Origin of the sequence: Enterococcus sp. 4E1_DIV0656, from assembly GCF_002140695.1 — a bacterium.
GTDB classification, from domain to species: domain Bacteria; phylum Bacillota; class Bacilli; order Lactobacillales; family Enterococcaceae; genus Enterococcus_D; species Enterococcus_D entomosocium.
Map to the genome: position 1 here is coordinate 2,389,844 of NZ_NGLF01000001.1, position 115,343 is coordinate 2,505,186.

Below are 115,343 nucleotides of genomic sequence, written 5' to 3' on the forward strand. Positions count from 1 at the left end.
CAAGCCGCACAAGCTTTGAAAGAAGTTAGCGAAAAGATACCAGATGACTTAGGATCCTTGGCAGGCAAACTGGGCGTTATGGCGCTTGCGCTTGCTGGTATGGGTGCTTTTGTCGCTGTCGCGAGCAAACTTGGCGGTAAAAATTTAGGTCAAGCAATTGCTGGGTTAGGTATAGTTGCAGGATTGTCAGTTAATCTGATGATCGCAGCAGAAGCAATGAAGCAAATTGATCAAAAGGTTCCCGATAGCTTTGGTGACTTTACTACTAAATTAGGCAACATGGCGATTGCGCTACTCGGTATGGGAGTAATTGTGACTGTCGCCGGTATCTTAGCAAATCTAAATCCTATTGCGGCTATTGCAGGATTGATCGCTGTTGGAACATTCAGTTTAGAATTAATGTTGGCAGCAGAGGCAATGAAACAGATCGACGAAAAAGTGCCGGATGATTTTGGGAATTTTGCTGCTAAGCTCGGCGGAATGGCTCTTGCGTTAGTTGGTATGGGTGTCATTGTTGGAGTTGCTGGTGTATTGGCAAGTTTAAATCCAGCTGCGGCCATTGCGGGATTAGTTGCAATTGCAGCAATCAGTTTAGAACTGATGTTGGCGGCTGAAGCAATGAAGCAGGTGGATGAGAAAGTACCAAACGATATCGCTGATTTTAGTAAGAAAATTGCTAACATGGCGATTGCGATCGGAGCCTTTACAGGATTGACGATTGCTATTGGCGCTATAATGGCCACTGGATTCGGTGGTGCTGCAATGATTGCTGGGTTAATAGCAGTTGTGGCGGTAGCTGCAGAATTGATAATTATGGCAGAAGCAATCCAACAAGTTGATGCAAAAGTTCCGTCCGATTTTGGATCTGTTAAATCTAAAATTAACAATCTAGTCGGTGTGATTCAATTCTTTACTAAATCAGATTTAGGAACACTCGGAGATGCACTTAAGAATTTCATCAGTGGTATCAATACAGCAATCGTTGCTGATACAGTGAACACGCTAGTGTCAGTCGCTGAAAACCTAGCCAAAATCGAACAGATTGAAGTATCTGAAAATATCGCAGAAAAAATTCAAGATCTCTTAGATGTTGTCAGCATATTGGAGGGCCGGAAGACTTTTTGGCAATCGGTAGGCGATAGCTTTAAGAGTGGTTTTGATAGCTCGACGGTCTCGAATGTTAGTAAAATGGTCGACACAATGATCATGTTAGGAGAACAATTCCAACGAATGTCACTAATCATGTTTACCAAAACTGCAGTCGAAAGAGCGATAGAAGATATACAAGACTGTATCAACTTGCTAACTGGTGGAAATATATTTGTTAAAATCAATGAGCTTTGGGGAAGCGGCTTAGATAAAGGTACTGTCCGAAATGTCAGTGAGATTGTGGACACGCTCATAGAATTAGGTGAGCAATTTAAACGCTTATCATTAGTGATGTTTGCTCAGAGCGCAGTGGAAAAAGCAATCAAAGAACTACAAAAATGTATTGATTTATTAACTGGCGGAGATTTCCTGGCAAAGTTGAACAAACTGTGGGGAAGTGGCTTAGATAAAGGTACTGTCCGAAATGTCAGTGAAATTGTGGACACACTGATTGAGTTGGGTCATAAATTTCAATCTCTTCAAAACGTTCATTTTTCTTCATGGGCGGTACAACGGGCAGTTGAAGAACTTGAAAAGTGCATGAACCTTTTGACCGAGGGTGACCTTTTAAAGAAAAGGAAAGTTCACAACAAGTCATTAGATAACGTTAATCAGGCGATAGATACGTTGATTGAGATCGGCGAGGCTTTCAAGAAGTTAGAACTAGTCATCTTTTCTTCGAAAGCAGTCAAACTATCTATCGATGCATTAAAAGAAATGATTGAGCATCTTGGAGAAGCGGAGTTGGGGCAACTTGCCAAATCAGTGATCAAGAGTTCCGAGGTTGCTAAACTTCAAGAGTCTATCGATAGTTTAGTTCAAGTTGCGGAAGCTATCAGAGATTTTCCTGAGATCGATATTGCAGCAGTAGATGCAGCTATTGAAAGTATTGCCGATGTGATCACGAAGATGAATGAATTTCCGGAAGTAACTGGAGTAGATGGGTTATCTGAGATGGTTACTACTTTCCAAACATTAGCTGAGGAATTGCAGAGCTTTATTGATATCACCGAGGTAAGCATTTCCGGCCTAGAAAGCGCAGCGTCTTCTTTTGAGTCAAGTATGCAGACGATGCAGTCAACCACAGAAGAGGCGATGTCGGCAATTCAAGACGCTGCCAAAAGCGGCATGGATGAATTAGTAGCGTCCGTTGAAACAGGGATGGCGCAAGCTGCAACGGCAGCCCAAAATAGCAAAGGGAAAATCGTACAAGCCTTCAGTGGATTGCACGGTGAATTGCGAGCGGCTGGACAACACGCTATGTCAGGACTAACTGCTGGAATCCAAGCAGGAGCTGGATCGGCGATTGCTGCAGCTCAGTCAGTTGCTAGCAAGGTTGCTTCGACTGTTCGTAAGGCACTTGATATCAATTCGCCGTCACGTGTCATGATGGCCATTGGTGGTTTTGTTTCCGAAGGTTTGGCAAACGGAATATTAGCAGCGCAAAATATGGTACAAAAAGCAAGTGATGCTTTAGCTATGGCAACGATCCCTAATAATTTAGCAACAGTTTCTGCTAGTGGAGTCATCACAAGCAATGTCCATGTTGACGACGAAGATATTTCTAGAATCAAAGCATCAGCCAGCCAAACAATCGTTGTTCAGCATAAACAAGTCGTGCCGCAAGTAACAGTCAACGTCGAAAACAACGGAGGAGATCCGCCTGACATTGATGAAATCGTCGAACGAGTAGAAGAAGTAATCATAGATGCATTAGATGCAGATTTGAGTTAGGAGGCATGTATGGCAATCAAATTTTATTTAGAAATAAATGGAAGGCGGTATATGCTTCCAATCAACCCAGGATCTATATCGGTAGATGTTCCTGGTCGCAACAAATCAAGTGAGGTAGTTAAGTTAGGTGAAATAAACCAGCTCGCATCAAAAGGATTGAGAGCAGTCGGATTCGGCTGCTTTTTTCCTGCCACTGCGAAGCATTCGATGATCTTAAATGGTAGTACATTTTTACCTCCTCAAGATTATGCTGCCTTAATTGAAAAAGCAATGGATGATCAAAAGCCAGTTCGCTTGATTGTAACGGATACGAAAATAAATATGTTGGCATCAATCGAATCATTTAACTGGTCGATTGTTGATTCGACGGGAGATGTGGAGTATTCGATCACCTTAAAAGAGTATCGAGAATATGCTGCGAAGTTTGTCAAAACAGTTGCCAAGCAAGTTAGCCAACAACCGGCACGTCCGGTAGTTAGTCAAGAAATCACGATTGGTTGCACGGTTATCGCTAATGGTCGGTTACACCGCGATAGTTATGGATCCGGTCCTGGACAGACTGAAGTAAATGCTACTCGTAAAGTAAACTTTATTCAAAGGGGGCGAAGCCATCCATACCACTTAACTACAACAGGTGGTGGTTGGCGCGGTTGGGTTACTGCAGGAAGTGTGAGGCGAATCAAATGAAACTGCAGATTTTAGAAACTAGTATAAATAATCGTCAAATGTACGATATTTCTGAGATCGTCAGCAATCCTCGGTGGACGACTGGTATTTATTCCCAGCCAGGAAAATTTGAGTTTTCGATGATTGAAGATCGCACGGTTTTTCTCCGGAGTGGAGATATCATCGAAGCAAAAGCCGACGGAAAAACTTTTTTTAAGGGCAAGGTGTTTATACGACGAAAAAGAAAAACGAATTTGTGGCATATTGTTGCTTATGACAATCTGCGTTATCTAAAAAATGAAGATACGATCGTGTTTGGGGCATCAAGTGCATCGTCTCGATTTAAGACGATCTGTGAAACGCAGGGGTTATCCTATCGAATTCTCGATAATGTCGCATATAACTGTCCTGCAGTCGTCATGGACAATCGAACCTATTTTTCAATGTTAGAAGAATCGCTCGAAGATACTCGAGTAAATTTTGGCGGTATGCGTTATGGAATTAGAGACAATGCTGGTCGTTTGGAATTTTCTACTTACAATCGTTTAATCACTAAGCTTGTTATAGGAGATGAGTCACTTCTTTCCGATTATGATTACGAGGCATCGATTGATGAATCGGCCAATGCGGTAAAAGTTATCCGTGAAGATTCTGAAAAAAATACTCGCGAAGTCTTTACAGCTACTCATGCTGGTAATATCGAAAAGTGGGGTCGTCTGCAAATCGTTGAAACGGTCAGTGATGCAGAATTAAACGCTTCTCAGTTGCAGCAACAGGCTAATGCATTGCTGCGAGAAAATAATAAAGAATTTCGAACACTGACATTAGAGGCAGTAGGATCAATGGAAATCAGCGCTGGCAATAGCTTTACATTACGCTTAGCTGATCTGCAACGTGACAGCGTGGGAAATGACAGTTTAGCATTAGTTACAAGGTGTACACACTATCTTGGGAAAATCCACACGATGGATCTAGAAGTGGAGGTGGTGGCATAATGGCCGGTGAACACTTAGCACGAATTATCAAAGATAGTAAGCCAAAAGAAAATCATTTATCGGATATGGTTTACGGTGTCGTCACTAGTACAAGTCCTTTAACGATTAGGGTCGACAATCGTTTCAGTATCACTAGACGACATTTAATTTTGTCGCAGATGGTACGTCCGCTTTCAGTGACGATATCAGTCACGATCGATGGCAAGACAGGGACTGGATCAGCTCCGGTATTCCGCTCGTTACAAAGTGGTGACCGTGTGCGAATGTTGCGAATAAGCAAGGGCCAAAAGTATTACGTTTTGGATAGGAGCTGATCAGATGGATGAGGGAATTTTAGAACAAATACCATCGCGAACATATCGGTTGGTGAATGGTCGTATAGCAGGATGGATTGATGATCTTGAAGCAATGCGGCAAGCAGTCGAAAAAGTATTGCAGACAGAACGTTTTACTTGGCCTATATACACAGATAACTATGGCATTGAACTGCGGACATTGATTGGTGAGGATATGGATTTAGTAATGGCTGAGATCGAGCGGCTGGTTACTGAAGCGTTGTCTGTCGATGAACGAATTATAGAAGTATCTGATTTAAATGTAATCAAAGAGAGTAGGAATAGTATCCTAGTCTCTTTTTTTGTTGCTACGATTTTTGGCCAGATTAGGATTGAGCAGGAGGTGACAGTTTGAATCCAGAAGAAATCGGAAGATACCTAGAAGAATATGATTATGAGTATTTTATAAATAAAGCTTTGTCCAAGGTGCCTGAAGGGATCGATACACGAGAAGGATCAATTATTTATGACGCTCTGGCTCCAACGTGCTATCAACTTGCTGATTTTATTATGCAACTGAAAAATGTGTTGCTTGAGACCTTTGTAGCGACAGCAAACGGAGAATATCTTGATTATCGAGCTGAAGAAACTGGGTTACATCGGATTCAAGCGACTAGGGCGATCGTTCGTGCTCGCTTGTCAAGAGAAGATGGCAGCCCCTTTTCAGTAGCAGTAGGAAGTCGTTTTTCATCAACTGGTGATGATCCGGTTTATTATTCGGTCATTGCAGCTGAGGCTGAAGAGGGTGTTTTTCGCCTGCAGGCAGAAATTGCAGGTGATGCAGGCAATAAGTATATCGGTTTGTTATTGCCACTCGATAATTTCAACGGGTTAGCAGAAGCAACCTTGACAGAAATCTTGATTCCAGCACGAGATACTGAAACGGATGAAGAGCTGCGAAAACGAATCATTGATTCAAAAGAGATCGTAACATTTGGCGGAAATATCGCTGATTACTATTATCTTACATCGGCGATCGATGGTGTAGGGGCTGTACAGGTTTATCCAGTTTGGAATGGTGGAGGTACAGTACGGCTGGTTATTTTAGACGATACTTACAAAGCAGCGAGCGATGTTTTAGTTGAAACCGTCCAACAGGTTATTGATCCGACTTTGGATGGCCAAGGAATTGGTTATGCGCCTATTGGACACAAAGTGACAGTTGTTGCTCCTAGTATAAAAACTATTGATGTAGAATTTGAGATCACCTTGAATATTGGTGTTTCCTATGCTCAGCTGGCTGATGTTATTGATCAAGTGATTGAAGACTACTTTGACAAAGTTCGTCGCTCGTGGGACGAACGCGGAGATACCGGCTATGAGTGTTGGGTGTTTCGATCTCAAATTACTGCTGCGATTCTCTCTGTTCCAGGAGTAGCGAATGTGCAGACATTAAAACTTAATGGTGTTGAAGCTGACGTCCGGCTTGAGCTGAGCAATATGCATCAGGAATTACCTCTGCTTGGTGAGGTGAATGTGCTTTGAGCTTAAAAGACTTAGTACCTGATTTATACGATGGTGTCCGTGAATTCGAAGTGCTTTTTGATGTTGAAGACAACTTAATTGAGCATCTTGATCAACAAATGCATCAAGTTAAAGCGAATCAGTGGATACAGACTGCAGATGCACAAACAATTGGCTTCCATGAGCAACTCTTTGGAATTTTGGCTAACCCGGAACTTGAAGACCTAACTTTTCGCCGACAGAGGATCATGAATCGTTTGCAGTCAATGCCGCCATTTACGGTGCCCTATTTACGTGATCATTTAGATAGGATCTTTGGATCCGATAATTACGCTTTAATCGTGAACTATGAAGATTATCAAATCGTACTAGAATCAAGTTCAGATAATGCCAATTGGTTTCAGGAAGCTAATATAATTATCAACAAAATCAAACCGGCGAATATTGTCTATATTCAGAGCCCCACATTTTTTCAAAGAATTAAAATCCAAGAATCAGCTACAATCGCACCATTGTCTTATTTTCGAATCGGCAGAAGTCGTGTCGGTAGAGATCAACTGTTGAAGCGTGCAGAAGAAATTGAGGTGAGTATCACTTGATCACATCGGATTTAAAAACAAACTTGAATAATAGTTTCAAGGAAATGATCAGTCACATTATTTTAAATAGTTCCGTTCGATTGGATGAGTTTCATGCGAGTGTCGAAGATGAAATTCTTTCAATCGAATTTGATATACCACTAAGCATTGATACTCTTAGAAAAATCGAATTTTTTGAAGGTGACAAATTGCTTTCTGAATGCAGTGTTTTTGTACCAGTCAATGGCGATACCCTTTTTAAGTATAGAGTTGAGGTGAAATAATTGGTAAAACAATGGAGAAATGAAGATATTATAGCACCTACAGATGCACAGCGATGGGAGGATGGTGTTGACAAATCATTAAAAGAAAACGTGCAAAATGCAGGTGATTTGAAAAAGCATGCGGAGGATAAAAGTAATCCTCACAACGTGACTGCAGCTCAAACTGGGGCATATAGTAAGTCTGAAGCAGATGATAAATTAACAACCGGTCTTGCAAGAAAAACAAATGTGCGAGGTTATAGCAACGGGACTGTCACTGCTGCAAATGGAATGGACTTAAATGATATGACCGAATCCGGGACATTCATGGGTTCGAATATGTTAAATACTCCTGATGGTACAGGAGCTACGAGTAATTGGTGGTTTGTAACTTGCATGGTACACAACAATCTTTATCAGACGCAAATTGCTTATTTTTTCACCGGTACCATTACTCAACAATGGCAAAGGAACAACAGAAATGGGGTTTGGCAGTCATGGAAGAGAGTAGCAAACATAGATGATAATGTAGCATCAGCTACTAAGTTGCAGACGGCTCGTACAATAAATGGCGTGACGTTCGATGGTACTAAAAATATCGAAATTAAATCAGAACCTCAAGTTGATGAAATACCAGCTAATTCTAATTTGAATAACTTTAAGAGTGCAGGATTCTATGGTTGTCGCTTATCAGCAACTGCAGGGACTATCTCGAATACTCCTAGTAATGTTGCTTTTAGTATGGTTGTTATAAATGCTGGGAATGATTCTATTGTCACACAAATATTATCAGAATTTAATATACCAGCAGGTAGTAAGATTTATATTCGACGCTGTTACAATAACTCGTGGGGAAATTGGTTTCCAATTGCGACAGCTGACGGAACTTTACAATCAGGATTATTTTCACAATCTGCTAGCCGTCTCGCTACAGCGCGTACGATTTCTTTGTCGGGAGGTGTCACTGGATCGACCACGTTTGATGGATCTGGAAATGCTACGATTGCTGCTACGCTTGTAGGAAATGCACCATCAGCTACTCGGCTGGCGACAGCGCGTAAAATTGCCGGTGTTGATTTTGATGGTACAAGAGATATTGCGATACCTGCAGCAAATGTAGGAGCTTATACGAAAGTTGAAATAGATGAAAAGTTTGACGATATCTCAGTTGCAACTCGTAACTATTTTATTGATTCTCACATCGAGAGAACAGCCTCACGTGAGTTTTTGAATCATCCTTCTTGGGATTTAGCGCCGTTGATTGATGAGTACGGCATAGATAGAGAGTACACAGTATCATTCGATTTGAAATCGGCTATTGCAGGAACAATAAGAGTATATTGTCAAAACGGATCAGGAGCTAAATATGATATTGGACAGCTTCCTTTAAATGCGACGACTGAATATCAAAGATTTAGCGTTACTTTTAAACCTAAAAAGTCCGGGAGTTTCGAAACCGAAACACGATCATTATTAGCATTTTTCGGAGTATATGACTCCGGACGAATACCGTCAGTAAGGAATGTCACTTTTGGTTTAGGTAATATCGCTGGTGATTGGCAGCCAGCACTGCAAGAGTACACGTTAAAGAGCGATAGAAACCTGTTGCAAAATTCGGACTTTACTAAACAGGGCGAACTTAATGGCTGGGTTGGTTTATACGGAACACTAGTACAATCCAATAATAAACTGATTTATACGGTTACTACATTAGACAATGCTGCTAGAATCGAAAAAAGATTTGACTGGAGACAGCAGGGTGAATTTGTTTTATCTGTTAGGTGTAAAAGTGACATAGCGGCAGAGTGGACAGGTATCTTAGGATTCGGCTTCACTCGCAAAGTAGAAACAGTGACCGGAGAGTTTACAACGTACTTTATACATCTAAGGAATGTCGAAGGTAGCCATACGTCGCAAGTCGAAAAGACAGTCCGCCTATATTTTAGGAACGCACCAGTAGGAACAGTAATTGAGATTGAGTGGGAAAAATTACAGACTGGGAGATACCCATCAGATTGGAGTTTAGCTCCTGAGGATCTGGCAAATAGGATTGCTTTGGAAGAAACTCAACAAAAAGTCCAAATGCTAGAACAAAATACAATCCGACTCACTAATCAATTCCCTGATCCAGATTTCCAAAAACGAGAACCACGTCCGTTTAACGAAGGAAACTTTGCAATGACTTATGATTCAAATGGTGTCGTTTTGAACAATACAACCGCATCAAAAGGGAGAGTTTATTGGGCAACTCCTCCATTGAGCCTAGCGATAGGAAGAACTTACAATGTAGCGATGTTCGTTAATACAGATGCGGCATCTTGGGGAAAAGAGATTGAGGTCGGGACTGGTTCAGGAGAAAATTTGAAGTTTACATTAACTAACAATTCTCCGGTATGGATCCAGGGAACAATCAAACTAACCACTTTTGCCGCATTCTCAATTTGGCTTGAGCCGGCAACTGTTCTAAGAATCAGAGAGCTGCATATCTACGAAGCCAACACAGATATCACAACAGCCCGAATTGAGCAACTAGAGAAAGAGATTGAAAGACTAAGCAAAGACAACTCATTACCGCCTGTCGTACCAACCTTTGCTTCCGGATTCTCAAATTATAATCCGAATCCTGGAGCATCAAATTACTGCTGTGTGGAACGAAGGGGAGACTGGGTGGAGTTAGGGGGCGCAATAGTTAATGCCAATGCGTTTACTATAAACCACGATGAACAAGTGATGGCGACCATCCCAGTAGGTTACCGACCGAAAAGAAGGATTACTAGAACTATGCCAGGAAGTGGTGTCACAATTTTCAACTTACACATTGATCCTGATGGACGTGTAATGATTAGCCGTTACCGAGGTTCCAATTCAGGGATGGCCACCACCGAAACCCCAGTTGGGGCATGGTTAAATACTAGAGCAACATGGATTGGGGAGGATAGGTATGGATATTGAAAAGTTTTTAGTTGAGCTGAGAATGTCTCATCAATTAGGGTCTTTTACCAGTTATGTAGAACAGCACTGGGGTGAAGCTGTAAATGAACTAGAGATGCATGATGTGCAAATGGATGATATTAATGCTCTTGTTTTAGCAGCTAAAGATGATGACGGAGACTTTTCATACGTCAAAGATAGTGTTATCGAAGAAATAGATGAGTAAACGAAAAAAGGTAGGTGACAGGATGGATTTTAGTACGTTAACAATTACTGAGTTGATCGCTGTAATTTCATTTTTGGGTGGGATTTTATTCGGGGTTTCGAGGTTTTACGCGGTGTTCACACGACTGGACAACACTTTGGCGAAACTAGAAAAAGCAATCGCTAATCTAGAAAAAACTCAGATCGACTATGGAAAAGAACTAGCGACAATCAAAGCGGAAATCAAGCATATTTTTAAGCAGATCGGAGGAAAGAGATGAAAGGAATATTAATCGCAGCATCGGTCATAGCGCCTCTTGTCGTAGGTGCAACGGGATTGATCAAAACACAACTTGATAACTATCGAATCTTGCCAGTGATTAATGTGATCACTGGTATTTTGTTAGGCATTTTGTTCGCGATGTCTTTTACACCGGAGGAGATTATCTTGTATGCATGGGCCGGTTTTGTAGCTGGATTAGCTGCAGGTGGCTTGTTTGATCTTGGTTCCAGTGTGTTTGATCAGGACGATGATCACATCGATTACGGAGACGGACAAAGCGAAACAGAGCGGACGCATTATCATATGGATTTAAAAGATGAGGAGTAGCCGATTGGCTGCTCTTTTTTACTGAAAGGTTGATGTGTATGTGGCTACTTATTTTATTTATGCCGGTTATTATACCAATCCAAATCTTTAATTTTATCAGATGGTTTTTGACAGAAGACCTATCAGACGATGAACTTAAATACTTAACACGGAAAGCAGCAGAAAATAGAGAGAATAATTGGAGGAAAACATTATGACAAAAATTGTAGATTTACGAGGAGATTCAAGAATCTTAGGGCCAACAAACCCGAATAGATCAGTCGCAGGAATTACCAAGATTGCTCGGCATCATTCTGCTACAGCAACAGGCGATGTATGGGCTTTTCAAAATCATTGGCGTGGGTCATTAGGATGGGGGACAGGCGGCTATCATGAGATTATTTTGCGAGACAGTACAGTACAACGGATTTATAACGACAATGTAACCACGAATGGCGTCGGTAACCACAACAGTTACACATATCATATCTGCCTAGTAGGCAGTGGCTCGTTTACAGCAGAGCAAGAAGCGGCATTTGATGCAAGAGCCAAAGATGCTATGAAACGTTTTGGACTAAAGGCGGATGATGTGTTAGGACATAATGAATTTAGCGGTCATGGATCAAATAGCTGTCCAGGGATTAATATGAGTACTGTTCGTAGTCGTTTAAAAGGCAACACTTCTGGCGGAGGATCTACTGCAGCACCTACACCAGTGCCAACTGCTCCTCAGTACAAAGTCGAGGCATGGAATGTCCAACAAGTCGTAAGTACCGACGTATTAAATGTACGTGCAGCACAAAATACAAGCTCGAAAGTTTTGCGTCAGCTAAAACGTGGTGATCGTTTTAACGCTACTAGAATCACTCGTAATGGGGAAAACGTGAACGGCTACACGACTTGGTTTGAGGTAGGAGGCAACGGTTGGGTATCAGGAGCTTTGGTTACTCCGGTGACAACTAACACTACTACAGCAGCACCACCAGCGAACGTTTGGCACAGTCGTTCAGGAACCGTAACGATTACTGAGCCTAAAGGTGTCAACTTGAGAGGAACGTCTAAAGGAGATATAACTAACCCGGGAAGCTTAGGAGTTCTTGCATTACTCAAGCGTGGTCAACAAGTTAAGTATGATCGTGTGTTAGTCCAACGCAACGGTCATGCCTTCGTACGTCAATCTCGCTCAGGCGGATATGGTTGGTTAGCAATCGGCCCGACTAAAGACGGTAAAGTGACCTCTTATTGGGTAAGTGGACTTACAATTTAAACAAAAAAACCGCTCAAAAAACATGGGCGGGGATACATAATTATTAAGGGGAAAAACCTATGTTTTGAATTTAAAGTTATATAAATTGACGAAAAACGCTTGTAAACGTTTTGTTTTTAAAGTAGGATTATTGTGCAACATGCATTAATAATAGAAGAGTACTTCAGCAGAAAAGCTTGGGGAAGTTTCATGGGGGAAGCCTTTTGATTATGCTTTTAGTACTCTTCACCTATTATTTTAACATTAATCAAGAGCATTGAGTATAATTGTTCAGAATGTCGTCCATGTTATTTTTTTGTTAACTTATTTTACATGGAAATATAAATTGAAAAGCTCTCTTACTCAGATTTGAGTAGGAGAGCTTATTTTATTCATCTTTTTTTTCGAAATACCCAACATTTATAGTTGCGCCTTCATCAGCATAAAAACCAGATCTGTCTTTCGAGTCGCTATATGAAATATAAGTAAGAGCAGGCTGCTCGTTTAATCTTGAACAAAATCCAGCGTACTGGTCGTTGCCACCATCAAATGCAACTACAAAATTCGGAGTAAAACCTGCTGCTTTGAATTCAGATTCAACTTGTTCTTTTGATTTTAGTGTTGGATCAGGAACTAGTATTTTATCCCCAATAATTTCATCAAGTTCAGCATCGGTCAAGGTTTTGCTATCTTCCTTTGATGACTCATTCGTTGCGCTCTCTAAAGTAGCAACTTCTGTTTCGAGTGATTCGATGGTTCTAGCTTGCGATTCAATCGTTTTTGATTGCTCAGTGATCGTGTTTTCTTGCTCTCCATTCGAGCAAGCTGCTAAGAACAAAGATGCTGCAATTAAGGTTGTAAGTGTAATATTTTTCATTTTTCCACCTTTTCTGTATTTTATTTACTTATATTTTAACAGAAAAGGGCTTTCGATTGGAACTGATAACCTGAAAAATCAAGAATTATATTTTGATATAAAGAAGAGATTATTGTCTTTACCCAAAACAAGATCGACATAGAACTTGATGCATGCAGTGCCGAAGATACATTCCTGTGATTCCGATATTGAATCAGGAAACTCGTTGATAAACGTTTCAAGGTCGATATATTTTTGTTCGTACATAGTAATGATGTTCATACCTCAAACCACTTCTGTTCAACGTAAAATTCTACGTTCCGAATTTCGTCGTAATGAACGAGGGTGTCGTCCAAGTAAATACCAATATCGTCATAGCCTTTCAAAAAGCCTACGATATCCGGCATGTATTTATCATCTACTACATGATTAAGTTGAATTGCCAGCTTTCTATTTTTTGTGACTGCAGTTTGTAAAAAAGCACTGATTTCTTTTTCATCCATTTCAGATTTAGCAGGGCAAGTATATTTTAATTCTTTTTCTATTCTTGCGATGTCAGCTGTATGTTCTGACAAGAAAAATCCTACCCATTTGAGCTTTTTCCGATCTTCATATGGCTTAATCATTCCCATAAAATTTCCCCCCTCTTAGCGAAAATTATACGAACGAATGTTCGGTTTGTAAAGAGAACAGATTGTTAAATTGAGTAGTGTTTGTTATTTTCCTTCTATTATATAGAGTGATATTTGACCATACATTGACCTAAAAAATGAGTGCTAGTCAAAGATTGTCGAAAGATAGTTTTCTGCACATTTATTATTATATCAGGCAATAGGGTCAGTGGAGGATAGCAAGAGAATTAGAATATAGATACAGTTAAATAATTTTTCTTAGTGTCAAATCCTTTTGTATGAAGGGATTTGGCGCTTTTTTTGTTAGAGGCTGAGATTCCTAAAAAGTAATAAGCAGCGATCCTCGTTTTTTTATGAGCGAGGATCGCTGCTTATTTTTTTCGAAATTGTTGGAATAAGAACACGAAAATAAAAAAGAAAAATGCTTCCCACAACGTTGTGGTCCAACTAAAGCTGCGGTTAATACCAAAAACGAGATTACCAATATTGGAAACCACCAAATACAAGGCTGTTGCTAGCAAAGAATAGCCGAATCGTTTGCCCATCATTACGCCTCCCTTTGCTATGATTGTAACAAGTCAAAAGAGTTGTGGCAATCAATTCTGATGCAGTGATGATAAATTGATCGATAGTAAGAGAAAAACCGAACGGTCCGTAGTGATCGTTCGGTTGAAGAGGATGTAGCCCGGTTCGCTTAATCCAATGGAACATCAAAGATCCAACCGGTTGGTGCCGAAATATCGCCGAATTGAATGCCGGTCAATTGGTCATACAATGCTTTTGTTTGTGGACCAACTTCCGTTTCGCTATAGAACACATGGAAATCCTCGCCGTTTTGGATCCCGCCGATCGGGGAAATAACAGCAGCTGTTCCGCAGGCACCCGCTTCGACAAAACGATCCAGCTCATTGAGATAAACATCACCTTCCACAGGGGTCAATCCTAATGAATGTTGCGCTAGATGCAGCAATGAATATTTTGTGATACTTGGTAAAATAGAAGGAGATTTTGGTGTCACAAATTCATTAGCAGCCGTGATCCCGAAAAAGTTGGCAGAACCGACTTCTTCGATTTTGGTATGCGTTTCTGGATCAAGGTAGATGCAATCGGAAAATTTCCGTTGATGGGCTTCGTATCCAGGTAACAAACTCGCCGCATAATTTCCACCAACTTTGGCTGCGCCAGTACCATTTGGTGCCGCGCGATCATAATCAGAAACAATGAAATTGGTTGGTGTCAATCCGCCCTTAAAGTAAGGTCCGACCGGCATACAAAAAACCGTAAAAATATACTCTGGTGCTGGGCTTACACCGATATTTTCTCCGACGCCAATCAATAGAGGACGAATATACAAGGTGGCGCCGCTGCCATAAGGCGGAACATATTCCTGATTTGCTTTTACTACTTGTTTTACCGCATCTAAGAAAAAGGCCTCAGGAACCTCTGGCATACGCAGGCGATAGGCACTGCGGTTCATCCGTTTGCTATTTTCGTCTGGACGGAACAAATTGATGCCGCCATCTTTTCTTCGGTAGGCTTTTAGTCCTTCAAAACATTGCTGTCCATAATGAAGAGCGGTTGATCCCTCGTGGATATACAGATAATTATCCTCGGTAAGTTCGCCTTCATTCCAAGAACCGTCTTTCCATGTTGCCAAAAAACGCCATGGCGTTTTGATATAAGAAAACCCTAAATTTGACCAATCGATTGTCATTCGTTCACACCCTTTTTTAATTTTTCTAAGTATAGCACTTCAGAAAAGAAATGTCATTATTTTCTGAAAATTCTTCTGTAAGAATATTTGGTGACAGTGACGTGTAAAGAAAGGGGAACCGATCTTTGCTTGTACGAGTTCCCCAGATTGTTTTTCTACAAGTTCTGTGCTTCAATGAGAGTATAAAAAAACAAAAAAGGGGGAACGTTTGTGATTGAGGAAGTGTTGACGGACAGTCTGGGGATCGCTGCTGCGTATCGACGATTGAAACCAATCATGATCCATACACCACTTGCACCAAGTAATATTTTAGGCAAAGAAAAAGAGGGCACGATATTTTTGAAATTAGAAAATCTACAGCGTACCGGCTCCTTTAAAGCGCGGGGGGCGTATAACAAACTCGCGTCATTGACTGATGTAGAAAAACTTCGCGGTGTCATTGCCTGTTCTGCAGGAAATCATGCGCAAGGTGTTGCTCTCGCCGGATCGTTACTGGGGATCAATGTCCGAATCTTTATGCCATTAACGGCTGCCAAAACAAAAATAGAGGCGACAAGAAGTTATGGCGCACAAGTCGTTTTAGCAGGAGAGACGTTTGATGAAACCAAACAACTGACACTAGACGCCATGAAAGATAGTGGCGAAGTATTTGTCTCTCCCTTTGATGATCGTGCAGTAATGGAGGGACAAGGAACGATTGCGATCGAACTGTTGGAGGATCTTCCAGATGTTGATAATGTCATTATTCCCATCGGCGGTGGTGGGTTGATTGCTGGGATTGCTTTAGCCTTAAAAGAACTTCGTCCAGAAGTCAAAATCATCGGCGTTCAATCCTATGGCGTTTATGGCATGATCGCCTCACTTTGGCAGCAAAAGCTAGTAGCCAATCGCCGCAGTAGAACGATCGCCGATGGCTGTGATGTTGCATTGGCAGGGGAACTGACCTATGATGTTTTAAAGACCCGTATCGATGAAACGGTCTTAGTTGAAGAATCCGATATCGAACAAGCGATCCATTACTTAGCATTGAGGGAAAAAGTTATCGCAGAAGGGGCTGGTGCATTAAGTACGGCGGCGATTTTAAGCGGACAGATCGATCATTTGCTTCGAGGAAAGAAAACTGTGGCATTGGTCTCCGGCGGCAATATTGATTTCTCTGTGTTTAAGGAAATCATCTGAGTGCAACAAGCCTTCCAAAAAAGAAAGAAGAGACCTGATTAGACATTCTCCTAATTGGGTCTCTTCTTTTAAATTCAAAGCAGGCGCTCAGATGATTACTTTGGGAGAGAAAGTATTGTTTCGATCCACTGTCCAAAGGTTGTTACATATTTCAACGGTCCGATCAATGTAAATCGTGCCATCGTTGGGTTGATTTTTTCAAAGTAAAAACGCCGACTTTCCCCTGAGTAAAGTGCATTGAACTCATCAATAACGATTTTTTTTTGCTGTTGTAGCAATTCCTCTGATTCAATAAAGAAATCAATGGCAAGTAAGCTTTCGGGTATCTGTTTTTCTGAACGTATTGAAGCAAAAGAAAGCAGGGGATCTTCAAATGGTTCGCCCATCAACGAAGCCACATCTTTGTAAGAAAAGCGCCACTGCCCGCCAATTTTTGTCCCTTTAAGTTGGTTGGTCTTTTGATAATTTCGGATGGTTCGAGTCGTTACGCCCAGTTTTTCAGCGACTTCTTCAACGGTATAATAATCTTTCATCGGTTCCTCCTACAAAGCGATTGTACGATCACAAAAGCGTTGCTCCTCTTTCTTATGACTAGTATAGATGATAATGCGTTTTTCTGCATGTTTTTTTAAATACTTCATAATCTTTTCGGCAGCTTCATCATCAAGGCTGCTGGTAGCTTCGTCTAAAAGAATGATTTCGGCATCACTTAATAATATGCGAGCTAGAGCGATTCTTTGCTTTTCTCCTCCAGACAAGTCGGCACCATTTTCCGTAAGCCTGCTAGTCCATGAGCGCTGTTGAAAAATGGGCGCTAAAATACCAGAGGTTTCGATAATTATTTTTTCTTCTCTCGTCATTTTTCTTCCCCATACAAGATTTTCTTCAATTGTCCGAGAGAGAATCGTAGGGTCTTGAGCAAGGTAGAGGGTTTTATCTGTTTCAGGGTTTCTTGGCTTGATGCGTTTACTCTTCGTTGAAAGCGAAATTCCTTCTGATGGATAAAGGCCAGCAATTGCCTTTAAAAACGTTGATTTTCCTTTTCCTGAAGCGCCAGCCAAGTAAATATGTTCACCAGGTTTCAAGGTTTCTTCAATGGGAAAGGAAAAGCTGTGGTTGCCAATGGATACGACAGGGTGGTCGAAAGTAAGACTCAGAGTAGCTTCACACGTTTGGTTCCAGCGGTCATCGGGAGCAGCCAATTCTTCGTTAACAAAACGTTGATTGGTCCTCAGAGTAGCTGTATCAAGATTGATTTTCGTTAAACCACTTAATGCAGAAAAGTAAATGGGTAATAGCACGCCAATCAAAATCAACGCAGAGGTTGGCAGTTCATCTTGTAATATTCCTTGAATCATAAACAAATAGACGCCGATCTGGGCGATCTGATTGATCGCATTAAGGACTAAACTAGTCGTTTGGGCAAAAGTATTGGTGTTTGCTAATGTTTGATACATCGATGTCAATTGAGAGGAAAACAGCTGCTCAAGAACAGCGTCACTCCATTGCTTCATTGTATCAATATGGGACAATGTTGTTAACATTTCCTTATTGCTAAGAGCAAATGCTTCTTGCATATTTTTCATCTTAATACTCAACTGTTGATTGATCCATCGAAACCCAAAAACATTGATGGGAAATAGCGATAGTAAAATGAAACCCAGTAAATAATGCAATTGGAAACACAAAAAAAGTGGGATCAGCAATAAGAAAAAGCAGCGAATGGATTCGCTAAAACTACCGCAAATAAACAAGTATAAGGAATCAACAACGCCAAAGATGCGGTTTAATAGATAAGTGGGCTCCTTTTCAGAGAGTTCTACATAACTCTTCCTTTTCATTTTTTTTAACAATTCTAAGAGATGGCGAACATTCATCGAAGCTGCATAGCGCTCTTTCATCACAATCAATAAGAATTGCGCGCAATAAGTGATACTTAATATGAACGCTAATAAGCCGACGAGATGATCAAAGCGCAGTGCGTGATCTTCTTGTAGAAGCAAAGGGAAAGCGAGGTTTGTCAGGACAGTCAAAAAAACTAGCAAACTACTCAAACTGATAAAAAGTTTATTGTTTCTAATAATTTCAAACATAAAATCAACTCATTTCCTATATTTTCCTAAATAGTAGATGTTTTTATGAAAAATGTCAACAAAAAAAGAGTTCCTGATTAAAGGAACTCTTGAAAAATTAAAAGCTGCGTCCGCCGCCGCCGAATGTTCCGCCACCAGAAGAGTGGGTCGTACTGCCACCGCCGCCGCCAGAAAAACCGCCACCACCGCCTCCACCATTATTCGAAGGACGGGGGATGCGTCTGGTTGTGACAAAGGAATTGACTAAGCGATCTTCTTTTTGGGTCAGATCAATACTTGATTTTTCTAGATAGTTAAATTTGTAGCCGCCCATTTTTAATTGGTAACGGGATTTAACAATGATGAAAAAAGCGATACTGATCACTGCCGCGATCGCTAAGCAAATAGCAATTTCTAGTGGCGTTATCACTTTGTAATAAGTAATTTTTCCGGTATCACGATCGATACGATAATGATCGGCAGGAACACCTGCTTCCACAAAACCCTCTGCTTTTTGCAGATAGACCAATGCAGCTTGATAATAATTTCCCTCTGCCATCTGGTCAAATACCGCATCAAGTAGCTTATCTAGACGTGAATCGGTAAGATAATCGATCATATTTCCGGAAGTCGAAACGTGAAATTTCCGTTGCGCCATATCGATCACCAATGCCGAACCGTTGTTGTCGTTGCCGATCCGTCTTGAAAGATATCGATCAGTGTACAACTCGATATCTCCCGTATTGCTGTTTGTTGTTTGAATAAAAACTTCGCCTTTGATCTTTGCATTCAGCGCTTCTGCTTCTTCGTTCAACTTCTGGATCTCTTGTTCGGTAAAGAGTCCAGCGTGGTCTGCGACTGTCTCTTCGGCTGCGAAGGCGGGCAGGGCGGTTAAGAAAAAGCCAACCAGCAGTAACAACAAATAAGATAGTTTTTTCATAAGAAATACGCTCCAATCAATGCGAGGATGGTCGTTGCCGCGAAAATTGCGCCACTGACGATTCCCAAGCGCTTGTAACTAATCGGTAAAACACCGCTGACTTTTCCGGTTTGCCCATTCATCGCATAATAAAAGGCACTCTTGTTTTCATCATCGGCTCGATAGGTCACTAGCCATACAGGAAGCAAAACGTAGTTGTTTTCTTCTTTTGTTAGATTGATGGAACGATTGTTGCGTTTAAAACTAGTATAGCCATTGACGGTACCTGCTAGCAGATTTTCAGCATAACCCGATAATTCGTTTTTGACTTCGTCAGAAAGATCAATGTATTCAATGTCTCTTTTTTCTGCTTGGAAGCCGGCTAAATACTGACTGCGAAAATTAACAGCTTTTTCAAGGGGAAACGGCTGAACGCCAGTCACCATTTTTTGCTGAACGTTTTTTGACAGCGCATGCTTGAGCAATTCATTCACCTTGATTTTTCCTCGTCGCAAGACATCGTATTGTTTGTGCTCAGTATATTCAATATCACCAACGCGCCAAATACGCAAAGAGGTACCCATACCTGAAAGCAAGCCATTCATCTCAGCATCGACGACCCAATAAGGGAAGTACACACCAGTCAATTTCTCTACTTGTGCTTGATCGAAGAAATCCCGTGGCACAAATTTTTTCTTTTGCGCCCATTCTAAGAATTTCGCAGTTGCTTCTTCCTTTTCGATGGCAAAAGGGAGGACTTTGTTAGGTAAAAATTCTCCTGAAAGCCGTCCCGACAAAACGACCGGATTATGGCAAAAGTAGCAATAGGTTGCGGCTGTAGTCGCATCCGTCACGATTTCAGCACCGCAGCTGGGGCAGGTGAAAAGGTCCATCTGCCCCGCTTGTGCATCGGCTTGCTCTCTAACTTCTTCTTGAAGGGACGGTTCGGTCTCGGTCGCTGCAGAAGGATCTGAGACAGGAGTATCGGCCATCTGCGCTTCTTTTTGCTTTTCTTCAAAGGCAGTGACTTCGTCTTCAGTAAAAATACTCAGACAAAATGGACAATGAAATTTTTGATCGCCAGGATCAAAGGTTAAAGCGCCACCACAATTGGGGCACTTATGTGTGATAACATCCATCAGCAATCCTCCTCAATTAGTCTACTGGGACACCTTTGAAAGGTTTGCCGCAATTCGGACAGAATTTTGGAATGCCGTTGGCTAAATCGATCACTTCACCACAATCGCTGCATTTCATTTTCAGGCTTGGTCCATCGCTCGTTGGTTTTGGCGTCCCGCAATTGCTGCAGAATTTACCAGTATTAGAGGTGCCGCATTGTGGACAGTCCCAATGATCTGCGCTGTTTTGTGCGGAAGCCTGTTGCTGCTGCATCTGCTGCTGGTTGTTTTGAGACGCTTGGTTCAAATAACCGCCGCCAGCGTTCATCCCCATGCCCATGCCAACAAACCCAGTCGTAGCCCCAGCGGCATTGCTACCGGCAGATTCCATACCACGAGCAACCGAACCTTGAACATAGCCTTCACGAATCGAAGGGTCGCCTAACATTGCCCCTTGGTTCCGCATGTTGATCAGTTTTACGGAATCATCCGTATAAGAGATGCTCGCTACGGCAACAGAAACGATTTCCATGCCGCGGAGTTCTCGCCAGCTGTCATCAAGAACTGTTCCCATATATTTGCTTAATTCCATGCTCTTAGATGGAACGTAAGAAATTCGTTCGCCATCAGCGGACATTTTGTTGATCGCTGTTTGTAGGGCGGTCAAAAATTCAGCTAAGTACTGCTCATTGATGTCGTTGATATCGACTTGACTTTTGTTTTTTGGGATCGCATTCGTATAGAATAAAATTGGATCGGTAATTCGTAAGGAATAGTTTCCGTGCGCCCGTAAGAATAGTTCTGCGTTATAAAAGTTGTCAAAATAGTTCAAAGGCGATGAAGTACCGAAGCGAATTCCTTTGATTTCTTGAAGATTGATATAAAAAACTTGTTGTTTTTGTGGTGTAACGCCGCCAAACTTAAAGCGGTCGAAGGTTTCAGAAATCGCATCTTTCAATGAACCATTCAACATCGAAGGCGCTAATTCATTTTTGACGGTATAGTAGCCTTCTTCAGCGGTATAATCGATGATTCGCCCGCCATCAACCAATAACATCATCATATTCGGATAGACATGGATCACTGACCCATCAGTGATGACATCTTCCGTGCCTTTTCTGTTAGAACCGCGTTTGTCATTACGCCGCACTTTGACACCTTTTGTCATTACTGTCGAATCGCTCATATTGTCAGGCTCGATCACCTCTAGCCATTGATCTGCTAATCCGCCGCCAATTGCGCTTGTTGCCGCTTTGATAATACCCATTTTCAGTCCTCCTTTAAATTGTTTTCATCACAATAGATGAACGTAGATTCATTATACCATAGGAGGTGAGATTTACGTTATCAGTCTAAAGTTGGAGAAGAGGAATGGTCTTTTTTCTTGAAAATAGGGAGGAATAAAAGGATATAGTGAGTGAAAGCGCGCGGAATGGCTCTTCGAATTAAATTTCCATTTCTTTTGAGATTCCACCACGCAAACGGTGGTTTTTTTAGCTGATATTACGTATAATAGAAGGTAGCGAATTTTGAAATGAGTGTGGAAAACTATGGCCTATCAAGCATTATATCGTGTTTGGCGTTCTCAGCGTTTTGATGATGTTGTCGGACAAAAAGCAATTACCCAAACCTTAAAAAATGCAATCGATCAAAATCAAATCTCGCATGCTTACTTGTTTACGGGCCCTCGAGGAACCGGGAAAACAAGTGCAGCGAAAATTTTTGCCAAAGCCATCAATTGTCCGAACCAAGTCAATGGCGAGCCTTGCAATGAGTGTGACATGTGTCGCTCAATCACAGCAGGAACGCAAGAAGACGTGATCGAAATCGATGCGGCAAGTAACAACGGTGTAGAAGAAATTCGCTTTATTCGTGATCGTGCGAACTATGCACCGACCCAAGCAGAATACAAAGTTTATATCATTGATGAAGTGCACATGCTGTCAACAGGCGCATTTAATGCATTACTAAAAACATTGGAAGAACCACGGAAAAATGTTGTCTTTATTTTGGCAACAACAGAGCCCCATAAGATTCCAGCAACGATTATTTCCCGAACCCAACGATTTGATTTCAAACGGATCAATACGCAAGACATCGTGGGTCATTTGGAAACGGTCCTTACTACTAGCGAGATCAATTACGAAGCAGAAGCTTTACAGATCATTGCGCGAGCCGCAGAAGGCGGTATGCGGGATGCCTTGAGTATCACCGACCAGGCGATCGCTTTTAGTGATGGAACCGTAACGACCCAAGATGCTTTAGAAGTGACGGGCAGCTTGTCCTATGAAATGATGGACCGTCTGATGCAGGCTTGTGGGGAAAAAGAAGTTGCCGATGCGTTAGCGACCTTGCGGGAGTTATTAGCCTCTGGTAAAGAAGCCCGCCGTTTATTGGAAAACTTGTTGGTTTATTGTCGAGACTTGCTGATGTATCAACAAGCGCCGCAGCTGCTATCTGAAAAGTCTCTGCAGTTGACTGAAGCGTTTCAAACACTGGCAAAGATTACCCCGCCAGCAAAAATCTATCACTGGATCACGGTCTTAAACGATACGCAAAATGAAGTACGATTTACGAACAATCCTACGATCTATTTGGAAGTGGCTGTGGTCAAATTAGCCAATGATCCAGAAAGTGCTGCTGTTGCCAGCAATTCAGCTGACAATAGTCAAGAAGTGGCGCAGTTACGTCAAGCACTGCAAAAACTTCAGGCAGAGGTGCAACGACTGCAAGAGAATCGACCGACGGGTGCCGTTGCTGAAACCACCGCGCCAGTGAAGAAAACCAAGGCGACCACTACGTTCCGTTTACCAAAGGAACGCGTGTTCCAAGTGCTGAAAAGTGCAACGAAGAAAGACTTGGCAAATGTTCGTAATGTTTGGGACGATCTTTTGATGTCTCTTTCCGTGACGCAAAGAGCTATGCTGCACTCCAGTGAAGCAAAAGCTGCCAGCGAATCGGGCGTCGTGATCGCTTTTGACTATGAGATCTTATGTCAGCGAGCAAGTAACGACCAAGAGTTTCAATTGATGATCCATAATCAATTGTCCCGTATGATCAAAGACTACGCCCCACAGGCTGTCTTTATTACAAAAGAAAGTTGGCCGACGCTACGACAAGAGTTTTTGGCTGGCGGTCAAGCAACGGAAGAGTCAGAAATTGAAGTAGAGCAAGAAGAGACCGAAGCCGCTCCTGTCGAACCAGAAAATGACGACTTAGTAACAAAAGCGCAAGAGTTATTTGGTGAATTAACCAGCATTGAAGAAAATTAATGAACATGGAGTGATGAATAATGATGCGAGGCATGGGAAATATGCAAGGCATGATGAAACAAATGCAAAAAATGCAAAAAGAAATGATGAAAGAACAAGAAGCACTAAACAGCAAAGAATTTATCGGCGAATCGACAAATGGCTATGTCAAAGCGACCTTTACTGGCGATAAGACGTTACAAGACATTGCTATCAATGAAGCAATCGTTGATGCTGACGATGTGGAAATGCTGCAAGATATGATCATTTTAGCCATCAATGACGGATTAAAGAAAATTGAAAAAGAATCGGAACAAACAATGGGCAAATATACAAGAAACATTCCGGGTCTATAAAAGGAGAAATGACGGTGCAATATCCTGAACCGATCGCCCGATTGATCGACAGTTACATGAAACTGCCGGGAATTGGACAAAAAACCGCAACACGTTTGGCATTTTATACGATTGATATGAAAGAAGAAGTCGTCAATGAGTTTGCTAAATCGTTGCTTAGTGTTAAACGAGATTTGCACTTTTGCAGTATTTGCGGAAATATAACGGAAGAAGATCCTTGTGAAATCTGCAGTGATCCCACAAGAGACAAAGAAACGATTTTAGTAGTTGAAGAGCCTAAAGATGTCATGGCATTAGAAAAAGTCCGCGAGTATCATGGACTTTATCATGTGCTGCATGGCGTGTTATCCCCGATGGAAGGGACAGGTCCAGAAGATATCAACATTGCATCCCTGATACAGCGGCTGCATGATGATCAGGTCAAAGAAGTGATCATTGCGACCAATGCGACCACGGAAGGCGAAGCGACGGCGATGTATATGTCGCGTTTGATCAAGCCTGCCGGTATTAAAGTCACGCGTTTGGCTCATGGCTTATCTGTGGGCAGTGATATTGAATACGCGGATGAAGTGACCTTGCTAAAAGCAGTAGAAGGTCGCCGAGAATTATAAAGATATTGGAGGCAATTAGGGTGAATGGATTGTTTATAACCATCGAAGGACCGGATGGTGCTGGAAAAACCAGTGTGATCGAAGAATTGTATCCTCGGTTACAGCTTGAAGCAACAAGAAAAATCGTTAAAACAAGAGAACCTGGCGGAGTTAAAATCGCTGAAAAAATTCGTAAAATTATTTTAGATCCGCGAAATGAAGAAATGGATGAGCGGACCGAAGCCTTACTTTATGCAGCGGCACGCCGCCAACACTTGATTGAGGTTGTCCTGCCGGCATTGAACGCCGGACACATCGTGATCTGTGACCGCTTTGTTGACAGTTCGCTTGCCTATCAAGGAGCTGGACGTCGCATCGGGATTCCTGAGATCGCACGGATCAACGAGTTTGCGACGGAAGGAACGACCCCTGATTTTACCTTGTATCTAGATGTTGACTCTGATACTGGCTTGCGTCGCATCCAAGAAAATCGTGCACATCAATATGACCGACTAGATTCGGAAGGATTGGAGTTTCATCAACGGGTTCGTCATGCGTATCTAAAGCTAGCGGAAGAAAATCCTGTACGCATTCATAAGATTGATGCTAGAATGGGGTTACAAGAAGTTGTTGAATCCAGCTATTCAGCAATCGTTGAATCGTATCCTGCTTACTTCAAATCAATCTAGGGTAGGTTGGATAACACAAAGGAGATGGTCCCATGAAATTAATTATGGCAATCGTACAAGACAAAGACAGTAATCGTTTGGCAAATGAGTTTATTGATGCCAATATCCGTGCTACAAAATTGTCATCAACGGGTGGTTTTTTAAAGGCTGGTAATAGTACGTTTATCATTGGTATTGAAGATGACCGTGTGCAAGATGCGTTAGAATTGATTAAAAAAACCTGTCAATCAAGAAAGCAATATGTCTCGACACCGATGTCACTAGATATATCCTTAGATGGTCAAGTTCCTTATCCAGTCGAAGTCGAAGTCGGTGGCGCCACCGTATTCGTGCTGCCAGTTGACGGATTCCATCAATATTAAAAAAGGAGCATTTCATGGAGGAGTTATTTCTACAAGAATACCAGCCTCTTGTTTTTGCCCAACTAAAAAAAAGTATCAAGCATGGGCGCATTGCTCATGCTTATCTTTTTGAAGGGGACAAGGGGACTGGCAAGCATGAACTAAGTCTATGGCTCGCAAAACGCCTTTTTTGTGCCAATGTACAAGAAGAAGCGCCATGTGGTGCATGCAGCAATTGTCTACGGATCGCCCAAGGAGAGCATCCTGACGTTATCCAAATTGAACCTGATGGGCAGATGATCAAAGTCGACCAGATTCGACAGCTGCAAGAGGAGTTCTCAAAAAGCGGCTTTGAAAGCCGTTTGAAAATCTTTATTTTGTCTCAAGCTGACAAAATGAACAACAGCGCTGCCAACAGTTTACTAAAGTTTTTAGAAGAACCAGTGGGAAACTTTCTGGCGATCTTAGAAACGGAGAGCCTTGGTCGTATTTTGCCAACCATCCAGTCTCGCTGTCAGATCATTCATTTCTCTCCTTTGTCAAAAGAAAAACTGCAAGAAAAGTTACAAGAAGAGGGACTTTCTAAAGAGACAAGCCGACTTCTAAGCCACTTGACCAATAGTTATCATAAAGCAGTTGAAATCTCGCAAGATGAATGGTTTAATGAAACTAAGGATGCTGTTAAGCGTTGGGTGAATTACCTTTTGAAGAAAGACCCGCAAGCATTTATTTTTGTTCAGAAAAAATTATTGGGTCTAGCAAAAGAAAAAAATCAGCAATCAGAAATCTTTTTGCTCTTGTTATTTTACTTTCAAGAGGAGCGGGATCGATTGTTGGGGCAAGGTTTATGGGGAAAAGAGATCAATCGTGCCATTGAAGCCGCATTGCAAGCACAAAAAAAGTTGCAAGCCAATGTGTCTTTCCAAGGTGTGGCAGAACAATTTTCCGTGAAAATCATCTATGGATAAAACGCAGCAGCCGGAAAAGGAGACCAGAGATGATCGAAGTTGTCGGAGTGCGTTATCATGACGTAGGCCAGATTTATTTTTACACACCGAAAAAACAGACCTATACTATAAATGACCAAGTCATCGTGGAATCACAAGATGCTAAATGTCTTGCCACAGTCGTCACCAAAAGCAGAGAAATGAATGAGAGCGATTTGCCTCAGGTAGTCAAACCTATCTTACGTCGGGCGACGAAGAAAGATTTGGAACAGGCAGCAGCCAATCAAAAGGCGGCAGATGAAGCGTTAAAAATTGGAAAAGAAAAAATCCGCGCACATCAGTTGCCAATGAAACTGATTCGAGTAGCCTATACCTTTGAGCGGACAAAACTGATTTTTTCGTTTACTGCAGAAAGCCGTGTTGACTTTCGCGAATTAGTCAAAGACTTGGCAAGTGAATTTCATACCCGGATTGAACTGCGCCAAATCGGTGTCAGGGATGAAGCGAAGGCACTAGGCGGAGTTGGGCCCTGTGGTCGCAAACTATGCTGTGCGACGTTTTTAGGGGATTTTATCCCTGTATCCATCAAGATGGCTAAAGATCAAGGACTTTCCTTGAATCCTGCGAAAATCTCAGGATTATGCGGTCGTTTGATGTGCTGTCTTAAGTATGAAAGTGAAGAATATGAGCGGGCGAAAAAAGAATTGCCGGATCGCGGCAAGGAAGTTGAAACGCCAGATGGCAAAGGACGTGTGGTTGGGCTGGACCTGTTGAGCCGAGTGATCAAAGTCCGTTTGCATGATCGGCAAACACCAATCGAATATGATTATGAAGAACTAGTGACAAAATAAGTAGGTGACCATAATGAGCATGGACAAACGATCAATATATGACGGATTGAATCAGTTAGAATCGGAGTTGCAAAATTCCTTAAATAATCTAGCGGAAATGAAGCAGTCTTTGCAAGAAATCGTCGAAAAAAATACGACATTAGAATTGGAAAATCAACGCTTACGTGAACACATTCGTGAGTTGAACCAAGTGGCAGATGCACCCGCTGAATCGGTCAAACAAGAACTTTCTAAATCACGAATGAATTTAGAAAAGATTTACGAAGAAGGATTTCATGTTTGTTATGACTTATACGGTTCTCGCAGAGAACATGATGAACCTTGTGCATTTTGTCTAGAAGTGATCTATCGTGAAAGCGGCAAATAACTGACTGACAGTCTAATAGGTTCGTTAGAAAAAAGATCAGTTTCCACTGGTCTTTTTTTCGAAAGGAGCAGTACATGCAAAAGCAACAAAGTTATAAACAAGACACTGGAAAACTGTATCTTGTTCCGACACCGATCGGGAACTTGGAAGATATGACGGTCCGTTGTGTCAAAATTTTAAAAGAAGCGGACCTGATCGCAAGTGAAGATACTCGCAATACCCAGAAATTGTTGAATCATTTTGAGATCTCGACACCGCAAAAAAGCTTACATGAACACAATTATAAAGAGCGAGTTCCGCATTTGGTAGAACAGCTGCAGATGGGCAAGACCATTGCCCAATGCAGCGATGCTGGTATGCCCTCCATCAGTGATCCGGGGCATGAATTAGTCAAGGCCTGTCTAGCTGAAGGAATCGCGGTGATTGCGCTTCCGGGACCTACGGCAGGTTTGACAGCGTTGATTGCTTCAGGCTTATCGCCGCAACCAAATCTTTTTTATGGCTTTTTACCTCGTAAGAAAAAAGAACAAAAACAAGCCTTGAGTGAATTAGCGACCCAGAAAGCAACGATGATTTTTTATGAGTCACCCTATCGAATCGCAGCGACGATTGAAACAATGCTAGAGGTATTTGGTGAACGTCAGGCAGTCATTTGCCGAGAATTGACAAAAATCCATGAAGAATACTTGCGAGGGACCTTTTCTGAATTGATCGACTATTTAGAGCAGCAGCCAATCAAAGGAGAATGCTGTCTGTTGGTGGAAGGCTCTTCTGAAATACATGAAATTGTTTATGAAGGAAGTTACGCAGAACAAGTAGCTGCCTTGATGGAAGAGGCCGAAATGTCCTCAAAAGAAGCAATCAAAGAAGTGGCTAAACGTAATCAAGTAAAGAAACAGCTTGTCTATCAAGCGTATCACCAAATAGAAGAGTAATCATACCGAGACTTCTCTCGGTATTTTTTTGTACCACACGCTCACTTATGTGATATTACCTAACATATAAAGTCAGCTATTTTCAGAAAATTCATGTTTTTCTCAGAAAAATCTAGCTTATTCGAAAATATGGTGTTAGGATAGCTAACATATAGAAAGGGAGGCGTGTAAAATGGATACAGGGAATATTGCATTTATTTTAATTTGTAGCGGTATGGTTTTTCTAATGACTCCAGCATTGGCATTTTTTTATGGAGGATTGGAACGACGCAAAAACATCCTCAATACCATGATGATGGTGATTTGTACGATGGGCTTGGCGTCCGTCCTCTGGGTCGCTCTAGGGTATACATTATCCTTTAGCGGGACAGGATCATTTATTGGCAATTTAGACAAAGTCTTTTTCAATCATGTTTCGATGTCAGAAGGAGAGGGAATTCCAGAAGGGTTGTTTGCTGCCTTTCAAATGATGTTTGCTTTGATCACAACGGCGATTATCACTGGATCAGTCGTTGGAAGAATGCGGTTCTCTGCTATTTTTCTATTTATTGGCTTCTGGCTGGTTTTCGTGTATTTTCCAATGGCGCATATGGTGTGGGGCGGTGGCTTCTTAGATGCGATCGGCTCGATCGACTTTGCAGGAGGCAATGTCGTTCACATCAGTTCGGGAATCAGTGGGCTAGTCTTAGCGATCGTTGTCGGTAAGCGACGAGAATTTCATCAAACCGAATATCGTCCTCATAATATTCCCTTTGTTGTACTAGGTGCCGGTCTTTTATGGTTTGGCTGGTTTGGCTTTAATGCTGGCTCTGCGTTAGCAGCTGATGGTCTAGCGATCCACGCCCTAATGACCACGAATACAGCAGCAGCCAGTGCGATGCTTTCTTGGATGCTGATCGAAAAAATCGTCGTGGGAAAACCGACAATCGTCGGTGCTTGTACAGGTGCAGTGGTGGGCTTAGTTGCCATCACACCAGGGGCGGGGTTTGTCTCCCTTTGGTCTTCCTTTATCATTGGCGCTTTAGTCAGTCCGTTTTGTTACTTCTTTATTTCCGTCATCAAACATCGATTAGGGTTAGATGATGCATTGGATGCCTTTGGTTGTCACGGGGTAGGCGGAATCTTCGGTGGTTTGATGACCGGGATCTTTGCCGATCCCGCTGTTGGTGGACATTCAGGATTGCTTTATGGCGGTGTTGATCTTTTTATCGCACAAGCCGAAAGTATCGTATTTACGATTTTGTTCGCTGGTATCCTATCCTTTGTCATAATTACCTTGATCAAATGGGTGATGCCGATTCGCGTATCTCAGCAAGAAGAAGCGGTGGGGATGGATCGGATCGAACATGATGAAACGGCCTATCCTACCTTTATGGGGTTAGATTCTTAAGAGTGGAGGAGCAGTCATGAAAAAAGTTGAAGCGATTATTCGCCAAGAAAAATTAGAGGAGCTAAAAGCCGCTTTGGATCAATCGGATCTGATCAGTGGGATGACGGTCAGTCAAGTTCTCGGGTGTGGCAATCAAAAAGGGTTAAAAGAGTTTATTCGTGGCCAAGAAGTGATCACGACTCTCTTACCGAAAGTAAATGTCCGCTTTGTTTTGGCAGATGAAAAAGTCGATGCCGTGATTGAGCTGATTGTATCGATCTGTCGGACAGATGAAGTCGGTGATGGCAAAATATTCGTCTACCCTTTGGAAGAAGCGATTCGGATTCGCACCAATGAACGAGGAGAAGCTGCCTTATAGCAGAACTTCTTGGGTCATGAACCGTGCAGCAAAAGTAGCGAACGTATAGGGAAGGGCCAATGAAAATTGGTCCTTTTTGCGTCTTTGTCTTGATTCCTTGCTTGATAGGGAACTTCTGTTCGTTTATAATAAGAAGCGAGGTGAGCAACGATGTCGGAACTGCAATTTCCCTTAAAAAATGATACGAGCCGCAAAATTATTCATATTGATATGGATGCTTTTTTTGCTTCGGTGGAAGAACGGGATGATCCTGAGCTGGCCAAGCATCCCCTTGTCATTGCCCGTCACCCAAGTGATACCGGCGGCCGAGGAGTGGTCACGACAGCGAATTATCTGGCGCGACAATATGGCATCCATTCGGCAATGAGCGCACAAAAAGCCTACGAGCTTTGTCCGCAAGCGATTTTTAAACCGGGGAATCATCAAAAGTATCGTGAAGTGTCCAAGCAAGTCAGAGAAATTTTTCACCGATACACCGACATCATCGAACCAGTTTCAATTGATGAAGCGTATCTGGACGTCACAGTGAACAAAATCAACTGTCCTTCAGCAATTAAGATCGCTCGTCTGATTCAGCGAGACATCTGGCATGAGACCCATTTGACTTGTTCGTCAGGCGTCAGTTACAACAAGTTTTTGGCAAAATTGTCCTCGGATTATCATAAACCACGAGGGTTAACAGTGGTGATGCCGGATGAGGCAGTGGCCTTTTTGCAACAACTACCCATCGATAAATTTCATGGGATCGGGAAGAAAACTGTCCCCAGGATGCATGAGTTAGGCATTTTTACAGGAGCAGATCTATACGCTTGGAGTGAGATGGCGTTGATCCGCGAATTTGGCAAAATGGGGTATTCTTTGTATCGTAAAGTTAGAGGAATCCATGATTCACCAGTCAGTGTGACCAGAGAACGAAAATCAGTCGGTAAGGAGCATACATACGGCAATCCATTAACGAGTGAAGAACAAGTCTTAAGTCAATTACGCGCCATCGCAGAAGAAGTTGAGAGATCACTAAAGCGCACACAGAAACATGGCAAAACAGTCGTGTTGAAAGTCCGTTACAGTGATTACTCTACGATCACTAAACGAGTGACTTTGCCGATTTACGTTCATAAAAAAGAACAGTTATTTTCGGAAGCCAGTCTCATTTGGGAAGAGATTTTAGGTCTTGAAAAAGGCATTCGTCTTTTGGGAATCACCGTCACAAATCTCGATCCTCTGACCTATGAAAATATCGTACTGCCTTTATGGCAAATATCTGACGATCAGTAGACCTAAAAAGGAGGACCAATATGACGATCTATCAAGTATATGAAACGATGATTGCTTTGGCTGATGAAGAACGAAGGGGAAAAATGGCCGCTTATATGCGGCATCAGTTTGAGTTTTTAGGCATCCCTACACCGTTGCGCCGTCAGCAGGAAAAAGCAGCCTTTAAAGTAGCAAAACAAATGAAACGAATCGATTGGGAATTTATCGATCAATGTTGGCAAAGCAGCTATCGGGAACACCAGTACCTTGCGATTGATTATTTAGTGGCGCTGGAGCCCTTTTTATCAGCCGTTGATCTAGCAAAAATTGAACAGTTAGTCATAACGAAATCTTGGTGGGATAGCGTGGACGCACTAAGTGAGGTCGTCAGAAAGCTTGTTCGCCGACTGCCAGCGTTAAAGGCTGAGATGCTTCGTTGGAGTCTTGAGGATAATATTTGGCTACGGCGAGTGGCGATTCTTCACCAATTGTTGCAAAAAGAACAGATGGATCGACCATTACTTGAAGAGATCCTTGTCAACAATTTGGGGAGTTCTGAATTCTTTATCAACAAAGCCATTGGCTGGAGCTTGCGAGACTATGCCAAGACGAATCCTCTGTGGGTTCAAGATTTTCTTCTACGCCATCAAAAAAGTCTGGCGCCTTTGACGGTTCGTGAAGCAAGTAAGTACCTTTAAAAAGCTTGGTCACTGATTTTTATATAACAAAAAAAACACCGTGCATCATCTTTGAAGGAAGATGTGGTGACCCCAAAAGTTCGATTTTTTGGTCTAACTTTTGGGGTCATCTCAAGATGCACGGTGTTTTGAGTCGTTAAATTTGTTTTTTGATTTGTTCGTAACTTGCTTCAGCATCTTTGCACTTTGCCCAGATAACCGCTTTTCCTTGTTCTCGAGATGCAGCAAGATCAATGATTCGTTGATTGCTGCTACCACGAAACTGCAAGTTTAGGTTTCGCTTGCTGAGTTCAAAACGGCCGTCCACCAAAATATCAATTTTGGATAAAAGTTCTAGTTTGTCAGGGGTTTCCAAGAGCAGTTCTTCGTAAGTGTAGCCTGACCAGCTCCAAATGTCCTTGCTATGACCAAATTCGGCGCGAACGCGATCAACAACTTTCAGACAGACCGTCGTGTTCAAGAAAGGTTCGCCGCCTAGGAGGGTCAGTCCTTGAACATAGTCATGTCGCAGATCCTCAATGATTCGATCCTCTAGCTCTTGGGTAAAAGGTGTGCCGTAGCGAAAGTTTTGGACGGCTTTGTTGAAACAGCCTTCACAAGCAAACAGGCAGCCGCTCACATATAAACTATTTCGGATGCCTTCACCGTCCACAAAGTTGAAGGCTTTGTAATCAGCAATATAATTTTGACTGTACTCGTTTGCTTTCCATTCTTGGGGCTTAGGATTTCTCATACGAAAACTTCTTTCTATTGTGAATTACAGGGGTTGTTCGATAAAAGGAGTGTAGAAGAAATCTAACACTCCTTTTATGATTATTCTTGCAAATGTTTGACCCGAGCAGAGATTTCTTTGTGACGACCGTTGACCATCGGGCGAGCTTGAGGATTTCCAAGATACCCGCAGGTTCTTTTGACAACATCACAACTTTTTGGATCGTGATTGCCACATTGTGGACATTCAAAGCCTCGTTCGGTTGGATTAAAGTCTCCTTCATATCCGCACTCGTAACAGTGATCGATAGGGGTATTTGTTCCAAGATAAGCGACCCGATCATATGCGTAATCCCAAACTGCTTCTAACGCTTTTGGATTTTGCTGCAAGACTGGATATTCACAGTAATGAATAAAGCCACCAGAACAGTATTTTGGATAGTCCTTTTCAAAATCAAGTTTCTCAAATGGTGTCGGATTTTTCCGCACATCATAGTGGAAGCTATTGGTATAATATTCTTTGTCGGTAATATTTTCAACTTCACCGAATTTTTCGGTATCTAAGCGACAGAAACGATCGGTCAAGCTTTCACTAGGGGTCGAGTACACACTGAAATGATAGCCGTATTCATCGCCCCAGGCATCGGCATGAGCTTTCAATTCTTTCACGATCGCCATCGTAAAGGCCTTTGCTTCTGGGTCTTGTTCCCAAGTTCCACCGTAAAAAGCCGAAGCAGCTTCGTATAAACCAATGTAACCAAGCGAAACAGTGGCACGTTTGTTTTTGAATAATTCGTTGACATTGTCTTTGCGATCCAAACGTTCACCGAAAGCCCCATACATATAAAGGATCGGCGCATTGGCGGGACTCGCTTCTTTACAGCGTTCCACTCGATAGACAAGGGCATCTTTAACGATTTGCAGACGGTCCTCCAGCAGTGACCAGAATTTTTCTTGATCGCCATTTGCTTCTAAGGCGATCCGTGGAATATTCAATGTCACGACACCTAGATTCATCCGACCGACATTGATTTCTTCACCACGTTCGTTTTTCCAGCCTTGCAAGAAAGAACGACAGCCCATCGGCACTTTAAAGCTGCCAGTCAATTCAACCAATTTATCATAATTCAAAATATCCGGATACATCCGTTTAGTGGCACATTCTAAAGCCAGTTCTTTAATATCATAGTTCGGATCGGTAGGTGCCAAGTTGACCCCACGGCGAATACTAAAAATCAATTTCGGGAAAATAGCAGTACGCTTTTCACTGCCTAACCCGTTGATGCGAATTTGGAGAATCGCTCGTTGAATTTCCCGTTCGAACCAGTTGGTTCCTAAACCAAAGCCAAGGGAAGTAAACGGCGTTTGTCCGTTAGAGGTGAATAACGTATTGATTTCGTATTCTAGACTTTGCATTGCATCGTAGATATCTTTGCGGGTTTTGCTCTTCGCGTAAGCTTCCCGACGTTCGGGTGTCTCAATCCATTCTTCGGCATCTTTTAAATGTTTTTGGTAATTCAACTCAGCAAAAGGAGCCAATAATTCATCTGTTCGATCAGCAGAACAGCCACCATATTGACTCGATGCTACATTTGCAATGATTTGTGAGATTTGAGCGGTGGCCGTTTGGATCGATTTTGGCGATTCCACTTCGGCGTTCCCAATTTTAAATCCATTATTTAGCATGCCTTTAAAATCGATTAGGCAGCAGTTAGTCATTGGGGTATATGGATGATAATCCAAGTCATGGTAATGAATGTCGCCTTTTTGGTGGGCATTTGCCACGTGAGGAGGCAGCATTTTCAAACCAATCGATTTTCCTACGATCCCAGCGGTCAAATCACGTTGTGTGTTGAACACGTTACTATCCTTATTGGCATTTTCATTGACGACCGATTGATCTTTATTCATCAATTTATTGATCGTAAAGTTGATGTCTGTTGCTTTGCTGCGTTCGAAATCACGATGGGTCCGGTAGTTGATATATTCTTCAGCCAAGGCATACTCGTTCTTTGCTAACAAGATATGCTCGACGATATTTTGGATCTCATAGATTTTTACATTTGTACGAAAACGTTCCGCGATCTCGTGATCGACACTGTCAACGATCTCGGTGATTTTTTCGTGGTCGATGGGAGAAAGCTCACCGTTGATTTTTCTCAGGGCTTTCACTAACGCATCATAAATTTTTTGATCATCAAAATCGACAAGCCGTCCATCACGTTTTACGATTTTTAACTGACGCAAAGCGGACTGTCTTTCCAACCCTTGCTCAGGATTTCTCTTAATGTTCATCATTTCTACCACTCCTTATCTTCCACAATATAATAAAACAAATTGTAGAAATGAGCAACTATATATAGTAGTCGAAAAGGGTTTGTGTTTTGGATATACACAATATATGGTGTATATTCATTGAGGTGTTTTCGAGAAAACTTGATAAGATTAAGGATTTGGTTGTTCCATGTTTCACATAATGAATAAAAACTTTTTTAAATTTATTTTTTCTCTGTTTTGAAGCAGAAGTATTCAATGATAAAGTATGCTACCATAAGGAGAGAATTTTTTTAAAGGAGGGTTCTGTGTGAAAAATATGATCGATGTGAAGCATCTGACAAAAAGTTACGGCACCCGTTTCAATCAAACCAAAGTATTAGATAACCTTTCTTTTGCAGTGGATCAAGGAGAATTTGTTGGGGTCATGGGGCCAAGCGGTGCTGGGAAAACGACCTTGATGAATCTTTTGTCTTCAATCATGCGACCTAGCTTAGGCTCGATCTATATCGATGGCAAAGACATTACCCGAATGTCGGAAAAAGCCCTCAGCGATTTTCGCCGTCAGCAGATTGGCTTCATCTTTCAAGATTTTAATCTTTTAGAGACATTGACAGCCAGAGACAATATTTTGCTGCCTTTAGCGATTGATCGCTTGCCCGTGAAGGAAACCCAAGTACGTATCGAGGAGACGGCCAATTTGTTAGGGATCGAACACTTATTGGATCGCTACCCAGAAGAATTGTCTGTAGGGCAAAAACAAAGGGTCGCTGCTGCTCGGGCGATCATCAGTCGTCCGGCGGTCCTTTTTGCTGATGAACCCACGGGAGCCCTTGATTCAAAAGCGGCAACAGAATTGTTACGGTATTTAGCGCAAATCAATCAACAAGAAAAAACGACGATCTTGATGGTCACCCACGATCCTTTTACCGCCAGCTACTGCAATCGGATTCTGTTCATTCGCGATGGTGTCTTCTTTGCGGAAGTTGTCAAAAAAGGCAGCCGTCAGGAATTTTTCGAAAAAATCATCGATATGCAGGCTACGATTGGAGGCGGTCCGCGCCATGTTGTTTAAAATCGGCTGGCGGAGTTTTTTGCGGCAGTTTCGCAATTATATGGTGTATTTTATTTGTATGATGACCGCCGTGATGATTTTTTATTCCTTTAACGCCTTGATGAATGATCGTCTACTGAATCAACGGGTCCAGCAAGACATCCGCATTGAAGGGGTTTTAGGATTCGGCAGCAGTGTGGTTGCCTTTGTCGTCTTGTTTTTTATGCTGAGTGCCAATCATTTTTTTCTTAGTCAGCGACAAAAAGAAATCAGTGTTTACCAGCTTTTGGGGTTGCGGCAAGGTCGTCTTGCTTGGCTGTTGCTACGGGAAACGTTTTTACTAAATTTTTTCTCTCTAGTGACCGGTATCTTTATGGGAATTATTTTTTCAAAATTCTTCTCAATGATTTTGATTCGGGCGATGGGCCTAAATTTGACCAGTCATTTCTTTAATTCACCGCAATCGATTTTTTCGACGGTCTTTGTCTTTATCGCCGCAATGATTATATTGAGTATTCAAGTGATCCTTTTTGTTTGGCGTACCCCAATGAGTGAATTGATCAAGACCGAATACCGCTTACCGATCAAAAAAATGAAAATGACTCCGTTTCGTACATTGATGGGGGTCCTAGGTCTGATTTTACTTGGGGTAGGGTATTATCTGTCATTGACCCTAAGGGAAACATGGACCAACTATATCACGTATACGCAAGATTTTTCAGCGATTCTATGGATCCCTTTACTGATTCTATTTTGCTGTATAACGGCAACCTATCTCTTTTTTGATTGTTCCTTGCCAGCACTGTTGTATTTTTTGAGTAAACCAAAAAAACGCCTTATCAAAGGGGCGAAGTTGATTGCTTACAATAACGTGCGTGCTTACTTGCAAAGGACGTGGAAAAGCTACGCCCTTTTGACGATTATCACTGCAATCGCGATTTCATTGATAGGGGGAACAATGGGGGTCATCTCTTTGAATTACCAAGCAACGAACCGTATCTATCCAACTTCCTTTCAGGTGTCAGGAGAGCAGGCAGGGGCCTTGCGTACCCTTTTAGAAAAGTCGGATGTGCCAATTACAGCGGAACAAGCAATTCCCTACAAAATGACCAATATGACGGTGCAGACACGCTACCTAGGAGAGTTGCAAGATGAAAGTGTCGAAAATATGATGGTGAATCTGGTGGCACTTTCGGATTATCAGCGTCTGCGAAAACTGGTTCCGGGTGCTCCTGAGATTCGACTGAGTACTGATAAGCAAGCTGTACTTTTTGACAGTCAATACGACGTAACTCGCTCATTTATCACATATCGCGATGAAGTCAAAGTCGGCAGTCAGCATAATTTTAAACTCATTCAAGCCGAACAAGATTATTTTGGTGATAGTGCTTTACGCTATTCTTTACCCAATGTCCTTGTCATTCAAGATGAGGCGTACCAACAAATCAAAGGATTCACCTATACCATTGCTTATTTACAGACCGAAAAGGTGCAAACAGACGCGCTGACACAGTTGTTGGATGAAGAGCTGCCAATCGAGTGGGCGCATCCATTGACCTATGAATTTAGCGACGACCAAAAAAACGTACGCTTTTATCCAGAGACCGCTCGGGATTCAAGTAGTGATAGTGGTCAGACGACCGCATATCGGCTAACGTTAGCCAATCGCTTTACAACAATGCGCGGGGTGCGACGACAAGCAGGAATCATTTTGTTCGTATCGCTATTTGTTGGGGTGATCGTTTTGATCACCACGTCTAGTAGTTTGATCGTTCGGCAATTTTCTAACACGGAGCGGGAAAAGTACAATTACCGACTATTGACAAAATTAGGCTACACCCGTAATGAAGTGCGCAAGTTGGTGTACTGGCAAAACATTTGGATTTTTATGCCTGGCACCTTATTGGCGATTTTGCATGCGGTATTTGCCATCAATACTTTCACACAGATCATCGATAGTCCCGGGTATTGGGTTGCTCATTTGTTTGCAGCAGTGGCAGCAGTCGTCTATCTGTTTGCCTATTTGATTACCGTCAAGCTGTGTCTGCGGATTATTGAAACTTGATCTATTTATACGATAAAACGATTCTAGGAAACTAGGATCGTTTTTTTTCGTTTAACCAATCTTTTTGTATTTCCCTCTGGCACCAGATTAAGAGAATGGTATAATCATAATCAATGAGACAAAGGAGGAAGCAAGATGGAGAAAAAAGAAGAACAGCTTTTAATAGACCTAACGACTGCACGTGGGGTTCCTGGGAATGAGGAGGAAGTGCGTGAAGTCTTTAAAGAATATGCCAAAGACTTTGCTGAAGATATCTTTTTTGATGGTTTAGGAAGTGTCATTGCCAAACATGTTGGTGATGGCGGCGGTCCGAAAATTTTTATTTCGGGACATATGGATGAAGTCGGCTTTATGGTAACAAAAATCACAGAAAAAGGCTTTATTGAATTTCAAACCCTTGGGGGCTGGTGGGGGCAAGTGATGCTGGCACAGCAAGTGGAGATCAAAACCAATGAAGGCAAAGTGATCCACGGTGTCGTCGGCTCAAAACCACCCCATGTGTTGAGTCCAGAGACTCGAAACAAACCTTACGATATCAAAGATATGTTCATCGATATTGGCGCGTCAAGCGAAGAGGAAGCCAAAGGCTGGGGCATCCGTCCTGGAGACATGATCACCCCTTATATCCAATACAAACGGATGAACGACAGCAAATTTTTGCTAGCAAAAGCTTGGGACAATCGAATCGGTACGGCGGTATCACTGCGGGTATTAGAAACCTTGGCAGCAGAAGGACATCCAAACTGCTTGTTTGCCGGCAGTGACGTGATGGAAGAAGTTGGCCTAAGAGGTGCGCGAACAAGCACTCATTTAGTGAATCCTGATATCGCTATCGCCCTAGATACTGGTACTGCTGGGGACACACCTGGAATGACGCCAAAAGAAGCGGATTCTGTGTTAGGGAAAGGCCCACAAGTCTTGATTTTCGATGCTTCCATGATTCCTCACAAGAAATTATTGAATTTTGTGATCGATGTCGCCGAAGAGATGGAAATTCCTTTCCAATATACCGTGATCACTGGTGGAGGAACCGATGCTGGTCAAATGCATTTGACTCGTGATGGGGTCCCTTCGATCGCTATTACCGTGCCCGTTCGTTACCTGCATTCTCATACTTCTGTCATTCATGAGGATGACTACTTCAATACAGTCAAGCTTGTAACGGAAGTGGTTCGCCGCTTAGACGATAAAACCGTTAAAGCATTGCGCAGTTATTAAGGTGAGATTATGAGATCAAACACAATGATTCGTGAGACGGCTAAAAACTCCTTGCGCGGATTCTGGGGAACGTTCGTCTTAAGTATTTTAGCGACGGTTGCCGTACAAGCGGTGGTCAGCTCGCTTTTTAGTAGTATTGGGACTTCTTTTGGTGCAAACAATGCAGAGAGCTGGATCGATCTGATCTTGGACAATTTTGTCTTCTTTGCGTTTTCGGTAGCATTGAGTATTATGGCACTCTATCTGGTTCGTGGCAGAGGAATCCAGGTGGCGGATATTTTTCTCGTCTTTGATAAGCGTCTGTATGTACCGTTTTTGTTATTAAACTTAGTGAGCGCGCTTTTAAATTATCTTTTGAGTTTTGCGATTTTCTTACCGCAATTTGTCTTATCAGGCCTTAATCAATATTTGGGCTTGGTATTCAATTTTAATCGGGGAATTTCTATTGATGTATCGATGTTTAACGGTTCGATCGCTTTTGTGGTTGGGACGATTCTCTCCATCATCTTGTTCTTCTTTTTGTCGCAAGTTGTTACCGGTGTGATCCAATTAGCAATCTATCTGCGCTATGATCAGCCTGAATTAGGAGTCCTTCAATCAATTAAAGCAGCTTTCGCTCTCTTGCGACCGCATCTGGGCCAATACATTTGGCTGCAATTATCATTGATTGGCTGGTTTATTCTGGGTTTCTTGGCGCTTATGATTGGGATGTTGTGGGCAAACGCCTATGCGTATGCGGTCAACGCAGCATTCTATGAAGAATTGATCAATGAACAACGAGCGCTGATCAGATAAGTAAAAAAAGACGACGTACCATTGGAATGGTTCCTTAAGGATAGAGTAGAACACTCATTCAAGGGATTCATCAATAGACGTCGTTTTTTTCTCATTTTCTTGATCCTTTTTCGCAAAAAAAAATGGTCAGATTTTAGTCAAATCAGCTGAGATGTGATAGCATAAAAGAAGTAGAAAATCAGCTGGAGCCAAAGAGGAGGAAACACATGTGAAAATAACTGTCTTAGGTTGTTTAGGTGCCTATCCGTATAATGGTGAAGGGACTACTGGCTATTTAGTAGAGTCAGATGGCTTTCATTTGCTGCTTGATGCGGGAAGTACCACCTTGGTCCAATTAGAAAAGATCCTTGATCCCTTAGACTTAGATGCAGTGATTTTGACACATTACCATCACGATCATATTGCGGATCTGGGGGTATTACAATACTATTGGCAATTATATCCCGAAAACGAAGAACGGCAGGTTTTGCCGATCTACGGTCATGGGGAGGACAGGGTTCATTTTGAAAGTCTGACGATGCCGGGAGTGACCCAAGGATTTGATTACCTTCAGTCTGAGTCGTTGGAATTGGGCCCGTTCACCATTACCTTTATGAAAACGATTCATCCAGTCACTTGCTATGCCATGCGATTTGTTGAGAAAAGTACGGGCAAGGTCTTTGTTTTTACTGGAGACTCTGGCTATTTAGAATCTTTCGTTCCGTTTGCTGAAGGGGCTGACTTATTCTTGGCAGATACTTATCTTTTTGCAGGAAATGAGCGGCACAAGGCTCATTTTACTTCAAAAGAAGCAGGGGAGATCGCCCATGCAGCGCAGGTGAAAAAATTAATGTTGACGCATTTGCCGCAACACGGTGACTTAGAACAGTTACGAGAAGAGGCTGCGCTAGCTGCCAATGGAATCCCTGTTGAGTTGGCGGCTGTTCAAAAAATAGTAGAAATCATCTAATTAGGAGGAACGAATAGTATGCTTTTTGTACCGAATGAACTGAACGACCCACGCATCAATTTAGCCATCGAGATTTTTCTTCTTCAAGAAATGAAAGTGGATGAACCAATCTTACTTTTTTACATTAATGAACCATCGATTATCATTGGACGCAATCAAAATACGATCGAAGAGATCAATAAGGAATATGTGGATGAACATGGGATTCATGTCGTTCGTCGTTTCAGCGGCGGCGGTGCAGTCTATCATGATTTCGGAAACTTGAATTTCAGCTTTATTATGCCTGACGATGGCAATTCTTTCAGAGATTTTGAAAAACTGACCAAACCAATCGTCCAAGCCTTGCATGAGATGGGTGTTGAAGGGGCGCAACTAAAAGGGCGCAACGACCTTGTGATCAATGACATGAAGTTTTCTGGGAATGCGATGTACGCAACGAATGGCCGGATGTTTGCTCATGGGACGATCATGTTTGACAGTGACATCAATGAAGTGGTCAACGCCTTGAAAGTCCGCAAAGACAAAATCGAATCAAAAGGCATCAAATCGATCCGCTCAAGAGTGACCAACATCAAACCATTCTTGCCAAAAGAGAAGCAAGACATGACGACTGAAGAGTTCCGTCAAGAAATCTTATTGAAGATTTTTGGTGTCGATTCCGTGGAAGAAGTCAAAACCTATGAACTGACTGAAGAGGATTGGGTCAAGATCAATGAGATTTCCGATAAGTATTATCGCAACTGGGATTGGAATTACGGTAAATCTCCAGCTTTTGATATTGAACGCCGTCATCGCTTCCCAATCGGCTCCATCGAAGTTCGTTTGAATGTGGCAGAAGGAAAAATCACGGATGCCAAAATCTTTGGCGACTTTTTCGGACTAGGGGACATTGCAGATGTCGAACAAGCCCTGATCGGTACTCGTTATGCCAAGGAAGATTTGGCACAAGTCATCGCCAACATTGATGTCAAAAAATATTTTGGCAACATCACGCCTGAAGATTTTCTTTCATTGATTTATTAATCAAAAAACGAAGCAGCCTTTTCAATCTGGCTGCTTCGTTTTTTCTATTAGTATGCGCGGGCGATCCAAACGGTATGCTTGGCAGGTTTGCCACTGACGATATCGACTGTTTTTTCCATTGGTGCTTCAAACGGAATGTTTCGGGTAGTAAAGCCGGTTTCTTCTTTGATTTTCGCTTCCGTTTCTTCCGAGCCGTCCCAACCGATCAAAACAAAGCCAGTCACTTTGTCTTCTTGTTTGCACGTTTCGATATGGGCTTTTAGTTCATCCAATGTATCGATGTTGGTGTACTCATTATCTTTGTTACGTTCCTTCGCAGCTGCCAATAAGCGTGGGGTCATTGCTTGCAGTTCTTGATCAACGAAGGCTTCCAAGTCCTCAAGAGCGACTGTTTGCTTGTCAGTCAAGTCGCGGACTTTGACCATCACTTTGCCAGCTTCTAAATCTCTTGGGCCACATTCGATTCGCAAGCAAGCGCCTTTTAGTTCCCATTCATTGAACTTATAGCCAGGTGAGTTATCAGAATCATCCAATCGAACACGAATGCCCTTGGCTTTAAAGTTGGCATACAGTTCTTCTAATTTTTCTAAGATGGCTGGATTCTTTTTCCATGGACCGACTGGTAACAACACAACTTGGGTTGGTGCAATGGTTGGTGGGAAAACTAACCCATTTTCATCGCCATGGGTCATGATCAAGGCCCCCAACAAGCGGGTAGAGACACCCCAAGAGGTTGTGTGGGCATGGACATGCTTGTTTTCTTTCGTTAAATACGTAATATCAAATGCTTCAGCAAATTTTGTCCCCATGTAGTGGCTGGTTCCTGCTTGGACTGCTTTGCCGTCTTTCATCATCGCTTCGATCGAATAAGTATCAACTGCTCCAGCAAAACGCTCAGAAGGGGTTTTTTGTCCGCGATAAACAGGGATCGCTAGGAATTCTTCGCAAAGGCGGGCATATTCATCCAAGATTTTCATGGTGCGTTGACGTGCATCTTCTTCGTTTTCATGAGCGGTATGACCTTCTTGCCATAAAAACTCTGAGGTACGCAAGAAAGGCAATGTTTTCTTTTCCCAACGAAAGACGTTTGCCCATTGATTGATTTCGTAAGGTAGGTCACGATAGGAGTTGATCCAATCAGAAAAGGCAGAGCCAATCATGGTTTCTGAGGTTGGACGCAAGGCCAAAGGTTCTTCCAATTTTTCATTGCCGACTTCTGTGACCCATGGCAATTCAGGCGCAAAACCTTCAATATGATCGGCTTCTTTCATAAAGAAATTTTGCGGAATCAGCATTGGGAAGTACGCATTGCGAATGCCCTCTTTTTTCAAGAATCGATTGAACTCTTCTTGGATATGCTCCCAAAGTTCGAAGCCGTCAGGACGGAAAATAATGGAGCCTTTCACTGGGGAGTAAGCCATCAATTCGGCTTTTTGGATCGTTTGGATATACCATTCTGTAAAATCATTTTTTTGTGTCATTCTTTTTCCTCCTTAAAAAAATAAAAAAGCATCTCGTCCTAAAAAAGGACGAAATGCTTGGATTTCGCGGTACCACCTTTGTTGATTATCTATCGGGATAATCCAACTCGTAAAGGATAAGGCCTTTCCACCGACCGTTTTGCGGTCATTGCCATTGGGTAGGTTCATTTTATCAGTGGGTGTCGATTTTTCAGCTGCCATCGACTCTCTAAGACCATCATAAAACTACTATTCCAATGCTTGTTGCTGTTCTTTATCATGCTAAAGCGAAAAAGCGAAAAAAGCAAGAGTTTTTTCGCTTTTTCTTAAAATCGCTCCTTTAAAACTAATGTAGCAAGACGGTCAGTCGAAAGACAGCGGATCTATTTTCGCCCTAAGTGTCAAATGCAAGAGGTGAAGCCCGTCAGTTTCTTCAATCCGGATACTTCCTTGGTAGGCTAAACAAAGTTGTTCTAGCATTTGCATGTCAGCCTGCATCGCCTGTCGTTTGGTTTCATTGTTCTGTAGTTTTTCTGCTTCTTCATTTGAGAGAAGCGGCATTTGGCAGTCGATATGCAACTGGCCGTTCGTGTCATTCACCCTCAACGCGAGTCTTCGCTTTTGAGGATCAGTGACCGCACAAGTGTATCGGATGGCGTACTCTAGGCAATGAGCGATCAAGGATAGACGATCATTTTCCGCCAATTGTTCCAGTGGTTCTATGATGCCATCACAGGCAAAGGTGATCCTTTTTTGAGCAGCTGTGTGTTTATAATTAGCAAGCAGCATCGTCGTGAGTGATTCTTTTTCAACGGAAGGACTCGTTAACTGCTGCTTGATCTGTTCTTCAATCTCACTAAGGCCTTCATAGGCCGCTGCCAACTGCTGATCTTCTAACATATCCTTGACCGTATGGGTTCTTTGTTTGATGGTCCGTAAAACTTGCTGCCATTTTAACGTTTGTTCAGGGCTGATCGCTTGTTGGTTCTCATATAAACGCACTTTGATGTCTGCTGTATCGATCTGCTTATTTTTACCCTCGCTGGCAAAAAAGAGTTCAAGGAAGCCGTAGCAAGTAAAAATGATAATTAATAAGAAAAAGATGATCGAACGCCAATTGATATCAGATTGTGGCAAAACTAAAATATCCTGAATATACAAGAAACAATGACCAATAGCCGCAATCACGATCCAAGGCGCACAAATGACATAAAAAGGATTTTTTTTCAATGCTTCATAGATTGCTGCAAAAGAAGTAACGAAGGTACTGGTAATATTCAACAAGAACATATAATTCATGATGACGGGCAAACTTTGTGCTTGGAAAAGTGCGAAAAGTATCGCTAACAGACCGAATGAATAGTGGAAGTATAACCATTTCTGGTAGTACTTGCGAATAAAATGCATATTCGTGCAGTAAAAGCCGATCAAAAACATTGGTGTAATAATAGAAAGAATATTTAACATTACAGAGTTGACGATTGGGGGAAACAGTAGTCCACCAAGCATATCGCTGAAGCCCGCTTCCAAGCCTGCTGTTAAGGCAAAGCCGCTGAATAAGAGAGAAGATGTTTTCAGCCTTCGTTGATTGATAAAAGAAACTAAGACATAAAATAAATTGATGATACAAATAAAACCAGTAAATAAAAGAATGTAAATATTTAAAATTGACAGACTGAAGACATAGCCGATCAGTGCATTTGCAGGGCCAAAAAAGACTTCTGCTGGGAAGCCAGAATAGGTGTCAAAAGGACTAGTCACGTATATTTTCAAGGTTTTACCAACATAATCCTCAGGCAAGGTGATAAAAGACAATGTTTTGCCTGGATGATTGAGAGTCAGTGGATCATTGGGCTCATCGTTGGTGTAAATTTCTTGGTCATCGAGATAGACAGTCATGTGTTGATGATCGCCAATTAGTAACATTGTAGGGTATTTATAATCGTTGGTCATTTTTCGCTTCATCACAAAACGATCATTCGCTTTTACACTAGGTAAATGTTTCACATAACGACTAATAAAAGTAGATTCGGGATTGTCCTCAGCATAGAAAATCCAGTCTTCCTTTTTCTCCACTGCATGGATATCAGAAGTTGGGAATAAAAAAAGAACGAGAAAAAAGACAATACTTCCCAGTAAAAATAGGACCAGAAGGATGAAGGGAATCCAACGCTTTAAAAAAAACTTGTTATTTAAAAAAGGCATACTTTTTCTCCTCTGTTTTTTAATCGCCTTTAGCATAATATAAAGAAAAAAATAGAGTTATGTTATAGAATCATAAAAGAAACTGAGGTTTAGAAGGAGAATAGAAAATGAAGCTTTTTCCAAAACAAAGTATCATGCTCTCACTTTTTGTACTGATGTTCATGCTGCTGTCTGTACTAATTGTGGTGATCCCACATGCGTTTGGTTTCACAATGGCTATTGTTGCTAGTGATGCAATGGAACCGACATATTCTGAAGGGACACTCCTTTTTGTAAAAAAAGCTTCTGAAGATAATTTAGTGGTTGGCAACGAAGTAACGTATTATGTTGATCAAGGTAGACAGATGCGGACGCGGCGAATCGTTGCGGTTGGGGAAAATCAATCGGTGCTCTATACCATTGGCGACAATCAAAATCAGATGGAACCAAACGAAATTCAAAAAAGTCAATTGATTGGCCAGCCGATATTTTATATTCCCAAAGTAGGGGCCTGGTTGAACCAAACGACGATCCAGCTGTTTAAAAACATGTATCTTCTTTTCGCCTTGTATATATTAGCAACGACGATGTTTGTTACGTTTTACCAAATCAAATCTGGCTCAGTAAAAAAGACGATCACTTCTTAATAAATCAATGAAAAAAGACAAAGAAACCCTTACGTTTCTTTGTCTTTTTGTCTCTTTCCCCTTTATAGGATGAGTGTTCCGCCAAGTCCCACCATCAAACATAAGGATAAAAACAGCGTATCCATAAAAGTGATTCGAAATGTCTTGGCATAAGTTCGCTTTCCTTCACCGTCGAAACCTCTTGAAAGCATTGCCGTCGCCAAAAGTTCGGACCAGCGAATGGATTTGACGAGTAAAGGAATCAACATTTTGAAAGAAAACGAATTGACTGAGATTCCTCTGGAACGCATGCTATTGCGGATGTTTTGATACTCTGCTGGAATGATCGGAGCAATTTGAAACGCAGCGAGCAGACCGTACGCAAAAACGGCAGGTAGATGCAGCTGTTGCTGCAGCGAATAAATCAATTCATTGATCGTGGTCGTCACACTGAAGGAACTGCCCAGAATACCGAAGCAGTAGATACGGCTCGCCATGTCAAGCCCATAGTGAATAGCTGTCGTTGAGGAGGGATCGCCTTGATGGTCTTGATAGTAAAGGAGACCAGTGAAAAAGACCCCTACAGCTGCCAATGTCAATGCAGAAAAGAGCAAAAGACTTTTTTTCAAGGAGCGCTCTTTTACAGTAATAACGAAGAATAGGACAGAGAGCAATAAATTCAATCTGAAATTATTTTGAAAAGAAACCACTAAGGCGAGTCCTAAAATGGCGAATAACTTGACTGTGGGATTGAGTGTACGCATCTGCGACCTCCTTTTGATAGCAATTGAAATCAATGATTTGCGAGCAAAACTGTTGCAACAATAAAACATCGTGACTAACGATCAAAACTAACGTGCCAGTGGTTGCTTTAGCAGCTAATAGCTCCATGATCTGCCAAGCTTGTGTGACATCTTGACCATATGTCGGCTCGTCTACTAGCAGTAGGTCGACCGGGCGCTGCAGTAAGGAGGCAACAGCCAAGCGTCGTTGCTGTCCTTGACTCAGTAGAAAAGGCGACTGGGCACTCTTGTTTTGCAGACGCAATTTTTCGAGTAGTTTTTCGCTCTCGGTCGGGGCGCTTCCTTGGCTAAGCTCTTGCGCAACGGTAGCTGCCAAAAATTGGTCTTGCGGATTTTGCATGATCCAACTGATGGAGCGAAAAGGTGACGGATACTTCTTGATTGGTTTACCTGCCAAAAGAATATCCCCCTTATAGGCCTGCTGCTGTAAAATAGCTTTTAAAAACGAAGACTTGCCGCTGCCGCTACGTCCAGTGATTCCAATCAGTGAGCCCTTATCAAAGGCAAGATCTGGGAAAACAATTTCATGGTTTCGGATGGGTAATCGGAAATTTTGAAATGAAAGCCGTTTTTCGTTAGAAGTCGATTTAATGTTCACAAGCGGCAGCGACTTGCGTAGGTGCTGATCAAGTTGGCGGAGCGCTGCTTGATTGATCGTTCTGAATTCCTCTTCAATCAGCAGCCACTCATCGACCCAGTTAGCGGTCTCTTTGATTTGATGATCGATCAATAAAATACCAAGAGCATTTTTGTGTTGGATTTGCTGCAGCTTTCGTATGACTTTTTGACTTGTGTCCGAATCCAAATTGGCAAAGGGTTCGTCCAAAAGCAAGTAACGACTTTTTAATATCAGACAACAAGCCAATGCGGCTAGCTGTTTTTCACCACCAGACAAGGTCGTGAAAGGTTGATCAGCAAGGTGGGTAATCTCGCAAAATGCCAAAGCTTCAGCCACTTTGTTTGGCATGTCTTTTTGGGGAATACATTGATTCTCTAAACAGAAAAGCAACTCTTCGCGAGGTGTTGCCATGCAAAATTGCATATCAGGATTTTGAAACAATAAGCTGACGGACGTGCTTCTTTCCCGGATGGAAAGCTGGTTCATCGTTTGGCCGTCAATCGTATACGTCCCTCCATCAAACCCCTTCTCATTTAGTCCCGCTAAGAGATGGAAAAGGGTGCTTTTTCCTGTTCCTGAAGCACCATAAATCCCTTTTGTTTCACCAGGGGCCAAAGACAGAGTCAATTTAAGTCGCTTTTGATCCACCAAAAAACTGCCGTTTTTTACCGACAGGCTCATGCGGTTTTCCGTTTGACGATGACCGTTTGATCTTCAGCAATGGGGTAACTGTTGAGAACCCCCATCCGTGTCAGGTGGTCACAGACGATCTTCACTAAAAAGGCTGAAAAGAATAACGAAGAAAGCAAGCGAATAAGAAAGATCGCCAACAGCAACTGCCATTGTAGGTTAATGAAATTTGACCGAATGATTCCCCAAAGAAAACTCGTGATCGTGGCGCCCACGGCTCCAGTAACTAAAGGGAACCACCCGTATCGTCGGTAGCGGCCTAATGCAAAGCCGGCTTCTGTTCCGATCCCCTGTACAAAACCGCTAATAAAAATGATAGGTCCATAAAAATTTCCCATAAACACTTCTAAAAGAGCCGCAATCATTTCAGTGATCGTAGCTGCTCCCGGCTTACGTAGCACATATCCGGCAAAAGCTGCCGCCATGAACCAAACACCAAAGATAAACTCATTGGCTAAGACAGATAAACCAAAGGGCGTTAGAAGCGTACCTAACAACAATCCGAAATGGACAGCCCCAAGATAGATCACGCCAAAAATCAACGAAGCAATTCCTACCATGATGACATCTTTCAAAGCCCACTTAGTCATGTGGCATCGCCTCCTTTTTTGAAGGGCTATTGACCGAAACAGTCGCTTCCAGAACATAGTGGGGGAGATGGTCATGGGCATAAGCTAATGCGGCTTCAAAATACGCAAAGAGTTGGCTTGCTGATCCGGTCAGCATCGTCACATAGTGAGCGGAACGAGGGCTCAAGCCATGAGTCTCTGCCAGTTGGACGATCGTGGCGATTTCTTCCATATAATGATTTTCGCCAAATACGTAAAACGAATATTTGCAATCAACCAAAAAGTCACCATTCGCAAGGTTCTTTCCTTTATTGGGTTGCGCCTGTTCGCCATTCAAGAATGTGTCACCCGCAGTGTCTCCGGGACAGCCTTTGGAAAAAGTAAACTCACCCACGAGGTGTGTCTTTGATTCGTAGGCGTTGATAAATAGCGCCTCTGCTGCGTCTATGACACTAGGCGCTTCCCCTCGAAAAAGGGTACTGAACAGATCGGTCTGCTGCCAAACAGCGCTCGTATTCGTTTTTTCGATACTTGTTAAAATTTGTTGCGCGAAATGGTCTTTCATTGGGTACAAGCTAACTCGGCACCCCGTGATATCGATCCCATCTGCCGCACAGGCGATTGGTTCATTTGTCATTTTTCTCTTCTCCTCTCGATGGTTTTTCTGTCTACAAAAAAAGCGTTCCTCCTTTTTCTATCCACACGTAGACAGAAAAAATGGGAACGCGAAAAATCATGCGCTGCCACTTCCCTACGTTGGTACTAACCAAATCAGGTTCTAAGGGACCAGACATACGTCTATCTCAGCATAAAGCGCCCCTAGTGGATAATCTTCTATTCAATTACCCCCCGAGTGTAGCACAGGAGGCGACAAAGGACAATAGATAGCGATTTTCGTCATTTGCCAATTGTTGCCGAATCAACCGATCCATTCAGTAAGTTAATAATGATATCAGCAGTGGTACATATGAAAGTTTTTACATATAAAAAAACATCTTGAAAAGCTATTGACAAGGAGTAAATAGTTGTGTAAAGTAGAAAACCGATGGTAAAACGTAAACGTTACGTTTTGTTTTTGTAAATCGTAATTGATTTATCAGTGTTTTGCCGAGGAAAAGGAAATATGGAAAAATAAAAAGGAGTGTATTTTGAAAATGAAGAAGTTTTTTAAAATAACGATGTTATCAACAGTAGCCCTAGCTTTGGCGGCCTGTGGACAAGGAGGCTCTGATGCAACTGAACAATCAGGCAACGCTGCTTCTGATAATGAACAAATCCAGGTCATGGCTACGTTTTATCCGATATATGATTTTACTCGTCAAGTTGTAGGGGATGAAGGGGAGGTTGAATTATTGATGCCCGCGGGCACTGATTCCCACGATTATGAACCTTCTGCAAAAGATATGGCAAAGATCCAAGATGCGGATGTTTTCGTCTACAACAATGAGAACATGGAAATGTGGGTTCCTTCGATTGAAGCCACGTTAAATGACGGGGATGTGACAGTGGTTAAAGCCACAGAAGGAATGGTCCTGTTACCCGGTGACGATGACCACGACCACGATCACGATCATGACCACGGCGATGATGGTCATTCTCATGAATTAGATCCCCATGTCTGGTTAGCCCCAAGCTTAGCCATGAAACAAGTAGAGGCTATCCGTGACCAGCTGAGTGAGGCTTATCCAGCGAAAGCGACAGCCTTTGCTGAAAATGCTGCAAATTATTTAGCACAGTTACAAGATCTTCATGAATCGTATGAAGAAGCATTTAGCAATCCGGCGCAAAATCATTTTGTAACGCAGCACGCCGCTTTTGGTTATTTAGCTTTAGAATACGGATTGACCCAAGTTCCGATCTCCGGTCTTTCACCAAGTGAAGAGCCTTCCGCTTCACGGATCGCAGAACTAAAAGAGTTCGTTCAAGAAACAGGCATTCAGACGATCTATTTTGAAGAAAATGCCAAAGACAGCATTGCCCGGACGTTAGCGTCAGAAGCAGGAGTCGAACTGGCTGTTTTGAATCCATTAGAAGGCTTGACCCAAGAGCAGATGGATAACGGGGAAGACTACATTTCAATTATGGAGCAAAACCGCGATGCCTTGAGAAAAACCACCGATGTAGCAAATGACAAAGAAATGGCTGAAGCCGAAAAAGAAAAAACAGTTTATAACGGCTACTTTGAGGATGCCGATGTACAAGACCGTCCTTTATCTGACTGGGCAGGAGACTGGCAATCCGTTTACCCATTTTTACAAGACGGAACATTGGATCAAGTGTTTGATTATAAAGCAAAAATGGACAAGAAAATGACAGCTGACGAATACAAAGAGTATTATACGACAGGGTATCAAACGGATGTTGCTCAGATCAAGATCACAGACAATACAATGACATTTATTTTTGATGATGGTACAGAGAAAGAAGCTAAGTATGTGTATACTGGCAAAGAGGTTTTGAACTACTCAGCTGGTAATCGTGGCGTACGCTTCTTATTTGAAAGCACCGATGAAGATGCGGCGTTCAAATATATCCAATTTAGCGACCATATGATCGCACCAGGTGCTTCACATCATTTCCATATCTACTTTGGCAACGAGAGTCATGAAGCGTTACTAGAGGAAATGGAGCATTGGCCGACCTATTACCCAACGGGGATGAGCGGATTAGAAATTGCACAGGAAATGCTCTCCCATTAAAAAAAAGATTGACAATCTTCGCTCTTTTCGTCAAAGTAAACTTGATAGGAAGGAGCGAGATTTTTTTGGAAAAAACATTGAAGAAATTAGCGAAAGTGATTGACCGGATGATGGATCACGTTGATTTGTATGGCGGACCCAGTGTGGTTAGTGACGACGATCTTGAGCATTACTTAGATCCTGTTTTTTACTTGATCTTTTGCGCGGAAACAGATGGCGGCATGACCAAACTAAAAGACAAAGTCTTTGTTGAATGGGTATATACTGAAATGCTGCCTCAAGAAGTACCGTACAGTCTAAATTTTCTTCCGTTTGCCAAAACAGCCATTGAAGACTTTTATTACTGCATGTATAAAGAAAAGCATATTACCAAATCGCAATACCTAGAAATTGCCTTTGTATTGGCTGAAAAACAACCTATCTTTTTCGCTCGGATGTCCAAACCACAGTTTTGGTCAGCTGAAAAGAAAGAAGCGATGTTAGCAATGATTAAAGACACCGATCCCGAAGAACATGATCTATTGCCCGTTGATGACCCACGGATTGCTGCAATCTCGCCAAAAATCGTCCCATTTCCAACAAAACATACGGCCTTTGATGACGCAGCAGATACGCCGGTCGCCTATCAGGTCCGTATTGATTTAGAAGGATACCGTCCGCCAATTTGGCGTCGTTTGATTATTCCTGCAGGGCTGACCTATGAACAGCTACATATTTTGATCCAGATTGCCTTTGAGTGGATGAATCAACATTTGTATTTGTTTATTGCCGGCTCGAAATCGATCGGCTTAGGCAATTCCGTTCCAACGGATGCGTCCGCTATTGACCAAGATTTTCAGTATTGTAAGTCCATGACCTATATTTATGATATGGGGGCAGATTGGACACATAAGATCAAGATTGAAAAAGTGTTGACAGCAGAGGATCATCCGAATCCGGTCGTCCCGGTTTGTATCAAAGCTGTGGGCGATGTCCCGATCGAAGATGCCTTTGATGATGATATCCGTGAACCACTGGATCGTGAGATCATCAATGAAGTTTTACTCGATTATTGGGAAACAGGAGAATATGTTTAACTAGTAGTTAGGAAATTGTCCGTAATTTTACAAGAATCAAACAGCACAACCACCAGACCGTAACGGTTCTGGTGGTTTTTTAGTGGTTTCCTATCAAAGGCGCTTCTTGATATACTCTGTCATCGGTTTGGTGTAGCACGAGAAGTCTGTTGGTTGCGCATGTACCTCATTGATCCGATTTGCTAGAAGATAACCGATGTAAGGTCCCGTCGTTAAACCGGAAGAACCTAGCCCGCTGGCGGCGAACAAATTCGTTTCATCAGGCACTTCCCCAAAGAAAGGCGCAAAATCAGAGGTGTAAGCGCGTGTGCCGACTCGCATAGTCATTGGGGCAGCAAAGAGTGCTTCGGGGTCTTCAAGAAAAGCACCGATTCCTGTCATCAATTGCTGTTGGGCTGCTTCAGTAGGTGTCAAATCCCAACCAGCATCATTTTCATGAGTAGCGCCTAATAAAATTTGACCATTAGAGAAGGGAATCAAGTCGCCTTCGCCTTCTAGCATGGCGACCGGCCAACTGTTTGTCGGCAGGTTGGTGGCAAAAGAGAGCAACTGGCCTTTTTGCGGACGGATATCAACCTGATACCCTAAAGGTGATAACAAGTCTAGTAATCCCGGTCCAGCTGTCAGGCAAAGAATCTCGGTTTCAAGAAAGTGATCCTTGGTTTTGATTTGCCAATGGTTGTCGGTTCTGACGATCTCAGCTTTTTCTTCAATAAAAGTCACTTGCTGCTGCTGAGCGTTTGCTTTTAAGTGGGCAAGATAAGCCTGACCATCTAAGCGGCCACCGCCTGTGATTCGTAAAGAGGGCATTTCTTTTAGTAATGGCAATACCTCTTTGGTTTGTGAGCCCGTCAGTAAGTCGATTTCGCCGATTCCTGGTGCCGCCTTACGTCGATTTTCAGCTAATTCTGCCAGTTCTTGAAGCGCCTTTTCTGGTCGCACTACCAAAGTGCCACATGGGGCATAGATGGATTCATCTAAAGCAAAATCCCGTACCAATTTCGGGAAGAAAGCGGCTCCGTCTTGTGCTAACTGGTACCATTTTTTATTGCGGCGTTTGGATAACCAAGGGGAAATGATGCCAGCGCTGGCAGATGTTGCTTGACCGATGAGGGAATCAATGACAGTCACGTCAAATTTGGTTTTATCAAGATAATTGGCGAGGGTCAAACCGATGATCCCACTGCCGATAATCATAACTTTTTTCATAGTAGAAGACTCCTTTGTTTGATTTCATTGAAAAGCGAATAAAAAGCGAAAGTTCTCTTAATGCCGTTTTCTTTGCGTACTTAATTGCGTATAATAAGGAAATGGAAAAGAGGGTATTATGCAAACTATTCAAACAGTCTTAAAAGAACATTTTGGCTATTCACAGTTTCGTGAAGGTCAAGAGACGATTATTCAATCTATTTTAACACAACAAAATGTTTTGGGAATCATGCCCACAGGTGGAGGGAAATCCATTTGTTATCAATTGCCAGCGCTCTTGCTGGATGGAGTGACCTTGGTCATCTCCCCTTTGATTTCATTAATGAAAGACCAAGTAGATAGCCTCGTTGATATGGGGATCCCAGCAGCGTATATCAATTCTTCCTTGACAGGAGCACAGATCAATCAACGCTTGCAAGAAGCACGCCAAGGGCGAATCAAACTGCTTTATGTTTCGCCAGAACGCTTAGACTCAGAATCTTTCCGCTACTCATTGCGGCAGATGCCGATCGCTTTATTGGCCGTTGATGAAGCCCACTGTATTTCCCAATGGGGACATGATTTTCGCCCGAGCTATCTGCGACTCGCCGAAACGATCGAAAACTGGGAGCAGAAGCCAACGATCGTTGCCCTTACCGCGACAGCTACACCCAAAGTTGCCGAAGACATCGAAAACTTACTTTCAATTCCGGCAGAAAATCAAGTCAAAACCGGGTTTGCTCGGGAAAATTTGGCTTTTCAAGTCGTCAAGGATCAAAAAGATACCTACATCACAACGTATTTGAAAATGAACCAAGGACAATCAGGTATCATTTACGCCAGTACCCGCAAGGAAGTGGAACGGATCTATCACCTGTTGAAACATGAACGCGTGTCCGTCGGGTATTACCATGGCGGACTTTCAGAAGAAGAGCGCTCATTTTTCCAAGAAGAATTTCTTTATGACCGCCTGCAAGTGATGGTAGCGACCAATGCATTCGGGATGGGAATCAACAAAAGCAATGTCCGTTTCGTGATCCATGCCCAGATACCTGGAAATTTGGAGTCTTATTATCAGGAAGCCGGGCGTGCCGGACGAGACGGCGAACCCAGTGATGCGATCTTACTTTATGCTCCACAAGACATGCAGATTCAGCAATTCTTTATCGATCAATCCGAATCAGATATTCTTTATCGCCAAAACGAATACTTGAAATTGCGGGAGATGAGCCAATACGGACATACCCAACTGTGCTTACAGCGCTATATTTTGCGTTATTTTGGAGAAGATGGTTCCGATTGCGGTCGTTGCAGCAATTGCCTTGATGAAAGAGAACAAGTGGATATCACAGTGGATACACAAAAAGTGTTGTCATGTGTGAAACGAATGGGCGAACGCTTCGGGAAAGCCTTGGTGGGGAAAGTGCTAACGGGCTCTGGCGACCAAAAAGTCAAACAGTGGGGCTTTGAAAAGTTACCAACTTATGGATTAATGAAAGATTGGTCTCAAAAGGAAGTCAATCAGCTGATCGATTATTTAACAGCATCAGGGTATCTTTTGCCGTCAGAAGGGCAATACCCTTTGTTAAGTGTGACCAATGCGGGGATTGATGTGTTGCTTGGAAAAGCAAAAGTTTATAGAAAACAAACCAAAGTCAAACAGTTAGTGGTTGATGATGAACTGTTCGATCAACTGCGCACCTTACGATTGAATCTCGCACAAGAACAAAATTTGCCGCCGTATGTCGTTTTTTCTGATAAAACACTGCGAGAATTGGCGGAAGTTCAGCCAAAAACGCCGATCGATTTTTTACAGATCAAAGGGGTTGGCCAAAACAAATTGGATAAGTATGGCGATGCCTTTTTAGCATTGCTTTCTGAATACGAAAAGACGGAAAGTGACTAAAATAGACCATTTTCTCTACGATAAGACAAAAAAACAGCAGGAAGGGACGAAAAATCAGTGATTACGATTCGACCGGCAATAGCTGCAGATCAAGCGTTTTGGTTTTCTTTGGATACTCACTTACCAAAGGAAGTCTTCGCCAAAAAGATAATGGAAAAAACTGCTTATGTGATAGTTGCAGACGAACAGCCAGTAGGGTTACTGCGCTACAATTTTTTCTGGGACACGATTCCTTTTTGTACCATGTTAGTGATCGCAGAAGCGCATCAAGGCAAGGGACTTGGGAAACGGTTGGTTACTTATTGGGAACAACAGCAAAAAGCAGCCGGCCATGCTCTTTGTTTGACTTCCACGCAAGTCGACGAGCAAGCACAGCATTTCTATCGCAACCTTGGTTACCAAGATGCCGGTGGGTTACTTTTGACAAGTCCTGGATTTGAACAGCCGATGGAATTATTTCTTATCAAACAGTTGTGATGTTTTTGCTAGCTTGTGGTACATTGATAGGAGAATGAGAAAATAGGAGCGTTTACTATGTCTTTTTTTGGAAAAATCGATTTCAATGAGTTATCAGAGACCGATCGTGCGATTTATCATTATATGTCGAGCCAAAGTGATAAGATTCCCTATATGCGGGTTCGTGAGATCGCGCTTGAATCCCACACCTCAGCTTCTTCTGTTATGCGCTTTATCCGTAAATTAGGGTATGAGAGCTTTACAGAATTTCGTACCCAGTTCAAAGCACCTGAGTTAGATGCTGTCAGTTTTTTTAGCAGTATGACCGTTTTGGATCCGGAACGCTTCCCGCGAGACATCGAAGGAAAAATCCGGCGAATCGCTGAACGAATGCTGGAATGTGAGAATATTATTTTTTATGGCATCGGTGCGTCAGGTTCAATGTGTGAATATGCTGCCCGCCGTTTTGCCACAATCGGATTTAACAGTTATGCTTTGGTGGATAATACCTATCCAATCTTTGCGAAGCTGAAACATACGTCAGACAATATGATCGTGGTCCTTTCAATCACCGGAACGACCACCGAGATCATTGAAGTGGTCAATGGCTTTCGTAATAATCCTGACTTCACCACTGTAGCAATCACCAGTGACGCCAACAGCACACTGGGGCGAATGTCCGATTATGTCTTAGACTATTCAGTTGATGTGAAACGCATCAACAAGTATGAAGATTTGACGACGCAAATTCCTTGCCTTTTCTTAGTCGAAGCGTTGTCGGAGACGGTTCGTCAGTTTTCTTTATCCTCAGGGGAATAAGCTACATTTTTCCTTTAATAAATGAAAAAAACAAACAGGTTTAATGGATCAAGAGACTTTTCTTTTGATGACTTTTGGACCTGTTTGTTTTTTTGCATTTTAGCAAGCTAATTACGGTTCAGTCTTGTTGATAGAAAATGAGAGGGACGCCTGACATGAAGCGTCGATTCAAGGTGTCGAGGATTAAAGGAATAACGTAATCTAAGATCATTGAGCTTTTTGTTGTATAAAAGGGAGATGGCAAGTTTCTAAAATAGTTGCAACAATAACATATGAATGAAACGTATGTTTTTTTTAACTTCATGCAGGATATTCATCGATCGAGGAATATCGTGAATTTTATTCTAAGTAGAACATCGATATAATTAGTATGACATGTTTGAAAACCATGGTTTTTGAGATATCAAGTACGACTACGATCAAGATAGAATGAATTCCATATAAACAGTACTATTTAGGCTTTTGTAAAGAGATTGGCTTTAATAAAATAACACATCTCAAAAACGATCGTTTTCGAAATGAACAACTCACAAGGAGGAGGGAGAATGGATATCAACGGTGCATCTATTAGAGGAAGGGCTTTGAAAGTATGTTTGGTCTTATTGTTCGCTTTCGGGTTTACAAGAACGAGTTTTGGCGAGGAGAGACGTTCAACGGAAACGGAGGGGACAGTGGGGTTTACCGGGATTTATGAGCCTTTGGATCAACCAGAACCATCTCCACCAACCGGTCCTGTTCCGCGTCCACCGCAAGACACGGGTAAACCCGGCGGGCAGCTGCCCCAGACAAACTTCATTCAACGGTTGGATTGGGTGATTCTTGGAAGTCTCTTGCTGATCACCGCACTTAACATATACGTAGTAAAACAACTTATCAAAAAAGGGAAATCAACATTCCCTAAGTGGGGCTAGATCCCATGGGGAAAATAAGAGAAATGACATTTAGGAGTGAATGCGATGAACTCATTTTTTCGCAAAAAAAATAAGTGGTTGCTGGTTCTACTTGCCTTACTCCCACTGATTACAACATTAACAATCATGAATGCCGAGACGATTTTTTCGTGGACACCAGAGGAAGAACACGAGGAGAAGGCCGACGATGAAGTGAGTGGAGAAATCTCCTTTGAGGAGGAACTGATCCAAGGAGAGGTCGAGCACGTAATAGATTTTATTTTCTACTCAGAAGTTGCCCTCGAAACGGTGGACATCGCGTTGCCTCAGGAAATAATCATTGATCAGGAAGCTTTGAACGATGAACTAACGGTGGTAGCAACAGACCACGAAGGTGTGTGGCAGCTGAACAGCGAGACCCCACAAACGACTTTTGTCTTACCGATTCTTGTGGATACGATCGGAGAATATGAGATCATCGTTGCCGAGACTGCTACGCAGCGCCTGCTGATCTTAGATCATACGGATGCCGAAGACACTGATTCGACGGAAGAAGAGAATGACTCTGCGGAAGTAGATCAAGCAGATGAGGCTGCGGATGAAGTAGGAAGAGAGGCAGAAGTAGATGATAGAAGTGATACTACAGCTAAAATTCGAATTGAGCGAGCAGATTTCTTAGATCATTTTGATTTGCAAGGACACCCTATCGATGCTACTTATAACGAGCAAACAGGAGAAGTGCTGTTAACGCCCAATCTATCAGATCACGTTGGTAATGTTACTTTAAAAGAAAGGCTCAGTTTGGATCGTCCATTTACGCTAAAAGGCAAAGCAAATATCGGAACGAGATTAGACGGAGCCGATGGCATTGCTTTTGGCTTTCACAATTCGGCTACAGATGAAGTCGGGTATCCAGGAAATGCGTTTGGTATTGGCGGTTTGATCGATGGCTTTGGGTTTAAATTGGACAATAATTATAACACTACACCTAGTGTTTTTGAAGAATTCACGAATCGATTTGAGGTGATTAGAGATCCAATGTCTGTTGGCGGTGCGCCATTCGCTGGATTCATCTATCATACAGGTCCGCGAACGATGGCGACCTATACCGGCAATGATGCATTACCGCAAAGAGCTGGAAATCGCTTGGGACATGATTTGGATGTACTTATTCAATATCAGCCGGATGAAAATGGGAGATGGTTTCAAGTCGATTATGACAATCGGACATGGCGTAGAGATATTAGTGATTGGCAACCTGAGGATGTTTCTGCGATGGCTTTTCTTATTACTGGAAGTACAGGTGCAAGGAGTGATCGCCATACCTTTACTTTTGATTGGATGGAATATCACATTGGTACTGGAACCGTCCATGTAAACTATCTGGATCGAGAGACAGGGGAGGATATTCTACCAACTGAAACATTAGAACTACCATTACGTTTCCTTCATACCCTTGACCCCAAGAACCGAGAGAGCGATGAACCCTATCAGTTAGGGTATGACTATTACGGGGTTGAGTATGTCACAGAACACTTTGACCCAGGTACATTTGCTATTATGCCGCAGCCTTTCCATCAGAATGTTACTTTTTTATTTGATCGCGTGCCATCGAACATCAAGATCAATCACATAGATGAAGAAGGGGTAGCATTGAGGGAACCAACCTATCAAGGAGAATTCGTAAATGAATCGGTCGATATCCTTCCTGAGGAGATTCCTTATTACCATTATCTTTACGAGCGGGACGGTCAGCCGCTGGAAACAAGAGTCACCCGAGATGAACAAGAATACTGGCTGGTTTATGGTTTGGAAAGTACTCCGCAACCAGTAGACCCTCTTGATCCGGATACGCAAGTAAATCCTGAGAATCCGCCTGAGATTGATGCAGAACAAGGGTTTGTCAGCTTGGATTTTGTTTCCCAATTCCAGTTTGGGACAGTTGGCATTCGGTCAGAAACGACGACCTACGATGCCCTGCCGCAGAAACTGCTTCAGCCGGCTGATCCAAATGATAATCTACGCCCTAATTATGTGCAGGTTTCAGATCGGAGGCGGGAAAATTCCGGTTGGACCCTCCGTGCAACCTTACGAGAGCCTTTTGAAAGTGATGAAGGGCATCAACTGACTGGTGCTAGAATTTTATTAGACAATATCGATGTAGTAACGACTCGAGAAAACGTGTCTGAGCCACCTACTCACAAACAGCAAGCAGCACTGACTGTTGGAAATGCGGAGATAATCGCACAAGCAGGTGCCAACCAAGGCAGAGGCACTTGGGTCCAGCGCTTTGGCGATCGAGAAACAATGGATCAAAGTGTCAAACTTGAGGTGCCAATTAGTGCGACTCCTCAAGCCACGAGATATTCAGCAACCATTCTTTGGGAACTTTCATTTGTTCCTTAACAATAAACAAAAAGAAGCTGCAGCGATTTGCAGCTTCTTTTTGTTAGCATCGGAGAAGACACAATGTCGGATGTATCAGGGGATTTGGTGTTATCCATTATTTATGGTACACCTTGTACCATGATGAAGATTTTTCCTTTTTGCCATGAGTTGCACCAAAGTATGAAGATCGTCTTTTTTTGAAAACGTTTTTAATTATACTGAATGAAAGGAATCGGCAACATGTTGCTTCTGCTAAGAAGGAGCAAATGCCGCAAGTTCGATAAGCAAAAGAAGAGAGCCTAATGATTGGAGAGAATAATAGTGGAAACCGTAAAACTAAAAGAACTGATTGACCAAATGACTGTAGCTGAAAAAGTGGGCCAGTTGGTCCAATTGACGCCAGATTTTTTTGCGCAAGGAGGAGAAATCACCGGTCCGATGCAACAATGGCACATGAGTGAAGACCAATTATTTTCGATTGGTTCTGTGTTGGGCACTCATACTGCGGAACAAGTGTATGCCATCCAAACGTCTTATCTTGAGAAAAGTCGCTTAAAGATTCCTCTTGTTTTTATGGCAGATGTTATCCATGGGTATGAAACGATTTTCCCAATTCCACTGGCCTTAGCATCTTCCTTTGATGCGCAGTTAGTGGAAGAGGTTGCTAAAGCTTCAGCAAAAGAAGCGGCAGAAGCTGGTGTCCATGTCACGTTTTCACCGATGGCGGATCATGTTAAAGACGCGCGCTGGGGAAGGGTCTTGGAAAGTAATGGGGAAGATCCGACCTTATCTGCGGTGTTGACGGCTGCTTATGTACGAGGGTATCAAGGAACTGCTTCCCTTGCAGAAAATAAACAGCGAATTGCTGCTTGTGTCAAACACTTTATCGGCTATGGCGCTGCAGAAGGCGGCCGGGATTACCATACTGTCGATTTGTCTGATCTGGAGCTCTACCAAAATTATCTGCCCGCGTTTCAGGCGGCGATTGAAGCTGGTGCAGAATTGGTCATGACTTCTTTTAATACGATCCATGGTGTGCCGGCCACAGCCAATCAACCATTGTTGCAGGAAGTATTGCGAGAAAAGCTTGGGTTTGATGGCTTGATCATCTCAGATTGGGCAGCGGTGGCGGAATTGATGGCGCATCGTGTAGCTGCTGATCGAAAGGAAGCCGCACAGAAAGCTTTTACTGCAGGTGTCGAAATGGATATGATGAGTGATTGCTATTTGAACGCACTAGAGCAAATCATTCAGGCAGATCCTGCTATGAAAGAGCAGTTGAATAAGGCGGTTTTTCATGTGCTACATTTAAAGAACAAGCTAGGCCTTTTTGAAGACCCTTATAGAGGGTTAGCACCGGAAAACTTAACGCCTAGACTCCTAAAGGAAACCCGTCTTCTTTCACGAGAAGCAGCAAAGCAAACAACGGTTCTTCTGAAAAACCAGGCACTGTTGCCTTTGCAGAAAAAACAAAAGGTCGCGCTGATCGGTCCCAAAGCAGATTCAAAGGATCTTTTGGGGGCTTGGTCGTGGATCGGCAAACCAGAGGCTGCGGTCTCCTTAGCGGAAGGTCTTTCTCAAAAAGAAATTGACTTAACTGTCTTACCGTACCCTGATGGGGAAATGTTGACGAGCGCCTTTCTTGATGAGGCGTGTAAAGTCGCTAAAGGAGCTGAGGTCGTTTTATTGGCTCTGGGGGAAACCAGCGAGGAAGCGGGAGAAGCGGCAAGTCTGACCAAACTTTCTTTATCAAGAAAGCAAGAAACATTGATTGAAGCAGTAAGTCAGGTCAATCCTAGGATCGCAACGATTCTTTTCTGTGGCAGACCACTGGTTTTGACCGCCATCGAGCCTCTTTGTCAAGCAATCATGATTGCCTGGTTCCCTGGATCAGAAGGCGGTAATGCATTGGCAGATTTGTTGATGGGCGAATCTGAACCGCAAGGACGTTTAGCTATGAGTTTTCCAAGGGCAGAAGGACAGTTGCCGTTGACTTATGCTCAACTCTCTACAGGTCGGCCACTGACAGAAGAGAATAGTGATCAAAAATATATTTCGCGCTATATGGATGAAAAAAATGAGCCGTTGTTTTCTTTTGGCTCGGGGATAGGCTATAGTAAATGCACGATTACCCACACCCAAATCATTATTCCTCAGGAAAAGGGTGCGCCATTTGAGATCAGTTGCACACTGAAAAATGAGGGCGATGTGCCGCATACAACGACATTGCAACTCTATAGCAGAGACGATGTTACGGAAGTAGCACGACCGATGAGGGAATTGAAACAATGGCAAAAAATCCATCTTGCTGCAGCCGAAGAAAGGCAGCATTCATTCTATGTTACACCAGAGGATTTTGCTTATGTTCATTCCGATTTCTCGACAGAAAGTGATCCTGGTACGATTTCCTTATACCTTGGCTTTGCTGCTGCCTCAGCGAAGTTGATTGGTACGCTCACGATTTAAAAGCCTTTCGAGGCTTTTTTTTTCGGGTACAACTTGTACCAAAGTGGCACAGGTTTCAAGGTGCTGGTACATGCGCCAACTAGTCCTAGAACCATTGTGGGTGAAAACGTTTTTATATATAGTTGGTTTATCGGATGGCCAACCTTAGAGTGGTCGTTGATTTTTTCAGAAAAATAAAAACGTTTTTATTTTTGGGAAGAATCCTTCAGGAGGGGAGAATCATTTGACAAATCGAATCACGATTCGGGAAGTGGCAAAGGAGGCAAACGTGTCGATTGCGACCGTGTCTAAAGCATTAAACGGTGTCGATGTTGTTCGGCCCGCAACGAAAGAACGTGTGATGGCTGCCGCGCAGCGGTTGCATTATGTCCCAAATTTGATGGGCAAACAATTAAAAAACACGAAAACCAAGATGCTTGGTTTTTACACCACCAGCATTAAGGGCCCCTACTTTAGCGTACTAGTTGAAGCCATTGCCAGAGAGGCAGAAAAACATGGGTATGCAGTCAACGTGTTTTTATCTGCAGATAAGCGCGTTGTCCTCAATAGTATTTTAGGTGGTGTTGTTGATGGCATTATTGGATTTGAAGATTTTTTAACGAAGCAGGATTTGGCTGCGATGGAACGAGAACAAATCAAAGCCGTCTTTATCGATCGAAACATTCAAGAGAAGAACTTCGGCAGTGTAGTCTTTGATTCTTTCGAAAAAGGGAAAGCAGCCACCGAGTATCTTTTGTCACTTGGCCACAAAAAAATTGCCTTTATCAGTGGTATTACTGGTGTTTATGATAGTGATGAGCGTTTAAGAGGGTATTTAGAAGCATTAAACGAGGCAGGGGTTTCTAAACGGTCGGACTATCAATTGCAGGGGTTCTTTGAAGAAGAACGAACGAGAGTCCGCGTGCAACAGTTTTTGCTAGAGCAGAAAGATTTACCCACAGCGTTTCTGGCGGGAAATGATCTTAGTGCGATAGGAACGGTCAAGGCGATCCATGAGACCAAGTGGCGGGTGCCGGATGATTTCAGCGTAATTGGCTTTGATGGCATCGATCTCTTGGACTATTTCATGCCTCGGTTGACGACTGTGAAAAATCCAATCCAATTGCAAGGGGTCACGGCAGTAAACCACTTGATCGAAATGATTGAGGAAAATGCATGTGGTGTCTCCTACGTTTTACCAGGAGAATTGAGTATTAAGCAATCGACAAAACAAGTAAATGAATAATGAGGGTGAAGCAATGTTTATTGGAATTGATGTTGGAGGAACGGCTATCAAATATGGTGTGATTTTGAGAACGGGTGAAATTGTGAAGAAAGGACAGATGCCAACCATTCATGAAAAAGAAAAATTTTTGCAATCCATCACAGCATTGATCGAATCGCTGCAGCAAGATGCAGTGATCGAAGGTGTCGGTATTAGCGCACCGGGCATCATCCAAAAAGATGGCACGATGATCACGGCAGGATCAATCAAACCGCTTTATGGAATCAACCTAAAGTTGGAATTAGAGAAACGTGTCAAGCTGCCAGTCCTTGTTGAAAATGATGCCAATGCTGCAGCGATTGCTGAAAAATGGCTTGGGCATGCACAGGCTTGTGAGAACTATCTTTGTCTTGTTGTGGGAACTGGTATTGGTGGCGGGATCATCGTCAACAATCAGCTCTATCGAGGCAGTCATGGCATGGCAGGTGAATTTGGGTGGATGCTGATCGACACATTGCCTGAACAGGGAAATCTAGAGTCAGTTTCCTTGAATCAACGAGCAGCCATCGTGGGTGGTCTTTGCCATCAGTATCAACTGGCACTTCAGCAACAAGGGCGAAGTGATCTGCCTCAAGATGCAGTCGAGATCTTCCAGAGAGGAGAACAAGGAGAAGTAGTAGCGAACCAAGTGATTGCTCAATTTTTCCAAGATTTATCAGTGGGCTTACTGAATTTGATCAGTACATTTGATCCCGAGCTGATTTTGGTTGGTGGTGGGGTCAGTGAAAATGATGGTTTCATGACAAGGCTTGAAGAGACCATGAGCCAGCTAAAAGCTCGCCATGAAAGTATTGGTTATTTAGAAGGTCGCACGATTGCACCGATTCAACGAGCAAAATTAAAAAATGATGCTGGTATGATTGGTGCGGTCTATCAATTGATGAACTAATAAAGGAAAGCATGTATTTCCTTTGGGTGAAAAAGTAAGCGTTTTAGAAAGGGTGGAAAAATGGAATCAAAAGGTGTCATGCTAAAAGCAACCCCACAGAAAAGGTCATTTTTGCAAAAACTAAAAAGCCAAAGCTTTTATCAAGCGATGGTTTGGCCAGGTATTATCTTGATGATTATTTTTAATTTTATCCCATTGTATGGGATCGTTATCGCGTTTAAAGATTACTCAGTTCTTGATTCGATCGCAAATGCGGAGTGGGTCGGTACTCAATATTTTCAAGAATTTTTTAGTGATTCAATGTTTTGGACGGTGATGAGTAATACATTGGGCATCAGCTTTTTTAAACTACTGATTGGCTTTCCAGCGGCGATTGGTTTAGCGGTATTGATCAATGAAATCGTTCATGTGCGCTTGAAGAAGGTCGTTCAAACGGTGTCTTATTTGCCGCACTTTCTTTCTTGGGTCATCTTAGGTGGCATGTTTATTACGTGGTTGTCTGATACCGGTCTGGTCAATAATTTACTGTTAGGTTTTGGGTTGATCGATGAACCGATCCGCTTCTTGACCGATCCCGAAAAATATTGGGCGATTGCAGTCATTTCCGATATTTGGAAAGAAGTTGGCTGGAATACGATTTTATACATCGCTGCTATGACGGGGATCAATCCAGCTCTTTATGAAGCAGCTAGAATGGATGGCGCCACGAAGTTCCAGCAGATCACGCGGATCACGATTCCTTCGATCCGTCATATTATCGCCTTGACATTTGTTTTGTCAGTGGGTGGGTTATTGGGTTCAAACCTCGATCAGACACTCGTCTTACAAAACCCTGTCAATTATCAGTCCAGTGAAGTCATTAATTCATTTGTCTATAAAATGGGGATCCAACAAGGAGACTTCTCCTATGCGACCGCCGTTGGCCTGTTTGTGTCGGTTGTTTCTTTGATCCTCGTAGTAGGAAGTCATCTTTTGACCAAAAAAATCAGTGATGAATCAGTCTTTTAGAGGAGGAAAAGTATGAAACAAACATTTTCAAAAGATGAGAAGATCTTCAATACCGCCAATGTGATTTTCATGGTATTCTTTTTAGCCATCATTGCGTTGCCATTATGGAATATCGTCGCTTTGTCGTTCAATGATGCAACCGATGCCGCAAGAGGGGGGATCTATTTCTGGCCACGGGAATTTTCACTAGAAAGTTACTACACCGTTTTTGAAGATTCTGCGATCTATAAAGCTTTTGTTATCTCAGTTGCAAAAACAGTGATTGGCGTTGTTTTGCATACGGCATTAACGGCGATGGTCGCCTATGGGATGAGTCGCAGAAACTTAATGGGACGGAAAATCTACATGAACATGGGGATTTTAACGATGTTCGTTTCCGGAGGAATGATCCCAACCTTTCTCTTATTCAAAGAATTAGGATTGTTAAATAATTTTTGGGTTTACATCATTCCTGTCTTATTTTCTTTTTACGATATGGTGATTTTGATGAATTTTTTCCGGAGCATTCCATTTTCGCTGGAAGAATCTGCCATGATGGATGGCGCCAATCCTTTTATTATTTTCGTGAAAATCATTTTGCCATTGTCCCTTCCAGTTTTGGCAACCATTGCATTATTCCACGGCGTCTTTCAGTGGAACGACTACATGACCGCCAATATCTATGTGGATGATCGTAGTTTATATCCTTTACAAATGCTACTATTTCGGATCGTTTCGGAAAATCTATCGCCCGCAGTGGCGACCGGAACCAATGTTGTCAGAAATACAACTTCACAGTCATTGCAATTAGCAACCATGGTGGTAACGACGGTTCCTGTCGTCGTGATCTACCCATTTTTACAAAAGTACTTTATTCAAGGGATGACTCTTGGATCAGTAAAAGAATAGACAAAAGGAGAGAAAAAAATGAAAGCAAGCAAATTATTTTTAGGGATCGGTCTCGTATGTACATCAGTCATGGTATTAGGTGCCTGTGGTAATTCCAGCAGCGAGTCAAAAGGAGCTGCTGAGGTAGAAGATCTGCCAGAAGCTCGCTTTGAAGCAGACAAAGATATACCAAGCTGGCAAAAAGACACCGACCATGAAGCTACCTTAAAATGGTATGTCAATTTTGATTGGTATGCTCAGCCGGGGTGGGGCAAAGACACTGTGACGCGAAAAATCAAAGAAGACATGAATATCAATGTCGAATTTATTTCAGGAAATGACGAGAACCTTAATACGATGCTAGCTGGTGGCGATCTTCCAGATATCATGACCTTCGATAAAAACCTGTCTGCTGCAAATGAAGCGACAAAATTTGCCTTGCCATTGAATCTTTTGGCAGAAAAATATGACCCTTACTTCTTAGAACATGCAGCGAAACCGGAATCTGTTCAATGGTTTACTTTAGAAGATGGCAACATTTATGGATACCCGAGCTTTTCCACGACTGCACAAGATTATGAGGACGGCAATGTAGTGGGAGACCAAGTTTTCATTGTCCGCAAAGATATTTACGAAGCGTTAGGTGAACCCGATATGTCGACGCCAGAAGGATTTTTAGATGCGTTAAAACGGGCAAAAGAAGCATTTCCGACAGCAGATGATGGTGCAGCTCTAGTCCCATTTGCTTCGACTGCACTAGATATTTCCAATGGTGGGGATGGCGCCTATGGTGGTACTTTGCAAGACTTTCTCAGTATCGCACCAAGTGTAGACGGTCAATTCAATGATCGTGACGCTGATGAGGAATACATCACTTGGATCGAGACATTTAGAAAAGCGTACAATGAGGGATACATCAACAATGACCAGTTTTCAGACAATGACAACACGATGAAGGAAAAACTAGGACAAGGGCGTTATTTTGCTTACCTGCATACGAATACGAAGGGACTCAATGAGTTTATGTCCGATAATAATGCCCGTAATCCTGAGCAAACCTATATTGCCGTCGATGGTCCGAAAAATTCGAATGGCGATGATTCCACTTTTACTGGCGGAAATATTGGTGGATGGACACAAACCTTCATCACGACGTCGACAAAAGAACCCCAAAAAGCCATGGAACTTTTGACCTATTTAGCAAGTGAGTATGGCACGATGGTCACTACCTTTGGTATCGAAGGGGAAACATACAATCTTGTGGATGGCGTGGTTGAGTACTCAGAAGAAACAGAAGCGTTACGAAATTCTGATATTGCTCGCTTTGATAAGGAAATTGGTTTAGGTTCTTATTGGTTTGTTGGCAATGACAATTACGCCATTCAAATGGGACAAAAACCAGCAACATCGATTCGGCAGATGGTGGAATGGTCGCAAGACAAATTGGCGCCGCGTTTTGAGATCGAAGACATTGATCCTCGCACCGGTTCTGAAGCAAGAAACCTCACTTCCATCAACACAGCAAGAGTGCAAGCGTTGGTCAACTTTATTCAGGCAGACTCGGAAGAAACGGGACGTCAGATTTGGGAAGATTACTTACAAGAACGAGAAAATAATGGTTGGTCAGCAATCGTTGATTATCGAAATGAGAAAATCGCTGAAAATATTGAAAAATTAAACTAAAGGTGTGTGAGTGTGATGTTTGCTTTAGAGAGTCGTTTTTATCGTCTTTGCGAAATCGTTTTTCGTATGCTGGTATTGAATCTCTTGTTTTTAGTGGTATCGTTTCCGATCATCACGTTTCCAGCCGCTTTGCGAGCAGTGGTCGATGCTTACGAACATCCTGAAGCAAAACTGCTAAAACCCTTTTTGAAAAATAGCAAAAGCGCGTTATTGAAGACTCTGCCACTAGGGGTCTTCAATCTCTTCTCATTTTTATGCGGACTCAGCTTGTGGCGTTCTGCTACTTTGACGAATTCATTGTTTTTCTCTTTTTTGACCATCATTTTTCTTACTTTTTTGTTGTCCTACAACATTAACCTGTATGTGATGCAATCAAAAATGCAAGATCGGCAAAACCTGTTTGACCTTTTTCGTAGTAGTTTTTTCTTTACGATGATGCACTACCATAAAGGGATCGGAATCTTAGTCCTAGCAGCGATCGGCTATTTCTTCACATGGCAATCAGCACCAGGTATCTTCTATCTGTTTTGTCTGTCTGGGCCCTTGTATTTCTATCAAAAAGTGTTGCATCTAAACAGAGTGGATCAATCTTGATTCACTCTTTTTTTGTTGCTTGTAATCGCCACTAGCAAGGAAGTAAACAGGATGAAACACATTCCAATCTTTGAAACGCATTGAATTGAAAACGTTTGCTATTCTATTAGTAACAAATGTTTCCTATAATGAACCTACAAATCAATTACAAAGGAGTTTCCTCAATGAAAGAAAAAGTGATGGATGCGATGCAGAAATTCTCCAAGGCAATGTTTGTGCCCGTCTTGATTTTGCCGATCGCAGGGATATTGATTGCCGTTGGGAATGTGTTTACAAATGTCCGCTTGCTTGAGCAGTTTCCCTTTTTGGATAATCCGATAACCACCGGTTTTGGTAGTATCTTGTCCGCTTCCTTATTACCGATTTTAACCAATTTGGGCATTATTTTTTGTGTCGGGATTGCTCTAGGGTTAGCTAATAAGAAAAAAGCTGAAGCGGGATTTACCGCGTTGTTAGGTTATTTCGTCTTCTTGAATGCCATGAATAAATTCATGGAACTTCGGGGGATGTTGGTTCCAGCCGATGCCCTTCAAGGTTCAGGACAAGCGATCGTTTTAGGAATCCAAGTGTTGGATATGGGGGTCTTTCTGGGTATCATTTTAGGGATCGTCGTAGCATTGATCCATAATCGTTTTATCGATACGACCTTTAACAACGCCTTTCAAGTTTATGGCGGCGCGCGCTTCGTCTTTATTGTCTTGATTCCGGTCGTCGTGTTATTAGCCATCGTTTTCACGTTTATATGGCCAGTAATACAAACTGGCATCGACGGTTTAGGCGGCATCATTCAACAAACGGGCAACTTTGGCATCTTCTTGTACGGTATGTTGGAACGCTTATTGATTCCAACTGGCTTGCATCACTTGATCTACACGCCGTTTTTGTATACCTCATTAGGCGGTGTCGCAGAAGTTGGCGGTCAAGTCTTTGAAGGGGCACGAAACATTTATTTTGCGGAAATTGCTGACCCAGCAGTCCGCGTATTATCGCAAAGTGTCATTTGGGACGCTCGTGGGATCTCAAAAATGTTTGGACTGATCGGTGCCTGTTTGGCGATGTATCAAACGGCAAAACCAGAAAATAAAGTCAAAGTCAAAGCCATTTTGATTCCAGCTGTCGTCACTTCCTTTATTGCAGGTGTGACTGAACCAATCGAATTTTCTTTTATGTTCGTGGCACCTGTTTTGTTCGTCATTCATTCTGCACTTAGCGGCTTGAGCATGGTGGCGTTAAATCTCTTTGGTTCTCGCGCCATCGGACCGAATGGCTTCATCGACTTTCTTTTGTACAACTTGCCCTTAGGGATCGAGAAAACTCGCTGGCCAGTGTACTTGATCGTCGGAGTCGTCTTCTTCTTTCTTTATTACTTCTTGTTCCGCTTTTTGATCACGAAACTGAATTTGAAAACGGTCGGGCGTGAAGAAGATGGGACAGAGACCAAACTGTATTCGAAGAAAGAGTACAAAGAAAAACAACTTGCTGGAGCAGGTGTCGGGGTCATGGCGAGTGACCAAGCCGCCACTAGTCCGACTGGTGAAACAAGTATCTCAGCAATCATCACTAAAGCGCTAGGTGGCGATGACAATATCAAAACCATCGACAACTGCTATACCCGCTTACGTTTAAAACTAAAGGATCCTGAACTCGTGGATGAAGCGCTACTAAAAGACGAAACACAAGCCAAAGGCGTGATCAAAAATGGTGAAAATGTCCATGTCGTTTACGGGTTGACTGTGCCGAAAGTGCGGGAAGAATTAGAAAATTATCTTGGAAGAGAAGGAGAGATTGAATGATGAAAAATTTTTCAGTAGTGATCGCAGGGGGCGGCAGTACCTTTACCCCGGGAATCGTTATGATGCTGCTTGATAATCAAGAACGCTTTCCTTTAAGAAAGCTGAAACTATACGACAATGATGAAGCACGCCAAGCGATCCTCGGTGAAGCCCTAGCGATCTTATTAAAAGAACAAGCACCGCAAATCGAATTTTCATTTACGACGGATCCTGAGGAAGCCTTCAGCGATGTCGATTTCTGTATGGCGCATATCCGAGTAGGAAAGTATGATATGCGGGAAAAAGATGAAAAAGTTCCCTTGCGTCATGGCGTCTTTGGTCAAGAAACCTGTGGTCCAGGAGGGATCGCTTATGGGATGCGCAGCATCACTGGTATGCTGGAGATCATTGATTACATGGAAAAGTATTCCCCCGATTGTTGGATGCTGAATTATTCCAATCCGGCTGCAATCGTAGCTGAAGCATGTCGAGTCTTGCGTCCTAAATCAAAAGTTCTGAATATCTGTGACATGCCCGTGGGCACGTTGCGTCGCATGTCGCAAATCATTGGCAAACAGCCAGAGGAGTTAGAAGTTCGCTACTTTGGCTTGAATCATTTTGGCTGGTGGACTAGTGTCAAAGACAAAGAAGGCACGGAGTACATTCAAACCATACGTGACTATGTTGCAGAACATGGCTATTTGACGCAGATCGAAGTGGATACCCAACATACAGACCCAAGTTGGCAAGACACCCACAAAAAAGCCAAAGACCTCTTGGCTCTCACACCAGAATATCTGCCAAATACGTACTTGAAGTATTATTTATACCCAGATTACGTCTACGAACACATGAAAGAACACCCAGAGTATACACGTTCCAATGAAGTGATGGAAGGACGGGAAAGACGAGTGTTCGATCATGCTAAAAAGATCACTGCACAAGGATCTGCTGAAGGGATCGCTTTTGAGATTGATGCCCATGCAACCTTTATCGTTGATTTGGCACGCGCCATCGCTTTTAATACTCATGAGCGAATGGTCATGATTGTGGAAAACAACGGCGCGATTGCGAACTTCCCGGATGATGCCATGGTGGAAGTGCCATGTATCGTCGGTTCTGATGGACCAGAAGCCCTCGCTCAAGGAAAAATTCCTGCCTTCCAACAAGCGCTCATGTTCCAACAGGTGACTGTGGAAAAATTAGTGGTCGAAGCATATGTGGAAAAGAGCTATCAAAAAATGTGGCAAGCGTTAAGCCTTTCCAAAACGATTCCTAGCGCAAAAGTAGCCAAAGAGTTACTCGATGATTTGGTCTCGGAAAATGGTGATTACTGGCCAGGATTGTCTTGATTTGTTTCACATTTGCGAAACATTCGCTAGTTGGATAACGAAAGAGGAAGATTCTCCAAGAATCTTTCTTTTTTTTGATTTTTGCTGTGGAAGAATACTTCTCTGAAGAAAATCATCACTAAACGTCTTCTCAACAAAACGATCAGACAGGTATGCTAGAATATGCCACTAACTATGGTAGAATAAAGCTAATTGAATCAGATGAGAGGGAGCAATGCGATGTTTTTAGGGATTGATATCGGCACAACAGCCATAAAATTTGGGGTCATTGAAGATCGGAAAATCATTTACTCACAGTCATTACCAATCAAAACCCATAGCCACGGGTTAAAACAGACCCAATCAGCGACCCAGATCAGTAGCCAATTAATCAGTGGTGTCACAACGATTCCCGCTCAATTAAAAGCGGCAATCACAGTGATCGGGTTCAGTACCGCCATGCACAGTTTGATGCCAGTGGCTGGTGAGACAGCAGAAGAGATTTACATTTGGTCAGACAATCAAGCGAATCAAACGATGACGGCCTTTCGTCAAACGGATCTGGCAGCAACGTTTTATGAAGAGACAGGGACACCGATCCATGCGATGTCTCCCTTTGCGAAACTGGCTTATTTTCAAACAAGTGGTTCATATTCCAAAGAGACGAAATGGTTAGGCTTAAAAGAACTAGCAATGGCGTTGTTTACTGGACAAGCACGGATCGATTATAGTACCGCATCAGCGACCGGTCTTTTTTCTTTGAAAGAAAAGCAATGGAGTCAAAAGATTCTCAACTATTTATCCCTTTCAAAAGCCCAATTAGCGCCTTTATGTGCACCGACTGATCGTTTTTTGATTACCAAGGAGATGGCGCAGCGGTGTGGCTTGAAGCCTGAGGTAGAAGTGATGTGTGGGGCTAGCGATGGGTGTTTGGCAGCATATGCTGGCTATATTTCTACAGGGATCCGCAACAGCTTGACGATCGGAACCAGTGCGGCGGTTCGTAAAGTAAGTGAGACCACGGTCTTTGATCGCCAAAAACAAAATTTTTGCTACTATCTGCAAGAAGACCTCTATGTCGTAGGGGCACCTTCGAATAATGGCGGTTGTGTGCTTGCTTGGGCAAAAGAGACCTTATCAGAAGATCCTGATGGGTTTTATCATTATCTGCCGCAAGTCATGGAGGAATCACCGATCGGCAGCAACGGTTTACGTTTTTTCCCCTATTTAAATGGCGAGCGGGCACCCTTTTGGACGAATGAAATCACAGGTGGCTTTTCTGGCTTGACCCTGAAACACAATCGCTCAGATATGTTACGGGCAGTCCTCGAAGGCATGCTGATGAACATCGATTTATTAAAGCAAATGGCGCAGTTGGAAGGGGCAGTCACTGTAAGTGGTGGTTTCTTTCAAACAAAACTATTAGGTCAAATGACCGCGGATGTGTTGGGGCTAACCTGTTATCTTTCCGATGAAAATGAACCGATATTCGGCTTGTATGATTTGTACAAAAGCTCTGTTGTGCGGCAAGATCAGCCAGATGAAAAATTTGTTCCTGATCTGCAGAACCACGCGCTTTATCAAGAACTGGCAAAAACGTATTTTCATGCATAAGCAAAAACCAGCAATCCACTAGGCTTGCTGGTTTTCTTTTTCAACACACGTGAAAGCGTCAACGATATATTCCATCAATAAGAGCAGTTTGCCAAAGAAACTGGTGTACTGGATGTTTTGGGTGTCGTAGGGACGTTCATCTGTCACTTCAAAGGAAAAGGTCGCTAGTTGATTGGCGCGATGCTCACCGTTACCACAAAACAAAACAGTTGGTATGTGATGTTCATTGGCTAATGCCATCTTTTCCAGCACTTTTTGTGTTTCGCCAGATTTAGAAATGGTGATCAACATACTGATGTTCTCAATGTTGTTACTAATGATCCCACCTGAGTCAGAAGCACTGACTAATAAGGTTTTGATGCCGTTGACAAGCATTTTTTTGTGGAGGTATTCTGCCACGATCCCCGAAAAACCTGTGGCATAAATCGTAATAAACTTGTTCTTGTTTTGTCCATAGATTTCTTTGATCGCTTCGATCGTATCTGCAATACTGGCAGCGTCAATTTGGTAATCGATGGCGGCTTCAGTGATCGTCTGATTTTTCAAGCGATTCTTTAAGAAGTAAAGCAGCTCTAGATAGCCAGAAAAACCTAGTTTTTGCGCAAGCCGCACGATGGTTGCTGGGGAAGTGTAGATCGTTTTAGCGATTTCTCTTAAGGGCAGTCCATCGATCGCAGCGGTATTTGCAAGCAAATAATCAAGAATTTGCAGCTCATTGTCAGTCAATTTTTTTCCTTTGATCAATACATTTAAGTCCATTGTTCGGCACTCCTTTGTCTTGCCTTCATCATACAATGAATAACGACAGAAAGTAAAATAGGAATCGCGTCATGCTTTTATAGAGGAAAAAGATTGTGCATTTCCTAAAAAGATATTATAATTTCTTATATAGAAAATAAAGGTGGAGAAATGATGACACAAAAACCATATGGAACCGTACTACTAAAAGCAGCAACCATTTTAGATTACCTCGCAGAAGCGCCAAGTAAACCATTGCAAGAAATTTCAGAAGCAACGAAACTGACCCCATCCACAGCTTTGAAAATATTGGAAACGCTACAAATGATCGGCTATGTCAAACGCGACAAAGAGAAGAATTATCGCTTAGGGTCTAAGCTGATCAAGTATGCGAATCAAAACATTCAAGAGCTTGATTTAGTGGAAATCAGCTTGCCATACTTGGAAGCATTGCAGAAAACGGCGGATGAAACGATCCACTTAGGGGTCTTGACCGCCAATGAGATTCTTTATGTCAATAAATTGGAGCCTCAGAATCAAACGATCCGCATGTCTTCAAAAGTAGGAATCACAAGACCGTTGTATAGCTCTGCCATGGGGAAAGCCGTTTTAGCGGAGTTTGATGCCCCTCAAGTAGAGGAGTACTTGGCAGCAACGCCTTTAACCGCTTATACCGAAAATACCATTACAAATCAGTTGAAGTTGAAGAAAGAATTGGAACAGGCAAAAGCGAACCAAGTAGCCTTTGATGATGAAGAAATGGAACAAGAAATCTATTGCATCGGCGCCTCACTGACAAAAGATCAGGAGATCGTTGGGGCGTTTTCTATCAGCCTACCGAAATACCGCTTGACCCCAAAATACAAAACGACATTGATCGATGCGATTATTGCGACAAAACAACAAATTGAGCAAGCGTTGTAAACTTTTTAATGGAAAGCCCTTGCAAATAAAAACGAGAACGGTATAATGAACGTGTAAGTTTCTTTATAATAAATGCCATTTTCCAAATAGGAAATAAGTGGAGGGTCTTAATGAAAAAAGTAGCGAATTTAATGAAACTAAAGGAAAGCGGTGTGATCGCTGTTGTACGTGGCGCTTCAAAAGAAGAAGCACTACAAGCAAGTAAAGCGATCGTTGCAGGGGGGATCACCGGCATTGAGTTGACTTTTACAGTGCCTCAAGCGGCGGATGTAATCGCTGAATTAGTAGCAATCTTCAAAGAGAATCCAGAGGTAGTTGTTGGTGCGGGGACCGTTCTTGATGCAGTGACCGCCCGCTTAGCGATCATGGCAGGAGCAGAATATGTCGTCAGCCCAACCTTTGATCAAGAAACGGCTGAATTATGTAATTTATATCAAATCCCGTATCTGCCTGGTTGCATGACCATTTCAGAAATGAAGGACGCCTTAAAAGCAGGCGCAGATATCATTAAACTATTCCCGGGTAGTGCGTATGGACCAAGTATCATCTCGGCCTTCAAAGCGCCATTGCCACAATTAAACATTATGCCGACCGGTGGTGTCAGCTTAGACAACATGCAAGAATGGTTTGCAGCGGGTGTTGTAGCCGTTGGTGTAGGGGGGAATTTGTTAGCGCCAGCAGCAAGTGGGGATTTTGACAAAGTAACAGAAGTAGCGAAACAATATGCGGCAAAATTAAAAGAGATTCGAGGAAAGTAAGATGGCAAACATTCTGACACTAGGAGAAATCATGTTGCGTCTATCGACAACGTTAGGCGAACGAATCGCCCATAGTTCGATGTTTGCTGCCCATTATGGCGGTGGAGAAGCCAATGTTGCGATCTCCTTAGCGAATTTTGGTCATCGCGTTTCTTTTGCTAGTAAAGTGCCTGAGAATGCTTTAGGAGATGCCGTTTTTCATCATTTACGAAGCTATGGCGTCGATTGTCGCCACGTGCTTCGTGGCGGTTCCCGACTAGGTACTTACTATATTGAAACCGGTATCGGGGAACGAGCAGCGCGAGTGGTTTATGATCGCGCAGGCTCTAGCTTTGCTCAAATGAAAGAAAATGAGTGGCAATCTGACCTTTTTGATGGGGTTGATATTGTTCACCTTTCAGGGATCACGCCCGCTCTTTCAACGACTTGGAAGACACTTTTGCTGACGTTGATCAAAGAAGCGAAAGCAGCTGGTTGTAAAATCAGTTTCGATATCAATTATCGTGGAAAGCTGTGGACGACCGCTGAAGCACGCGTCTTTTTGCAAGAAGTGCTCCCCTATGTCGATTATTGCTCGGCAGGACAGTTAGATGCCCAAGTCTTTATGGATGTATCAGCTCCAACAGAGGAAGTCGAAGATGACTACTATTATCAAGAAATGCATCGGAAATACCCAAATATCCAGCTCTTTTATTCAACTAGTCGTCAGGTGCTCTCAGCAAGTCACAATCAATTGACAGGAAGCCTATGGCATAACGGCAATTATGTCGTTTCTGCTACCCATGAGATCAATCCAATCGTTGATCGCGTCGGAGGTGGCGATGCCTTTTCAGCTGGTATCCTACATGGTCTTGTCACGAAGAAACAAGACCAAGAAATCATTGATTTTGCAACTGCCGCATCTGCTTTGAAACATACGATCCATGGCGACTGTAATCAGTTTAGCGCCAATGAGATACAAGAATTTATTGCAACAGGTTCAGGAAAAATTATCCGATAGGAGGAATAAAACATGCAACACATGGAAACACGCTATACCCATAGTCCACTTGATATTCGTCACTATAGTACCGAGGAATTACGCAGAGAATTTTTGGTAGAGAAAATTTTCACACCAGGACAAATCATGCTGACCTATACCCACAATGATCGGATGATCTTTGGCGGAGTGACACCGACAGAAGAAGCGTTAGAAGTGCAATTAAGCAGCGAATTAGGGGTGGAATACTTCTTAGAACGTCGCGAATTAGGCGTCATCAATATTGGAGGACCTGGTGCGATCACGATCGATGGCCAAAAAGAACCAATGAAAAAACAAGACGGTTACTATATCGGCAAGGAAACCAAACAAGTTTTGTTCCACTCAGATGATCCAGCAAATCCAGCGAAATTCTATCTATCTTGCGTGCCAGCACATAAGAAATACCCAAATGTAAAAATCAGTATCGATCAAGTCACACCAATGGAGACTGGCGAAGGCTTGACATTAAATGAACGGAAAATTTATCAATATATTCACCCAAACGTTTGCGAAAGCTGTCAATTACAAATGGGGTATACGATCTTAGAACCAGGCAGTGCTTGGAATACGATGCCAAGTCATACCCATGAACGTCGGATGGAAGCATATGTGTATTTTGATTTTGCCAACGAAGACACAAAAGTGTTCCATATGATGGGCAAACCAGATGAAACGAAGCATTTAGTCGTTAGTGGAGAACAAGCCGTTATTTCTCCAAGCTGGTCGATCCATTCGGGTGTTGGAACAAGTAACTACTCCTTTATCTGGGCAATGTGTGGCGAAAATATCACCTATACCGACATGGATATGGTGGCAATGGACGACTTAAAATAAAAAGAAAGAGGGTTTATCAATTATGGATTTTTCAATGGATCAATTTCGTTTAGATGGTAAGATAGCCTTAGTGACAGGAGCTGTCTATGGGATCGGTTTTACGATCGCTCGTTCATTAGCAGCAGCAGGAGCAACGATCGTTTTTAACAACTTGGATCAAGAATCAGTGGATAAAGGATTAGCAAACTATCGTGAAGCAGGGATCGAAGCCCACGGCTATGTCTGTGATGTAACGGATGAAAAAGCAGTCAACGAAATGGTCAAGCAGATCGAAGAAGAAGTTGGCGTGATCGATATCTTAGTCAATAATGCTGGGATCATCAAACGAATCCCGATGTTGGAGATGTCTGCTGAAGACTTCCGCCAAGTCGTTGACGTGGACTTGAACGCTCCATTTATCGTTTCAAAAGCAGTCTTACCGTCAATGATCAAAAAAGGACATGGAAAAATCATCAACATTTGCTCAATGATGAGTGAATTGGGAAGAGAAACGGTAGCTGGATACGCAGCGGCTAAAGGCGGCTTGAAAATGTTGACGAAAAACATTTGTGCCGAATTTGGTTCAGCAAACATCCAATGTAATGGGATCGGACCTGGTTATATTGCAACACCGCAAACTGCACCATTACGAGAGATCCAACCAGACGGTTCTCGTCACCCCTTTGATCAATTTATCGTAGCGAAAACACCTGCTGCCCGTTGGGGTGAGCCAGAAGATTTAGCAGGACCAACTGTTTTCTTAGCTTCTGAGGCATCAAACTTTGTCAATGGCCATGTCTTATATGTAGACGGCGGTATCTTGGCGTATATCGGGAAACAACCTGAATAAAACAATCGTAAGGAGGCAGAATTCTTTTTGAATTGCTGTCTCCTTTGTTGTAGACTGTAAGGGCTACAAGAAGATAATAGAACACGTAGCAAAGAAGAATAAAGACTTTTGTAAAAAGTTTTGAATAGAGGGGAAAAGATGTCAAAAGAAAGAGTTTTGACTGTTTTGAAGGAGCATACGAATCAAGTTGAAAAAATTGCACCAAGTGAGACCTTAACGACAGAAGGGATTTCCGAAAAAGTCGGTATTCAAAGAAATACCACGAGCCAATACTTGAACGAATTAGTAAAAGAAGAACGGGTCCTTAAGATTCGTAGTAGACCGGCAATCTTTTATGACAAAACAGTTTTTTCTGAACGCTTTTTTACACCAAAACAGACCGTCTACGATACCTATGAAGAGCTTCTAAATGAAACAAAAAATCAAGAGCAGGGAAATGATGTTTTTTCGACATTGATCGGAAATCGTTCAAGTTTGCAGCGAGTGATTGATCAAATCAAAGCTGCCTCATTTTATCCCGACACAGGACTGCCAATCATGCTTCATGGAGAAACCGGTGTTGGTAAGAGTTTACTCGCAAAAAAGATGCATGAATTTTGCGTTGAAAAAAAGCTCATTGGAGAAACTGCCCCCTTTTTAGAATTAAATTGTGCGCAGTACTATCATAATCAAGAGTTATTGAGTAGTATCTTATTTGGCTATAAAAAAGGTGCATTCACTGGAGCAAACGAAGAACAAGTAGGCCTTTTGGAAGCTGCTGACGGGGGAATCTTATTTTTAGATGAATGCCATCGTTTACCAGCAGAAAGCCAAGAGAAATTATTTACCTTTATGGATAATCAAACCTTTTCGAGAATAGGTGAAAGTAATAATACCAGAAAAGCGCAGGTCCGTTTGATTTTTGCAACTACGGAAGATATTCAACAAAATTTTTTAAGAACATTTATCCGACGCGTGCCCATCACGGTTCAGATCCCGTCGTTGCAACAACGGACAAAAAAAGAAATTTCTGAATATATCTATACGTTTTTGATTCATGAAAGTCAAAAATTTGCAAAAGAAATCGTCATTACGTCATGGGTCTTGAATCGGTTGTTGTATTTAAATTATCGCGACAATGTCGGTGAATTGAAAAACTTGATCAAGATCATCTGTGCAAATGCGTATAGTCGTCAAAAAAATCACCCCTATGTTTTGATCAATTCCGAGTCAATCGAAAATAGTTTGTTGTCTCGATTTCTTTCTTTGAAAGAAATCGATAATCTAGAAAACAAAGATATCCACATCACACCCCAAAGCCAAGCCGGTGATTTCGTGCACCTAGAAACAGCGGATAGTACGATCATTCATGCAATCTTTAAAGTTTTTGAGAAATTGTTTCAGCAATATGAAAGCGGTGGAATCACTGAAGATTATTTAGTCAAACAGCTTTCTAGAGAAGCCAGCACAGTCGTGGAGATGTTGGTTTACGAGGATGCAGAAGAAAAACCAACCTTGAAGTTATTGCGTAATACAGTCAAGGAACTAGTAAATTTCTTAGAAGCTAGTTTTTTTATTAAAATTCGTGGCAACTCGATTATCGCCCTGACAAGTTATTTGTATAAACGGAATAATTTTATTTTCAATATTCCCAAAATTGACGAAAAGACCATTGATTCGATCGAATCGTTTATGAATGTGCATTTATTGATGGAATCAAAGCTCCTCAATTCTTTATTGGAATTAGTAGAGACAAAGCTTGATGTTACTTTGATGAGAATGGAGAAAATCTTACTGGCTTTTTACTTCAAAGGATTAGGTTTAGAAAGTCAACAAGACGCGATCCGAGGCGTCATTTTGGCCCACGGATTTTCCACTGCTAGCAGTATCGCTGATGTCGTGAATCGTTTTATGAAGGAACACATTTTTGATGCCTTTGATATGCCTTTTAATGTCAGCGTGGATAAAGTCAAAGAATTTATGACGCATTATATAAAAGCCAATGATTGCTCAAAAGGATTGATCGTTTTAGCGGACATGGGTTCACTTATGTTCTTAGCAGATACGTTAGAACCATTGTTAGATGGGCCATTATTGATTATCAATAACGTCACGACACAGCAAGCATTATTCGTGGGTGAAATGATGCAAAATAATTACGACCTTAAGATTATTGGCGATAAAATCAAGGAAGGTCTCTCGATCGAATACAAAGTTACTTATCCGAGAAAGCAAAAGCAGCCACTGCTGATCACTGTTTGTCAGACTGGTCTTGGAACAGCACAGCAGCTGCAATCATTTTTGAAAGCGAGTATCCCTGAAGAAACGAAGTTTGAGATCGAAGCGGTAGATTACCATTACTTGAAAAAGTATGGAAAGAAGAATGGTCTATTTCAACAATATGATGTGCAAGGAATCGTGGGAACAGCTGATCCAGAAATTGATGGTGTCCCATACATCGCTTTAGAAGACTTGATTTCTGGTAAAGGACAAGAAATCATTGATGATATTTTTGTTCTTGTCAAAGATCCGGCCATTCGTAAAGCGATCAATGACAATCTTGTGCGAAATCTATCGATCGAACGGCTGCTTTCGGCGGTGACGATCTTAGATGTCAATAAAGTCATTTCCTATATTGACCAAGGATTTGTTAGTTTGGAGCGGTACTTACAGCTTCAATTATCCAACAGTAAAAAAGCGATATTATATGTACATATCGCAAGCTTAGTAGAACGTCTGATCCGAAATCAAGAAGTCCCAATTTATCAAGGAGATCCGAGCAAGTTTATGGAAGAAAAAGCAACTATCGCCAAAGCATTAGAGGGCTTAGAGGTGGCTTACAATATCAAAATCAGCGAATACGAGCTAAATTATCTCTGTGAGATTATTTTCGACTGATAAAAATTCTTCTTCGACACTAAAACAATCCATTCCGACAGATGATCAAGTGTTTCGTTTTCACTTTTTTTGCTGGAAAGAATGGATTTTTTTTGTTTTTAAACTAGGAACAATTTTTTATATCAGTAAATAGAAAGCCTTTTATGATAGCGTTTTTATTTATTCTTGTGAGAAGATGAGCGAAATATTTGTTATCGCCAGAAACTTGGCACAGAAATTGCTTGTTAGTAATACGACAAAACAAAAAATGGAGGAAACAATATGATCTCAATGATAAGAATCGATGACCGTCTTGTGCATGGTCAAGTAGCTGTGAAATGGTCGAAGGAGTTGGGGATTAGTCGCATCGTCGTCGTTAGTGATAGTATCGCACAAAACGAAATTCAAGTAAGTGCGTTAAAAATGGCAGGGCCTTCAGGGGTGAAAGTTGCAGTGCTCTCATTAGAAAAAGCGATTGCTATTTTGAATGATCCACGCTCGGAACAATTAAAAATCTTAGTTGTTACAAATGAACCGAAATATGTCGCTGGTCTTGTGCCAAAACTTAAAGAGAAACCAATGTTGAATATGGCAAATTATGGACGGATCGGCGGTAGTCTGTCAGACAAAGAAAAAATCACAGAGACTGTCTATTTATCAGAAGAAGACAAAGAAACACTGAAAGAGATCTTTGATGCTGGGTATGATTTTAGCTATCAACCGTTACCAGATGATACCCCACAATCTTTGAAATCATTAATAGGAGGTTAAACTTATGTTAGTCAATGCGTTAATCGTTGGATTTGTCGTCGCTTTAGCAAAATTTTTGGATTGGTGGGGGTCCACTCAGCTAGCTAGACCTATTTTTATCGTTGCCTTATTAGGAATGCTTCTCGGTCATCCGACCGAAGGAATTATTATGGGTGCTCAGCTGGAATTGATTTTCTTAGGAAATGTTAGTTTAGGAGGCGTTATGCCTTCGGATATTACTTTAGGATCCATTTTTGGTGCTGCATTTGCCATGATCGTTGGTTCGGATTTAAATGTAGCGATCGCACTAGCTGTACCGATCTCCATGTTAGGTACCTTGCTATATTCCGTTATGAAGATGGTTGTCACTTCATTAGTTCCTCGATTTGAAAAACATATTAAGGATCACAATTATCGAGCATTCAGCCGGTTATGGCATATTCAGTTTTGGGGATTTGAACTGTGCTATTTCTTATTAGGTTTTGTCGTTATCCTTTTAGGTGCCGATGCAGTAAAAACGTTTGTTGACTGGTTACCCGAGTGGGTTCAAAGTTCTATGACCGTCGCTTCAACCATGTTACCAGCAATTGGTCTTGCTCTGCTACTAAAAATGCTATGGCAAAAATCTTTGGCTCCCTATTACTTTTTAGGATTTGCTTTAGGTGCATTCTTTTTCTATCAACGTGCGACCGAAGTCAAAGATGGTGTGATCACAACCCAATCAAGTAGTATCTTGTCTTTAGTACAGATTGCATTTATCGGATTTATCGTTGCAGCATTAGTTGTGATGGCAGAGTTGAGAGCAGCGAAGAATCCAGCTGTCAGCAGTGGTCCAACTGTATCGACCGCAAGTGAAGACGAAGGAGATGACTTTTTCAATGACTAAAAATGATATGCTTAAATTAAACAAAGAAGAACGAAAAATCGTTTCGAAAATGTTCTGGAGAAACCAATATTTAATGTTTTGTACAAGTTATACAAAGCAACAAGGAATTACCTATGGGTGGTTAATGGCACCTTTTTTACAAAAAGTATATGGAAAAGATACCGATGAGTTTTATGAAGCAATGAATCGTAATTTGGATTTCTATAACACCGCACCTGCAATGAATGGCTTTATCTCTGCTTTAGGGTTATCGATGGAAGAAGAGAATAAGGCAATGAAAGACAAAGGAGAGTTTTTTGATGCTACTTCGATCTCTGCATTAAAAACTTCTTTGATGGGTCCATTAGCTGGAATCGGTGATGCGATTTATCTTTCTGTCTTACGAGTCATTGCAACCGGGATCGCATTAGGGCTCAGTGAACAAGGAAACATTTTAGGACCGATCTTGTTCTTATTAGTCGTAAATGTACCAAACATGCTGATTCGTTGGTTTACAACGGTGTTAGGCTATAAAGCAGGCGGTCAGTTCATCTCAGAGGCACTCAAATCAGGTACCTTTGCGGCAATTACAAAAGGTTCTGCAGTGTTAGGATTGATCATGACGGGAGCAATGACGGCTCAATTTGTAACGTTTAGAACAACTTTTATTGCAGAATTGTCAGGAACGACCTTCAACCTGCAAAATGTGTTTGACTCGATCATGCCAGGTTTATTACCGTTAGCGATCACTATGGGTTGCTTTGCCTACTTGCGTAAACACAATCGTCCTGTTTTAGCATTAGTCGTGATGTTTTTAGCATCAGTCGTTTTGACGATTCTAGGTATTGCAGGATAAGTTGATAGAGAACTTTTCTGGTTGATTCAGAGAAGTTCTCTTAGCTTTTGATCGACATAAATACGTTTGGTCCTCGTTCGAGACAGTTGCAGGCATCATTTTCGAAAAGGAAAAACAAACAGTTCGCCACTTTCGACAGAAAGTTGGCATACATATTGCTTATAACTAAGCGAATAGCAAAATCGAACAAGGAGTGAACAAAGTGAAGAAAAAATATTTTTTGATCTCACATAACGAATTAGCCAATGGCTTGAAAAAAGCATTAGAAATGATTATCGGCACTCAGGAAAATTTATATGCCTTTGGACTGATGCCAGGAGGCCATCCAGATTTGATCACCAATCAAATCGAAGCGCTGATCGATGAGGAAACACAAGTTGTTATTCTAGGTGATATTGCTGGTGGCAGTGTTTGTAATTCAGCCATGCGTTTGACCCAGCAACCGAACGTCGTATTAGTTACCGGTATGAATCTCCCTCTTGCTATGGAAATTATAGTTAGTCAAAGCACATCAGAACAGCAGATCGCAGCAATTATTGAAGAGGTGCGCAAGGGGATGACTGTTCAAAACTTACGTCCTTCTATCAAAGAATCAATCGAGGATTTCTTTTAATGATGATTTCTAAAAAAGACTTGCAGATGTGGATGGAAAGGATGTTGCCCAACGATCACTCATATCTGGCACAAAGCGGTAGCAGCTATACCAAAGAAATTCGATCGTTTGAAGCAATAATGAGGAGTTTTTGGGGGATTTTCCCAGCGTATGGTGACCAACCTCAGAAGCTCAAGACATTCGACACTGTCCAAGATTTTATTGATTGTGTCGAAGAAGGAAATTTGCCTAAACTCTCAACAGAAAATCGCCAGATTGCAGTGGAATTAGGTGTATTAGGTTTTATATTGGGTCGTTATCCATCCTCCTTCTTTCAACTATTTTCGAACAAAGGTAAAAAAGAACTCCTCGCATGGTTATATCAAATCAACGAGATTGATCTGCCCAAGGGCAATTGGTTTTTCTTTTTGCTATTGGTCAATCTTGGGTTGAAGAAAAATAATAGTCCTTATTCTCAAGAAAAAATAGAGGAAGCATTGGCAATAATTGAAGAATGTTATTTAGGTGAAGGATGGTACTCAGATGGGGTCAATCGCCAAAGAGATTATTATGTTGCTTTTGCTTTTCACTTTTATGGGTTACTGATCGATTATTGCTTTCCTGAAGAGATCAAAACGCGCTACAAAAAGCGAGCCATCATTTTTGCAGAATCGTTTAAACACTGGTTTGACGCAGAGGGTCGATCGATTCCTTTTGGTCGTAGTTTGACCTATCGTTTTGCACATTGTTCGTTTTGGAGTGCGCTTTTGCTTACAGAGGCCTATCGAGAAACGAGTTTGTCTGTGTCCGAAATAAAAGGACTAATGGAAAAAAATATTTCTGATTGGCAAAAAAGACCTATCGTTTTACCTAAAGAACAAAACCTCTCGATCGGATATGGATACAATCAGCAATTATTATCGGAAGATTACAATGCCCCCGGGTCACCTATGTGGGCATTTAAAACCTTTGTTGTGCTCGCACTCCCTGAAGAGCATGAGTTTTGGCAGGCGATCAGCGCCATGAACATCCAACGAAGAGATAAAACTGTTCAAGCACATGCTGGATTTCATATCAATCACGACTTACATCAGACAACCGCGTTAAGTAGTTTGCAATGTAGCAATAATCCACTTTTGTACCATCATTTTGAAAAGTACAGCAAGTTTGCTTATTCAAGCTATTTTGGCTTTAATGTCACGCGGGATATCCAAGGAATCGAGCAATTTGCAATCGATTCGACGTTAGCAGTTTCAATACCCGGTCATCAGCAGTATATGACCCGTGGGAAAATTGAAAAAACAAAGATGTATGATTCCTATGGGGTTAGTTTTTGGCATGTCTGGCAAGAGGTTTCGATCACGACGTATTTGGTTCCAATCGATGCTGCCAATCATATCCGCATCCATGAGATTCATACAAACCAACCGTTGGAAGTGGTTGAAGGTGGTTTTCCTTTGGCAAATTGGAACCGCAAATACAATCAGGCGATCATTCAGGAGAATTCTTGCGCTATTGAAAACGAACAAGGGGAATCGATCATTCGTAATCTTGGTGATGTGCGAACTGCCAGAGTGATTCCTCAAGGACCTAACACCAATATTTATTCTAGTGAAAAAAATGCAGTTCCGACGTTAACGACTGTGATCGAAGCTGGGCGGACTGTTTTGGTTGCGCATATCATTGGTCAAAAAACCAAGCAGCTGCTTCCAAAAGTTACTTTTCATGAAACGAATAATGCGTTTCAACTTAGGGGAAACGTTGATTTAACAATTAAAAAGGAGCGATTTGCGAAATGAATGATGAAATCAAACAATGGGCACTAAAAATTTTTGAAAAAATCGACCACAAATTAGAAGTACAAGTAGCGCGGGTGGGGGAAAAAATCCCGTACATTCCTAATGAGATGACAGGTTTATATGAAGAAGATAAAGGTGTAACAGATCCCGTGTGGTGGACCAATGGGTTTTGGGCTGGGATGTTGTGGCAGATGTATCACGCAACTGGGAAAACAGCCTATAAAGAAACAGCAGAAATAAATGAAGTTCGGTTGGATAAAGCTTTCGATCAATACACCGGACTGCATCATGATGTTGGGTTTATGTGGCTGCATACAGCGGTCGCTAATTACCGTTTGACGGAAAATGAGCGTTCAAAAGCAAGAGGATTACATGCTGCACATCTATTAGCGGGTCGCTACAATCCAAGAGGAGGTTTTATTCGCTCTTGGAATCGCGATCGTTCCGGTTGGGTCATTATTGATTCGATGCTAAATATTCCCTTGTTGTATTGGGCAGAAGAAGCAATCGGTGATCCACGTTTTCGTTATATGGCAGAAGACCATGCCGACAAAGTAATGAATCACATCGTTCGACCAGATGGTTCAGTCAATCATATCGGTGTATTTGATCCAACAAACGGTGAACTAGTTGAAACACCAGCCGGACAAGGCTATGCCTCAGGTTCTGCTTGGTCTCGTGGCCAATCGTGGGCAATCTATGGATTTGCATTAAGTTATCTGCATACGGGGAAAAAGGAATATTTAGAAACAGCCAAAAAAGTTGCTCACTATTTTATTGCGGAAGTCTCGAAAACAGACTGGGTACCAGTTGTTGATTTTCGTTCACCTAAAAATCCCGTGATGATCGATACTTCTGCTGGATTATGTGCTGCCTGTGGCCTATTGGAAATCGCAAAACACGTAGACGATTTAGAAAAAGATCTTTACACAGATGCGGCGATCAATATTTTAAAAGCGACAGAGGCCAACTATGCGATTTGGGATGAGGAAAAAGACGGTTTGATTGATTGCGCAACAGGCAGTTATCACGATGAACCGTGGTCAGAAGTGCCGATCATTTACAGTGATTATTATTTTGTCGAAGCGATTTTACGCTTGCTAGATAAAGATTTTTTGATTTGGTAAAAGGAGCGACCAATGAACTGTTCAGGCAAAGAAACGATCACGCTTACAACAAAGCACAGCCAACTCAGCTTTATAGTTACAGAGAATGGCTATCTAACTTTGGCTTATTTTGGAAAAAAACTACCTAAAAGTGATCTATCCTATGTGATCATGGAGATTCCAAGGGCAAGCTATCTGGCTGATACCGACAGTATTGAAAACTTTAAGCTGGAACAGCTACCTGTAGGCTATCCTGCATTTGGCAATTCTGATCTAAGAAGTCCAGCTCATCAAGAAATTTACGTTGACGGCAGCCGTCTTTCGGATTTTAGATACGTTGATCATTCATTTAGTAAAATCAAACAGCCGCTTAATGGATTGCCTTACGCAAATACTGAAAGGCTTGATTATCTAATTATTGAATTAAGCGATCGTTATACAGGAGTGAGTCTCCACCTAAAGATCACTGCGTTTCAGGAGCAAGATGTCTTTACACAATCGGTCACCTTTAGTAATCCTTCAGATCAGGAGGTCGTATTGACCAAAGCGATGTCTCTCAATCTTGACTTTTTAACGGATGATTTTGAGTTATTACTTTTATCAGGGGCTTGGGGTAGAGAAATGCATCTTTCAAGACGCAAACTTGTCCAGGGGCTGCAGGGAATCGATAGTAAGCGTGGGGCGAGTGGTCATGGACAAAATCCTTTTATAGCGTTAGTTTCCCCAGATACCACAGAAGCAGCTGGTGCGGTCATCGCTTGTCAATTAATGTACAGTGGGAATTTTGTTGCAAGCGCCGAGGTCGACATGCATCAAAACACCCGGATGCAAATCGGGATCAATCCTTTCGACTTTAGTTGGACATTAGCTCCGAGTGAATCATTTGATACGCCAGAAGCGATTTTCTTGTATGCAGATGGTTTGAATCAAATGAGTCAGAAATTTCATGCTTTTTATGAGGACTGTGTCGTACCTCGTGCTTTTAAAAACAAAGAGCGTCCGATTTTATTGAATAATTGGGAGGCAACCTATTTTGACTTTGATCAAGAACGCATTTTGCGATTAGCTAATGAGGGCGCTAAAATCGGTATCGAATGCTTTGTTTTAGATGATGGTTGGTTTGGTAAGCGAGAAAATGAACGAACGTCGTTAGGTGACTGGACACCAAATCAAGAAAAATTGGGGGGCAGTTTGCAACAACTGATTTCGGCCATCAAAGAGCTAGGACTCGATTTCGGTTTATGGATCGAACCAGAGATGGTATCGAAAAAAAGCCTTCTCTACCAGCAGCATCCCGAATGGATCGTACGTGTACCAAATCGTCGACCACAGCAAGTCCGATATCAGTATGTTTTAGACTTGTCTTTAAATGAAGTCAAAAAATATTTGATTGAACAGATAACCTGGTTGTTAGACACCCATGAGATCAATTATTTGAAATGGGATATGAATCGCAATATCACTGACAGCTTTTCTAGTGGATTGAAAAAAGAACATCAGCAAGAATTTTCTCATCGCTATATTTTAGGCTTATATCATGTCTTAGAAACGATCACTAAGCGATTTCCTAATGTTTTGATAGAAAGCTGTGCTGGAGGTGGCGGTCGTTTTGATCCGGGCATGCTATATTACACGCCTCAAATCTGGACAAGTGATGACTCTGATGCCATCGCAAGATTAGAAATCCAAAAAGGGACCTCACTGCTTTATCCGCCCAGCACGATGGGCTGCCATGTCACAGCATCGCCGAATCACCAAGTAGGCAGAGTGACCTCCCTTCACACACGAGCACTTGTGGCTCAACAAGGCAATTTTGGATATGAATTGAATCTTTTAGCATTATCTGAAGCAGAAAAAGATTGTTTGGCACAGCAGATCAAGCAGTACAAGCTAGAAAGGCAAACACTCCAATTTGGTCAACAGACGAGACTCGCTGTCTATGATTCACAAAATGAATACGCATGGCAAAAACAGAACTTAATGACGAGTGAAGTGATCGTTACTCATATCAATATTTTAAATAAACCAAACACAGTTCCAAAGCGCTTAAAGCTGAAATCCTTAAAGAATGACCAACTATATCAAGTCAATGACACGGTACGATCCGGCGCTGAGTTGATGGAAATCGGACTAATGATTCCCAAACCGTCGGAAGATTTTTTTGCAACAAGATGGAAAATTATGCCGATAAAGGAGACATAATATGCTGACACTAAAACTAATTGATCATGAAGGGCACACGATCGAGGAACATACCCACTCAGAAGAAGTTTATCTTGCATTTAAAGATCGGACTTATCAAGCCGGTGAGAAAATTATGCTTACAACGACGAAAGCGCCACTATTCGTCTGGCTGCAAGTGGATGAGGCACTTGCACCAAGTCTGGTTTATTTGAAAGAAAGTGAATGGATTTTTCCAATCATTACAGAAGACACGCTACGGCGAGCGTATTCGCCTAAATTATTTTCAGGAAAACGCCATTATCTACACGCCTGGTTAGCAAAAGAATACGAAATCAACGCCTATCGAAATTTGGCAGTGAATGCCCATGATCAAAAGAATCATAGTGGCGCCTATCCTCATGCTTATGCCAATGTTGAAACTAGAAATGATTCGACATTTTTTGCAAGAAATGCGATCGATGGCATGATCGCCAACGAGAACCACGGGTCTTTTCCATATCAATCATGGGGTATCAATCAACAAGCGGATGCGCAATTGACGATCGATTTTGGTCGCAACGTTGAGATCGACAAAATCGCTTTGGTTCTTAGAGGAGACTATCCTCATGATAGTTACTGGACGCAAGTGACACTCGAATTTTCCAACGGACAACAAGAAATCCTGAAACCAACGAATCAACTCGATCGTCAATATTTCAGCTTTACCAAAATCCGTACTTCCTCAATTTTATTAAAGGAATTGATTAAGCATCATGATGAATCACCCTTTCCAGCGCTAACACAAATTGAAATTTATGGCACTGAATGTCACCAGGAGGAAAGCAAATGATAGAAAATCCAATTCTTAGAGGATTTAATCCTGACGCCAGTGTAGTCAAAGTCGGATCTGATTATTATCTAGCAACCTCAACGTTTGAATGGATGCCCGGTGTTGAAATCTATCATTCATCTGATTTAGTAAATTGGACGCTAGTTGCTCGGCCGTTACAAGGCGAGACCACTGTTAGCTTAGTAGGCAATCTAAATTCCGGTAGTATTTGGGCGCCACACTTAAGCTACTCCGAAGGGCAATTTTGGTTGTTGATCACTGATGTGAAAACAGGAACGGCATTCAAAGACACACTGAATTATGTGCTGTCGGCAAAAGAAATTACTGGACCTTGGAGTGAACCTGTCTTTGTCACTGCCAGTGGATTTGATCCGGCATTTTTTCATGATGATGATGGAAAACATTATCTAATGAGTATGCTTTTTGACCATCGTTTGGAAAAGAAACGGTTTGCTGGTCTTGTGATGCAGGAATTTGATTTAGCTACAAAATCTTTGGTGGGGGAAAGAAAAAAATTCTTTGAAGGAACAGATCTGGGGGTCTGTGAGGGGCCACAGATCCTAAAAAAAGATGGTTGGTATTATTTACTAGCAGCTGCTGGTGGAACCGATTATAGTCACGCTGCGACAGTATGTCGAGCAAAACAGGTGATGGGTCCATATGAGCTTTCACCGTATCATCCTTTTTTAACAACTAAAAATGATCCGAAAAATCCGTTACAAAAAAGTGGTCATGCTTCTTTTGTTCAAGTATCGGCTGATGAATGGTATATCGTTCACATTTGTGCACGCCCATTGACGGAGCGTGGCTATTGTCCATTAGGTCGGGAAACCGCCCTTCAAAAAATAGAATGGATCGATGGCTGGCCTCGTTTAGCTACTGGTACCTCTGCGCCAGAACGTTTGATTGATGAACCAAGTATCGCAAAAGAAGTCATTCAAAAAAAAGACCATAGTTCTCGGACAGATTTTGATGAGCCGACTTTGCCAAGTTACTTTAAAAGTCTTCGACAGCCAATTGGCAGCCAGTGCTCACTTTCAGAAAGAAAAGGGTATTTACGTCTTTACGGTCAACAAAGTATAACGAGTTTGCATCGTCAGACGTTGATTGCCAGACGTTGGCAGCATTTTGCCTTTCGCGTAGAAACCAAAATGGAATTTGAACCACAGTCGTTTCAACAATTAGCAGGTTTGACCTTATTTTTTGATACAGATAATTGGCATTACCTGCATGTTTCCTACGATGAGGAAACCAAAGAAAAATATATCCAATTAGAAACAGATGCGATCAATCAGTTTCAATATGCTTCAGAACGATTAGTTATCCAACCGAATCTTGCCATTCATTTAGCAGTGGAAGTGGATCATGAATGGGCACAGTTTTCATATGCTGTCGGGGATGAACCATGGCAAATGATTGGTGATCCGGTCTCAGCTGCCCAATTAAGTAGTGATTTTATCAAAGAAAACGGGAAACTAGCTTTTACCGGTGCAATGGTAGGTATCTGTGCACAAGACATGGATAATCATCGATCCTACGCAGATTTTGATTTCTTTACTTACACGGAAAGCCATTCGTGAGAGGGCGTAAAGTGAATCAGCCATTTTAGAAACTAAGACAACTTATGTTGCGAATGAATACGGAAGTGGAAAAGACGTGCCTTTGCCTGCAGTGTTTTGGGGTGAAGGAGTCATCAAGACCCACGCAGGGGAGAGAATTCCTATTAATCAACTGCCACGAGTGACAGAAGGTATCAAACAATCCCCATATGAGAACCGAGATTACTTTGGCGGTCCTATCGAATTTGGAACCCAAGTGATCCAATCCGCTTTGCCAGCCACGCCAATTGCAGAAGCGATTTCTGGAACGATAACGATCGATCTCAGCGGCGTTGATGCAGCATCATTAGAGATTGTGATAGGTGGCGATTATCCGTTAGGAGATGAATCCGATCATCGGCGAGTAGTTGGTATTCGCAAAGAGGGACGAACAGCCCAGTTTGCAACGATTCTCGAGCAGTACGATCAAGAAAGCAAAGTTGAGTCGGCAACGATTTCAGAAAACACCTTGACTGTAAGGCTAAAAGATGGACGTAAAGATGAATTGAATGTAGCCGATTGGCATTTAGAACAAGCACAATTGCGTTTTAGATCTGGAAAAGCATAAATAGCTTTTTTGTGAAAAGAGACAAGACATAGCTGATAACGTTGGTCGATTATTTTGACTATTTTTTTAAAAAAAGGAGGCAGAAAATGGGGATCGCAAAAGTTTGGTTTTTGTTGCTTGGTAGTCTGTTTCTTAGTATTTTAAGTGTTCAAGTAGGATTTGCTAGCGAAAGAGAGGAAATCATCATTGTTGATGATGCGTTTGTCTCAAACTTTAATGGTCAACATGGAGAAGTGATGAAAGAACGAAACAGAGAAAAATTAATTGTAGGAAAATTAAGAGAAGCTTATATGAAATTAGCTATCAGTGATTTGACAGACATAGAAACGATCAAACAGATCCAATTGGAAATGGTGACTACTCATGGCGGCAACCAGTTGTTTTTCCAAGAGGCTTCCAATGAATTGACTAGTGGAGGACAAGCCGGGAGTCAGTGGGATTCTGATACGATCACTTACGACAACAAGCCTAGCGTATTGAAGGATACGAAAACGTATGAAGTCACGCTGCCAAATGGAGAGGCAGTAGTTACGTTAGATATCACTGATTTGATCAAAGAAGCCAAAGCTGCGAATCGTCAAGAAGTGACCATCCACTTTTATACAGAAAAAAGTCTTGATGAATCGATTGCTGCATCCGAACTTTTTTCAATTCGTTCGACAAGAGCGCCCTATGTCAAGATTATACGGACAACTGATGAAGTACCCCAAACCATAGAGGGACATAAGATTGGTAATTATTTCACCAACGCTTCATTACCAGTGAAGTACATGAAAATCAAAACTGATTCGGGGAGTTACTTTGCCGTTAGGGAAAATGGGGCAATTTACACAGTAGGGAATGAACAAGAAGCAGAGACGTTTGCTTTGTATGTGGCAGAACCGATCCACAAAATAACTGGTTCTTTAAAACCGACAGCTCAAATTCAATCAACCACCACTGGTAAATTTCTGACCTTTCAAAACTATTTTTCAGAATCAGATGAACAAAAAAACTATTATCAAAAGAAAGACGAATGCTTTTTATTCAACTTTACCGCCGCATCCGTCAATGATAATGAACGGTTATCCATTCATTATTATCCTGAGTCAAACCTTTATACGATCGCTTCAGATCTAGATACTTTACGAGACGAACCCTCCGTTACTCATTGGTTTTTACATTGGCAGGAAGGAAGCTTAACTGCTAGTCGACAACAAAATCGACCAGCGTACTTTGTTTTTGAAGAAACTGAGTTCTCAGGAGCGCTGATTGTTGACCATGAAATACGTGCAAATCAAGTGTTTGTTCGATGGTTGCCGATCACAAGTGATGATCTGCCAGATGATTATCAATTAAATGTTTCAGCTAAAGTTCAGAAAACAAGCGACTATTTTCAAGCTGTTTTCCCAGTAGCGGATTTGCCTGAAAGCATCGAAGTTACTTATCAGCAGGCAACGTATACGGTAAAAGGAGTAAGTGAAGCTAGATCCTTTACCCATCCAGGTATCCAACTGACCACTGAACATCTCGATCAGATGAAACAACGAATCGCTGAGAAAAAAGAACCCTGGTATAGTGATTATTTAAAACTTAAACAAGGGGTCTCCAATGATCAAAGTGCATTGACATTTATAGATACGCCTTTAGAAGGAGTGGGACGCGGTGCTCCAGAAGGTCATGGCAATATCGGCAAATTTGAAAGCGCCAGCAATGCTGCGTACTTTTTAGCCCTACAATGGGTCATCACAGAAGAGGATGACTATGCACAAAAAGCTACAGAAATCATTAATGGCTGGTCGCAAACCTTAAAGGTGATTGATGGCCGTGATCGCATTTTGGGCGCTGCGATCAGTAGTTCGAAATTAATAGAAGCAGCAGAGATACTTGCGCATTATCAAGGTGGTTATTCTGGATATACTGCCGAAGATATCAGCCAAACACAAGAAATGCTAATTAATACTGTGTATCCAGTAATTGAAGATCTAGGGGTTCCGATGTTAGCAAACGGCAACTGGGATACGGCGGCTATGAATGCGATGATGGCGATTGGTCTTTTTACAGATAGTCAACCGATCGTTGAGCGGGCGATCAATCTGTATCAGTCGATTCATATCAATGGATCGATTGCTGTCTATGTTAGTGATACGGGGCAATCGGTTGAAAGTGGACGTGACCAAGCACATGCTCAGTTAGGGATCAGCTATTTGGCATCTGTGGCTGAAGCCGCTGCGAATCAAGGGATCGATCTTTATTCATTACATGATTATCGCTTAGTGAAAGCCTTTGAATGGGCTGCCAAGTACAATTTATTTGAAGAGGTACCATTCACCCCCCTCATGAACGTTTTCCAAAACCCGAATCGAGGGTATTGGACCCGGCTAGATAGTGAACGCATCAATCGCGGAGAGTTGCGTCCAATATATGAACAAGTGGCAGCACGCTTTCACGATAGTCCCGTTGATACGACCTGGACAAGCAAAGCTGCTGCAGCAATGCGCGCCCAAGGGTACATCCATAATGATCATTTGAATTTTTCAACGTTGACTTTTTACAATGGCCCGATTTATGAGACTGCGCCAAGCTTAACTTTGCGAATAAGAACACGCTTAGAACCTTGGTATGAAAGAACCTTAACCAAAGTAGGCGACGAGTATGTTTATGAGACACGAAATTCTTATTTATCCACTAACGATGAAAGTCTTCTACAAATCAGTAAAAAATATGCTGAAGCTGATCTTTTCCAACTAATACCTCTGGATGGAGGGAAGGTTGCACTGTGGAACCAATCGGCAAACTGTTACTTGTCAATTACAGATGAAAAAAATGCTGCGGGTGATCAGTTGATCAAAGCAAATCAAACAGAAATTACTGAAAGCGAGACGTTTTCTGTCATGGGAACGGGACGAGGATTTGTTTTTCTGACCGCTCCGTTTTATGAGGATCGAATCATAAAAATCGATCTTTCAGCAGTTGCAAAAGAGCAAGACCCTGAATTGACACTCGTCTTAGGACAAAAACAAACAACTGATGCAAATGCACTTGCAGAAGAAGAAAAATTGCTTTTTTATTACGATTTCTAAATAAAAGAACAAAAAACATTTGTATCCACCTTGAACAAGTTCCGTTAAAACGGACCAAAGGTGGACAAATGTTTTTTTATTGATGATTTTCTTTCAAAATCTGATAGATAAGCTTCTTTAGTGCCTCATTGCCTAATTGCTGTGGTAACGGGGCGGAAAGATTCATTTGACTAGAATTTAGGTTGGTTTGCGCATTTTCTGCTCGATAGTCAGAAGGGGTTAAGCCATTTTTCTGTTTAAAGGTCCTCATAAAATGCTTTGCATCGGAAAAGAAAGCTTGATCAGCTACTTCATTGACCGATAAATTGGTTGTTGCTAAAAGTGTTTTTGCATAATCAATTTTGATGTTTACCATATACTCTTTGATACCAATTCCCTGTTCCTTTTTGAACAGCCTGCTAAGATAATTGGGATTCAAGCCAAAATGGTTAGCAATATCAGATAAGTGGAGTTCACTTGTAAGGTTGACCCGAATCCACTCGGCAATCAATGCAGTTTTTTTGACATGATTTTTCGCGGTATGTGCCAATTGATTTAGGTAATCATCACAAAGAGCGATCAGTAATAAGGTTAAAGAAAAATCATTCCCCCGTTGTGTGTATTGTTGTCTTTTTCCGTTTGTAAGCAATTGATTAAGCAAAACAACGATTCGTTCGGGATACTTTAACTGGAAACGTTGTGGGAGAAAGATAAAATTATTTAGCTCTGTTGGCATCGTTAGTGTTGCTAGATCCTGTAGGCCTTTTTGTAACATAGGCTCTTTTAAAGAAATCGTTTGGTAAGAAGCAATGAAATGTAGCCAGTAAAAATGAACTTCATGTTCAATTGTAGCAGCAGCTTTGATTTTCGCATATGGCGGTATCAAAAAGCATTCGTTTTCTTTGATCAATACCTCTTTTTCGTTGATGGTCAAGGAAACATCGTTTTTTATTGGCAAGATAAGTTCAAAATTTTCGGAATGATGGGTTTCTTTGTGGCGCCATGTTTGATTATTATTGTTCGAAAACAACCCACTCCATAAATTGAAAATTGGTAGATTTAAATGAATCTGATAGATCATTCGATACTCCTTCATAGCAAAGACATTAGAAAGGTAACTTTCTGACACCAATTATATCGTTTTTTCAGTTATTCAACAATTAGATCCGCATTATAATTGAATTGTATTCATTTTTGAGAAATGATTGGGTGGAAAAAAATGATTATTGGACAGGAGGAAATGAAAAATGGAAGACCAAAGGAACACGTTTATTATCACTGATTACGGGGTGTCAACAAATTCAGAAAAAAATCAAACAAAGGCGATTCAATCATGCATCGATGCTTGTCGAAAGGCTGGAGGAGGAGAAGTAATCATACCAGAGGGGGACTATTTGATTGGCTCTTTACGTCTTTATTCAAATATCACCTTACGTTTAAAATCTGGGGCAATCTTAAGGGGAAGCCAAAACTTAGCGGACTATTGTGATTTTCAAGTACCAAGTACGATCAACTACTTGCAGGATGAATACTACAAAAAAATTTGGCATTTACCTGAGTATTATTTTTATGCCATGATCACGGCTTTTAAAGAAGAAAATGTGAAGATCATCGGGGAACCTGGATCGTTGATCGATGGTCAAGATACTTTCGACGAAAATGGAGAAGAAGGCTTTCGTGGACCGATGGGGATCATCCTTTCCCAAATCACGGGGGTTCAATTAGCTGGTTATTGTTTTAAAAATAGTGCTAACTGGAGTCATACGATCGATGGCTGTCAAAATGTCCAAATAAACAATGTAACCATCGAAGCGGGGCATGACGGATTCAATTTACATCATTCCACCAACATTTATGTCAGTGATTGTCATTTAGCTTGTGGAGATGACTGCTTTGCTGGGTATGACATTGAGCAGCTGATGGTAGAAGATTGTTTTTTAAATACAGCTTGCAACGCAATGAGGATCGGTGGCGATACGATTACCTTTAAAAACTGTAGGTTTCAAGGTCCAGGGCGTTATCCTCACCTTTCAGAAAATACGTATTATACCCATGCCATTTTTAAATACTATGCGATTGAGGCAGATACGATTCAAAAAGATGCCCAAAACATTCGCTTAATTGATAGTAAAATCGCTGACGCAGATAAGTTTCTTGTTTACGAGTATGGCGAAAAGAAACTAATGCAAAATAATCGACCTTTGCGCCAGTTATTGATAGAGAATTGCTCGATTTCTGGGATTCGCAAGACATCAAACTTTTTTGGGAACGGTGAACAGGTCCGATTACAATTTAAGAATCTCAAGATTGATTATACAGGGGAAGCTTGTTTTCTTCGGGTGGACGAAAGTGTTCAACTGGAACTTCAACAAGTGGAATTTTTGAATCCGACGAAGATTGAAATTGGGAAAAACCAGGTGATTGAATTGCAAGGACTTATTAAGCAGAGCTTTTTTTAAAGGAATCGATTAGTAGGCAGTATACAAATGAAAGGAGGCCGTTATATGCAAAAGTTACGCACGGTCGTGTTTGGCGATATGACGATCGACTACTATCAATCCGCCGAATCTGTGGAATGGCTCCTTAGCCCAACTTCTTTGCATCATGAAGTACAGCTACCTAAAAAGACCAAATTTGATTCCTTGATTCAAGCAAAACTGATAGGTGATGATTACCCAAAAGGGTTCAGCACAGGGAGTACGATGCGGAATAGTGCAACAGTCAAAAGCCTTCGATTAGTGAAACAAATCGATAAACAGGAATCGAATAAAAAAGAAATTGCTACCATCTTAGCTGATGATAGAGGAAATCACTATACCCATTATGTAAGCTGGCAGATAGGGTTTCCAGTAATAGAAACTTATGTGACCTTTGAAAATCGGACGAAGATTCCCCAGATGCTTGAAATGTTGGCAAGCTTCTCATTGAGTAATCTTAGTCCATTTTATGACGAGAATCCAATAGGCAATTTGAGCTTGATCCGCTATCAAAGCAAGTGGAGTTTTGAAGGGCGTAAAACCATACAATTGCTTGAAGACTTACAGCTTGAGCCCTCATGGAAGCCTTCTGGTGTAGGATTAGAAAAATTTGGGCAAGTGGGTTCGATGCCAGTTAGAGGGTGGTTTCCGCAAGCGGCAATCTATGACAAACAAAAGGATATTACATGGGCAGTTAGTCTTGCGCAACCAGGATCATGGCAGTTTGATGCGTATCGTCTTGATGAGGATTTTTGTTTGTCGGGTGGATTAGCAGACCGAGATTATGGCCATTGGCTAAAAGCTGTTATGCCGGGTGAAGTTTTTGTCACTCCAAAAGCATACCTAACCGTCACTTGCGGGAATGAAGCAAGTGCCGCCCAAAGATTAACAAAGATATTGACGTTACCTTTGGCACAAAAACAGCATCCTACGGAAGAGGATTTGGCAATCCAATTCAACGAATTTTGTACATCTTGGGGACGACCAACAGAAGCTATGACTTTGAAAAATTTGGCTGCCTTAAAAGGGAAAGCGATTCAATATTATGTCATTGATGCTGGCTGGTATGCCAATCAACATGGATGGGAACGTAGTCATGGTGATTGGCAAGTAAGTTCGTCACAGTTTCCCAATGGATTAGAGACGGTGATCGCTGCTATCAAGCAGCATGATCTGATTCCGGGCATTTGGTTTGAAATTGAAACAGTCGGAGATCAGTCAGTTGCCAGTACGTTTTTTGAACATCTATTGAATAAAGATGGACAGCCTCTAACCGTCGGCAATCGACGCTTTTGGAATATGCGAGATCCTTGGGTCATTGACTATTTACAAGAGAGAGTAATCAATTTTTTAACGTACTATGATATCGGATATTTGAAAATCGATTATAATGAAAATTTTGGGATCGGTTTTGATGGGAAGGAATCTTTTGGCGAAGAAAGTCGCTTACAGCTGTTGGCAACACAGGCATTTATTAAGCGTATTCAGCAGCAATTGCCTGATTTAATCATCGAAAACTGTTCGTCAGGCGGTCATCGCTTAGAGTATTCAATGATCCAACTGACGGATCTGTCGAGCTTTTCTGATGCTCATGAGGCAATCAGTGTCCCAATCATAGCAGCAAATTTGCATGACCATCTTTTACCGAGACAAAGCCTGATTTGGGCGGTCATTAGAAAGCGAGATTCACCCCAACGGTTGTTTTATTCTTTGATCAGTACCTTTTTAGGAAGAATATGTCTATCCGGCGATATCAATGAGCTTTCCAAAGAGCAGTGGAAAGTGATTGATGATTGTTTCGTCTTTTACGATCACTGTCGTCCTTTGATCAAGGATGGAACGACAACTGTCGTCCGAAGTCAGATTCTTTCCTATCGAAAACCAACTGGTTATCAAATCGTTCAACGGGAACTTGGTGATCAAGCCTTGCTCATCATTCATAACTTTGACCAAACAATGGTTGAACTACCTATGGATTTTCGTACGATTCTTCATACCTGTGGATTTGAATGCCAGGGAATCCAGCTTCAAAAGAAGAAAAATAAGTGGTACCTTTCTTTTCCTTCTCCCTTAATGGGGTGTGCGATGCTCATTAAGCTTCGTTAGCATTTTCTTTCTATCAAAATTCAATCATTAAATAGCCTTTTAAACTAAGTAGAATAGAGGAAGTGACCGCTCAAAGTTAGACGAAAAATGCTAACTTTAAGCGGTCACTTTCAAATTCTGAAACGAACCAGTTTGGGGGATACATGGTTTCTTCTAATCTAAATGGGGAAGATTCAACACGAACAATGAGTTTCAATCTAACAAAACTTGTTGTGCAAGCGGTAATGGAGCATTTGTCAAACATTTGGCAACTAATTTGGCGACGGCTGTAGCACCTTGGTTATTCAAATGCGTGTTATCCGTAATGCCGGCTGGATAATTGGGGTGCTGGTTTTTTTCTAAATGAAGAAAATAGGTTTTCGCCTGTTGTGGTTCCAGTGCTGAAACGAACCGTTGTGTTGCGGCAAAAAGATCCAGACAGACCACATCCAAGGAGGTAGCCAAAGCACGCATTGCTTCTGGGTAAGGACCGACTGCCAAAGGATCAAGTTGCTGTTGGTCCACGTAATGCAAACGAGTGATCGAGGTCAATAGGATCGGTGTCGCTTGCTGCTGGCGTGCCGTTTGCACGAAGGTTGCTAAATTATGCTGATATTCTACAGGTGTCGTACCACGACTATCTGTTTTTTGATCGTTGTGTCCAAATTGAATCAAGAGATAATCACCAGCATATAGTTCTTTTTTTGCCTGCAACAAGCGTCCTTCTTCAATGAAGCTTTTGGAGGAACGCCCATTTTTTGCCAAGTTGACGATTTGATGCTGGGGGAGATAGCGTGAGATCTTTTCACCCCAGCCCGTTTCTGGACGAGCGCTAGGCTCTTTGATCGATGCGGTGGAATCACCGACGATGACGATTTTTTCCATTGTCTTTCTCCTAAAATTTGAAGTAGTTGTTGGCGTTTTGATAACAGACATTTTCTACTAATGGTTTTAGCTGACGAAGATCAGCAGGTGCTTCACCACGTACAACGATCTCAGCAAGCCATTCACAAAAGACGCGTCGGAAATATTCATGACGGGTGTAAGACAAAAAGCTTCTTGAATCCGTCAGCATGCCGACAAAGTTAAAGATCACACTGCCATCTGCGAATTTCGTCAATTGGTGACGCATGCCTGCGCGGGTGTCGTTATACCACCAGCCAGATCCTAACTGCAATTTATTATTGCCTTCTTGCTGGAAGCACCCCATCAAAGCGACGAGTGCATCATAGTCATTGGGATTTAAGGAGTAGAGAATCGTTTGAGGCAAATGGTCCTGCGCATCAGCAGCGTTCAATAATTTCTGCAAGTTTTGAGTCAGTGGTTGATCATTGATGCCATCGTAGCCCGTATCTGGTCCCAAGTGCTCAAACATTCGTTGATTGCAGTTACGGTACGCATGGACATGCAATTGCATCGTCCAACCATGTTCGTGATACAGCTTCATCAGTTCAACTAGAACATTGGTTTTGAAGAACGAGACTTCGTTTTCCTCCAAAGATTCTCCAGCTAATGCTTTGGCAAAAATTGCTTCAAGAGATAACTGTTCGTCCGCAGCATACACTAAAGTATCCAGCGCATGGTCAGACAAGCGGCAGTGATGCTGGTGAAAGTAGGTTACACGGTCCCGCAAGGCTGTCAAGAAAGCATCGTAGGTAGTGATCGCGTTTTCGACACTCTTTTCGAGTTTGGTAACATAGGTAAGAAAATTCGGATGGTCGATTTGTAACGCTTTGTCAGGTCGAAAGGTCGGCAAGACCCGAAAACGTTGCTCTGTTTGGCTTAATTGGTGATGATAGTGAAGATCATCGACTGGATCATCTGTGGTGCAAACGATCTCGACTTTACTGCGAGCAATCAAAGCTCTTCGGGTAAAGTCTTTTTGCTGCAATTTTTCGTTGCATAGCCTCCACAAAGTTTCGGCATTTTCTTCAGTAACGGGAAGATCGATCGCAAAAAATCGCTTTAACTCTAAATGGGTCCAACTGTAAAGGGGGTTTCCCACCAATTTTGGCACTGTTTGACACCATGCCAAAAATTTTTCATAATCACTGGCATTGCCCGTAATCGCTTCTTCGGGTACGCCACAAGCGCGCATCAATCTCCACTTGTAATGATCGCCACTTAGCCATGCCTCGGTGATAGTTTTAAAGGGCCGATCCTCATAGATTTCTTTCGGGTCTAGGTGGCAGTGGTAATCAATAATCGGCAGCTCTTTGGCATAGTCATGGTAAAGGGTTTGAGCAATTTCATTTGGCAGTAAATAGTTTTCATTTAAAAACATGTCGAACCTCTTTTCTTTGGTTATAGTGTCACACCATTTTTAAAGATGGCGATCTCACGAACGTTGTTGGCTTCATTACGAGTCGGTTTTCCACTGGCAGTATCGATGATCGCTTGAATAAAGTCTTCCAGCACGACCTCCATCGGCTCTTCCAACAAGCGACCAGCGTTGAAATCCATCCAGTGGGGTTTCTTATGATAAATCTCTTGATTCGTGGCAACTTTCATGGTCGGCACATAGGCACCAAATGGCGTGCCGCGACCAGTAGTAAATAAGACGAGTTGGCAATCGGCAGAAGCCAGTGCAGAAGCGGCAACAAGGTCGTTTCCTGGACCTTCCAGCAGGCTCAAGCCTGGCTTACGGAGTTTTTCCCCATATTTTAAGACATCGACGACAGCGGAAGTCCCAGATTTTTGGGTACAGCCTAATGACTTATCTTCTAGCGTAGTGATACCGCCTGCCTTATTGCCAGGAGAAGGATTTTCATAGACCGGTTCACCGTAAGCAAGGAAATAATCTTTAAAGTCGTTGATTAGATGGAGAATTTTTTCAAAGGTTGCTTCATCTTGTGCACGCGCCATCAAGACTTGTTCAGCGCCAAACATTTCGGGTACTTCCGTCAAGACCGTGCTGCCACCTTGAGAAACTAAAAAGTCAGAAAATGCCCCTAACAAAGGGTTGGCGGTGATCCCAGAAAACCCGTCAGAACCCCCACATTTTAACCCGATCTTTAGCTCACTCAAGGGAACGGCTTCTCGTTGATCCTCTTTTGCTGCTTCCAGTAATTCTTCTAATAAGCTTTCGCCGACCGCAATTTCATCGTCACTTTCCTGTGCCACCATAAATTTGACGCGCTTTGGATCGTAGTCACCCAGGTTTTTCTTAAACTCGGGAACGGTGTTGTTCTCACAACCTAAGCCAAAGACCAAGACGCCACCGGCATTTGGATGATGCACCGCATCAATTAAAATTTGACGGGTGTTTTGATGATCTTGGCCTAACTGGGAGCAGCCGTAGGGATGTTTAAGGATCGTAATATGATCAAAGGTGCCAAGATCTGGATGATTCTTCTTGAAGTTTTCAACAATGATCTCAGCGATACCATTGATACAACCAACTGTTGGCACGATCAGTAAATCATTACGAATTCCAACTTTGCCGTTTGCTCGACGGTACCCTTGGAACGTCGCAGCCCTTTTTGGATAACGGACGGGATGCAAATCGGGGGCATAGGTGTATGCTAAGGTACCAGAAAGGTTGGTTTTGACATTGTGGGTATGCAACCATTGGCCAGTTTTCACGTCAGCTAAAAGATGTCCAATGGGATAGCCATATTTGATCACGTCTTGTGATTGTGCTAGATCTTTGAGGGCGATTTTGTGTCCTTGTGGAATATCCTCAAAAAGGGTGATCGTTTGGTCTTCAAATGAAAGGGTCGTTTTAGCAGCTAGTGGTTTTAATGCGACTGCGACATTATCATTAGGGTGCAATTTCAATAGTTGCGCGGGTGTTTCTGTTAATGTGCTGGACATAAAGATTCTCCTTTATTTCAAACTTGGCTCAGGGGTGTCAATCGACGCAAGTAACTGGCGGGGTCCGTCTTGTTTTAGACATGCGCACATTTCATTGATTGTCGCTGTCATAAAGCTCAGGTCTGCATGCCAGAGTTGCTCATTTTTTAATAGAGCGGCGATCTGTTCTTCTGCTGGTAATTGTTTCACTTGCTGAAATATGGTTGTCACTAGGTCATCATCTTGAAAAGGTCGAGTGAGATAGAAAGTCAGCAACCCTGCCAGTGCGGCAGTGATTCGTTTTGGTAACTGCTGGTTTTGTTGGACATAACGAGTTAAGACTGGTTGAAGACGCGCACGGAATTTTGAGACGCTGTTTAAAGCGATCGATTGCAGCTGATGCTTCACATAAGGATTTCTGAAGCGCTCTTTGATTTGTTCCGCATAAGCTGCAAGCTGCGCTTTAGGCAAATCAAGCATTGGAATCAACTCTTCCAGAAAAAGACCATCCAAAAAGGCTGCAAAATCACGGTCGTTCATTACTTCTTCAACGGTTTCTAAACCAGCTAAAAGACCGAGTGGAACCATCGCCGTATGAGGACCATTTAATAAATGTACTTTTTGTTCACGATAGGGGGTCATATCTTCTGTCACGATCACATTCAACCCAGCTTCTTGCAAGGGAAGCTTTTCGGCTACGCCGCTTCCTTCGATCACCCAGAGCATAAAGGGTTCCGCAGTGACCATTACGGCATCCTCATAGCCAAGAATCTCTTGGTATTGTGCCACTTTATCGCGAGGATATCCTGGAACGATCCGATCGACTAAGCTGCAGCAGAAGGTGTTTTCTTTTTCTAACCAGTTGACGAAGTCTGACTCCAAAGACCATAATGCGGCATATTGTAAGACGATCTCTTTTAGTTTTTCACCATTCCGATCGATTAATTCACAAGGAATGATCAAAAATCCCGGTTTTTGTCGTTGAAAACGACGATACAAAAGAGCGGTCAGTTTTGCAGGGAAACTGTGGGGAGGGGTATCGTATAAGGTATCCTCTGGGTGAAACGCAATACCTGCTTCCGTCGTATTAGAAACGATGATCTCGAGTTGCTCATCTTCGGCTAAAGCAAGATAGTCTTCCCATTGCTGATAAGGATTCAGCACTTGATCAATGGTGGAGACGACTTCAAATGTTTGAGAAGGAGCGCCATCGACAAGTCCTTCTAAGATAACGGTGTAGAGATTTTCTTGTTGTGCCAACAGCTCTTTCAAGCTGTGATCAATCGGCTGTACCACAATGGCACTGCCATTAAAAAGACCTTGCTTGTTCATTTGCTGCAGCTGCCAGTTAAAAAAGCCCCGCATAAAATTGCCTTCCCCGAATTGAATCACTCGGGCTGGATAGGTTTGATGGGGTTGTTCGGTAATTTTTTTCATAGAATCCTCCTTAAAAAATAGTTATGCACACGTTAACATTTTTGCGTAAGCGCTCTTGAAAACAAGAGGCTTACAGCGATTGACGAATGATTAACGAGGTATCAAAGAAATGTTGTTTCTCAACTACTTGATTGGCAAATGCTTGCAACAGCAGAGTTGCTGCCAATTGACTCATTTCATAGACTGGTTTGCGGATCGTTGTTAAAGGGGGATACGTATAGGGAGAAAAAGAACTATCATCAAAACCGATGATACCGATCTCCTCTGGGATCTTTCGTCCTGCTTGATGACAGGCATTGATCGCCCCGATCGCCATATCATCATTGGCGCAAAAAATCACTTCAGGTGGTTCAGGTAAAGCGAGTAGTTGCTGGGCACCCAGCTGACCACTTTCCAACGAGTAGTCGCCAGCTACGAAGTATTCTTTCGGGCAGACAAGCTGCTTTTCTTGAATCGCTTTCATAAATCCTTTGCGACGCTCTCTAGCGGAACCAAAGGAAGCGATCCCTTCGATCATGGCGATCTTTCGAAAGCCTTGTTCAAGCACATAGGTCATCATTTGATAGACCCCTTGGGCATCATTACTAGTGACATTCATCAAGGTTGCATCCTGCAATTGACGATTCAAAACGACGATGGGAATGTTTTTCTTTGAAAGAGCAGCGATAAAGCCGTCATCACGATCACTTTGACTCATCACGATCGCTCCATCTAGGCGATTCGGCTCTTCATCAAATGTATCGGATTGCAATAATTCATGAACCGCCAAAGTATATTCGGATGGTAGGGTATCACTGATTCCTTTGATCACTTCGACTAAAAAACTATCGGAAGTACCAATGGATAGATGAGAAAAATAAAGACCAATGATATAAGATTTCTGATTCACCAGACTTTTGGCATTGACATTGGGCACATAGTGTAAAGATTCAGCGATGGCTGCGATCTTCTTTTTTGTTTCTGGCTTGATTAATGGGCTATCGTTTAACGCACGAGAAACAGTTGTATGTGAAACACCAGCGACTTTGGCGATATCTTTGATCGTGACCATAGAAAACCTTCTTCCTTTTTGCTTGATTCAAGCATAGCTTGTTCCCACGAGAATGTCAATACACCAAGGATGCACACGTGAAACATTTTTCGAAATAACATAGGAACTTTTTCTGGGATGTGCTAGTATAAAAGAAGATAGTTAGGTAATGGGAGGGAGTCTATGAAATTCTTTTTAAGCTATCATCAAACATCCAACTTGTTTTATAAAATATTTATTTTGATTTTTCTAATTGGTAGCGCTTTAATCATTGGGTTTAGTGGGGTCATTTATCATCGAACGTATCAAAACATTCAAGAAACGTTTTTGCAAAGTCAACATAATTTGGTCAACCAAGTCAAAGAAAATCTGGATCAAAAAATTCAGATGGTAGAGTATGCCTTTTCTACATATAGCAGTACTCAAAGCTTTTCCGATACGATGGAACAGCCATTTTCCGTGACGAATTATCGACAAGTGCGAGAGATCAATTCGCAACTTGCTTACATTGGTGTGATGGGGATCGAAAACGCCAGCTACCAATTGGTGAATTTGAATCAGCATTGGAAAATCGAAGAAGGCTCCTTAAAACAGATCGATGATACTGAATTCGCTGCTTTTCAAGCGTTGATTGACAACCAACGCTACTTGTATTGGTTGCCAGAAGATGGCTATTTAAAAATGGTGATGACGCTGCCTGTTTTTCGACAGGAAACCACTGCTTTGGGGATCGCTGAAATCCAAGACCATACCATTGCACAGTTGGTGGCAGATCATGACGATTCCTTTTTGAATATATTTCATGCGGACGGACAACTACTTTTCGATAATGGTGAAGTGATCGATTCTGACTTACACGAAACAATGATCGCAGCTGCCCACGACGATGGCATCTTCACTGACAAAGAAAACAATAAGTATGTGGTCACACAATCGGATTACAATCAGTGGTATCATGTGATCCGGCTGGCACCTGCCAGTGTTTCGCAAGCAATCCGTGAATTAAGAAGCGGTTTGATCGTGATTGGCAGTCTTTTGATCATCCTCTTTTTATTAGTATCCTATCGCATTGCGATCGTGGCTACCTCACCCATCAATCGGATCGGAGAGCTTTTAAAGCCCAAAAAACAAGGTCAGAAATTAGAAGTTAATCAGTTGATTTCCGATATCGACCAGGTCTTACATCAAAACCACGATCTCGCCGTCAAAGTTGAACACCAAAAGCCCGAGTTAGAATCCTTGTTTCTATTAAATTTGTTCCGCGGCTGTATCTCAGAAGCAGATAGTCACTTAAAACTGTCACAATTTGGGTATGAAGTATCCGAAACGGAACACTTTGCCGTATTACTGATTCAAATCGATGATTTGTGTGGACGAGAAACAGCGACTATTGATATTTTCTTGCTTGCCATCGAGAATCTCGTTTCTGAAATCATTCCGGCGAATTTGCGTTTTCAGCCAATCATCTCCAGTCAAGAAACCCAAGGAACAATTTTAAAGCTTCCTGAATCAGTTGACCAAAAACAAGTATTGACCTATTGTCAAAAGATCCATCAAGCAGCAAAAGATTACTTGAAAATCAAAATAAGTTGTGGGGTCTCACAATCCTACGACCGCCTCGTAGAAACCAAATTAGCGGTTGATAACGCCAAAGAAGCCTTGCACTATCGAATGAATTTAGGGGAAGAAGTCATTATCTTTTTTGACGACATTGCGGCACAATTAGACAATAACGCGATCGTTCAGTACCCTAGAGAAGCAGAAAGCACCTTTTTGGATGCAATGCGTAGTGGGGATCTAGCGACCATCAAAACGAGTTACACAGAAGTCGTACGCGAAATCATTCATGAAAACAAAAATCCGTTGACGATTGAAAGTGCCTTGTTTAAGTTGATCAACAGTATCGTTCAGCTAGGACAACTCTTAGGAGCAGATCATACTAGCTTGCAGAATAGTCGTAAAGTTTATCAATCCGTGCTCAACCAAACCAGTTTGTTCAAAGTTGAGCAAATCATCTATCAAGAGTTAGTTTTACCTATCGTTGAAACGACACAAGCCAAAACAGATCGAGAAATTCGCTCCTTGTCTGAAAAGATGGTCTTGATCGTACACCAACAATACGACCAAGATCTCTCCTTAGATAGCATTGCTGAACAGTTGCATTATAATGCCAATTACTTAAGTAATGTGTTTAAAAAGGAATTATCCATCAATTTTGCCGATTACTTACAAAACTATCGATTGCAAGTCGCGAAAAAGTGGTTAAGAGAAACCGATTTGACCATCAAAGAAATCGCCGCCAACCTACAATATACCAACTCTCAAAACTTCATCCGCTTTTTCAAAAAGAAAGAACAGATGACACCCGGAGAGTATCGCAAACGATCCAAAGACTAAAAGAAAAAAAGCGTTTTTGATCAACGATCAAAAAACGCTTTTTTTCTTTGCTGCCTGTTGGTTACCCTTTGACGGAACCAACCATGGCACCTTTCACGAAATACTTCTGGACAAATGGATAGGCGATCAACATTGGCAAAGTCGCAACGACGATCACGGCCATTTTCACGGATTGTGCTGGGGGGACAACATCGACACTAGCGGCATCGGCGTTCATCCCGCTGGAGACAATCACGATTTGTCGAAGGAGCACTTGGATCGGCCATTTCGCTGAATCATTGATGTACAAAATCGCTGATTGATAAGTATTCCAATAACTAACAGCGTAGAACAAAGAGATCGTCGCAATCGATGGTAAGGAAAGAGGTAAGATGATACGGAAAAAGACGCCCCAATCAGAGCAACCATCCATTTTTGCGGATTCCTCTAAACTATCAGGAATCCCTTGGAAAAAGTTTCTCATAATGATCATATTATATGCACTGATGGCGCTCGGTAAGATCAGTGCCCAGAGAGAATCGATCAAGCCGAGGCTTTGTACCAAAATAAAACTTGGGATCATCCCTCCGCTAAACAACATCGTAAATACGACAATAAAATTGAAGATGCCACGTCCATGCAAATATTTTCTTGAAAGAGCATAGGCCATAAAAGAGGTCAAGATCATTGAAAGAACCGTTCCGACGATGGTCACAAAAAGGGAAACACCAATACTCGTAAAAATCGTGGGAGTCGAGAGAATATACCGGTAAGCATTTAAGCTAAATTCACGTGGGATAATGATAAATGTTCGTGTCGCAATCTCAGAAGAAGAAGCAAAGGAGCTTCCGAGAATGTTCAGAAAAGGCAAGAGACACATTAAGGTAAAGAGTAGTAGAAAACCGATAATAAATCCTTGAACAACCCGTTCACTCTTCGGGCGGTTCGTTTTTTTTAGGGTTTGTTGCATAGGAAAAACCTCCATCTTTTTTTACTTAAATAGGTATTTCCAACGTATCATGAGGCGGGGACAACGTATATAATCACTTTTACATGTTAAAAAAATCACAATCATGACAAACGTTGATAAATCAATGGTTTTCCAATTCGACCGAGAAATAATCCTAAAAAATGTATGCCTTTCCAATGCTGAGAAAATGATTATATACGTTATCTTTCTTACACGCTACCATGGGACTATCAAATCAAAAAAACTCGGAGGAACAAGTATGGAAACAAAAGTTGATAATTACTTCTCGCCACTTACTGAAGAAGAACAGCGACTGCGGTTGAAAAAGAAAAAATGGGCGCAAATCAGAAAAAATCGTGCGCTCTATATTATGGTATTGCCAGGTATTTTATATTTTATTATCTTTCGTTACATTCCAATGGGCGGTTTAGTCATCGCTTTTCAAGACTACCAGCCATTCTTAGGGATCTTAGGCAGTCCCTTTGTTGGGTTTACTCATTTTATTCGGCTCTTTACTGAAGATACTTTTGTGATGTTGATGCGCAACACGCTGATCATGTTTTTCTTAAATATCACGATTTCCTTCCCTTTTCCTATTTTATTGGCGCTTATGTTAAATGAAGTAAATAACCGTCGCTTGAAAAAAAGTATCCAGACGATTATTTATTTGCCTCATTTTATGTCGTGGGTGATCGTAGTTTCAATCTTCTACGTCCTGTTGACGACTGAAGGCGGTGTGATCAATAACATGATCGAAAGTCTTGGTGGGGAACGTATCCCATTCTTAACTAGCCGTACTTGGCTACGTCCAATGTACATTTTCCAAGATCTTTGGAAAGGTGCCGGTTGGGGGACGATCGTCTATCTAGCCGCTATTACCAATGTTGATGAACAGCTTTATGAAGCTGCGGATATGGATGGGGCTGGCAAACTACGTAAAATGTGGCACATCACGTTGCCGTGTATTCGTCCGACGATTGTGACCTTAATGATTTTAAAAATCGGTTCGATCTTAGATATGGGCTTTGAGCATATGTTCCTATTAATGAACTCAATGAACCGTGAGGTTGCCCAAATCTTTGATACCTTTGTCTATACCGCCGGGATTCAAAATGGTCAATTGAGTTACTCGACAGCTGTTGGGCTGTTTAAAGGTCTTGTAGGTTTGATCCTCGTTGTTTTTGCGAATCGTTTGGCGAAAAAAATTGGGGAAGATGGTATCTATTAAGAAAGAGGGGATCATATGACGATTGAGAAAATCACGAAAATCAACGATGGGCTAACCGCGTTTTTGACCCTGATCGCCCTTCATTTTCTTTGGCTAAGTGTGACACTTCTGGGGGGAATCTTTTTGGGAATCGGACCAGCCTCGTATGCCATGATGAAATATTATGATCGCTGGCTTCGTCTTCACGAACGACCGCCTTTGATCAAAAGTTTTTTCTACTATAGTAAAGAACGGTTCCGACAATCGGTGCTGATCAGTTGGTTGTTTCTCATCATTGCAGCGATCGTGATCACCAACATATTTGCGCCATTTCCATGGTTTATCCAAGTAGCGAATGTCCTCTTTTTGATTGCGTTTCTCTTTTTATTCATGCACGTGTATACCGTCATGGCAGCCACTAACTTTGTGACCGTGTTTGAGATCCTGCGAGGGAGTGCGTTGTTAGGTTTAGGCTATCTGCATTATTCGATCATTAGTTGGTCGATTTTGATCGTTGGCTATTTAGTTCTTGGCAGCTATTTCTTGATCGGCCTCATTTTGATGGGGAGCAGCTTAGTTGGTGGTGTTTTTGCCCTTGCTGGTAAAAAAATTCTTCAAGATATCCACCCAATTGAAACAGATCAGGTGGTTTCAAAAACGGCATCGACTACGGAGCAAACCGTTGCCAGTAAAGGAGATGAGGTCATTATCTAAAGAAAACGGCTCAAAGACTTTTACTGGTCCGTGAACAAAACGGTCACTAGAAAACACCTGAAAAATAGCAAAACAAGTTGAACCCTCATGAAATACAGCCAGTAAAACGGATTCATTGAAACAGCTCTATGAATTGAGGAGACTACAATAAAAGGAAGTATCGTACATGAAGAACTATTCGGAAATTGCTTTGAACACATTATTTGAGCGCTATGACTACTTATGCAAAGAAAAAATTTATCACGGAAAATGGTCCTATGACATCGGGGTCGTTTTGCAAGGCGTGAAAGAAGCCTATGAACAGACTGGTGACAAACGCTATTTCGACTATATCCAAAACACGATGGATGTTTATATTGACGAAGACGGTCGTATCAAAAACTATCAGATGGATGCGATGAATATCGATTACATCAATAATGGCAAATGTTTATTCTTGCTATACAAAGAAACAGGAGCGTCAAAATACAAGATCGCCTTGGACACGCTGTATCAACAATTACAGCAGATGCCAAGAACGAGCGAAGGCGGGTTCTGGCATAAAAAAATCTATCCGTATCAAATGTGGTTAGATGGCTTATATATGGGGGCCCCATTTTTGACAGAATACGCACTGACATTTGATAAAGAAGAAGCATTGGCAGATGTAATCAAGCAATTCACCTTATGCTTTACGCATACCCTAGATCCAAAAACGGGTCTTTTGTATCACGCGTGGGATGAACAAAAAGTCCAGCCGTGGGCAGATCCCAAGACCGGTTGTTCAAAAAATTTCTGGGGACGGTCAATGGGATGGTTCATGATGGCTCTCACAGATACGATGGTGCTATTAGGGGAATCAGAGCTGAAGAATCCATTAGAAAACATGTTTGTCTCCTGTCTAGAACCTCTTGCTAAAGTAAGAGATCCCCAGAAAAAAGTGTGGTATCAAGTCTTAGATAAAGGCAGGGAGCGTGGGAATTATTTAGAAGCATCCGCTTCTTCAATGATTTGTTACGCAACAGCGAAAGCGGTCAAAGCAGGGATCATCGATCAAAAATGGCAAGTGTTTGCCCAAGAGACCTATCAAGGATTGCTGGATGAGTTTGTCTTTTTAACAAAAGAAGGTTGGTTGAATCTGATCAGAAACTGTGAAGTTGCTGGTCTTGGTGGACCAGATAATCGGGATGGTACGTTTGTTTACTATATCAGTGAACCCGTTATCACGAATGATTTCAAAGGATACGGTGCCTTTTTACAAGCGAGTTTACTGCTGCAACCATTAACGGAGGAAGGAAGCAAGAAATGAATATCCAATTGACTACAGCTGATTTACAAGGAAAAGAAGGTCTGTTGACAGAAGCGATTCAAGAAAAAATTGATGAATTGCATCAACAAGGAGGAGGCAGAATCACTTTTTCAGCAGGACGCTATCCGACGGGTGCGCTCTTTTTAAAAAGTAACATTGAACTGCACCTACTATTGGGGGCGACCTTAGTATTTTCTGATGATCCCAAAGACTATCCCGTCGTCGTGTCTCGCTGGGAAGGGGTCAAACGGGAAGTTTATGCCTCTTGTTTATATGCCGAGAATGCGGAAAATATCGCTGTCACAGGACTAGGAATGCTTGATGGGCAAGGGCAAAGATGGTGGAAGACCTTTCGGGAAAATCGTGAACAGCTTGCTTATCCACGACCAAAATTAATCAGTTTTGACTCTTGCCAGCAAATTACGTTGAAAGATATCCGTCTTGTCGATTCACCCAGTTGGACCGTCAATCCGATTCTTTGTCAAAATCTAACGATCGATAATCTTCGCATCAAAAATCCAGCGGATTCGCCAAATACGGATGGGATCGATCCTGAATCTTGTAAAAATGTCCGCATCAGTAACTGTCATATCGATGTTGGTGATGATTGCATCGCCATCAAATCAGGAACGGAGGACACTAAAGAACGGGTCGCTTGTGAGAATATCACGATCGTAAATTGCCATATGCTTCATGGGCATGGGGCCGTCGTTCTAGGGAGTGAAATGAGCGGCGATATTCGTAATGTCACTATTAGTAATTGTATTTTTCAAGATACCGATCGTGGGGTTCGTTTGAAATCACGTCGTGGACGTGGCGGAACGATCGAAGATATTCGAGTGAATAACATTGTGATGGATAATGTCATCTGTCCATTCACTTTAAATCTTTACTATTTCTGTGGACCGAAAGGCAAAGAAAAGTATGTTTGGGATAAAAATCCGTACCCGATCACCGAGGAAACCCCTCATTTCCGGAGAATTCATTTTGCAAATATCTCGGCTCGGAATGTCCATGCGGCCGCTGGGTTTGTTTATGGCTTGGCTGAACAATTTATTTCAGATATCACTTTCCAAGATATTGCCGTCTCTATGGCTGAGCACCCAATTCCAGGAAAGCCTGCGATGATGACAGGTATCGAAGAGATGACAAAACAAGGTTTTTATATTGGCTGTGGACGGAATATTCAGTTTGA

101 protein-coding genes, 1 riboswitch and 1 other annotated feature (2 of these 103 running past the window's edge) are annotated in these 115,343 nt (G+C 42.1%); of the genes, 75 read left to right on the forward strand and 26 right to left on the reverse strand.

Going from position 1 to position 115,343, the window contains the following annotated elements:
- From A5882_RS11325 to A5882_RS11385, 13 genes are all read left to right on the forward strand, one after another.
- On the forward strand, positions 1 to 2,883 hold the 3' portion of the coding sequence (locus A5882_RS11325) for a tape measure protein (protein WP_086372780.1). It extends 1,974 nt beyond the left edge of the window; 2,883 of the gene's 4,857 nt are visible here — the last part of the coding sequence; its start codon lies off the left edge, out of view; its stop codon occupies positions 2,881 to 2,883.
- Positions 2,884 to 2,892: 9 nt separating this feature from the next.
- Complete coding sequence (locus tag A5882_RS11330; protein ID WP_086372781.1) at positions 2,893 to 3,570, forward strand: hypothetical protein; 678 nt, start codon at positions 2,893 to 2,895, stop codon at positions 3,568 to 3,570.
- The gene (locus tag A5882_RS11335) at positions 3,567 to 4,544 is read left to right on the forward strand and encodes a hypothetical protein (protein WP_086372782.1); all 978 of its coding nucleotides are present in this window, start codon (positions 3,567 to 3,569) and stop codon (positions 4,542 to 4,544) included. Before A5882_RS11330 ends, A5882_RS11335 begins: the two co-directional genes overlap by 4 nt.
- Positions 4,544 to 4,858 (forward strand): DUF2577 domain-containing protein, encoded by a 315-nt coding sequence (locus A5882_RS11340; RefSeq protein ID WP_086372783.1) that lies wholly within the window; start codon positions 4,544 to 4,546, stop codon positions 4,856 to 4,858. Before A5882_RS11335 ends, A5882_RS11340 begins: the two co-directional genes overlap by 1 nt.
- Positions 4,859 to 4,862: 4 nt before the next feature.
- Complete coding sequence (locus A5882_RS11345; RefSeq protein ID WP_086372784.1) at positions 4,863 to 5,234, forward strand: DUF2634 domain-containing protein; 372 nt, start codon at positions 4,863 to 4,865, stop codon at positions 5,232 to 5,234.
- Positions 5,231 to 6,364 (forward strand): baseplate J/gp47 family protein, encoded by a 1,134-nt coding sequence (locus tag A5882_RS11350; RefSeq protein WP_086372785.1) that lies wholly within the window; start codon positions 5,231 to 5,233, stop codon positions 6,362 to 6,364. The genes A5882_RS11345 and A5882_RS11350 overlap by 4 nt, the downstream gene beginning before the upstream one ends.
- Positions 6,361 to 6,942: a putative phage tail protein gene (locus A5882_RS11355; RefSeq protein ID WP_086372786.1), complete on the forward strand. Its 582-nt coding sequence runs from the start codon at positions 6,361 to 6,363 to the stop codon at positions 6,940 to 6,942. Before A5882_RS11350 ends, A5882_RS11355 begins: the two co-directional genes overlap by 4 nt.
- Positions 6,939 to 7,205 (forward strand): hypothetical protein, encoded by a 267-nt coding sequence (locus A5882_RS11360; protein ID WP_086372787.1) that lies wholly within the window; start codon positions 6,939 to 6,941, stop codon positions 7,203 to 7,205. The genes A5882_RS11355 and A5882_RS11360 overlap by 4 nt, the downstream gene beginning before the upstream one ends.
- Positions 7,206 to 10,136 (forward strand): pyocin knob domain-containing protein, encoded by a 2,931-nt coding sequence (locus A5882_RS11365; protein ID WP_086372788.1) that lies wholly within the window; start codon positions 7,206 to 7,208, stop codon positions 10,134 to 10,136.
- A complete protein-coding gene (locus A5882_RS11370) occupies positions 10,126 to 10,341 on the forward strand; it encodes a hypothetical protein (protein ID WP_176462022.1) in 216 nt (71 codons plus the stop codon). Before A5882_RS11365 ends, A5882_RS11370 begins: the two co-directional genes overlap by 11 nt.
- Positions 10,342 to 10,363: 22 nt before the next feature.
- Positions 10,364 to 10,600 carry a hypothetical protein gene (locus tag A5882_RS11375; RefSeq protein ID WP_086372789.1) on the forward strand — a complete coding sequence of 79 codons (237 nt, stop codon included), beginning with the start codon at positions 10,364 to 10,366 and terminating at the stop codon, positions 10,598 to 10,600.
- Positions 10,597 to 10,929, forward strand: coding sequence for a hypothetical protein (locus A5882_RS11380; RefSeq protein ID WP_086372790.1), 333 nt, complete (start codon positions 10,597 to 10,599; stop codon positions 10,927 to 10,929). The genes A5882_RS11375 and A5882_RS11380 overlap by 4 nt, the downstream gene beginning before the upstream one ends.
- Before the next feature lie 193 nt (positions 10,930 to 11,122).
- Complete coding sequence (locus A5882_RS11385) at positions 11,123 to 12,175, forward strand: N-acetylmuramoyl-L-alanine amidase (RefSeq protein WP_086372791.1); 1,053 nt, start codon at positions 11,123 to 11,125, stop codon at positions 12,173 to 12,175.
- A gap of 367 nt (positions 12,176 to 12,542) precedes the next feature.
- Here the strand turns inward: A5882_RS11385 and A5882_RS11390 are convergent, their stop codons facing one another.
- The 4 genes from A5882_RS11390 to A5882_RS11410 all read right to left on the reverse strand — a co-directional run bounded on the left by A5882_RS11390 (position 12,543) and on the right by A5882_RS11410 (position 15,356).
- On the reverse strand, positions 12,543 to 13,031 hold the full coding sequence (locus A5882_RS11390) for a hypothetical protein (protein WP_086372792.1): 489 nt from the start codon (positions 13,029 to 13,031) through the stop codon (positions 12,543 to 12,545).
- A gap of 257 nt (positions 13,032 to 13,288) precedes the next feature.
- Complete coding sequence (locus tag A5882_RS11400) at positions 13,289 to 13,642, reverse strand: hypothetical protein (RefSeq protein ID WP_086372794.1); 354 nt, start codon at positions 13,640 to 13,642, stop codon at positions 13,289 to 13,291.
- 371 nt (positions 13,643 to 14,013) lie between these two features.
- The gene (locus A5882_RS19830) at positions 14,014 to 14,187 is read right to left on the reverse strand and encodes a hypothetical protein (protein WP_005236653.1); all 174 of its coding nucleotides are present in this window, start codon (positions 14,185 to 14,187) and stop codon (positions 14,014 to 14,016) included.
- A 149-nt stretch (positions 14,188 to 14,336) separates the two neighbouring features.
- Positions 14,337 to 15,356, reverse strand: coding sequence for a branched-chain amino acid aminotransferase (locus A5882_RS11410; RefSeq protein WP_086372795.1), 1,020 nt, complete (start codon positions 15,354 to 15,356; stop codon positions 14,337 to 14,339).
- A gap of 210 nt (positions 15,357 to 15,566) precedes the next feature.
- Between A5882_RS11410 and A5882_RS11415 the strand changes: the two genes are divergently transcribed.
- Positions 15,567 to 16,535, forward strand: a complete 969-nt coding sequence (locus A5882_RS11415; RefSeq protein WP_086372796.1) for a pyridoxal-phosphate dependent enzyme — start codon at positions 15,567 to 15,569, stop codon at positions 16,533 to 16,535.
- Positions 16,536 to 16,630: 95 nt separating this feature from the next.
- On the opposite strand, the gene A5882_RS11420 is transcribed toward A5882_RS11415, so the two are convergent.
- The 5 genes from A5882_RS11420 to A5882_RS11440 all read right to left on the reverse strand — a co-directional run bounded on the left by A5882_RS11420 (position 16,631) and on the right by A5882_RS11440 (position 21,911).
- A complete protein-coding gene (locus A5882_RS11420; RefSeq protein ID WP_005236643.1) occupies positions 16,631 to 17,068 on the reverse strand; it encodes a helix-turn-helix domain-containing protein in 438 nt (145 codons plus the stop codon).
- Positions 17,069 to 17,077: 9 nt separating this feature from the next.
- Positions 17,078 to 18,628: an ABC transporter ATP-binding protein gene (locus tag A5882_RS11425; protein WP_086372797.1), complete on the reverse strand. Its 1,551-nt coding sequence runs from the start codon at positions 18,626 to 18,628 to the stop codon at positions 17,078 to 17,080.
- A 97-nt stretch (positions 18,629 to 18,725) separates the two neighbouring features.
- Positions 18,726 to 19,547 carry a TPM domain-containing protein gene (locus A5882_RS11430; protein WP_005236637.1) on the reverse strand — a complete coding sequence of 274 codons (822 nt, stop codon included), beginning with the start codon at positions 19,545 to 19,547 and terminating at the stop codon, positions 18,726 to 18,728.
- Complete coding sequence (locus A5882_RS11435) at positions 19,544 to 20,665, reverse strand: ATP-binding protein (protein WP_086372798.1); 1,122 nt, start codon at positions 20,663 to 20,665, stop codon at positions 19,544 to 19,546. The genes A5882_RS11430 and A5882_RS11435 overlap by 4 nt, the downstream gene beginning before the upstream one ends.
- A 16-nt stretch (positions 20,666 to 20,681) precedes the next feature.
- Positions 20,682 to 21,911: an SPFH domain-containing protein gene (locus A5882_RS11440; RefSeq protein ID WP_016621227.1), complete on the reverse strand. Its 1,230-nt coding sequence runs from the start codon at positions 21,909 to 21,911 to the stop codon at positions 20,682 to 20,684.
- Between the two features lie 283 nt (positions 21,912 to 22,194).
- On the opposite strand from A5882_RS11440, the gene dnaX reads away from it, so the two are divergent.
- The 13 genes from dnaX to A5882_RS11505 all read left to right on the forward strand — a co-directional run bounded on the left by dnaX (position 22,195) and on the right by A5882_RS11505 (position 32,671).
- Positions 22,195 to 23,916: a DNA polymerase III subunit gamma/tau gene (dnaX, locus tag A5882_RS11445; protein ID WP_016621226.1), complete on the forward strand. Its 1,722-nt coding sequence runs from the start codon at positions 22,195 to 22,197 to the stop codon at positions 23,914 to 23,916.
- Between the two features lie 20 nt (positions 23,917 to 23,936).
- Positions 23,937 to 24,251 (forward strand): YbaB/EbfC family nucleoid-associated protein, encoded by a 315-nt coding sequence (locus A5882_RS11450; protein WP_005236633.1) that lies wholly within the window; start codon positions 23,937 to 23,939, stop codon positions 24,249 to 24,251.
- Between the two features lie 14 nt (positions 24,252 to 24,265).
- Positions 24,266 to 24,862 carry a recombination mediator RecR gene (gene recR / locus A5882_RS11455; protein WP_005229813.1) on the forward strand — a complete coding sequence of 199 codons (597 nt, stop codon included), beginning with the start codon at positions 24,266 to 24,268 and terminating at the stop codon, positions 24,860 to 24,862.
- Between the two features lie 20 nt (positions 24,863 to 24,882).
- On the forward strand, positions 24,883 to 25,530 hold the full coding sequence (gene tmk, locus A5882_RS11460) for a dTMP kinase (RefSeq protein ID WP_005229815.1): 648 nt from the start codon (positions 24,883 to 24,885) through the stop codon (positions 25,528 to 25,530).
- Between the two features lie 32 nt (positions 25,531 to 25,562).
- A complete protein-coding gene (locus tag A5882_RS11465; RefSeq protein WP_005229817.1) occupies positions 25,563 to 25,892 on the forward strand; it encodes a cyclic-di-AMP receptor in 330 nt (109 codons plus the stop codon).
- Positions 25,893 to 25,906: 14 nt separating this feature from the next.
- On the forward strand, positions 25,907 to 26,839 hold the full coding sequence (gene holB / locus A5882_RS11470) for a DNA polymerase III subunit delta' (protein WP_005236622.1): 933 nt from the start codon (positions 25,907 to 25,909) through the stop codon (positions 26,837 to 26,839).
- Positions 26,840 to 26,868: 29 nt separating this feature from the next.
- Positions 26,869 to 27,669, forward strand: coding sequence for a stage 0 sporulation family protein (locus A5882_RS11475; protein WP_005236620.1), 801 nt, complete (start codon positions 26,869 to 26,871; stop codon positions 27,667 to 27,669).
- A gap of 19 nt (positions 27,670 to 27,688) precedes the next feature.
- Entirely contained in the window at positions 27,689 to 28,036 is a 348-nt protein-coding gene (locus tag A5882_RS11480) for a DNA replication initiation control protein YabA (RefSeq protein ID WP_077452675.1), read from the forward strand.
- Positions 28,037 to 28,110: 74 nt separating this feature from the next.
- Complete coding sequence (rsmI, locus tag A5882_RS11485) at positions 28,111 to 28,971, forward strand: 16S rRNA (cytidine(1402)-2'-O)-methyltransferase (protein ID WP_005236618.1); 861 nt, start codon at positions 28,111 to 28,113, stop codon at positions 28,969 to 28,971.
- 172 nt (positions 28,972 to 29,143) lie between these two features.
- Positions 29,144 to 30,361: an ammonium transporter gene (locus A5882_RS11490; RefSeq protein WP_005236611.1), complete on the forward strand. Its 1,218-nt coding sequence runs from the start codon at positions 29,144 to 29,146 to the stop codon at positions 30,359 to 30,361.
- 16 nt (positions 30,362 to 30,377) lie between these two features.
- The gene (locus A5882_RS11495; protein WP_005229830.1) at positions 30,378 to 30,719 is read left to right on the forward strand and encodes a P-II family nitrogen regulator; all 342 of its coding nucleotides are present in this window, start codon (positions 30,378 to 30,380) and stop codon (positions 30,717 to 30,719) included.
- Between the two features lie 150 nt (positions 30,720 to 30,869).
- Positions 30,870 to 31,994 carry a DNA polymerase IV gene (gene dinB / locus A5882_RS11500; protein ID WP_086372799.1) on the forward strand — a complete coding sequence of 375 codons (1,125 nt, stop codon included), beginning with the start codon at positions 30,870 to 30,872 and terminating at the stop codon, positions 31,992 to 31,994.
- A gap of 20 nt (positions 31,995 to 32,014) precedes the next feature.
- The gene (locus A5882_RS11505; protein WP_086372800.1) at positions 32,015 to 32,671 is read left to right on the forward strand and encodes a DNA alkylation repair protein; all 657 of its coding nucleotides are present in this window, start codon (positions 32,015 to 32,017) and stop codon (positions 32,669 to 32,671) included.
- 136 nt (positions 32,672 to 32,807) lie between these two features.
- On the opposite strand, the gene nrdG is transcribed toward A5882_RS11505, so the two are convergent.
- A complete protein-coding gene (nrdG, locus tag A5882_RS11510; RefSeq protein WP_005236608.1) occupies positions 32,808 to 33,404 on the reverse strand; it encodes an anaerobic ribonucleoside-triphosphate reductase activating protein in 597 nt (198 codons plus the stop codon).
- 80 nt (positions 33,405 to 33,484) lie between these two features.
- Positions 33,485 to 35,680, reverse strand: a complete 2,196-nt coding sequence (gene nrdD, locus A5882_RS11515; RefSeq protein WP_005236607.1) for an anaerobic ribonucleoside-triphosphate reductase — start codon at positions 35,678 to 35,680, stop codon at positions 33,485 to 33,487.
- A gap of 286 nt (positions 35,681 to 35,966) precedes the next feature.
- Here nrdD and A5882_RS11525 point away from each other — a divergent pair, with 286 nt between their 5' ends.
- The 6 genes from A5882_RS11525 (at position 35,967) to A5882_RS11550 (ending at position 42,760) form a co-directional block, all read left to right on the forward strand.
- Entirely contained in the window at positions 35,967 to 36,731 is a 765-nt protein-coding gene (locus A5882_RS11525) for an ABC transporter ATP-binding protein (RefSeq protein ID WP_005236606.1), read from the forward strand.
- Positions 36,721 to 38,775, forward strand: a complete 2,055-nt coding sequence (locus A5882_RS11530) for an FtsX-like permease family protein (RefSeq protein WP_005236604.1) — start codon at positions 36,721 to 36,723, stop codon at positions 38,773 to 38,775. Before A5882_RS11525 ends, A5882_RS11530 begins: the two co-directional genes overlap by 11 nt.
- A 135-nt stretch (positions 38,776 to 38,910) precedes the next feature.
- Entirely contained in the window at positions 38,911 to 39,993 is a 1,083-nt protein-coding gene (locus A5882_RS11535) for a M42 family metallopeptidase (RefSeq protein ID WP_008381585.1), read from the forward strand.
- A 9-nt stretch (positions 39,994 to 40,002) separates the two neighbouring features.
- Positions 40,003 to 40,788 (forward strand): DUF975 family protein, encoded by a 786-nt coding sequence (locus tag A5882_RS11540; RefSeq protein ID WP_228085134.1) that lies wholly within the window; start codon positions 40,003 to 40,005, stop codon positions 40,786 to 40,788.
- Between the two features lie 208 nt (positions 40,789 to 40,996).
- Complete coding sequence (locus tag A5882_RS11545) at positions 40,997 to 41,737, forward strand: MBL fold metallo-hydrolase (RefSeq protein WP_005236590.1); 741 nt, start codon at positions 40,997 to 40,999, stop codon at positions 41,735 to 41,737.
- An 18-nt stretch (positions 41,738 to 41,755) separates the two neighbouring features.
- Positions 41,756 to 42,760 (forward strand): lipoate--protein ligase, encoded by a 1,005-nt coding sequence (locus A5882_RS11550; protein WP_005236575.1) that lies wholly within the window; start codon positions 41,756 to 41,758, stop codon positions 42,758 to 42,760.
- A gap of 47 nt (positions 42,761 to 42,807) precedes the next feature.
- Here A5882_RS11550 and proS read toward each other — a convergent pair whose 3' ends face one another.
- On the reverse strand, positions 42,808 to 44,241 hold the full coding sequence (gene proS / locus A5882_RS11555; protein WP_008381577.1) for a proline--tRNA ligase: 1,434 nt from the start codon (positions 44,239 to 44,241) through the stop codon (positions 42,808 to 42,810).
- A 41-nt stretch (positions 44,242 to 44,282) separates the two neighbouring features.
- Positions 44,283 to 44,487, reverse strand: a binding site (T-box leader).
- A gap of 96 nt (positions 44,488 to 44,583) precedes the next feature.
- Positions 44,584 to 46,425, reverse strand: a complete 1,842-nt coding sequence (locus A5882_RS11565) for a hypothetical protein (RefSeq protein WP_228085136.1) — start codon at positions 46,423 to 46,425, stop codon at positions 44,584 to 44,586.
- 107 nt (positions 46,426 to 46,532) lie between these two features.
- Between A5882_RS11565 and A5882_RS11570 the strand changes: the two genes are divergently transcribed.
- Positions 46,533 to 47,051 carry a signal peptidase I gene (locus A5882_RS11570; protein WP_016613282.1) on the forward strand — a complete coding sequence of 173 codons (519 nt, stop codon included), beginning with the start codon at positions 46,533 to 46,535 and terminating at the stop codon, positions 47,049 to 47,051.
- A gap of 62 nt (positions 47,052 to 47,113) precedes the next feature.
- Here A5882_RS11570 and A5882_RS11575 read toward each other — a convergent pair whose 3' ends face one another.
- From A5882_RS11575 to A5882_RS11590, 4 genes are read right to left on the reverse strand one after another with little or no spacing between them, the layout of a single operon-like run.
- Positions 47,114 to 47,794 (reverse strand): energy-coupling factor transporter transmembrane component T, encoded by a 681-nt coding sequence (locus A5882_RS11575; protein ID WP_086372801.1) that lies wholly within the window; start codon positions 47,792 to 47,794, stop codon positions 47,114 to 47,116.
- The gene (locus tag A5882_RS11580; RefSeq protein ID WP_086372802.1) at positions 47,721 to 49,133 is read right to left on the reverse strand and encodes an ABC transporter ATP-binding protein; all 1,413 of its coding nucleotides are present in this window, start codon (positions 49,131 to 49,133) and stop codon (positions 47,721 to 47,723) included. The genes A5882_RS11575 and A5882_RS11580 overlap by 74 nt, the downstream gene beginning before the upstream one ends.
- Positions 49,130 to 49,732, reverse strand: coding sequence for an ECF transporter S component (locus A5882_RS11585; protein WP_005236560.1), 603 nt, complete (start codon positions 49,730 to 49,732; stop codon positions 49,130 to 49,132). The genes A5882_RS11580 and A5882_RS11585 overlap by 4 nt, the downstream gene beginning before the upstream one ends.
- A complete protein-coding gene (locus A5882_RS11590; RefSeq protein WP_005236559.1) occupies positions 49,725 to 50,348 on the reverse strand; it encodes a YkoF family thiamine/hydroxymethylpyrimidine-binding protein in 624 nt (207 codons plus the stop codon). The genes A5882_RS11585 and A5882_RS11590 overlap by 8 nt, the downstream gene beginning before the upstream one ends.
- Positions 50,349 to 50,442: 94 nt before the next feature.
- Positions 50,443 to 50,542, reverse strand: a riboswitch (TPP riboswitch).
- Between the two features lie 323 nt (positions 50,543 to 50,865).
- On the opposite strand from A5882_RS11590, the gene A5882_RS11595 reads away from it, so the two are divergent.
- Both A5882_RS11595 and A5882_RS11600 read left to right on the forward strand, forming a co-directional pair.
- Positions 50,866 to 52,410, forward strand: a complete 1,545-nt coding sequence (locus A5882_RS11595; RefSeq protein ID WP_086372803.1) for a zinc ABC transporter substrate-binding protein AdcA — start codon at positions 50,866 to 50,868, stop codon at positions 52,408 to 52,410.
- Between the two features lie 65 nt (positions 52,411 to 52,475).
- The gene (locus A5882_RS11600; protein ID WP_008381564.1) at positions 52,476 to 53,486 is read left to right on the forward strand and encodes a plasmid pRiA4b ORF-3 family protein; all 1,011 of its coding nucleotides are present in this window, start codon (positions 52,476 to 52,478) and stop codon (positions 53,484 to 53,486) included.
- A gap of 93 nt (positions 53,487 to 53,579) precedes the next feature.
- On the opposite strand, the gene A5882_RS11605 is transcribed toward A5882_RS11600, so the two are convergent.
- Entirely contained in the window at positions 53,580 to 54,695 is a 1,116-nt protein-coding gene (locus tag A5882_RS11605) for an FAD-binding oxidoreductase (protein ID WP_061053984.1), read from the reverse strand.
- 118 nt (positions 54,696 to 54,813) lie between these two features.
- Between A5882_RS11605 and recQ the strand changes: the two genes are divergently transcribed.
- The 15 genes from recQ to A5882_RS11685 all read left to right on the forward strand — a co-directional run bounded on the left by recQ (position 54,814) and on the right by A5882_RS11685 (position 74,621).
- Positions 54,814 to 56,580: a DNA helicase RecQ gene (gene recQ / locus A5882_RS11610; RefSeq protein ID WP_061053985.1), complete on the forward strand. Its 1,767-nt coding sequence runs from the start codon at positions 54,814 to 54,816 to the stop codon at positions 56,578 to 56,580.
- A gap of 57 nt (positions 56,581 to 56,637) precedes the next feature.
- Positions 56,638 to 57,057 carry a GNAT family N-acetyltransferase gene (locus A5882_RS11615; protein WP_005236549.1) on the forward strand — a complete coding sequence of 140 codons (420 nt, stop codon included), beginning with the start codon at positions 56,638 to 56,640 and terminating at the stop codon, positions 57,055 to 57,057.
- Positions 57,058 to 57,114: 57 nt separating this feature from the next.
- Positions 57,115 to 57,855, forward strand: a complete 741-nt coding sequence (locus A5882_RS11620; protein WP_086372804.1) for a MurR/RpiR family transcriptional regulator — start codon at positions 57,115 to 57,117, stop codon at positions 57,853 to 57,855.
- Positions 57,856 to 58,400: 545 nt separating this feature from the next.
- On the forward strand, positions 58,401 to 58,766 hold the full coding sequence (locus A5882_RS11625; RefSeq protein WP_008381556.1) for a hypothetical protein: 366 nt from the start codon (positions 58,401 to 58,403) through the stop codon (positions 58,764 to 58,766).
- A 45-nt stretch (positions 58,767 to 58,811) separates the two neighbouring features.
- Entirely contained in the window at positions 58,812 to 61,151 is a 2,340-nt protein-coding gene (locus A5882_RS11630) for a WxL domain-containing protein (RefSeq protein WP_086372805.1), read from the forward strand.
- Positions 61,152 to 61,454: 303 nt separating this feature from the next.
- On the forward strand, positions 61,455 to 63,599 hold the full coding sequence (locus tag A5882_RS11635) for a glycoside hydrolase family 3 N-terminal domain-containing protein (protein WP_086372806.1): 2,145 nt from the start codon (positions 61,455 to 61,457) through the stop codon (positions 63,597 to 63,599).
- A 223-nt stretch (positions 63,600 to 63,822) separates the two neighbouring features.
- A complete protein-coding gene (locus tag A5882_RS11640; protein ID WP_042890402.1) occupies positions 63,823 to 64,824 on the forward strand; it encodes a LacI family DNA-binding transcriptional regulator in 1,002 nt (333 codons plus the stop codon).
- A gap of 13 nt (positions 64,825 to 64,837) precedes the next feature.
- Positions 64,838 to 65,752: an ROK family protein gene (locus A5882_RS11645; RefSeq protein ID WP_176462023.1), complete on the forward strand. Its 915-nt coding sequence runs from the start codon at positions 64,838 to 64,840 to the stop codon at positions 65,750 to 65,752.
- Positions 65,753 to 65,812: 60 nt separating this feature from the next.
- Positions 65,813 to 66,760 carry a sugar ABC transporter permease gene (locus A5882_RS11650; protein ID WP_005236531.1) on the forward strand — a complete coding sequence of 316 codons (948 nt, stop codon included), beginning with the start codon at positions 65,813 to 65,815 and terminating at the stop codon, positions 66,758 to 66,760.
- Positions 66,761 to 66,772: 12 nt separating this feature from the next.
- Positions 66,773 to 67,648, forward strand: coding sequence for a carbohydrate ABC transporter permease (locus A5882_RS11655; RefSeq protein ID WP_005236529.1), 876 nt, complete (start codon positions 66,773 to 66,775; stop codon positions 67,646 to 67,648).
- A gap of 18 nt (positions 67,649 to 67,666) precedes the next feature.
- Complete coding sequence (locus tag A5882_RS11660) at positions 67,667 to 69,310, forward strand: ABC transporter (protein WP_086338114.1); 1,644 nt, start codon at positions 67,667 to 67,669, stop codon at positions 69,308 to 69,310.
- A 15-nt stretch (positions 69,311 to 69,325) separates the two neighbouring features.
- Positions 69,326 to 69,904, forward strand: a complete 579-nt coding sequence (locus A5882_RS11665; protein ID WP_005236526.1) for a hypothetical protein — start codon at positions 69,326 to 69,328, stop codon at positions 69,902 to 69,904.
- A gap of 164 nt (positions 69,905 to 70,068) precedes the next feature.
- Positions 70,069 to 71,697, forward strand: coding sequence for a PTS transporter subunit EIIC (locus tag A5882_RS11670; protein WP_086299549.1), 1,629 nt, complete (start codon positions 70,069 to 70,071; stop codon positions 71,695 to 71,697).
- Entirely contained in the window at positions 71,697 to 73,028 is a 1,332-nt protein-coding gene (locus A5882_RS11675) for a 6-phospho-alpha-glucosidase (protein ID WP_086338716.1), read from the forward strand. Before A5882_RS11670 ends, A5882_RS11675 begins: the two co-directional genes overlap by 1 nt.
- Before the next feature lie 219 nt (positions 73,029 to 73,247).
- Positions 73,248 to 74,621, forward strand: coding sequence for a gluconokinase (locus A5882_RS11685; protein ID WP_008381546.1), 1,374 nt, complete (start codon positions 73,248 to 73,250; stop codon positions 74,619 to 74,621).
- An 18-nt stretch (positions 74,622 to 74,639) separates the two neighbouring features.
- Here A5882_RS11685 and A5882_RS11690 read toward each other — a convergent pair whose 3' ends face one another.
- Positions 74,640 to 75,380, reverse strand: coding sequence for a MurR/RpiR family transcriptional regulator (locus A5882_RS11690; protein WP_086372808.1), 741 nt, complete (start codon positions 75,378 to 75,380; stop codon positions 74,640 to 74,642).
- A gap of 150 nt (positions 75,381 to 75,530) precedes the next feature.
- Here A5882_RS11690 and A5882_RS11695 point away from each other — a divergent pair, with 150 nt between their 5' ends.
- The 17 genes from A5882_RS11695 to A5882_RS11775 all read left to right on the forward strand — a co-directional run bounded on the left by A5882_RS11695 (position 75,531) and on the right by A5882_RS11775 (position 96,790).
- Positions 75,531 to 76,283, forward strand: coding sequence for an IclR family transcriptional regulator (locus A5882_RS11695; protein WP_016613298.1), 753 nt, complete (start codon positions 75,531 to 75,533; stop codon positions 76,281 to 76,283).
- Between the two features lie 110 nt (positions 76,284 to 76,393).
- Complete coding sequence (locus tag A5882_RS11700; RefSeq protein WP_008381543.1) at positions 76,394 to 77,041, forward strand: bifunctional 4-hydroxy-2-oxoglutarate aldolase/2-dehydro-3-deoxy-phosphogluconate aldolase; 648 nt, start codon at positions 76,394 to 76,396, stop codon at positions 77,039 to 77,041.
- 1 nt (position 77,042) lies between these two features.
- Positions 77,043 to 78,041, forward strand: coding sequence for a sugar kinase (locus A5882_RS11705; RefSeq protein WP_086372809.1), 999 nt, complete (start codon positions 77,043 to 77,045; stop codon positions 78,039 to 78,041).
- Positions 78,042 to 78,053: 12 nt separating this feature from the next.
- Positions 78,054 to 78,896, forward strand: coding sequence for a 5-dehydro-4-deoxy-D-glucuronate isomerase (kduI, locus tag A5882_RS11710; RefSeq protein ID WP_008381541.1), 843 nt, complete (start codon positions 78,054 to 78,056; stop codon positions 78,894 to 78,896).
- A gap of 22 nt (positions 78,897 to 78,918) precedes the next feature.
- Complete coding sequence (locus A5882_RS11715; protein WP_005229917.1) at positions 78,919 to 79,725, forward strand: gluconate 5-dehydrogenase; 807 nt, start codon at positions 78,919 to 78,921, stop codon at positions 79,723 to 79,725.
- A 138-nt stretch (positions 79,726 to 79,863) separates the two neighbouring features.
- Complete coding sequence (locus A5882_RS11720; protein ID WP_016621201.1) at positions 79,864 to 82,602, forward strand: sigma 54-interacting transcriptional regulator; 2,739 nt, start codon at positions 79,864 to 79,866, stop codon at positions 82,600 to 82,602.
- Positions 82,603 to 82,863: 261 nt separating this feature from the next.
- Positions 82,864 to 83,352: a PTS sugar transporter subunit IIB gene (locus A5882_RS11725; RefSeq protein ID WP_016621199.1), complete on the forward strand. Its 489-nt coding sequence runs from the start codon at positions 82,864 to 82,866 to the stop codon at positions 83,350 to 83,352.
- Positions 83,353 to 83,356: 4 nt separating this feature from the next.
- On the forward strand, positions 83,357 to 84,217 hold the full coding sequence (locus tag A5882_RS11730; RefSeq protein ID WP_016621198.1) for a PTS sugar transporter subunit IIC: 861 nt from the start codon (positions 83,357 to 83,359) through the stop codon (positions 84,215 to 84,217).
- Positions 84,210 to 85,052: a PTS system mannose/fructose/sorbose family transporter subunit IID gene (locus tag A5882_RS11735; RefSeq protein WP_086372810.1), complete on the forward strand. Its 843-nt coding sequence runs from the start codon at positions 84,210 to 84,212 to the stop codon at positions 85,050 to 85,052. The genes A5882_RS11730 and A5882_RS11735 overlap by 8 nt, the downstream gene beginning before the upstream one ends.
- Positions 85,053 to 85,254: 202 nt before the next feature.
- Positions 85,255 to 85,665, forward strand: a complete 411-nt coding sequence (locus A5882_RS11740; RefSeq protein ID WP_158297427.1) for a PTS sugar transporter subunit IIA — start codon at positions 85,255 to 85,257, stop codon at positions 85,663 to 85,665.
- Positions 85,665 to 87,443, forward strand: a complete 1,779-nt coding sequence (locus tag A5882_RS11745) for a DUF2264 domain-containing protein (RefSeq protein ID WP_016621195.1) — start codon at positions 85,665 to 85,667, stop codon at positions 87,441 to 87,443. The genes A5882_RS11740 and A5882_RS11745 overlap by 1 nt, the downstream gene beginning before the upstream one ends.
- Positions 87,440 to 88,570, forward strand: coding sequence for a glycoside hydrolase family 88 protein (locus A5882_RS11750; RefSeq protein WP_016621194.1), 1,131 nt, complete (start codon positions 87,440 to 87,442; stop codon positions 88,568 to 88,570). Before A5882_RS11745 ends, A5882_RS11750 begins: the two co-directional genes overlap by 4 nt.
- Before the next feature lie 12 nt (positions 88,571 to 88,582).
- Complete coding sequence (locus A5882_RS11755; RefSeq protein ID WP_016621193.1) at positions 88,583 to 90,751, forward strand: alpha-galactosidase; 2,169 nt, start codon at positions 88,583 to 88,585, stop codon at positions 90,749 to 90,751.
- 1 nt (position 90,752) lies between these two features.
- Positions 90,753 to 91,562, forward strand: coding sequence for a hypothetical protein (locus A5882_RS11760; protein WP_016621192.1), 810 nt, complete (start codon positions 90,753 to 90,755; stop codon positions 91,560 to 91,562).
- The gene (locus tag A5882_RS11765; protein ID WP_086372811.1) at positions 91,559 to 93,142 is read left to right on the forward strand and encodes a glycoside hydrolase family 43 protein; all 1,584 of its coding nucleotides are present in this window, start codon (positions 91,559 to 91,561) and stop codon (positions 93,140 to 93,142) included. Before A5882_RS11760 ends, A5882_RS11765 begins: the two co-directional genes overlap by 4 nt.
- Positions 93,143 to 93,218: 76 nt before the next feature.
- Entirely contained in the window at positions 93,219 to 93,728 is a 510-nt protein-coding gene (locus A5882_RS11770; protein ID WP_016621190.1) for a hypothetical protein, read from the forward strand.
- Positions 93,729 to 93,814: 86 nt separating this feature from the next.
- Positions 93,815 to 96,790, forward strand: a complete 2,976-nt coding sequence (locus A5882_RS11775) for an alginate lyase family protein (RefSeq protein WP_086372812.1) — start codon at positions 93,815 to 93,817, stop codon at positions 96,788 to 96,790.
- Positions 96,791 to 96,866: 76 nt separating this feature from the next.
- On the opposite strand, the gene A5882_RS11780 is transcribed toward A5882_RS11775, so the two are convergent.
- On the reverse strand, positions 96,867 to 97,850 hold the full coding sequence (locus A5882_RS11780) for an AraC family transcriptional regulator (protein WP_042890401.1): 984 nt from the start codon (positions 97,848 to 97,850) through the stop codon (positions 96,867 to 96,869).
- Positions 97,851 to 98,016: 166 nt separating this feature from the next.
- Between A5882_RS11780 and A5882_RS11785 the strand changes: the two genes are divergently transcribed.
- Positions 98,017 to 99,228: a glycoside hydrolase family 28 protein gene (locus A5882_RS11785; RefSeq protein WP_086372813.1), complete on the forward strand. Its 1,212-nt coding sequence runs from the start codon at positions 98,017 to 98,019 to the stop codon at positions 99,226 to 99,228.
- A gap of 45 nt (positions 99,229 to 99,273) precedes the next feature.
- A complete protein-coding gene (locus tag A5882_RS11790) occupies positions 99,274 to 101,352 on the forward strand; it encodes a glycoside hydrolase family 36 protein (RefSeq protein WP_052533183.1) in 2,079 nt (692 codons plus the stop codon).
- 192 nt (positions 101,353 to 101,544) lie between these two features.
- On the opposite strand, the gene A5882_RS11795 is transcribed toward A5882_RS11790, so the two are convergent.
- The 5 genes from A5882_RS11795 to A5882_RS11815 all read right to left on the reverse strand — a co-directional run bounded on the left by A5882_RS11795 (position 101,545) and on the right by A5882_RS11815 (position 107,614).
- Positions 101,545 to 102,216, reverse strand: a complete 672-nt coding sequence (locus A5882_RS11795) for a rhamnogalacturonan acetylesterase (protein WP_086372814.1) — start codon at positions 102,214 to 102,216, stop codon at positions 101,545 to 101,547.
- A 10-nt stretch (positions 102,217 to 102,226) separates the two neighbouring features.
- On the reverse strand, positions 102,227 to 103,615 hold the full coding sequence (gene uxaC / locus A5882_RS11800) for a glucuronate isomerase (protein WP_086372815.1): 1,389 nt from the start codon (positions 103,613 to 103,615) through the stop codon (positions 102,227 to 102,229).
- Between the two features lie 20 nt (positions 103,616 to 103,635).
- Positions 103,636 to 105,147, reverse strand: coding sequence for a UxaA family hydrolase (locus tag A5882_RS11805; RefSeq protein ID WP_016613301.1), 1,512 nt, complete (start codon positions 105,145 to 105,147; stop codon positions 103,636 to 103,638).
- 12 nt (positions 105,148 to 105,159) lie between these two features.
- Positions 105,160 to 106,563, reverse strand: a complete 1,404-nt coding sequence (locus A5882_RS11810) for a tagaturonate reductase (RefSeq protein ID WP_086372816.1) — start codon at positions 106,561 to 106,563, stop codon at positions 105,160 to 105,162.
- 70 nt (positions 106,564 to 106,633) lie between these two features.
- Positions 106,634 to 107,614 carry a LacI family DNA-binding transcriptional regulator gene (locus tag A5882_RS11815; RefSeq protein WP_086338117.1) on the reverse strand — a complete coding sequence of 327 codons (981 nt, stop codon included), beginning with the start codon at positions 107,612 to 107,614 and terminating at the stop codon, positions 106,634 to 106,636.
- A gap of 162 nt (positions 107,615 to 107,776) precedes the next feature.
- Between A5882_RS11815 and A5882_RS11820 the strand changes: the two genes are divergently transcribed.
- Positions 107,777 to 109,990: an AraC family transcriptional regulator gene (locus A5882_RS11820; RefSeq protein WP_086338118.1), complete on the forward strand. Its 2,214-nt coding sequence runs from the start codon at positions 107,777 to 107,779 to the stop codon at positions 109,988 to 109,990.
- Between the two features lie 61 nt (positions 109,991 to 110,051).
- Here the strand turns inward: A5882_RS11820 and A5882_RS11825 are convergent, their stop codons facing one another.
- Positions 110,052 to 110,939, reverse strand: a complete 888-nt coding sequence (locus A5882_RS11825) for a carbohydrate ABC transporter permease (protein ID WP_008381527.1) — start codon at positions 110,937 to 110,939, stop codon at positions 110,052 to 110,054.
- Between the two features lie 259 nt (positions 110,940 to 111,198).
- On the opposite strand from A5882_RS11825, the gene A5882_RS11830 reads away from it, so the two are divergent.
- From A5882_RS11830 to A5882_RS11845, 4 genes are all read left to right on the forward strand, one after another.
- Positions 111,199 to 112,167 (forward strand): sugar ABC transporter permease, encoded by a 969-nt coding sequence (locus A5882_RS11830; protein ID WP_008381525.1) that lies wholly within the window; start codon positions 111,199 to 111,201, stop codon positions 112,165 to 112,167.
- Positions 112,168 to 112,182: 15 nt separating this feature from the next.
- Positions 112,183 to 112,860, forward strand: coding sequence for a YesL family protein (locus A5882_RS11835; RefSeq protein ID WP_005236490.1), 678 nt, complete (start codon positions 112,183 to 112,185; stop codon positions 112,858 to 112,860).
- A 166-nt stretch (positions 112,861 to 113,026) separates the two neighbouring features.
- Complete coding sequence (locus tag A5882_RS11840; protein WP_016613303.1) at positions 113,027 to 114,148, forward strand: glycoside hydrolase family 105 protein; 1,122 nt, start codon at positions 113,027 to 113,029, stop codon at positions 114,146 to 114,148.
- Positions 114,145 to 115,343: the 5' portion of a glycoside hydrolase family 28 protein gene (locus A5882_RS11845; RefSeq protein ID WP_016613304.1), read on the forward strand. 118 nt of this gene lie beyond the right edge of the window; 1,199 of the gene's 1,317 nt are visible here — the first part of the coding sequence; its start codon is at positions 114,145 to 114,147; the stop codon falls past the right edge of the window. The genes A5882_RS11840 and A5882_RS11845 overlap by 4 nt, the downstream gene beginning before the upstream one ends.

Bases quoted from the DNA above. Each gene is read 5' to 3' on its own strand.
- A5882_RS11345 (WP_086372784.1), top strand. From the start codon at position 4,863: ATGGATGAGGGAATTTTAGAACAAATACCATCGCGAACATATCGGTTG.
- A5882_RS11730 (WP_016621198.1), top strand. From the start codon at position 83,357: ATGTTAGTCAATGCGTTAATCGTTGGATTTGTCGTCGCTTTAGCAAAA.
- A5882_RS11795 (WP_086372814.1), bottom strand. From the start codon at position 102,216: ATGGAAAAAATCGTCATCGTCGGTGATTCCACCGCATCGATCAAAGAG.
- A5882_RS11660 (WP_086338114.1), top strand. From the start codon at position 67,667: ATGAAAGCAAGCAAATTATTTTTAGGGATCGGTCTCGTATGTACATCA.
- A5882_RS11775 (WP_086372812.1), top strand. From the start codon at position 93,815: ATGGGGATCGCAAAAGTTTGGTTTTTGTTGCTTGGTAGTCTGTTTCTT.
- A5882_RS11505 (WP_086372800.1), top strand. From the start codon at position 32,015: ATGACGATCTATCAAGTATATGAAACGATGATTGCTTTGGCTGATGAA.
- A5882_RS11595 (WP_086372803.1), top strand. From the start codon at position 50,866: ATGAAGAAGTTTTTTAAAATAACGATGTTATCAACAGTAGCCCTAGCT.
- A5882_RS11375 (WP_086372789.1), top strand. From the start codon at position 10,364: ATGGATTTTAGTACGTTAACAATTACTGAGTTGATCGCTGTAATTTCA.
- A5882_RS11745 (WP_016621195.1), top strand. From the start codon at position 85,665: ATGATGATTTCTAAAAAAGACTTGCAGATGTGGATGGAAAGGATGTTG.
- A5882_RS11715 (WP_005229917.1), top strand. From the start codon at position 78,919: ATGGATTTTTCAATGGATCAATTTCGTTTAGATGGTAAGATAGCCTTA.
- A5882_RS11805 (WP_016613301.1), bottom strand. From the start codon at position 105,147: ATGTCCAGCACATTAACAGAAACACCCGCGCAACTATTGAAATTGCAC.
- A5882_RS11645 (WP_176462023.1), top strand. From the start codon at position 64,838: ATGTTTATTGGAATTGATGTTGGAGGAACGGCTATCAAATATGGTGTG.
- dinB (WP_086372799.1), top strand. From the start codon at position 30,870: ATGTCGGAACTGCAATTTCCCTTAAAAAATGATACGAGCCGCAAAATT.
- A5882_RS11330 (WP_086372781.1), top strand. From the start codon at position 2,893: ATGGCAATCAAATTTTATTTAGAAATAAATGGAAGGCGGTATATGCTT.
- A5882_RS11540 (WP_228085134.1), top strand. From the start codon at position 40,003: ATGAGATCAAACACAATGATTCGTGAGACGGCTAAAAACTCCTTGCGC.
- A5882_RS11780 (WP_042890401.1), bottom strand. From the start codon at position 97,850: ATGATCTATCAGATTCATTTAAATCTACCAATTTTCAATTTATGGAGT.
- A5882_RS11550 (WP_005236575.1), top strand. From the start codon at position 41,756: ATGCTTTTTGTACCGAATGAACTGAACGACCCACGCATCAATTTAGCC.
- A5882_RS11605 (WP_061053984.1), bottom strand. From the start codon at position 54,695: ATGAAAAAAGTTATGATTATCGGCAGTGGGATCATCGGTTTGACCCTC.
- A5882_RS11720 (WP_016621201.1), top strand. From the start codon at position 79,864: ATGTCAAAAGAAAGAGTTTTGACTGTTTTGAAGGAGCATACGAATCAA.
- A5882_RS11755 (WP_016621193.1), top strand. From the start codon at position 88,583: ATGAACTGTTCAGGCAAAGAAACGATCACGCTTACAACAAAGCACAGC.
- A5882_RS11750 (WP_016621194.1), top strand. From the start codon at position 87,440: ATGAATGATGAAATCAAACAATGGGCACTAAAAATTTTTGAAAAAATC.
- A5882_RS11765 (WP_086372811.1), top strand. From the start codon at position 91,559: ATGATAGAAAATCCAATTCTTAGAGGATTTAATCCTGACGCCAGTGTA.
- A5882_RS11670 (WP_086299549.1), top strand. From the start codon at position 70,069: ATGAAAGAAAAAGTGATGGATGCGATGCAGAAATTCTCCAAGGCAATG.
- A5882_RS11820 (WP_086338118.1), top strand. From the start codon at position 107,777: ATGAAATTCTTTTTAAGCTATCATCAAACATCCAACTTGTTTTATAAA.
- A5882_RS11490 (WP_005236611.1), top strand. From the start codon at position 29,144: ATGGATACAGGGAATATTGCATTTATTTTAATTTGTAGCGGTATGGTT.
- A5882_RS11380 (WP_086372790.1), top strand. From the start codon at position 10,597: ATGAAAGGAATATTAATCGCAGCATCGGTCATAGCGCCTCTTGTCGTA.
- A5882_RS11435 (WP_086372798.1), bottom strand. From the start codon at position 20,665: ATGGATGTTATCACACATAAGTGCCCCAATTGTGGTGGCGCTTTAACC.
- A5882_RS11785 (WP_086372813.1), top strand. From the start codon at position 98,017: ATGGAAGACCAAAGGAACACGTTTATTATCACTGATTACGGGGTGTCA.
- A5882_RS11535 (WP_008381585.1), top strand. From the start codon at position 38,911: ATGGAGAAAAAAGAAGAACAGCTTTTAATAGACCTAACGACTGCACGT.
- A5882_RS11590 (WP_005236559.1), bottom strand. From the start codon at position 50,348: ATGACAAATGAACCAATCGCCTGTGCGGCAGATGGGATCGATATCACG.
- nrdD (WP_005236607.1), bottom strand. From the start codon at position 35,680: ATGATGAACATTAAGAGAAATCCTGAGCAAGGGTTGGAAAGACAGTCC.
- A5882_RS11430 (WP_005236637.1), bottom strand. From the start codon at position 19,547: ATGAAAAAACTATCTTATTTGTTGTTACTGCTGGTTGGCTTTTTCTTA.
- A5882_RS11420 (WP_005236643.1), bottom strand. From the start codon at position 17,068: ATGAAAGATTATTATACCGTTGAAGAAGTCGCTGAAAAACTGGGCGTA.
- holB (WP_005236622.1), top strand. From the start codon at position 25,907: ATGGAGGAGTTATTTCTACAAGAATACCAGCCTCTTGTTTTTGCCCAA.
- A5882_RS11835 (WP_005236490.1), top strand. From the start codon at position 112,183: ATGACGATTGAGAAAATCACGAAAATCAACGATGGGCTAACCGCGTTT.
- A5882_RS11665 (WP_005236526.1), top strand. From the start codon at position 69,326: ATGTTTGCTTTAGAGAGTCGTTTTTATCGTCTTTGCGAAATCGTTTTT.
- A5882_RS11815 (WP_086338117.1), bottom strand. From the start codon at position 107,614: ATGGTCACGATCAAAGATATCGCCAAAGTCGCTGGTGTTTCACATACA.
- nrdG (WP_005236608.1), bottom strand. From the start codon at position 33,404: ATGAGAAATCCTAAGCCCCAAGAATGGAAAGCAAACGAGTACAGTCAA.
- A5882_RS11570 (WP_016613282.1), top strand. From the start codon at position 46,533: ATGAAGCTTTTTCCAAAACAAAGTATCATGCTCTCACTTTTTGTACTG.
- recQ (WP_061053985.1), top strand. From the start codon at position 54,814: ATGCAAACTATTCAAACAGTCTTAAAAGAACATTTTGGCTATTCACAG.
- A5882_RS11475 (WP_005236620.1), top strand. From the start codon at position 26,869: ATGATCGAAGTTGTCGGAGTGCGTTATCATGACGTAGGCCAGATTTAT.
- A5882_RS11685 (WP_008381546.1), top strand. From the start codon at position 73,248: ATGTTTTTAGGGATTGATATCGGCACAACAGCCATAAAATTTGGGGTC.
- A5882_RS11695 (WP_016613298.1), top strand. From the start codon at position 75,531: ATGATGACACAAAAACCATATGGAACCGTACTACTAAAAGCAGCAACC.
- A5882_RS11425 (WP_086372797.1), bottom strand. From the start codon at position 18,628: ATGTTTGAAATTATTAGAAACAATAAACTTTTTATCAGTTTGAGTAGT.
- A5882_RS19830 (WP_005236653.1), bottom strand. From the start codon at position 14,187: ATGGGCAAACGATTCGGCTATTCTTTGCTAGCAACAGCCTTGTATTTG.
- A5882_RS11630 (WP_086372805.1), top strand. From the start codon at position 58,812: ATGAACTCATTTTTTCGCAAAAAAAATAAGTGGTTGCTGGTTCTACTT.
- A5882_RS11620 (WP_086372804.1), top strand. From the start codon at position 57,115: ATGTCTTTTTTTGGAAAAATCGATTTCAATGAGTTATCAGAGACCGAT.
- A5882_RS11840 (WP_016613303.1), top strand. From the start codon at position 113,027: ATGAAGAACTATTCGGAAATTGCTTTGAACACATTATTTGAGCGCTAT.
- A5882_RS11385 (WP_086372791.1), top strand. From the start codon at position 11,123: ATGACAAAAATTGTAGATTTACGAGGAGATTCAAGAATCTTAGGGCCA.
- A5882_RS11810 (WP_086372816.1), bottom strand. From the start codon at position 106,563: ATGAAAAAAATTACCGAACAACCCCATCAAACCTATCCAGCCCGAGTG.
- A5882_RS11410 (WP_086372795.1), bottom strand. From the start codon at position 15,356: ATGACAATCGATTGGTCAAATTTAGGGTTTTCTTATATCAAAACGCCA.
- dnaX (WP_016621226.1), top strand. From the start codon at position 22,195: ATGGCCTATCAAGCATTATATCGTGTTTGGCGTTCTCAGCGTTTTGAT.
- A5882_RS11825 (WP_008381527.1), bottom strand. From the start codon at position 110,939: ATGCAACAAACCCTAAAAAAAACGAACCGCCCGAAGAGTGAACGGGTT.
- A5882_RS11830 (WP_008381525.1), top strand. From the start codon at position 111,199: ATGGAAACAAAAGTTGATAATTACTTCTCGCCACTTACTGAAGAAGAA.
- A5882_RS11465 (WP_005229817.1), top strand. From the start codon at position 25,563: ATGAAATTAATTATGGCAATCGTACAAGACAAAGACAGTAATCGTTTG.
- A5882_RS11530 (WP_005236604.1), top strand. From the start codon at position 36,721: ATGTTGTTTAAAATCGGCTGGCGGAGTTTTTTGCGGCAGTTTCGCAAT.
- A5882_RS11655 (WP_005236529.1), top strand. From the start codon at position 66,773: ATGAAACAAACATTTTCAAAAGATGAGAAGATCTTCAATACCGCCAAT.
- rsmI (WP_005236618.1), top strand. From the start codon at position 28,111: ATGCAAAAGCAACAAAGTTATAAACAAGACACTGGAAAACTGTATCTT.
- A5882_RS11370 (WP_176462022.1), top strand. From the start codon at position 10,126: ATGGATATTGAAAAGTTTTTAGTTGAGCTGAGAATGTCTCATCAATTA.
- A5882_RS11565 (WP_228085136.1), bottom strand. From the start codon at position 46,425: ATGCCTTTTTTAAATAACAAGTTTTTTTTAAAGCGTTGGATTCCCTTC.
- A5882_RS11705 (WP_086372809.1), top strand. From the start codon at position 77,043: ATGGCAAACATTCTGACACTAGGAGAAATCATGTTGCGTCTATCGACA.
- kduI (WP_008381541.1), top strand. From the start codon at position 78,054: ATGCAACACATGGAAACACGCTATACCCATAGTCCACTTGATATTCGT.
- uxaC (WP_086372815.1), bottom strand. From the start codon at position 103,615: ATGTTTTTAAATGAAAACTATTTACTGCCAAATGAAATTGCTCAAACC.
- A5882_RS11450 (WP_005236633.1), top strand. From the start codon at position 23,937: ATGATGCGAGGCATGGGAAATATGCAAGGCATGATGAAACAAATGCAA.
- A5882_RS11580 (WP_086372802.1), bottom strand. From the start codon at position 49,133: ATGAGCCTGTCGGTAAAAAACGGCAGTTTTTTGGTGGATCAAAAGCGA.
- A5882_RS11690 (WP_086372808.1), bottom strand. From the start codon at position 75,380: ATGGACTTAAATGTATTGATCAAAGGAAAAAAATTGACTGACAATGAG.
- A5882_RS11790 (WP_052533183.1), top strand. From the start codon at position 99,274: ATGCAAAAGTTACGCACGGTCGTGTTTGGCGATATGACGATCGACTAC.
- A5882_RS11760 (WP_016621192.1), top strand. From the start codon at position 90,753: ATGCTGACACTAAAACTAATTGATCATGAAGGGCACACGATCGAGGAA.
- A5882_RS11575 (WP_086372801.1), bottom strand. From the start codon at position 47,794: ATGCGTACACTCAATCCCACAGTCAAGTTATTCGCCATTTTAGGACTC.
- A5882_RS11480 (WP_077452675.1), top strand. From the start codon at position 27,689: ATGGACAAACGATCAATATATGACGGATTGAATCAGTTAGAATCGGAG.
- A5882_RS11700 (WP_008381543.1), top strand. From the start codon at position 76,394: ATGAAAAAAGTAGCGAATTTAATGAAACTAAAGGAAAGCGGTGTGATC.
- A5882_RS11650 (WP_005236531.1), top strand. From the start codon at position 65,813: ATGGAATCAAAAGGTGTCATGCTAAAAGCAACCCCACAGAAAAGGTCA.
- A5882_RS11340 (WP_086372783.1), top strand. From the start codon at position 4,544: ATGGCCGGTGAACACTTAGCACGAATTATCAAAGATAGTAAGCCAAAA.
- A5882_RS11725 (WP_016621199.1), top strand. From the start codon at position 82,864: ATGATCTCAATGATAAGAATCGATGACCGTCTTGTGCATGGTCAAGTA.
- A5882_RS11440 (WP_016621227.1), bottom strand. From the start codon at position 21,911: ATGGGTATTATCAAAGCGGCAACAAGCGCAATTGGCGGCGGATTAGCA.
- A5882_RS11335 (WP_086372782.1), top strand. From the start codon at position 3,567: ATGAAACTGCAGATTTTAGAAACTAGTATAAATAATCGTCAAATGTAC.
- A5882_RS11495 (WP_005229830.1), top strand. From the start codon at position 30,378: ATGAAAAAAGTTGAAGCGATTATTCGCCAAGAAAAATTAGAGGAGCTA.
- A5882_RS11585 (WP_005236560.1), bottom strand. From the start codon at position 49,732: ATGACTAAGTGGGCTTTGAAAGATGTCATCATGGTAGGAATTGCTTCG.
- A5882_RS11390 (WP_086372792.1), bottom strand. From the start codon at position 13,031: ATGAAAAATATTACACTTACAACCTTAATTGCAGCATCTTTGTTCTTA.
- proS (WP_008381577.1), bottom strand. From the start codon at position 44,241: ATGACACAAAAAAATGATTTTACAGAATGGTATATCCAAACGATCCAA.
- A5882_RS11625 (WP_008381556.1), top strand. From the start codon at position 58,401: ATGGATATCAACGGTGCATCTATTAGAGGAAGGGCTTTGAAAGTATGT.
- A5882_RS11735 (WP_086372810.1), top strand. From the start codon at position 84,210: ATGACTAAAAATGATATGCTTAAATTAAACAAAGAAGAACGAAAAATC.
- A5882_RS11675 (WP_086338716.1), top strand. From the start codon at position 71,697: ATGAAAAATTTTTCAGTAGTGATCGCAGGGGGCGGCAGTACCTTTACC.
- A5882_RS11400 (WP_086372794.1), bottom strand. From the start codon at position 13,642: ATGGGAATGATTAAGCCATATGAAGATCGGAAAAAGCTCAAATGGGTA.